This is a genomic window from Spirillospora sp. CA-142024 (assembly GCF_050942325.1).
Classification (GTDB): domain Bacteria; phylum Actinomycetota; class Actinomycetes; order Streptosporangiales; family Streptosporangiaceae; genus Spirillospora.
This window is the reverse complement of sequence record NZ_CP192077.1, coordinates 1,001,653-1,116,995: the sequence shown is the minus strand read 5'-3', so window position 1 is coordinate 1,116,995 and position 115,343 is coordinate 1,001,653. Positions and strand designations below refer to the sequence as shown.

The following is a 115,343-nucleotide window of genomic DNA, read 5'->3' as shown; positions in this document are numbered from 1 at the left end:
GCGGTGGGGAGGTGGCGGAGTTCTCTCCGGTGTGACGGCTGGTGAGTGCTGGTGGTGGTCGCTGTGCCTGCGGATCTGAGGCAGGCGGATGTGTTGGCCGGGTCGAAGCTCGTTGGGGTCGGTGAGGGGCGGGAGGGGATCGGGCTGGTCGAGGGCGCGGCTGGCCTGGAAGATCTTGGGGTAGAGCGTGCCGGAGCCGTAGGTACGGCGGGCAATGCTCCACAGCGTGTCGCCTGGTTCGATGACGTCGATCTGCACGCTTTGTTCGTAGGATGCCGGGTCGGTTGAGTGCGGCGGGGTGGCGGAGATGCCGTTGGGAGTGTGTGGGGACGGCGTAGCGGCGGTTGTACCGGCCGTGGTGTGCGTGGTCGCGGAGGCAGGATTGGCGATGGCGGCGGCCGCGCCGACTGCGAGCGTGACCGCGGCGACCAGGTCGCGTACGAGCACTTGGATGGGTTGGACGGGACGCGGCAGGGATGCGGTACGTCCGGCGAGGTAGGCGAGACCCTCGATGATCATGGTTGCGGCGAACAGGCACCATGCCGCCCAGCCAAGGAACCGGATGGTCGTGAGGAAGAACCAGCCGTCGGTGTCGGGGCGCATCAAGACCGCCGACATTGTCGACCAGTCGGGAATCTGGCGAGGGATGGGCGAACCGCCGACCTTGTACATGGTGATGGGGATCGCGATGAGGAGCGCGGCGAGGGTGGCGAGTGCGGCGAGTCCCCGGCAGACCACGATGCCAGGGTTGTGCAGGGTGCGGGTCATGGGCGGCTGGGTCCTTCCACTCCGGTGGTGAGGTTCGCGACTGCACTAGCGTCGGCGTGCAGGGTGGCGATCCCGATGACGGGGAGGAACAGGGCCGGGCGGGTGATGGAGACGTGGACGCCGATGGCGTGCGCGCCGCTGGGGGTGACGGTGCCGTTGTAGCCACCGTTGCGCAGGTATTCCTGCGCGGCGCGCAGCGCGGTGGCCCGGTCGACGGTGAAGCGGCCGGCGGTGTATGCGCGGTTGAGGTCGATGTGTCCGGCGCCGGCGCGGGCGGCTTCCTGAGCGATGGTGTTGGCGTCCTGTCGGGCTTCGAGGGCCTGCTCGAAGTCGACGACCGCGCCGAAGAATACGACGACGACCAGGGTGATGATGACGGCGAAGACGCTGATGCTGCCCTCGTCGGGCGGGTGCTGCTGTGCGCGGGCCCGCGTTAGGAACCAACCGTTGGCCATCGGGACGGGCATCTAGTGCGTTCCTCGATACGGGTCGATGACTGAGCTATGGGTCTTGGTGACCGTTCGTGATCCCGGCATCCAAGTCGTCGTGAGATCGCTGAGCCTGATCACGCAGGTCACCCGCGCCGAGACCGTGGCTGCTCGCCCCACTGGACGGCTGAAGCCGGACAGGTCGAGCCGAATGGACGGTGTGCAGTGCAGGCCCCGGTCATGCAGGGTGCGCATCGCGCTGGTGGCCGCAGCTGCGCGGGCTTGGTCGGCGGTGCGAGCGATGGAGGCTTGGCGGGCTGCGTCGGCGGCGGCTTGCGCCACGACCGCGCTGCCGTGCACGACCCGCATGGCCGCGAGCAGGCCGGCGAGGAACACGATGAAGACCGGCGCCAGAATCGCTGTCTCCACCACCGCGTTCCCAAAGTCTCCGGGTCCCCGAAGGGGACGCTGCAGGAGATGGCGGCGGGCCGGCTCGGTCATGACGGTCCCGGGGTGGAGAAGTGCTCTCGTACGCCGCGTGCCGTCCGTCCGATGCCGATGTGGATGCCCGGCACGATGGACGGGGCGTCTCCGGTCACCCGCACAGCGATGTCGGTCGTGCCAGACACCGAGACGGTCGGCGCGTGCAGGACCGGCTCGTGACGGGCGAAGGAGACCGCGGCGGCGCGTCCCTGGGCGGGAGTGCTGTGCTGGGCTCGAGCGACCCGCAGCCCTTCTTCGGCGGCTGCCAGGGCGACATCGCGGGCGACCGACACCATCACTGCCTGCACGAGCGTCAGGAACAGCAAGCCCACGGCGGGGAAGGTGATGGCCATCGCGACGCTCGCGGACCCGCGGTCGGCCTCCAGCGGTTTAGTTGTGTTCATGGGCCGGTGGAGCCAGGGATCTTACTGATCCAGCCGTGAACCTTGCTGGACACGGCCATGTAGACCACGAACGCCAGGCCGGCGAAGCCCGCGACGATGATGATCGTCTCGACCACTCCAGAGCCCCGATCGCTGCGGTCGCGCATGTCGCCGGCAAGCCACCGGCCCCGGTCTTGGATAGCGAGTGCGGCGCGCACCATCGCAGCGTTGAGTGCGTTCATGGTCCTCCAATGCGTCGTAGGTGAAGGCGTTGGGAGACCAGCTGGTCAGCCCGAGGCCAGGAGTTTGGAGAAGAACGGAAAACCGACCAGGATCACGAAGCCGAGCATGAGCAGGCTGGTCGGCACCCACATGGTGGTGGTGCGGGAGTTGGCTTCGGCGCGGGCGGCGGCGGACGCCTCGTGCCGCATCGAGGTGATCTTTGCGACCAGGACGTCGTGCATCTTGGCGCCTTCGTTCCCGGCGATCTCGGCGGTGTGAGCCAGGTCGATCAGGTCCCGGACCTCGATCTCCTCGCCGAGCCGGGCCAGGGCGCTCCAGGGTTGCTGCTGGCCGTGCCGGGCTCGGGTGAGCGCTTGGTGCACGCGCTGGAACGGCCACCCATCGGTGATCTTCGCCGGGTCCTCCAACGCCGCGTTCAAGGCGGCGCCGGCTTGGCGTTCCAGGACGACGAGTTGAAGGTAGGAGGTGAAGGCGTAGCGGAAGTCGCGGCGGTGCTGGCGAGCCTGCAAGCGCACCCTCCAGTCCGGGACGAAGCACAGCAGCAGCGCCAAGCTCAGCCCGGCGGCCGCTGACAGCGGCCAAGACGGAGTTCCTGCCGTCAGCGAGACAATGCTGGCCAGCAGAACAGGCGCGGCCAGCCCGGTGGCGAACAGGGCGAGCTTGTTGAGCATGAACCGCTCGACCGGCCGTCCCAGCAACGCCAGATCGGCGCGTGGAACGGCGAGGACTCCGGCCGGCCGCGTGATCGTGTCAGCGAGCCATCGGCCCAGCCGGTCACGCCGGCCCATCACCTCGTTCGACACCGGTGGCAGAGCAGCGCTGTGCACGCGAGCGAGCGCGGCCTCCAGCTGTGGCGGCGAGGGCTTGAGCTCCCGCACCATCAGCACAAAGCCGAGCGTGGCGAGACAACCCGCGAAGGCGGCGAGGAGGGTCATTCACCCGCCCCTGTTGCTGCAGTGGCAGGCGCTCGCAAGAAGCGCGCGCCGGTCGACAGGACGGCCAGCCGCCGCATCCACCAGAGCCCGGCCCCATAGAGCGTCACAACCACGGCCAGGACCATCTGACCTGCCGGTGTGCCATAGGGGGCGGCCAGCGATTGGGATGCGGCGAACAACCCGCTCAGCGCGGTGACCGAGGCCACGATCACGATCAGGGTGGTGCGCAGTCCCGCGCGTTCGGCCTCGACATTTCTGCGTACGAGAACCTCTTGCTCAACGGCGCCGGCGAGCAGCCCCAGCGCCTCCCGGGTGCCTTGGCCCCTACGGCGGGCGGCCAGGATCAGCGCGCAGACGATCAGGTCACCGATCGGGTCGTCGAGCTCGTCGGCGAACGCCCGCAACGCCTGCTCAGTGTTGGCGTGGTTGTTCAGCCGTTCGGCCAGCACCGTGACCGGCTCGCGAATCGCCTCGGGCGCGACGCGGGCGCTGTCGGCCAGAGCCTGTTCCAGTCCGCGGCTGGCGCCCATCATCTCCGCCAGCCGCCGGGACCACTGGGCCAGCGCCTCCAGCCGCGTGATCCGGCGCTGGGGTGCACGTCCCGACAGCATCGGCGGCACCGCGTACACACCAGCCGCTACCGCCACCGTGGCGACCGGCCATCCGGTTGCCAGAAACACCACCAGCGCGGCCCCGAACCCTGCCAGCAGCCGGTTACGGCGCCCCGGCCATGCCGGTGAGGCGACGATCTGCCCGAGCCGAGACGGCGGCCGGGCAGGCCGCCTCTCCGGTACGGTCCCCCGCACCGCGACCACCACGGCCAGGGCGGCGGCGACGGACAAGGCGCCTGCGGACGCGGCCAGCCATGTCATCACGACCAGCCCCCGACCGCTGTGGCTTCGCACGGTCCCAGCAGGGCCGGATCCAAGCCGTACTCGCTCAGTTCATCCAGCAACTCCGCGCTGATGTGCCCACCTGACGGTGTGGCGGCGCCGTCGGGCCCCGGGCTGAAGATGAGGTTGCGGGTGGGTTCGGTCGAGTCCGCAGGCGGGCCGACCTCCATCACCTGCGACACGTACCGCTGGTTGCCGGCCCGGTCGCGTTCGAGGTGGACGACGAGGGGCTGGGCAAGTCCGAACATAAGGTGCAGGTCGTCGGCGGCCAAGCCCAGGCCGGCGCGGCGGCCGAGCTGGACGACGCGGCTGAACACGTGCTCTGGGCGGTGGACGTGAAGGGTACACATCGAGCCGCGCGCCCCGGAATACATCACCTCCAGCATCGGCGCCAGCTCCCCATGCCGAGCCTCCCCGACGATCACCCGGTCGGGATTGAGCCGCAGGCACGCCGGCACCAGGTCTTGAAGCCGCACTTGGCCTGCGCCCTCGGCGTTGGCTTGGCGCGCCTCCAGTGCGACCACGTCATGGTGCCGGTGCGCCAGCCGCGGATCGTCCAAGAACAACTCGAAGTCGCTCTCCAACGTGATGACCCGCTCGCCAGGCGGGATTTCGTTGGCCAAGGCGCGGACCAAGGTGGTCTTGCCGGTGTTGACCTGCCCGCACACGATGATGTTGCGTCGCGCGCGGATCGCCGCGCGCAGGAACTGCTCCAACGGCCCAGTCAGGGTCCCTAGGCGAGTGAGCTGCGGAAGAGTGATGTCCACAAGGCGGTGTACGCGGATGGCCAAGTGCGGGTGCCGCGACACCCAGCCCACCACCGCGAGCCGGACGCCGTCGGCGAGCGCGACGTCCAGCAGCGGCGAGGCATGGGAGAACTCCCGGCCGGTGTTGCCGCGGCGCGCCAGCAGCTGGACCCACTCGATGAGGTCGTCGTCGGTCTCGGCGACCGGCGGGCCGGGCTTCTTGGTCCCATCGGTGTAGGTGACCCAGGTTTGCCGGCAGCCGTTGACGACGATGTTCTCCACATCGGAGCGTTCCAGGTACGGCTGCAACGGGCCGAGACCGAAACGCCGGTCGAACACCAGCCGCGCCAGTTGCTGCGGTAGATCAGCGGAGACGGCCCGCCCGGACGCGAGTTGCTGGTGAGCCCACGTCTTTGCCCGGGCGCCGATAAGCTCTCGTGCTCGTGTCCGGTCGACGGTGTCGGCGAGTTCGTCCACGAGCTGTGCCGAGACCTCACGTGCCGCGGCCCACAGGTTCGCTTCGTCGGCCTGGACGATCGGAGCCGCCAAGCCGCCGCCGGGCGCTGCGGTTTCCTGGCCTGTGGCTGCCCGGTACGAAGAGTTCACGAGCGGCCACCCAATGCCGGCACAGCGGTCACCTCGGAAGCGGCGGCGGTGGCGGCGGTTTCAGTGGTGTCGGCTTCGAGGCCGCCTGCGGCGTCCCGGCCACCGGCTACCGCGCGCAGCCGACGACCGAACCGGTCCAGCGACCGCATCAGCAGGGATGCGTGGAAGGTTCTGCGCGGCGGAACCCCGTCCGACAGAACGCCCGCGTCGGTCGGCGAGCACGGAAGTTCCGCCAGCACCGGCGTCCCCAGCGCCCGCTCAACCTCGCTGGCGCTGTAGGGCCCGTCGGCGATCACGCACACCCCGACCCGCGACTGCTCACTCACGAGTCCTTCCAGAGCATCCAGCCGAGGCCCGGCGGCATCGACGTGCACCAACGTCGGCCGAAGCACCATGACCACGGCATCGGCATGCCGGAGCAACTCGGTCGGTGTCTGCGGGCCTCCGACGCGTCCCAGGTCGGCGAGCACGTCGCCGTCGCGGGCCGGCAGCATCTTCGCCAGCGGGGCCCACAGCGCGTCCAGTTGCGGTGAATGCCGGGGATCACGCAGGCCGTGCAGCAGCTCAACATGACCGTCGTCGACCATGGGGAGCGTGTACTCCTGCAGCGCAGCCAGCCCGTGCCCGCCCGTCTGGGCGGTCAACGCCAGCCCGAGGATCCCGGGCCCTGCAGGCTTGGCGAGCCGGTCGGCCATGTACCCCGGGAGCACGCGGCGCCCCATCGGGTCGCACTCGGCCATCAGGACGCGATTCGGCCACGTCAGCGCCATCCCGAGCACGGTCGTGGTCACCCCCGGGGACCCACCCGGAGACATCACGCAAAACAGCGCCACGATCAGCCCAGCCTTTCCGTCACGACCAGCGCCACCAGCCCAGCGGCAGCCTGCTGCGCCAGCGCGCTCGCGTCGGAGTCGGCGACCCGCAGCAGCACCGGTACCGCACCCTCGCTGTCGGGAGCGCTGACCTGATCGACCACTGCCTGGACACTCCCCTCCCCATCAGCCGATGCTGCAGGCCGCTGGTTGCCCCGCGGCGCGGCACCGGCTGCACCGCTCCCCTGCTTGTCGGCTGTGAAGACGGCCTGAACCCGCCAGCCCGGAGCCAGCCCGGGCGGCACCAGGCCGCTCTTCACCGGGACGGTCACCAGCGCCTGCCCTCGCCCAGGGCCGGGCTGCGCCGTCAGCTGCGACGCGGCCAGCAGCGTGCCCTTGCGCAGCGGCACTGCGGCCCGCTTGCCCACCACCTGCCGCAACTGCCGCTCCGGGACGGTCGCTACCGCCCCGTCCACCGCGACTCGCGTCACACCCAGATCAGCCGTCCCCAACTGCTGTCCCACCGCGACGTCACGCGCCAATTGGACGACTGCGGCCCGCTGATCGGCCGAGCGGTACAGATAGGCGTTCAGCATCGCCCCGCACAACATCAGCGACGCCGTCATCACGATCCAGGCCGGGCGCCGCTGCCGGGGAAGCGGCTTGAACGGCGCCGCGGACGCCGCATTCCGCTTCGCCGAGCCGGTGGTGCGGGGGGTCCTGTTCCCGAGCGTCGTCATGTTCTTCCCCGTCCGTAGAGCGCCTGTGCTTCGGCGATGCGCAGGCGGAGCGTCGTTGACCGGGTCGTCGGCGGCAGAACCCCACTGGATCCGTCGGACCCGATCCAGGTCCCGCCCCACACCACCTGCACCCGCACCCGGTAGGCGTGGCCCGGCTGATACAGCGAGGACCGGGTGAAGGTGTAGGAGCATCGGGTGTGCTGCGATGCCGCCGGCAGTGAATTGTCGTAGGCCGTTCCGGGACCGGGGCAGTGGACGGCCCGTTCGCCGTAACCGGGATCGATCGTCATGCCCTGCGGGCGGGCGGTCATCCTCGCCCAGACACCTCTGGCAGCGGCACGTGCGGTCAACGGACGCCAGTTGGTCACCCAGAACCATTCGGGAAGCCCGACCAGCCCGCCGGCCCGCCGCGGCGGCGCGGTCCGCACCACCGGCGCGGGGATCGGCAGCCGAGTCCACCTGGTCAGCGCCAGCTCGGCCGGTGAAGGCTTCGCCGCCCCACCGTGGGCGTGCGAAGGTATGCACACCTGAACGTTGTCGCTCAGCGTCCGGCAATCATGCGGCCCCATCTGCGATGAGTGGTCGGCCGTTCGGCTGGTGCCTTGCGGATCGCGAACCGCCTTGCCGCCGTCACTTCCCGGGGAGCCGCCGTCCTGGGCGCCGAGTGTATAACCCCAAGAGTTGCGTGCCGGCGGGATCGGGTCTTGCGGGGGCGGGACGCTTATCCCGGAGGTCGAGGCGAGGATGCCGCCCACCAGCGCTGGTCCCAGAGCGTCCACCTGTCAGCACCCTTTCGAGAGAGTGAAGGATTCACTCACCCGCCACCTCTGGTCGGGGCCCTTGGTCAACAGCACCTTGGTGTTGTCTTCCTTGATCCCGCGGTTGATCTTCTTGTGCGTGATGGAATCGACGAGTCCAGCACCCCTGGAATCCCGGCAGTCGTAGATAGTGGCGTCGTTCTCCTTGATTTGGATGCTCTTCACGTGGACGGTCACTGTGCCGTAGGTGGCGAGATGGCGCCGCTTTAGGTCGTCGATGTGTTTCACCACATGCGAAAGCTGAGGCTCTGCCATGACGGTTGAGAGTTCACTTCTGCGGGACTGCTCCGGAAGAGTGTCGGCACGGCTCAACATCATGACGAAGTTGGCATACGCATCCCGGACGGCTTGCTCAGCGTCCGCTGTCGACGGTGCCCCCACGGGCTTTCCGGAGTCGCTTGCCGTTGGCAGGGCCACGGCCTTGTCGTTGCTGCTGCATCCTGCCGCCCACAAACAAGCGCCGACGGCAACAAGGCAGTACAACCGCGTGGCTATGCCCCGACCGCTTCCAGACAAGTCCCTACCTCCGCGTTCTTGATCACGCACGGCCGTCTCGTGCGTCCGCTGCGCCTGCGTTGTGATTGCGACGTCGAGCGATCGTAGAGCCGCCCCGATTGGTTTGGCCTCAAGTCACACCGACCTGAGGGTAAAACCGGAGCCAGTTGGTGTCCGATGGCTTCGATGATGACGCCGAAGGACACAGATGTCCTCTATGCGAAATATGCCGTCCTGCAAATTCGTCAGCCCCCGTTACTTTCGCACTCGAAGGTGCACGAAAGTCGACCTTCGCGTATCGCTGCGACGATCTTGGCCTCGGCGACCCTGCGCTGCTTGTACAGCTGGTTCGCCGATACGCGGCGCCGCTGGGCGATCTCCGATACCTCCTCGCCGTCCAGTCGTGTGGCGGCGATCAACTCCGCGGCTGCAGATGTGATGATCTGCGATCGCGCGGCCTTCACGAGCAGGTCTGCCGGGTCAGTGCCGGAGGCTGCTGGGCGCAGGGGGAACTGCTTGGGGTCTCGGGGTTCCTGTCGGACCTGGTGCCCACGCGCGCGCAGGGCACCCTTTCGTGCCCATGCCATCAGGCGAGCGGCGATGCGCCGACGGTCGATGTCGATCCTGGTGAGCTGGGTGATGAACTCGGCGACCAGTTCTGACACGAGGTCGTCGGCGTGACAGCTGGGTGTGGAGCGGACGACCCGGGCCGCCGTGTTCCTCAGCCCCGGCATGGCCACGCCGACACAGCCCACCACCCAGACCGGATCGCCAGCACGCGCCCGCTGGACCAACTCCCGCCACACGGCGTCCTTGACGCCATCGCACCCGGACGGGTCCAGCAGCAGCGTGCGGAGTTCCCGCAGGCCGATCGGGCGCGCCGGAAGCCCATGCCCGATGGCTCCTCCATCGATCGTCAGCGGAGTCGGACCCGAGGTCAGCTGCTTGAAGGCGTGTTCGGCCACGTCCAGGGCGTTGGCCGCGCCGTGGTGGGTTGGTTCGGGCATGACGGTGTCGATGCCGGTGCTGTCGAGGTCGATGGGCGGCTGGCTGGTCATGACGGCCTCCTACAGGTCGCTGTGAACTGTTGCCAGCAGGTATCGACCACGACGGGAACACTTCAGGGACACTTTCGGGACAGCCAACATGTCCCCGCAGCGTCCCCAGATCTGTTCGCAAACGTGCTGACCTGCTACAACACGCCTCGAGTCGTAGCGGAGGCGCCGGAGGTAAAGCCGAGGCCGGTGCGCGAAATCCGGCTGACCTGCCTCTTCGCAAAACCCAAAGTCGTCAGGTATAGCTTTGATGGGCGGCCGTTATGTGGGCATTTTTGCCCCACCTCGAGTTCGCATCGACGGGCGTCGTTCCCGGCGCGATCAGTTGTCACCGCGAGGTGTCACCGTGTCCCCTGCTACCGGCTGCGCCTCCCCACCGATCAGACGCCGTCTGCGTGAACTGTCGGCTCCCGCCGGAACAGGGCGCGGACCGCCGGTTGCGAGAGCCACATACTGCACCCGTTCCTCCGTCCCGCTGAATACACAAACCGCCACAAAGTTAAATGCGACTGGGCGGCGGAAATCACACCCACTGATACCGGCACGAGATGGCGCAATATCCCCTTTTGCTTGACGGTGGGCGGCGAGTCGAGCGTTGATCCTGCTGCGCCGTCGATGTCGCATGCCGGCCCGGATGATACGTGCCGGGCCGGCATGGCAAACATCGAAACCGTCCAAGCAGAAGGGAAGTAGCAAGTGGGAGTGGGGACAAGAAACTGGGGCATGTGTTCGGCGGGTGAATGGCTGTGGGGACCGGATCCGATGCGGTGGCGTCGCGTCTTCTCCGGCCGGGCGGACCAGGTGAGAGCAGCAAGGCTGTTCGCCGCCACGCTGTTCGCCGGTACCGAACGCGAGGAGGACGTGGCGGTCGTGGTCGCCGAACTGGCCAGCAATGCGGTCCGCCACTCGCGGTCGGGGACCGAGGGGGGCTGGTTCGGACTGGAGGTCACGCTGCAGGACCTGTCCTGCATCGCGGTCACCGACCTGGGTGGCGGCTGCGTCCCGGCGATCCGTTCGGAGCAGCCGGGCTGCGAACCCCGAACGAACGGGCGCGGGCTGCTGGTGGTGTCCCGCCTTGCACTGTCGGTGGGGATCCACGGCAGCCCGCAGGCCGGACACACCGTCTGGGCCGACATGGCCGTGAGCGGTGATCCGCGAGCGTCCCAGGCGGTCCCGCTGGCGTCGTAGGAGGGCCCAGCCTGCCGTTACCAGGCTGGCCCCTCGAGGACAGGGTAGGCGAGTGCACCTGGCGCCGAGGCCCCGTCCGCGCATCCGGTTCGCCGGATCACGGACGGGGCCTGATCCATTATGTAGCGGTTTCACCCCGCATGTCCCAGTGCAGAGCGCCGGGCACGGACAGCGCGTTTCCGCCGTTCTTTTCGGGGTTCTTTTCGCAGTTCTTTTCGACAGCGGGTCTATGACCAGAACCCCCGCGCCGACATGTCACTGCACGTCGTCGGACTTTGGTGGCTTCTGTTCGCGCCCCCGACTCGTCACCAGGACGACTCCTGGTAATAGCCCGCGTGTCTGTGGATGTTGGAATCCTGCGTACTCCCTTCGCTCGTGTGGTGCAGGCGTCCCCTGCTGCCTCCGCCTCAAATCCATCTCACCCGCCGACGCTGCCGGCGGCGACCCAGCGCCATCGGCGGCGGGTCGCGCTCCAGGTCACCTCGGTGCGCGAGTCGTGAAAGGTGCAGTGTCCGCCGAGGCGTGGGGCACGAGTCGCCGCGCCCTCCGGGCGCCTTTGCTGAGGCGCATTCAACGAAAGGCGGCGATGTGATTGCACGGTCGGCGGCACGCACGGTTTCGGTGGACGAAATCAGCTTTTGCGGTTGCTTGGGTTTAGGTGCGTGCAGGGGTGAATGGTGACATCGTTCAGCCGTTGAGGTGATTAAAAATGTGGCCGCAGGTGCTTGCCTATCGTAGCGACATCGAGAAATGGTCGAGCTCCCAATGAACGGGAACGGCACCGAATCGCGGTTGCCGGAACGAATGGAATGGGAGTCGAAATGGCCACGGAGAACATCGCCGCCAACACCACCGCCACCGGCACGGACGGGGACGGCGCCATTGGTTCGGAGGGCGCCGTTGACGGTGCCGCCGGTGTGGCAAGCGGGGCGCGTCCGGCGGGGGCGGCTGGGGACGTGTGGGACGCGCTGACGGGCAACCCGGATGCGACGGTGGCCGCAATCGCGGCGGCAGCGGGTGTCAGCCGCGCCACCGTCACGCGGACGCTGACCGCTATGGAGCGCGGCGGGCGCGCCGCCCGGACGCGCGGAGGGCGTGACGGTGGGAAGCGTCAGCCAGACACCTGGCACCTGGTCACGGCCACCGCCGAGGACACCCCGGGCGCGTCCGCATCCCCGGACGCGCCGACCGGTGACGCGGACGCCACCGCCGACACTCCGGTTACGGCTGATGCTCCAACCGAGGCACCCGCCACCGGCGAGGACGCACCGACCGGCACGGACACCGCCACCACCGGTGACGCGGACGCTACCGAGACCACGGACGCTGGGGACGCCGGGGCGGGGATGGACGCGGGGGCGGTGGCCGAGGCGCGGGACGTGCTGACGGCGTTGCAGGGCGCCATCGGGGCGGCGCTGACCGCGCTGGATGCCGGGGACGGGGCGGCGGCGCTGGCGGCGGCTGAGGGCGCCTACAGCGGTTCTGGGTTGGTGCGGCGGCTGGTGCGCGCCGCCGCCAACGGGCGCCCGCGTACCGCGTCGGGGGCGCCGCGTTCGGCGCCGGGTGAGATGCGCGCGAAGGTCGCCGGTCACCTGACTGCCCACCCCGGTGCGGCGTTCACCCCGCACGAGATCGCGAAGGTGATCGGGCATTCGGCGGGGGCGGTGTCCAACGCCCTGGACCGCCTGACCGAGGCCGGTGACGCCGAGCTGGTGTGCGACCGTCCCCGCCGGTTCACCGCCACCGCCGCCCGCCCCGCCAAGCGCGCCGCGCGCTGACCGCCCCGCCCGGACCGCCACCCGGGGCGGGCCACCGCGCTACCCGCCCCCGGCGTCCCGACCACCGCACACGCCAAGGAGCCATGCCATGACTACCGATCCCACCACCCCGACCACCACCGCTCCGACCACCACCGCGCCGACCGGCAGGACCCCGGCCACGAGCCCGGCCGTCCCGTCGCCGGGCGGTACGGGTCGCCTGGGGTCGGGTGAGTTGCGCCGTAGGGTAGCCGGGATCCTGATTGACAGCCCGCGTGCGGCGTTCACGCCGGGTGAGATCGCCCGGGGCCTGGGCCGGTCGGGCGGTGCGGTCGGTAACGCGCTGACCGTGTTGGCCGACCGTGGGCAGGCCGAGCTGGTGGCGACCGGGCCGCGCCGCTACCGGGCCACCGCGACCACCGGCGACGCCCTCAACGGCGCACCCGCCGTCCGGACCGCCCGCCCTACCCCCGCGCCGAAGGCCGCCCCTGCACCGATACCGGGCGCGTCCGGCGCGTCGGGGACGTCCGGGAAGGCCACCGGGAAGGGCGGGAAGGCGCCGGTGGGGCCGGTGGTGCGGCCGAACGGCCAGACGTACCACCCGCGCCGGTTGGCGGACCTGCCGGACGTGGCGGCGCTGCAGCGGCTGCGTGAGGCGTCCATTCCCGCCTTGTTGTACGGGCCGCCCGGGACGGGGAAGACGTCGCTGGTCGAGGCGGCGTTCCCGGACCTGATCACGGTTGCCGGGGACGGTGACACCGCCGTCGCCGATTTCGTCGGTGAGTACACCCAGGCGCCCGGCGGCGGTTATGAGTTCGTGTACGGGCCGCTGGTCACGGCGATGACCGAGGGCCGCGCCCTTCTGATCGATGACGCCACGCTCATCTCGCCGAAGGTGCTGGCGGTGGTCTATCCGGCGATGGACGGGCGGCGGCAGATCACCGTCAAGGCGCACAAGGGCGAGACGATCAGCGCCAAAGATGGTTTCTACGTGGTTGCCGGGCACAACCCCGGCGTTCACGGCGCCGTGCTCACCGAGGCCTTGGCGTCACGGTTCGCCGCACAGATCCGGGTGTCGACCGACTACGACCTCGCCCGCACGCTCGACATCGAACCGCGCGCCGTGCGCGTCGCGCGCAACCTGGCCCGCCGTCAGGAATCCGGCGAGATCGGCTGGGCGCCGCAACTTCGCGAACTGATCGCCTTCCAAAAGGTGTCCGGGGTTCTCGGCCCCGAGGCGGCGGTGGCCAACCTACTCGGCATCGCACCCGAAGAGGACCGCGACGTGGTCGCCGAGGTCGTGTCCGCCGTCTACGGACGCGCCGTCACCCCGCTGGCCCTCGGCCAGCAGATCTAACCCACACCCGCCCGTCCCGGCGCATTCACCGCACCCGCGCCCGCACGCACCCGCACGGAGGAACCATGGCAACCCACGTCATCCCCACACCCGCCGCCCCGCCCGCCGCCGCGCCGTCCGGCACCGGAACGGGCGCAACCGCCCCCGCCGCCACGGTTGCGGCGCCCGCGCCGGTGACCGGGCTGGGCTGGGCGTGGCTGCGGCTGTCGGCGGCGTTCACCGACGCCGTCACCGACCTCACCGACCGCGAAGACCTCACCGTGCAGTGCGCGCCCGGCCTCGGACGAGGCGCCCCGGGTTGTTTCGTCCCGTCGCTGGCCGCCATCGAACTCGATGGCACCCACCTGCGGCAGGACCCGGCCACATGCGACCCGTCCTGGCCCGCCGACCGCGACCGCTACCCGGCCCTATGGGGCGTCCTCACGCACGAGGCGGCGCACGCCGCCCACACCCGCTGGTCCGTCCCGGACGGCGCGCCCGCCGCCGCAGCTGATGCCGCGATGGCGCTGGAAGAGTCGCGGATCGAGGCGGTCCAGGTGCGCCGCCGCCCCGCCGACCGCCGCTGGCTGCGCGCCTCGGCCACCAGCCTCATCCTGGCCGACTTCACCACCTCGCCCACCGCCGCACCCGCCACCCCACCCGCTACGGCGCCCGCGCCGTCCGGTGGCGCGCCGTCCGGTGGCGCCCCGTCCGGCGCCTCGGCAGGTGCACCGGCCACCGCACCGACCGCCCCGCCGCCTGCTCCGCCGGTCACGACACCGCACGCGGCGATGACGCCGTGGAACGCCGGACGCGCCGCCGCGCTGATCCTGGCCCGCACAGACACCGGAATTCTCGAACCAGGCGAAACCAAGCCTCTGGCCGAGGTGGTCCTCGACGTCCTTGGGCCGACCCGGTTGAGCGCGCTGGCCGCGCTGTGGCACCGTGCGCACGCCACCGGCGACGACGACGCCGAGGCGATGATGGACCTGGGGCGGCGCTGGTGCCGGATCCTGGACGTCAACCCCGACCGGCACGCCCCGCCCCCGCCGCCCGGAACGCCGGGTGCTTCGGGCGACCCGTCCGCGCTGGCCGACGCGCTCGGCGCGACCATGGTCGCCGTTCACGCGGCCGCCGCCGAACCCGCTGCCGGGCCGGGCCGCCCGGACCCGGGCGAGATGCGGCGGCAGGAGAAGGACGCCCGAGACACCGCCGACCGGGCCGCGCGCCGCGTGTTCGGTGCCAGCACCGCCTCGACCACGGCGCGCGGACGGACCGCGATCACCGGTACCCGTCCGCCCACCCCCGGTGAGCAGGCCGCCGCCCGTCGCCTGGCCCGCCGGTTGCGCGCCGCCGCGCACCGCGACCGCGTCACCACCACTCACACCTCACCCACCCCGCCCGGACGCCTGTCGATGCGGGGCGCGCTGGCCGCTGACGCCCAGCGTGCCGCCGGAACCGTCCCGACCGCCGAACCGTTCACCCGCACCACCCGCCGCCACGTGCCCGCGCCGCCGCTGCGGGTCGGCATCGCCTGCGACGTGTCCGGCTCCATGCTTCCCCTGGCTGCACCGGTGGCGTCAGCCGCGTGGATCCTGGCCCGCGCTGCCGGACACATCCCCGACGCGGTCTCGGCCACCGTCATCTTCGGTGCCCGCGTCCGCCCGATCGTCCACCCCGGGCACACCCCGAACGCCGTGACCGAGTTCGCCGCACGCGACCCGCGCGAGGACTTCGTCAAGGCCGTCGACGCCCTCGACTCCGCCCTCGACCTCACCCGCCCCGGCGCCGCCCGCCTGCTGGTCATCGTCTCCGACGGCATCTTCAAAGACGACCAGCCCACCGACGGGCAAAAGCGCATCGACCGGCTCACCGCCGCCGGGTGCGGCGTGCTGTGGCTGTCGATGACCACCAAAACCCGCGCCATGAACGGCGCCCACCTGGTCACCCTGACCGACCCCGCCGCAGCAGCCGACGCCATCGGCGCCGCCGCCGCACGCGCCCTGCGCACCGTCTGACCGATCCGGTGCGGCCCGCTGCGCCCCTGGCAGGGGGCGCCGGGCCCGCACCGCCCACCCGATCACCACCCGCCCACCCGGCCACGGGCCGGACAACCGGCCACCGACCTGGCCACCGCACCCGGCACCCTGGCCACCGCACTACCGGCAACAGCGGCATCGGGAGCCGAGACGACCGCGAAGAGGAGAAGCCCACGGTGAACCGCATGGAGACCTTCATCCTTGACCGCCACGACGACGCCCACCGGGCGCGTTGTGAGGAGAGGCGAAGATGCTCGCCGGCCTGGACGAAGGCGACGACATTGCTGCCGGGTCGCCGCTGTCCGCGCCTATGCGTTCTGGTGGGGCGAACCGGTCACCGGCATCGACCAGGAGGGCCTGGACCCCGTCGAGGCGCTATGGCGGGTCCGCGACACCCCCGCCGCAGGCTGACCGACCACACCCCCGCGCCATGCCGACCCGTTCGCCCAAGGCTTCACGCTGGCCTTCCTCGAGGCCGCCCGCACCTTCTACCGCGACACCGCCCACCTGGACGCCCTCACCGCCCCCGGCAGGATCGCGGCCCGCTGAAGCAACCTCCCGCTGGTATCCCCGCGCCCGGGGCCGGTAGCCGGACGCCCTGTCAACCACATCGGTCTGCTCGACCCCGGCGCCGCGCACGTGGACCACCCCGCCCCGGCCCGGCCCGGTGCGCAGCGGCCTTCGGCGCACCCGACCCCGCACCACCTGGCGCACGTAGCCGTTGCGGTGCCCGCCAGGTTCACGGCGCCCCGCCCGATCAACTGTCCAATCACATGGTGAAGGAGTTTCCGATGTCCCACACGATCAAAATCGACGATGAGGTCGCTGCCCTTCTGGAGACAAGCAGGAAGCGTCCAGGTGAATCCGCCGACGACGTGTTGCGTCGCTGGCTCGGCTTGCCCCCGGGCCACACCGGCCAGGGCGGTACCGGCTCGACACTGACGGCCCCCGAGCGCGCCGTCCTGGACGTGCTGACGACCACCGGCACCGCGATGACCGCCGCCCAGATCACGGCGGCGGCAGCCATCAGCCCCGCCGCCACCGGCAAGGCGCTGCGGTACCTGGAATGGGCGGGCAAGGTCTGCCGTCACCACGTGTCCGGCAACGCCACCCGCCGCTGGCGCTACGAATGGCGGATCACCGACAACCGTGCCCCGAGTGAGACCTGACCGGGGACCCGCCGAGGACGGCCTCCGCTGAAGGGGATCGTCACTGTTCCCCGCCCCCGTCCGAGCATCCGCTCAGGACGGGGCGGGGCTCTCGGCACCGGTGATGATCTGCTTGACCTTGCGGCGGCCGATGCCGTACTTCTCGGCTAGATACCGCTGAGATACCGGCCGACCCGGCCCGTGCAGGCTCGCACGATACTCGGCCAGGACGGCCTGCTCGACAGGCTGCTCCAGTCCGGTGCCGTCCGGGGAAGTCTGCTCCAGACTGGTGCGTGGGGGTTCCAGCGCAGTCGCCGGACGGGTGCCCCTGCGGCGGGTGAGGGTCATCAGCAGCTCGAACGAGCCGACCAGGGCCAAGGCGGGCCAAGCGCTGACCAGCGCGCCGATAGGGCCGTGTGCGGCGCCGTGTGCCACGTTGGCGCCCACGGTGGCGCAGATGCCCGCCGCCAGGCTCCACCCGGCCAGCGCCGGAACCGGCCGGTCACGGCGGCTGGTGTCCAGGATCACCATCGACGCAGCCCAGATGAGGCCGTCCACGGTGAAGGGGACCAGCCGCGCCGTCGCACCGGTTTCGCCGTGGGAGCGGACGAGGTCGAGCATGTGCGCGTAAGAGATGAGCGCGGCGACGGTAGCGACCGCCGCCACCGCCAGCGCCGTGGTCGCCCTGATGAGGCGATCGGTCACCGGCCGGCTCCTCTCACCGTCGTCTCTGCTCGCCGGTTTGCGGTGGGGCGGGTGAAGCCGAGCAGGGTGGAGCGGCGGTAGGGCTGAACCTGGACGACGGTGCCGGTATGCGGCGCGGCGATCATCCTCCCGCCGCCGACGACCAGGCCGACATGCCCAGGGTTATCGGCAGAGGTGCCGGGACCGGAGTTGAAGAACACCAGGTCACCCGGCTGCTCCCGTCCGGTCGGGATCCGCGGGCCGTGCCGCCATTGCGCTCCGGACACGCGCGGGATGCTGATTCCGGCGGCTCGGTAAGCGGCATAGGTCAGTCCCGAGCAGTCGAAGGCGCGTGGGCCGGTGGCGCCCCACACGTACGGTTTGCCGAGTTGCGCGCGGGCGAACGCGATCGCCTCGGCCGCCGCCTTCCCGGGTGGTAATGCCGTGAAGTTACCGGCGTCGGCGCAGCCGCCGCTATCCGCCGCATCTCGATGCGCCGCGTAGGTGCGGGCTTGGCGGAGAACGAGGTCGACGTACTGGTCGGAGTGGTTGTACTGAAAGAGGGCGGCGCGGATCCTGCCGGGCGCGCCGTTGTGCTTGAGGTAGCGGGCGGCGGCCGGGATCGCATCGGCAGGGTCGTAGATGTCCTTTCGCCCGTCCTTGTTGCCGTCCACACCGAACGCCTTCCAGGTACCCGAGAGGAACTGCATCGGGCCTGCGGCGCCGGCGAAGTTGGTGCCGGTGCGGACGCCTGAGCCGTGGCCACGTCCGTGGTCGGACTCGACCTTGCCGACCGCGGCCAACATGTTCCACCCGATCCCGTACGCGGCTCCTGCCTTGCGGTAGAGCGCCAGGTAGGCGGGCGGGATGTCGGTGGCGCCTCGCCCAAGGGCGGGCTGGCATGCGGCGCCTGAGGAGCCGGCGCCGGGAATGACCGCACCGATCACGGCCACGAGGACGGCGATCAGCACGAGCAGGGCGATGGCTGCGGCGATGACGGCGGGCATCACCAGACCCCGGAATCGTCGGTTGCCGGGTCGTGGGCTGCCAGGTCATGGGCTGCGGGAAGGCGAGTGGCGGGGTCGTGCCGTGGGACGGTGTCCCAAATGTCGGCGAGATCCCTGAGGCGGCGCCGAGGGCCGGTGGCGCCGGCGGGCTGCCAGACGGCCCCGGCGGGACCGTCTGGTGAGTTGATGGGGGTGTGGACGGCGGTGGCGACCGGAATCTCCGGGGTGCCGAGCAGGCGACGCAGGTTGGTTTCGCGTTTTGTGGAGGGGAGCCAGAACAGGACGGGTGTGGTCGTGCCGGTGGCTTCAGCGAGGTCGGCGTAGCCGCCGAGTTTGCCGGCCACACGGGACAGGGTCTCGGTGCCGGTGTCGTGTTCGAGGAAGAAGTCCAGCGTGGCCGCAGTGCCGTCGGTGCAGGGCTCCGTCCAGCGGCCGAAGGCGTCTGGCCGCGCGAGGTCGCCCCACAGGGCCGCGCAGCGATGTTCGGACCACCACTGCTCCAGGCTGGTGCCGTCGTCGTGGTTCTGGGCGTGGGCGTGCAGGTTCACGAAGAAGTCGTTGACGCCGATCTGGTGGCCGAGGCGGGGTGAGACCGCGATCGCGGTGGCGATGTCCTGCCGGTAGCCGAAGGCGCTGGGGGTCTGCCCGTGTTCGATGGCCAGGACATGGGCGCCGGTGGGTCCCAGGACCCAGTGCCAGGGCTTGGATCCGATGGGTGTCCAGGGACGGAAGCGGAGAAGGGCATGGAGTTGGCGCAGGCGGTTGAGACGCTGCCGGGCCCTCTCTGGGGTGGGAAAGAACAGGGCAGTGATCTGGGTGGTACTCAGGACGCGGTGTTCCCACACCAAGGTGAGCAGGTCCCGGTCCCGGGCGGTTAGCCGGTAGGCCAGGTCGGCGATCATTTCGGGTGTCATCCGGGGCGGCCGGAGCGGCGCGGAGCGGAGCCGGTTGACGATCTTGTTGGGCTTGGTCACGTCAGGTCCTTCTTCCTGGGCTGGGAGTGCTCATCGCATTCGAGATGGGCGAAGCTGGCGTTGGACGAGGCGTCGCTGCTGGCCTGCTCGACGGCATCCCCGGCATCTCCGGCATCGACGGGTTCGCCGAGCGCGGTGCTCTGGCCGTCGAGATCGCGCAGGCCGACCTCGGGGATCGACCGTTGGAGGCGCTGAGGAGCGAACTGCTCGCGGGATGCACGACGGACCGCAGCTGCTCGTCCGACGACCGGTTCGGGGAGCGGGCGGGTGCGGAAGGTGAACGGCGGTGTTGCGGTGTTGCCGTCCATGAGCCGCGCGGCGGCTTGGTAGGCCCCCAGGTGGGACAGATCGTGCGGGGCTAGGAGCGGTGAGGTGTGGCGGGACAGGTCGTTGGCGTCCTCGGGTGAGGCAGCGAAGTAGATCTTGTTGCGGGCGTCGGCGGAGACGGCTTCGCGAAGGTCTTTGGGAAGCTGGGACAGGTGCTGGTGGGCGAGGGTGAGGCTGAAGCGGTAAGCACGGGCTTCGGCGAGGATGTCGCTGATCGAGCCGGGCAGGTTCAGGAAATTGTGCGCCTCGTCGATGTAGGCGGCGGCATCCGGGCGGTCATGCTCGCCCTGGGTGGCGCGCGGGGTGATGGCCTGCCAGGTGTGCGCCAGCAGCAACGACCCGAACAACCGCACCGCATCCTCGCCGAGCACTCCCTTGGGCAGCCGGGCCAGAATGAGGCCGCCGGAGGCGAGGGTGTCGGCCAGATCGACGGTGGACGTCCCGCCCGACAGCGTGTCGCGGACGAAGGGGCGCAGCAGCACGGCGCGGAGCTTGTTCATGACGGGGCTGATCGTGGAGGCGCGTGCGGCGGGGGTGAGTTCGTCGTAGGAGTCCCAGAACCCGGATAGGAGTTCGTCGGTGAGACGGGCGGTGAGACGGGTGCGGTAGGCGGTGTCGATGAGGAGTTTGGGGATGTCGCCGAGGGTGGCTCGAGTGCCGTTGACCCGGGTCAGTGTGAGGCAGGCGGAGCGGAGCAGGTCGTCCAGGCGGGGTCCCCAGGCAGCGGTGAAGCAGCGGCGGAAGGTGGTGACGACCGACTCGGCCGCGAACGCCGGATCGTGTCCGGCGAGTACGTTCAACGACGGCGGTCGGCCTGGTGCGGCGGGGTCGAACACCACCGTCTTGTCGATGGCGCGTTCGGGAAGGCGCTGCATGATGTCGGCGACCAGGTCGCCTTTAGGGTCGATGACCAGGGCTCCGCGGCCTGCGGCGGCGTCGGAGAGGATGAGGTTGGCCAGGAAGGTGGATTTGCCGACGCCGGTCTGGCCGAGAACGTGCAGGTGCTGGCGGGCACCGGCGACGGTGACACCGACCGGGCGGGGTGCGCCGGCATCCGAGTCACCCAGGATCCGGATGCCGGGCCCGGAGACGGGGATGGCGGGTGAGGGCGCGACGGGGCGGGCGCCGGCGCGGGTGACGCCGGGTGCGGCCAGGTCGTAGGGCAGGTGTGCGATCGCGGCGAGTTCGGCGACCGATAGCAGGTAGCCGCGGTGCAGCCGTCGCTCGGCCAGCCTGACGGCCGGGGAGCGGAGTCGGCGGCGGCGCAGGTACTGGTGGCCAGAGGTGAACAGCGCGAACGTCGAGGCGGTTTCGTGCGCGTGCGCCCGTAGCCACCCGTTGGCGATTTGGTCGAGGTGGCGGCTGGCGACGCCGTAGCGGATCTGGACCTCGAAACGTGGTTGGGCGGCTTTGGCGAGGATGCCGCGGACCTGTTCGGCATGCTCGGGGTGCTGGCGGATGAGTTCGGTCGGGTTGTGGTGGCCGGACATGCCGGGGGTGAGCAGGTCGAACAGGTGGTGCTGGGGTGCGGTGGACCGGCCGCCACGGAGCGCGGACGCGGCCCGGTGGGCTTTGCCGAGGCGGTGGCCGGTGGCTGGGCGGGCCAGGATCTGCACGGCCAGGTGTTCGCCTTCGGCCAGGCCGGAGGCGGTTCCGAGCAGCCCGCGCAACGGGTCGGCGTCGTGGTCGCCAGCGAGTGGGTAGTACTCAGGCCGGGCCAGGACCAATCTCCCGCCCGCCGCCTTGTATCTCTCATCGAGCGGCAGCGGTGGTGCGGCGGGGTGGGTGGTGAGGGTGGCCCCGGGCCAGGACGCCCGGACAGTCTTCTCGACTATTCCAGGCGGGATGGTGCCAGGAACCCAGACATGGAAGCGGACGCCGTTGTGGTCCGCGCGGTATTCGAAGGCCAAGTGCGGCTGCCCGAAGACAAGGCGCTTCCAGCGCGGGGGCGTGAGACCGATGAGCCGAGCCCACCAGGCGGCGGCTGAGGGCGCCTCGACCTTCGGCGGAACCGCCACCTCGATCAGCCGGGCCCCGGGCTCGAGGCGGCTATCGCGCCAGTCCCACAACCCCCAGCGGAACGCCGTCCATGCAGCCGCACCGCCCAGGGCGCCGATCGCGGTGATGGGAGCGTAAGCGGTGCCGAGATCGACGAGCCGGTGCGGTACGTCGGCCAGTTGTGCGAAGAGGCTGTCCAGGCCCGTGGTGTCTGTGGTGTTCGGCAGGGGCAGGACGGTGTTCATCGCGTGCTCCTCTCCGCATCGAGGTCATGGGTCGTGCCGGTGGCCGTATAGCTGTGCGCGGCGAGTTCGGCTGGGTCGGTTGTGACGAGCTGGTGTTCGTGCGCGCTGGCGATGGCGCTGAATGCGGCGCGGTCTGATCCGGCGCCGGTTCCGCATAGCAGTCCTTGTCCGCGGTCTGCGGCGAGCAGGAAGGTCCTTTCGCCGTCGGTGAGGTCGAAGGCGTCGGCGATCTGGCCGATGGCTTGGGGTGCTTGGCGGAGCAGGATCTGGGTGGCGGAGTTGGCGATCACCGAACGCCCCAGATCTGAGGAGAGCAGGTCGCCGGCGTCCTGGGTGACGACGGCGAGCCCGGCCCAGTGTTTGCGGGCGGACTTGGCCAGCCGGTACAGGAACCGGGCGCCCTCGTTCTCGCGCATGAGCGTCCAGGCCTCGTCGACAACGACCAGACGGCGGCGCCGACCTTGCGGGTTGGCGACAGTGCGCCAGATCGCATCCAGCGCCAGCAGCATTCCGACGGCGCGGACCTCGTCGGGCAGGTCGCGTAGGGAGAAGACGACCAGGTGCCCGGTAGGGCGGGTGGTGGTCGGTCCGGCGAACAGGCTCCGGTGGGAACCGGTCACGTACGGCGCCAGCCGCGCTGACAGATCGGCTGCTGTGCCCGCCTCTGGCGCCTCCGATTCAGCCACCGCGTCAAGTTGGGTAGTGAGGTCGGCCAGGACGGGTGCGGGGCGTGCCCAGGTGCGAGGGTCGGAGCCGATGCCGCGAGACCGATAGGCGGCCAGTACCGCGCGGTCCAGTACCGCTCGCGCCGCTGGTGTGAGCGGCTCGGTGAGCATCGCGGCGATGAGGGTTTGCAGGAACAGTGCGCGGCGGATGAGGGTGTCTTCGCCTTGCCCTTGCGGGAGGTCGAAGGGGTTGAAGCAGACGCCGGGTGCGCCGAGCGGGATGTGGGTTCCGGCGACGTGGTCGCACAGCCGCTGGTATTCGTCTTCGGGGTCGATGACGGCGACGTGGACGTCCTGGTAGAGCAGGCGGAGGGTTTCGAGTTTGGTCAGGTAGGACTTGCCGGCCCCCGAACGGGCGAGGGTGACGGAGTTGTAGTTGTCCTGGGCGAACCGGTCCCACACCACCACGCCCGCCGAGTAGGCGTTCAGCCCGTACAGCACTGGTGTGTCGCCCAGGACCGGATGCAGGTCGGGTGAGGTGAACGGGAAGGCGGCGGCGAGCGCGGTGGTGTCGAACACCCGCCGCGCACCGATCGAGTCGGCGGCCAGGGGCAGGGTGGAGGTCCAGCCCTGCAGGGCGCGGAATGTGGTGGGCTGGGCGTCCAAGAGGAGGGAGGCTGCCAGCGCCCGCACCCGCTGCACCTCGCCTTCCAGCACACCCGCATCTGGGGCATGGACGGTGAGATACAAGCCGACGCGGAACAGGCGGCCGTGGCCGCGGGCGAGGGATGCGGCGAGTTCGGCGGCGTCGTCTGCGGCGGCCTCGGCGGCGAAGTCGGCCAGCCGTCCCCGCTGCGCATCGGCGCGCGATGCCGACTCCAGGCGGGCGAGCTGGCGGCGGAGCCGCTGCGCGGCGACCAGCGGCGGGATGGGGTCGATGTGCAGGGAGACGTCGAGGCGGCCGGGGTAGGTGAGCAGCGGCTCCAGCCAGCCCGCGCCGACCTCCCGCGGGTACCCGGTCACCGCGAACGATGCGCAGATCCCGCCGGGCAACTCCAGTGAGCGAGCGTTGACGCGCAGCGCCGACGGCCCCAGCCCCGGAAGGTCTAGGCCATCTCCGTGACCGTCCTCTACGAGGCGATCAGCGAGGACGCCGGTTTGGGCGGTGACGCCGAGCGTGCGCGCGAGCGCGCCAAGTGAATGGCGCATCAGGCCTCCTTCCGGTGACTGATCACGTCACCTGGAGCGGAGTTGTCCACAGGATGGGGATCGCCTGGGGATAGCGATCCGGCCAGAACGGCGATGGCACCGTCGGAGTCCAGGACCTCAGCCGGGACGGCGAGCGCGGCCAAGCTCTGCACGGTTTCAGTGGCGCGCCGCAGGGCGACCGCAGCGGCTGAGTCGCGTGCCACCCGGCGCCGTTCGTGCGGCCGCCACGGCAGGACAGAAGCGGGGGCCGAGGCTGGGACGTGGCCGGTGATGACGATGAGGACCTGCCGGATGAGCAGGTCGTGCGCGCTGCCGAGGTCGGTGAGGAACGCGGCGTGCGCATACGCCGCCTGCTCCAATGCCGGGTCGGGTAGGGCGGGTGCGTGCTGGGTGATGTGGTCGGCCAGGCCGGTCAGGTCGACCGGGCGGGCCTGGACGAGGATCTGGACGCGTGCGTCCAGGGAGTTGAGCCAGCGGCCGAACATCGTCACCAGCCCTGCCTGCTCACCCGGGGTTCGCAACCCGAAGGTGAGGGTGCCGGCGCGGACGATGACGCCGACACCGCCCTCAGCCAGCTCCAGCGCCCCGTCCTGGCGGACGGCACGGACCGGCAGACGCAAAGGCTCGGGCAGCCGTCCGCGCATCCGGCACCAGGCCGGCGGTGGCTGCACCGACTCTGGGGCGGTGACGCGCTCTCTGGATGCGCGCAAGTGGCGTAGGGCGGCGAGGGTGTAGCGGTCCAGGTTCATACCGTCGTGGCGGGCGACCGCCAGCACGACCCCTGTTGCCACGACCGGCACCAGAACGGCGACCAGCACCGGGAACGGCACTAGCGGCCCGAAGGTGAGGAAGGCCCACAGGCAGGCGGCGGCGGTACCGGCCAGGATCGCGAGTTGCCGGGCGGTGAGGCCGTGGAGGATCTTGTCGGGCTGGTCGATGTCGGCGGGAATGCGCGCCGAATACTGCTCAAACGAGCGGTCGTCGGCAGGGTTCACTGGCCTCTCCTGGTCTTGGGCGGGTCGATCCACAAGGTCAGCTGCCGTCGTGGGACGGGCCGCTTGGGCATGCCGGGCAGCATCAGCTGCCGCGACCGCACCCGTGGCCGCCCACCCGGCACCGCAGCGCTGCGAGGTGAGGGCGACCGGGGTGCGCGGGTCACCGGGATCGGCAACGCCAGCTGCGTCGGCCGACGCGCGGCGTTCTTGCCGGCGGGGCCGAGTGCGGTCGGGATCGGCAGCTTCAGCTGCATCGGGTGGCGGCCTGTCTGCCTGTCGCGGTCGGGTTCGGGTGGCTGGCCTGGTGGCATCGGAATCGCTCCAGAAGGCATCGGGATCGCTCCGGCGGGCAGCGCTGCCAGCGGATCGGACGGACCGGGCAGCCCCGGCGGCGCGTCAGGTGGCGCCAGGGCCAGGCGGGACTTCCCGGGCAACGCCGGAGGAGGAGGTGGCGGTGGTGGTGGTGGAGGAGGCGGCGGCGCTGGCGTTGGTGGTGGAGGTGGTGGCGGCGGGTTCCAGAGTTTGCGGGTGGGGACGCGGCGGCGCATCACGGCACCCAGGCCGCGGTAGAGGATGAGGCTCTTGACCAGCCCGGTCAGCGCGGTGGGTTGGGCGGCGCGCCAGATGGTGCGGGCGACCCAGGACGGGACGCGGACCATGATCCACAGCAGGCACAGCGCCAGCAGCAGATCGATCCCGGTCCCCGACGCGATCCCGGGAAAATGGGCGCCCGAGTCGCTGCCGGAGTGCTTGATGTCGGAGAACAGCAGCCGGAACGCGGTCGCCAGGACCAGGGCCTGGCAGACCCCGATGGCCAGCACGCCGGTGATGCTGCGCCACCACAACCGAGCCAGCCCGTCGGTGATGGGCAGGGCGTGGAACATCAACGCCACCGGCGCGGCGGCGATCAGCACCATGGTGAGAGCGACCCGGATGATGTAGATGAACGCCACGCACAACGCCAGCACCACCACGCCCAGCCCGATGAAGATCGTGAACGGCTGACTGGGGACCAGGCTCGCAACGAGGTATGCGGCGATCGCCTTGGCGACCCGGCTCGGGTCGACCGCCTCGGCCCCGGCGCTGAGGAACGCGTCGGACAGGCCGTTGGCGAAGGTGATCGCGTATCCGATCAGGATGAGGCTGAGGTTGGAGGCTGCAAACGCACCCACCAGGCGCGCCACCAGCTGCCCGGGCGTCAGTTCGCTTCCGGGCAGCGAGTGCCCGGCCATCAGCAGCACCCCGCCCGCGGTGATGATCAGCACGTAGCAGGTGTTGGCGATCGTCTGCGACACGCCCCACAGATCCCTGGCACGGGCCATGTCCGCCGACTCCACCGGCGGGGTGCCCAGCACGGTCTGCGACAGCAGGTCGCAGACCGGCTTGGCGGCTCCGGTCACCAGGTCGGCGAACCAGCCGTTCACCGCCTGCTTGGCCATGCACCCCACGTCCGCGAACCCGCACCCCGCCTCCTCCCCACTGCCATCGCTCTGGTTTTCCTCGCCTGGCGTTGCCGGGGCTGGTGAGGAGCCGGGGACCGGTGAAGGCGTCGGTCCCGCAGGTTGAGACGGGAGCGGAGACTCAGGCGGAGCGGATGGCCGGGGCAAGGGCAAGGGCGAGGGCGGCGTAATGGCGGGCGCGGGAGTTGTCGGTGTCTGGATGGGCGCCCCGGGTGACGGATTCGCCGTTGGCTGGGGCGCGGGGTCGGCCGCACCCCAGACCGGCCCGGCCGCTACACAAAGCACCACGCTCGCCGTCAGCACGACCAGCAGTGCTACTGCGATGGTGGAGGCCACAGATCTGTGCGGCCAAGTAGGCGGGTTCGTCGTGCTGGTCACGAGGGGGCGCCGACGATGCCCTGGAGGATCTTGACCAGCAGCGGCGCCAGCACCGCGACCGAGTACCCGATCGCGGCGTATCGCAGCGTCTTCTTGGCCGCCTCGACCTCACCGGGATCGCCGCCGGCCAGCATGTAGCGGACCCCGCCGATCGTGGCGAACAACGTCGCCAACCCCACCAGCAGACCCACGATCACATTCCGCAGGTTGTTGATCACATCCTTCAACGAAGCGGGCGCGGCGAGGTGGGTGCTGGCATCGGCTACGCCGGGCACCAGCAGCGCGGTCACCACACATCCGGCCGTCCACACAACCGAAGCGGCCACCAGCCGCCGCCGAGGCGGTCGAGGGCGAGGTGTCCAGCCCGCGAAGGACGGCGGAACCGATGAGGTTGTGGTGGAAAGGCTGGTTCGGTTGCGGCGTCGAGCGTTCTCGTCGACGGGCTGGTGCGCGGCGGAGCGGCGGATGGTTCGGGGCGGGTTGTTGTGGGTGCTCATGGCAGCGTCTCCGGACTGCTTGGGAACGGATGTCGGCTGCCAGCCGGCGGTCACCGGGAGCGATGTGGCCCCGGGGCTGCGGGTGTCCTCCTTCAGAACACGAGTGACGGCTTGGGCGCGGCGGGGACCGGGTCGGACGTCTCGCCCACGGGATCTCGCCGCTCGCCGGTGATCGCGGCTGGCCCCCTTTAAGCACCGCGATCGGGCCCGAAATTGGCCTCGCCGCCGGCAGATATTGCCGAGACTTGACGTCGATCAACGATCATTTCCGTGCCTGCGAACGCGGCTCCGCCCCGCCCCCGTCCGCGTGTGAGGACCTTTGCACCGCTGTCTGCCGAGGGGGCCGGGTCAAGAGCGCGGCCGGTGATCTTGACCGGATCATGGGAGAGATGGCAGGCCAAAATCGGGCCTGCCGGCGGTGTTTAAAGGGTGCACGGGGATCGGGTGGCCGTCTCGGGTCACCCAGCACATGAACCACACACCGTCCAACCCGAACCGCCCACCGACCACCAACACCGGGCCCGCCAGTCGGCGGCGCATGGTTCCGCTGACCGTCTGGCTTTGCTCAGACGCCCGCATCGAGGAACCGGCGGCTCGAATCGAGGCCCGCACCAACCGGTCGATGCCGGGCGACGGCATCTGCGTCCACCACCGCCAGGCCGTGGGCCGCCAGCTGGCGCGGCACCTGATCAGCAACTGCACCAGCGAAGGCGACCTGATCATCGAAGGCTTCACGACCAGCGAAGCCACTCTGGTCGCCGCCGCCGAACTCGACCGCCGCGCGATCGCGCTGGTCCCGCATTTCCCGCTCGCCCAGCACATTGGCACCCGGCTCCGCGCCGCCCTGGACCAGCGGCAGCTGGCGCATGTGCAGATGCGCCCGGTCCGGCCCGACCAGATGACCAGAGGACTGGCCGATCGCCTCGGTGAGGTCTCGCTGGTCATCGCCGCCCCGCCGCCGTACGAGACCGGCGGCCACACCCCCAGGCGAACCTCCGGTGCGGGCTGCCCTGCGTGCCGGGCGGACCTGTGGATGCTCTCCAGCGAGCAACTCGGCCTGTTCCTGGCCGCGGCGTGGCGGGTGCTGGCCCCCGGCGGAATCCTGGCGGTCATCACGACGGCGCGCCACCAGGCCGGGCGCCTCATCGATCCGGCACCGCGCATCATCCGCCACGCCCAAAGCCTCGGATTCCGCTACGCCCAGCACGTCATCGCGCTGCGCGTCCCGATCGAGGGCGACGCACTGGTCGTGCAGGCCGGCCCCACCGACCTCGCGCAACTCCGCGACACCCGCTCCACCGCCCTACCGCCCACCGTCGCCGTCCACGCCACGGTCTCCCTGTTCAGCAAGCACACGCCGGCGACCTCACCCGATTCCGAAGGCCCGCATGGAGAGGGAACGCGTTGATTCACCCTGAGCACTCCCGCAACCAGATGCTGGCGTCGGTGCTGGCGACCGGGCAGCGTCCATCGAGGCTGCAGCGCCGCGGCCGCTATACCCCCGAGTCGATGCGCCACCCCGGCAAGATGCTGCCCGCCATCGCCGCGACCGTCATCGAGGCATTCACCCGCCCCGGAGACCTGGTCATCGACCCCATGTGCGGGATCGGCACCACCCTGGTCGAGGCGATCCACCTCGGCCGGGACGCGGCCGGGGTGGAGTACGAGCCCGACTTCGTCCACCTCACCCTGAACAACCTGCGCCACGCCCAAGCCCAAGGCGCCACCGGCGCACCCCAACTCGTGTGCGGCGACGCCCGCAACATCGCCGCCATCTACTCGGGCTTGCATGGCAAGGCGGCACTGGTGCTCACCTCGCCGCCCTACGGCTCCCACACTCACGGGCACATCCACTCCGGACGCGACAACGGCGGCGCCAAGATCTTCAAGAGCAACCACCGCTACTCCACCGACCGCGGCAACCTTGCCCACCAGCCCCTGTCCGGCCTGCTGGAGGGGTTCGGACGCATCCTGGCCGGCAGCGCCACTCTGCTCTGCCCTGGCGGTGTCATCGCCGTCACCGTCCGCCCGATCCGCGTCAAAGGCGAGTTGCTCGACCTGCCGGGCCTGGTCATCGACACCGCCCAGAAACACGGCCTGGCCCTCGTCGGCCGGCACGTCGCGCTACTGGCCGGGCTACGCAACGGCGCCCTGGTCAACCGCGCCTCCTTCTTCCAGATGCTCGAGACCCGCCGCGCCCGCGACCGTGGTGTCCCGGCCTGTGCGTGCGCCCATGAAGATCTCGTCCTTCTCCAGCGCGACGCGTCACAGAACGACGCTCAGGGAGGCCACCGATGACGACCTGCTACCGCACTGGCGGTGACCGTGGCGGTGACCGTGTCGCCGAGATGCTGGCGGGGCTGCAGCTCGGGTTGTGCGGCGCGTGCGGCCGGGCCCGTTACGGCTCCCGCCGCCAGGCCCGCCATGCCGCTCGCGTCGCCGCGCCCGGGGTCCGGCTGCGCGCCTACCGGTGCGGCCGCGCCTGGCACCTCACCTCACCCGGCGCGCCACAGTTCATCGCCCCGCCCGTCACCGTCCTCCAGCCCCCCGGACCGCACTGGAGGCGGGGGCTTGACCGGCGGGGCGGAGACGAGCGTGCATACCGACGCTCCGGACTGCAAGGCCACGGGCGTCCGCAGGATGTCGCGTGCCGCCTCAGCCACCTGGACGACACCGATCCGCTGGAGGACGCCCATGCCACCCACACCACCATCCGCCGCCGGGCCGGCTCGGGTGCTGGTGGTGGTGGTGTGCGGTGAAGGACCTGACTGCGGCGGAGATCCGTTCGCTGCCCGCCACCATCGATCTGGTCACCGCGGGACGGGTGTTCGGGGTCGGACGCACCAAGGCCTACCAGCTCGCCCGCACCGGCCGCTTCCCCTGCCGGGTACTGCAGGTCGGGCGCAGCTACCGGGTGTGCACCGCCGACCTGCTCACCGTCCTCGGACTCGCTTGCGACCAGCCGACCCCCGGCGGGCAGCCTGCACACCATCAGAAAGAGAACTGAATGATCGCCAAAGGAAGCACGTTCAAGACCTGCGGATGCCGCAGCGACGAGGGCAAACGCCTCGGTAAGAACTGCCCGAAGCTGCGCCGCAGCAACGGCCGCTGGAACAGCGCCCACGGGACCTGGAAATACCAGCTGGAACTCCCACCGACCGCCGCAGGCGCCCGCCGCAGCCCGCTGCGCAAAGAAGGATTCACCCGCCAGGAGGACGCCGAGGCCGAAATGAACCGGGCCAAAGAACTCCTGGCCATAGCCGGTGACGACGAGACCGCGCGAGTGCAGATCGCCGACCTCATCGCCGCCACGGTCAAGGCCACCAAGCAGCTGCCCGAACCAGAGGAGGTCCGGCGCAAGGTCCGCACCGGGCAGGACCTGTCCCGGTCGGTGACGGTGGGGGAATACCTGGACCAGTGGCTGGTCGGGCGCCGCCACCTGCGCGAGGGCACCCGCCGCAGCTATGCCCAACACATCCGCCTCTACCTCAACCCCCACCTTGGGCACATCCCACTGAACCGGCTACGGGTCGGCGACGTCGACCGTGTCTTCGACGCCATCGACGAACGCAACCAGCAGGTCGCCCGCGCCCGCGAAACCCTCGACCTCAAACTGCGCGCCAAAGTCAAGGGGCAGCGGGTGGTCGGCGCGGCCACCAAGCACCGCATCCGCGCCACCCTGCGCTCAGCGTTGGCCAAGGCGGTCCGCGAGCGCCTTATCGACATCAACGTCGCCGCCCTGGTCGAACTCCCTTCGGGCAAGGCACCCAAGGCGCTGGTGTGGACCGAGGAACGCATCACCCAATGGCAGCACGACTTCGCCGCGCACATCGAAACGATGAACTCCCGCCGCCGACGTCTGTCCCGGCTCGAGCCGCACAAGCGGATCGGACAGCACATCAACCGGCTGGACGCCTACATCGGCGCCCCACGCCCGTCGCGGGTCATGGTCTGGACGCCCGCCCTGACCCGGACGTTCCTGGAACGCGCCCGCGGCCACCGGCTGTACGCGCAGTTCCACCTGATCGCCTTTCGCGGGCTGCGGCGCGGAGAGTCGTGCGGGCTGCGCTGGGCCGACCTCGACCTGACAAGCGGCACCGCGACGATCCGGTGGCAGATCACCCAGATCGGTCCTGACACCTTCGAAGGCAAACCCAAGACCGACGCCGGAGAGGCCACCATCAACCTCGACAAAACCACCATCAAGGAGCTCCACGCCCACAAGGCAAGGCAGAACACCGAGCGGCTCGCCGCCGGCGCCGCCTGGACCGAGACCGGGTTCGTGTTCACCACGCCCACCGGCGGCCCGGTCGACCCCAACGAAGTCACCGAGCAGTTCGAACAACTGTCCATGGAGGCCGGGCTGCCACCGGTCCGGCTGCACGACCTGCGGCACGGCGCCGCCACCTTCCTGCTCGCCGCCGGATACGACCTCAAAGTCGTCCAGGAAACCCTGCGCCTGTCGTCACTGGCCATCGCCGCCGACATCTACACCAGCGTCTTGCCACAACTCGCGCGGCAGTCGGCCGAAGACGCCGCCGCCGTCGTCCTAGGCGCCCACAGCCCGCGCCGCAGACCGCCCCGCGCCAAGGTCACCGAGATACCAGCACCACCAGCCCCAGAGCGCGGAACGGCCGAGGACGAGGGCGAAGCCACCGGACCGGCCGCCGCAGCCAACGCATCCTAACCAGGCACCAACCGGGCCCTAGCTGGGCGCTCGGTCGCGGCAGCGCGGGTATTTCGGGTGACGCCAATCAGCCGAAATACCCGCGCAGAGCCGATACGCAGGCGGCCTGACGGATGCGGTCGTTCGGGAACCGGCGACGGCACTCCCGACCCAGCCACGCCGGCGCCCGGCGTCCTCGACGCGGCTTATGGGCGTGCTGCCGGGAGCGGGGGCGGAAATGATCAGCGTGCTCACGAGGCTTCTCCTCTGGTGCGCGGAACCGGGGCTTCCGCGGCTCGCTGCGGGACAGAAAGTCCGGCGTCGGCGGGGCGGCGGCCGTCCGTCTCGGACGATGCTCACCCTCGTGCCGAGACGGATGCCGGGGTTGCGGGGACGAGGGCGCGGTCACAGGACGCCTTGCCCCGACGTCCGGCACCAGCGGAGCAGCCACCTGGGTCCTCGCGCTCACCGGATGGGCTGCACGCGACGATGCTCGAACATCCGACCAGTTCACGAACTGAGACATCGCCGTCAGCCCCGCAACCGCGACCACACCGAGGATCGCAGGAGCCGCCCGGCGGCGGTCGCGTTGCCGACGGTGACTGACACGCGGCTTGATGCGCCACGGCTCATCAGGCTCCAGCGGACCGCGCCGATACGGCGTGGAAGGTCGACCATTCGTCATCCCCCCTGGCTACCAACAGCGATCATCACATCACAATCAGGCACGCCGACTGTGGCGATGAATGCGCCACCTAAGGATCGACGCCAGCGGAGTCGTGATGGCACTCATCTCCTGACTCCAGCAGGACCAGCAACCTCTCCGTCCCGGCGGGCGCGAGGGCACGCAGATCTGGGCCTGCGCTCACCTTGGCCGAATTTGACTGCGACGAGCCGACGGCGGCTGCGACGCGAACGGGCGAGCCTATGGGCGGGTTGAGAACGCCGTCACGGTTCCAGCCTGGTGACCCGCCGGGCATGGCCGCGCTGCCGGCGACGATGCCGAGGCAGGAGACGGGCCGCTAGTCGGTGCGGACGTGGCCCAAGGACGCGGTCACGCGGCCAGAATTGTGCGTCACTGCTCGTTGTCATGCTTCCTGCGCCGGTAGGAGGGGCGCGGCTGGTAACCGGACTGGCCGGAGTTGCCCGCCTTCATGGCACTGTCCTGGGAGGAGTACTTCGCAGCCCGGCTGATCTCACCGCGCTCGATCTCCTGCTGGAGGTAGTCGAGCACTTGGGCCTCCTAGGCCAGATCGTCGGCGAGCTCGGCCGGGGCTTGGGCACGGGCGGCGGTGTTGAGCGCCTGCGCGTCGCCGATCTCGCGGAGCGCGGCCTGAGTGTCGCCCTGCGACAAGTGGGCCGATGCCCGCCGCTTGGCCTGCTGCGTCCGCAGGTAGGCGACCTCGGTGCGCACCACCGGATCGGGGATCCGCCCCGCCGCCTCGTCCCCCGGCACCACGTTCACGTGCACCGGAACGGTCACGGTGTGCTCGGTGACCGCAGGAAGTTCCACCCAGGTGAACTCCAGCCTCGCCACCTCGGCCAAGCCCAGCGCGCCGATCGCCGGTATCTCCAAGACCACCAGCAGCTTGCGCCGCCCGCCGGCGTAGAAGCCGCCGAGCTCGGCCCGCACGCCGTTCGGCCCGGCCGAGGACGGCAGATCGTTCAGCAGCCGAACCGCCCTGGCTCGCGGCCAAGCCGATGTAGTCCACGATCACACCGCTGGTCTTTACGAACCCACATTGGGACACCCATGTGCGATTTGGGCCTGACTCCGGAGTACTGACCTGTTATGCCCGGCCCGGTCGCGTGAAACTCAGCCGGATCGGCGGGTGTCAGCCCCACACCGGGCTCCAGGAGCGACTCACGAATCTGCCAAATCTCGAGCGAGAAATGCTCGCCAAGCGCAGGTCTACGTGCGGTCGTCATTGAGCACGGAAAGTACGTGCAGTGACTTATTGAGTTCACCTTGATAGACGGCGGGCCGGGTCTTCGCAAGTTGCTTTCGGATGATGACGGCTTTGTCGATCGAGTCCAGTGCCTCCTCACGTCGGCCCAAGATCGCCAGCCAGATAGCGCGGTCGTTCAGGCTCCTGGCGAGGTCGGGCCGGTGGGCATCCGGACGCTCCTCAGCGAGTTGTCGTCGGATGGTGACAGCGTCGGTGATCGCGTCCAGCCCGTTCCTGTCCCCCCACCGGTTCAACGTGGCCAAGGCCATAGCGAGGTTATGCAGGTACCCGGCCAAGCCGGGGAGGAAGGCGGCCGGATGCGCCTTAGCGAGTTGCCGGTAGATCTGGACGACTTCAGTGGTCGCCTCCAGGGCCCTTTCCGGTCGGCCCAAGGCTGCCAACTGATTGGAGAGGCAGTTCAGGCTCTTGGCGAAGTCGGGGAGGAGGGCGTCCGGACGGGCCTCAGCCTGTCGTCTCAAGTTCTGGACGGCCTCAGTGCTCTCGGCTAGCACCTCCTCGCGCCGACCCGAATCCGTCAACTGGTTAAAGTGGTTGCCCAGACTCATGATGAAGTTGTGTAGCAATGCGTCTTGGCCCGCTTTGATCAGTCCTCGGTAGATCTGGACGGCCACGACGCTTGGAGCGAGCGCTTCCCTCCGTCGGCCTACGTTTGCCAACTGCACAGAATAGTTGTTCAGGCTCCCGGCAAGGTCGGGGAGGAGGGCGTCCTGGCCCGCTGCGGCCAGTCGTTTCAAGATCTGGACGGCCTCAGCGATCGCGGCCAGTGCCTCCTCCGGCCGACCCGCTTCCGCCAACCTGTTGGAGTGGTTGCCCAGGGTCTTGGCGAGTCCAGCCAGCTGTCCTGGATCCTGCATCAGCATTCCTCGTCTGTGTCTTGGCTCCGGGGAAGTGACTCTTGATTTCCAGAACCCTCAGCCAATTGTCTAAACGTCTGGACGGCCTCAGCACTCGCAGCCAGTGCCTCCTCCGGCCGACCCGCTTCCGCCAACCGGGTAGAGAGGTTGAACAGGTGCCAGGCGCGGTCGGATCGAGACCACTCGATACGCAAGCCTTGCGACTCGGCGACCTCGTTCGCGATCCCGGTGAGCTCGTTTGCGAATTGGATGCGGTCGGCTCCGAGTGCGTCCAGCTGCCGCCTGCCTTGCATAACGGTCTCGTCGGGTGCCTCAGGCTGGCTACGGGCTACTAGCAGGCGAAGGAGTTCCCCTGCGGTGTCCGCCCACAGCAGACTGGACTTCGGCAGAGCATCGGCCACGCTCGTCAGACTGGCGGTCGGCGTGGCCGGATTGCGCACGAGGCGTTCCAGTGCATGCACCAGCGGCTCGGGTGTTTCCAATGCGGGTGCCACATTCAGCGCGGCCACCGCTACGGTCGCGGGATGCTTCCCCAGCATCCGCGTCAGTAGCTCGCCCACGCGGTCACCGAGACCGGGGTGTGCGGCGGCTCGGGTGCAGATGCTCACCCATCGGGTCGCGTCCTCGCCGTCGACGTGGGTGGCCAGGGTTTCGGCGATCGAGGTTCGGGTCTGGTCGGCAATCAGGGTGCCGATCAGGTGTTCCCCCAGCCGATCGGGTGCCAACTGGCCGAACGCATACGGGCCGGCGGCCGGGTACAGGCCAGCCAACCACGCGCAGACCCGACCGCGTCGATCCGGCGGCTGATCGGACAGCCCTGGGATCCGCGCGAGCCAGTCGTTGGCCTGGTCCGGCGTCGGGGGCAGCAGCAGGACAGTTGCGGCGACGGCATCGGTCAACGTGCGCATGTTCAGGTCGGGAAAGACCTCGGCGGCGGTGGCGGTGTTCCGCCAGTAGCGGCGTTCATGGCGCAACACCCGCTCCTCCGGGCTCTTACCACGCTCTGCGCCACGTCCGCTCACGGTCGCTTCCGGCCGATTACCTTCGGACCCGCCGGGCTCGGTAGTGGCGTCGAGCAGGTCGGCCAGGGCAGTCATCTGGATCGCCAATACTGTCCATGCCGCCGTCGTAGACGGCAGCGCTCGATCGACCAGCGCCGCGGCTCGTGCCAGCCAGTCGGTCTCGGCAGGTCCGGGTTGACGGGACAGTTCTTCGGCGAACGCGCCCACAGCTGCCCGGTAACCGTCCTGGCGGGCGGTGTCGGTGGCGTCCAGTGGCGGCAGCGCGATCATGATCGCAGCATCCAGCAGCGTGTCCACCGCCTCGCTGGCGTCGGCGAGCTGGCTCCACCAGTCCCCGGCGGTGCGGGCTAACGCCAGTACCTTCACCGCGGGCGACCGACGGCGGGTGGCCAGCGCCGTCAACAGCGCCGTCAACTGACTGGGTCGAGAGTCGGCGTAGTCCACCACGACCAGCACCGGCACGACGCTGTCCGCGATCACTGCCAGGTTCTCGGCTGGGGCGGCGGGGTCCAGCGATAGCACGATCCCACCTGCGGTGTCTTGGGTAAATTGCTCGCCGTATCGGCGGGCCAGACGGGTCTTGCCCTGACCGCCAGGGCCGTGCACCAAGCACACCCCGACACCTGGCTGGTGGGCCCACGTCTGCAACTGCTCGAGCAGCTCGGCTCGGCCGCGGAAGCCAACTACGGCTCGCCGAGCGGTCAGCATCTCCGCTGGTGAGACCACTGCACCCTGCGGGTGCGAGGTGGGTTCGAGGCTGGCCAGCTTGGTCAGCTCCGCGGCCTCGATCACGGTCGCGGGAGCGTGGGTCGCCAGGACCGACCGGAACTCCAGATCATGGTGCAGCACGTATGCGGGCACGGCCTCCAGCACGGAGTGCCCGAACGGAGCAGGGTCGGTCGCGATCACCCCGACCAGCAGGTCATTGCAGAACACCGCGGCTCCGGACAACCCACCCCACGGGGAACGCCCATCCTCGCCGGTAGCGGGCGGGTGGCCGTCCAAACGGACCAAGTATCGGTCGCTGGCCATCCCGTCACCGGGGTTGAGTGTGCCGGTCAGTTGCGCGGTATCCACTGGGCGACCGACGCGCTGCATCACCTCGGGCACACCCCAGCACTCACAGCGCAGCCCAGGTCGGTGCGTGACCGTTTTTCCCCAGCGCACCGCGCCGTCCACCGGCGCCCAGCCCGGGTCGTCGATCGCGACCAGGGCGGCATCGTCGCGGCCACCCGGGGCGCCGCACCACACCACGCGACCCGCGAACCGACCCAGGCGACCGGGCCGAAACACCATGGCCATCGCGCCCTGCTGGCCGACCACATGGGCCGAGGTCAGCACCAGCCGCGGTGCCACCAGATACCCAGAGCCCGGCCCGCCCACACCGGTAACCGCCGTCAGACGTTCCCACTCCACCCCGAGCCCCACTCACCACCTGTTTGCGACAGTGCCATCACCTCGGCCGTGCTCAGCGTCCGATCGTGTCTGAGACGTTGCCGGGACCGTCCGGTCGGTCCGGGGCACCGGCCACGAGCCAGTCACCGCCGCCTGGACGGATCGGTGTCAAGGTCATCGACACCCGATGTGTCCGGCCCCGTGAAAGACCACCTTCGGCGTCGCCGGAAACTACCCACGCCTTGAACCCCGCCTTGGCCTTGGCGTCCTGACGCAACTCCACGGTGAACTCCAGTTCGATCGGACCAACCAGAAACTCCACTGGCTGCCCGATCCCGCGCGCCGCCGCGTGCAGCAATTCCTCACGCACCGCAGCGACCGCATCCCCCAGCTCAATCTCCACGCTCGCCCCATCATTACGCCGAACAGAGCAGCTACACCGCGCATAAGGTACACCCGGTCTGTGCCCGCTGTATTGAGAAACAGCGACGGAGCATTGACGTGCACCGCGCCGACCACAGCCATATGCGCTTTGAGGTTCCCCCCGCAAACGCGCTGGTTAACTCAATGATCCGCGTCAGGCCAGATCACAAATACCGTATCCACTTGCTGATCGAGTCGAACCCGACGCGGTCGAACGCGACACACGTCGTCTCCCGCAGGTGGCTCATCAGCGACGACTCGGGCGGCATCGTCGTTCCCCGGTCGCTGGCCGAACGGACAAACCGTGACTGCCGTGCCGCGGCATTCCCAGCGGTTGGGTTGACCGGGGACGGCTGGCGGGTGAAGGTCGGGTTGCCCGATCGAAAGGTGGAATCCTGTGGAACACCCCAGCCATGACGACCCGATCATGTTGTCCTACTACTGCGGGCCGGAATCGGAGACCGCAGAGACCTGCCCAGCCGTCCACCAGATCACCAACAGGGGCACATGGTTGTGGCAGGGCGAGCTGCGCGACGACCCGCACGTCCGGTCCCAGCTCCGCAAGCCCTCACCGACCGAGGTGGGGGTGGAGGTAGGCGACGACCTCGTGGACATGTTCGTCCGCGCCTACGCGAAGGAGAAGTATGGAGTCGATCTCGGCTGACCGGCGTAACGAGCTTGTCGCGGGCGCGACCGCGAGCAGGTGGAAGCTGGAGCTGCGCGATCGCTACGGCATCGACATCAGCCGACGTGCCGCTGACCCCGAGGCGGCGAAGGCGGTGAGAGCGCAGGCTGTGGAAGCGACCGCAGCGCGGGCTGCGGCAGGGGTCGTGATGCGCCGGATCAAGACGATCTCCGAACCGGCTTCGGAGTACATGCGCGGGGCCTATGAGTTCTCCTCCCAGCTGGTCGAGGCCGGGGAAGACATCCGCTGGTTGCCCCGTCGGCTGGCGTCCAGTCTGTTCCTGCCGGGCAACGACATGTTCGTCATCGACGGCGCGTTCGTCATGTTCAACCTGCACGATGGCGAGGACGGTCCGGCCGGGCAGCAGTGGGACGACGACCCGGCGCTGGTAGCACGATGCCGGGACGCATTCGAAGCGGCGTGGGCGGTCGCTGTGCCGCACAGGGACTACACACCGCTGGCCTGAACCGTTGTCAGATGACCGACCCTAAGGCTGCCGCCCGTGAAGCGCTCGGTATCCGGCTCCGTGACCTGCGCCTGGACGCCAGACTGAACGGGCGGCAGCTCGCCGCCGCCACCGGCTTCAGCCCGCAGAAGATCTCCCGGATCGAGAACGGCCTCCAGAACATCAGGGAACCCGACATCTGGACGTGGGCGCAGGCGTGCGGTGCACCGGAGCAGATCCCTGAGCTGATCGCCGCCCGGCGGGAGGTCAGCCGGATGTTCCGCGAGCACAAGCGGGAGATGAAGGCCGGGTTGGTGCATATCCAGTCGCAGCGCACCGATGAGCACGCGGCGACGGCGCTGATGCGCGTCTACGAGTCCACGGCGATCCCCGGCATCCTCCAGACCGAGGATTTCGCGGCGGCGGCGATGGAGACGTCCGCGCGGATGCACGGCCGCCCAGTCGAGGAAGCCCGCTCGGCGGCGCGGGCAAAGATGGCCCGGCAAGCGCTCCTGACGGCACCTACGGGGCGCAACACCTTCCACTTCGTGATCGAGGCCGGCGTACTGGACGTCGGACATGGCGGTCCCGAAGTGATGGCTGCACAGTTCGATTTCCTCATCGAGGTCACGCGGATGCCGCATGTGGCTTTCGGGATCATCCCTCCTCGCACGGACCGGACAGTGCTGTCCAAGGAGGGCTTCTACATGTTCGATGAGAGCGTCGTCCGGTCGGACTGCTGGACAGTGGCGATGGAGACACGGCGCAAGGATCAAATCGCGTACTACCTGAAGGTGTTCGACGGCCTGCGGCGCATGGCTGTCTATGGGGCCCCCGCACGAGAGCTGATCGAGATGGCGCGCGGACGGCTCCCCTGAGTTCGTGGAATCTGGTGGAACATCCTCGACCTGCTGGCCACGGCGGGTGAATTCTCGTTGTCAGAACGGATCTGAACGTCTCTGAACACCACGAGGAAGGGGTCCCGTGGCCTTCGCCTCCCGCCGCCTGCTCGCTTGTATTGCTGCAGGCCTCGGCGTCGCCGGTCCTGCCGCCTCCGCCACCTATCAAGTGCTGAGCGAACGCGCTGACCGGCGCCGGTTTCCTCCACCGGGCCGGATCGTCGACGTTAATGGCCGCCGCGTGCACGTGTGGGCCGAGGGCGAGGGCTCACCCACGGTCGTGATCGTCCCCGGCATGAGCAGTCCAGGAATCCACTGGGCCCACATGCAGCGCGCCTTGGTCAACGACCATCGCGTGGTCCTGTACGACCGAGCCGGGGTCGGCTGGAGCCAAGCGGCGCCGTGGTGGGAGTGGCGATCCCCGTCGCGGATCGCCGACGAGCTGCACAACACTCTTGCCACCGCTGGTGAGTGCGGCCCGTTCTTGTTCGTCGGGCACTCGCTGGGCGGCCAGGTGGTCCGCCTTTACGCCAACCGGCATCCGGATCAGGTCGCCGGAATGGTGCTGGTGGACGCCCCGAGCGAGAACAACGACTGGCTGCACGAAGAGTTCGGCTGGTGGCGGTACGGACCGATGCGCTGGTGGAAGGACGCGGCCACGAAGCTGCTGACACCGCGCGGGCTGGTGCGGCTGCGGATCAGGGCCGGCCTGGACACCTCCTATCACGACAAGGCCCGGCGGAAGGTCCCACCAGACCTGGTGGAAACCGAGGTGTTCACCGCGCTGACAAGCGGCATGCGGCGCGCCGATGTCATGGAACGCCTCCCCCAAAGTACGGAGACCTTGCGGCGTGAACGGCGCCACTTCGGCGGCATGCCGCTGGTGGTGATCTCCGCGAGCGCGTCACCCGCCCCCGACAGCTACGCCGCCTACAGCCCCTCCTGGCATGCGAATGTCAGCGAATTCGCCCGTCGTCGAGCGCAGGTGTGGGCGCGGATTCAGGCTGACCTGGCGAGCCTGTCGTACAACTCCAAGCTCATCGTCGCCGAGCGCGCAGGACACAACGTGCAGTGGGACGAACCAGAACTGATCATCGACGCGGTCGCTGACATGTGCGCCGCACTGGCCGCTGACCAGGAGTGACCGATGGGCATTGACACCCCGCGCCGCACGGACCAGACCGAGACCGCCGGGCGCACCCGCCTGCACGCCATCCACAACGCGTTACGAGCGCACGGCATCGCCGCCGAGCTGGCAGGCGATGTGCTCACCATCGAAGGAGACCGGGCGGTGACGCTCCGCTGCGGTCCCCGCGCTGACGACGGTGACCGGCTGTGGGTGTACGAACCGGTCGCGCCGGCCGACGCTGAGCATCTGCACGAGGCGATCACGTGGGTGAAGGAACGCACGGCAGCCAGCGGCCGGGGAGTGCTGCTAGAGGTTCCCCCACGTCTTACCCGCCACTCTTGAGATGCCTGTAGACCAGTCTCCGAGTTGGAGCTTCGCCTCTCGGACAAGCCTTGGTGGACGGGTCGAGGTCCGGCAGTGCTCCGATGTGCAGCCGTCGGGCATCGGCCATGCGCAACGAGATCTACTCAAACCGCACCCGAGCAGCAGATAGGAAACGTTCGTGACCGAGCCCAGCAACAGCATCGGAACCGGCGAGGCCAGCGGCGACCAGATCGCCTCCTGGCGCGACCGGGCCGTGGAACAACTCATCGCTAACGGGACGATCATCTCAGACGTCGTCGCCAACGCGATGCGCACGGTGCCCCGTCAGCTGTTCATCCCTGAAGTGTCGCCGCAGGAGGCTTACGAGCCGTTCCGGGCGGTCGTCACCAAGAGGGATGAGGAAGGCAACGCGCTCAGCTCGGTCTCCGACATGCATGTCCAAGCGTTCATGCTGGAGCAGGCCGCGATCGTGCCGGGCATGAACGTTCTGGAGATCGGGAGTGGCGGTTACAACGCGGCGCTTCTCACGGAACTCGTCGGCCCGTCCGGCACGGTCACCACGGTCGACATCGACCCGTACGTGACCGATCGGGCCAGCCGGATGCTCAATGAAGCCGGGTATTCACGGGTGAACGTCGTTCTCGGTGACGCCGAGGCGGGCGTGCCCGCCTATGCGCCCTACGACCGGATCCTGGTCACGATGGGGGCGTGGGACATCCCGCCCGCCTGGTCGGCGCAGCTGGCCAAGGGGGGCCGCATCAGCGCCGCCCTGCGCATCCGCGGACTCCATCGGGTCATCACCTTCGAGCAGGCCGACGGGTACCTGGTCAGCACGGCCTCCAAGATGTTCGGGTTCGTGGCCGTGCAGGGTGCAGGCGCTCACCAGGCCAAGCTGCTGGTGATGCGCGACGGCGAGGTCACCCTTCGGTTCGACGACGGGACCGACCTTGACCCCAGCCTCTTCGAGGGTGTGTTCGAGACTCCCCGAGTTGAGGTCTGGAGCGGCGCTTTCATCGGTCTCGGTGAGTTCCTGGACACCTTGCAGATGTGGCTGGCCACCGCCTTCCCCGGTTTCTGCATGGTCTTGGTGGATCAGGACCGCGACACCGGCGTGGTCGCCCCGCGCAACGCCTCCTCGGCGATGGCCGTGGTCGACGCCGCCGGGAACCTCGCCTACTTGACCACCCGGCCGGCGACCGAGGATGGCCACAAGGCGCTGGAGTACGGCGTGCACGCCTACGGTCCCGACGCCGCCCGGCTCGCTGAGTCGGTCGCCGAGCAGTTGCGGGTCTGGAGCCGGGAGCATCGCCGGGCTCTCGGCCCGCAGTACCGGATCTACCCGGCTGGCACGCCCGATGACCTGCTGCCCCACGGGCGCGTCGTCGAGAAGGCGCATAGCCGGGTCTCGATCTCCTGGCCGCAGGCGGCGACCGCCGCGGCCGGCCAGGGGCTTTCTGCAACCCCCGTTAAGTGAGGAGAGTGGTCAGCATGCTCAACGGCCAGACTTCGGGTAGCGCCACGGCGCTGGCCGAGCGGCCTGTCGGGGAGGACGAGTTCGACCTCGACGTGCAAGTGCTCGTCGCCTACGCCCCGGCGGCCCGCGGGGACTGCCCGACCGACGATGGCTGCGGCAACACCTGCTCGGGCAACGACAGCACGTGCAACTCCACCTTCGACGACCCGTCCTGACCGAGAGCTGCCGGCACGCCGCGCGGCGTGCCGGCAGCCCTGTCGCCGGTCGAGCCCGGGAGGTGGGAAGGTGGCGGCAAGATCAGCGGACTACCGATGGACAGGCGGAGCTCTACTGCGCGCGAGCACCGCCCCTGGCAGGCTGGACCTGCCCGCCGATCTCGACCCCGACGATCCAGAGTTTGCTGCCCACGCGGTCGCCTGGCTGTCACAAGTCGCTCACCGGCCCGAGATCCACTCTGCAGTGGCCACCGCGAGCCCGGCGCTGATCGAGGCCATCAATGCCCTCACCTCCAGCGAGCACCCCGATCCGCGGCAGGCGCGCCGCGCGGTGATCGCTATGGCGTCGTACCTGCTGAGGTGGCACCGCCGCCCCACCCCGTTCGGCCTGTTCGCGGGCGTGGCCGTGGCGCGGTTCGGCCGCGCACCTGTCGTGGCCTGGGGGCAGGACCACCAGGCGATGATCCGCGCCGACGCGAGCTGGCTCGGCGACGTTCTCGCGGTCCTGCACAAGAACCCGGAACTGCTGGAACGGTTGCCGGTGATCGCCAACAACGCCGGGTACGTGCGTGGCGAGCGGTTCGTCGTCCCAGGGCCAGCACCCGACGGCGCGGCACAGGATCTGGCCCCCGTCGAGGTGTCGGTGCGCCACAGCCGGCCCGTGCGCGCCACTCTGGATGCAGCCCGCCAACCCGTCTCGTTCGGCGACCTCACAGCCCGGCTCGCCGAGGAATTTCGCGCCGCCAGCGGTGAACAGATCAAGGTCATGCTGATTGGCCTGCTGGAGCAGAACGTGTTGACCAGCGGCCTTCGAGCCCCCATGACCTGTGTAGACGCCCTTGGCCACGCCTGTAGCGAGCTCCGAGCCGCAGGGGCCCGCGACGTCCCTGCGATCAGCGGCCTCGTGGACACCTTGTCCAGGGTGCATCGGGCAATCTCCGTCAACAGCCCGGTGATCGAGCCTCCGTGGAGGAGCGTTACGGAGGAGATGAAAACTGTGAGCCAGGTTGCCTCCATGCCGCTGGCTATCGACACGGTCTTGGACTGCGAGGTGCAGCTTCCCGAACAGGTGGCCCGGGAAGCTCGTGACGCCGTCGAAGTCCTCTACCGGCTGTCGCCGTACCCGTTCGGCTATCCGGCCTGGCGCGACTACCACACCCGGTTCTTGGCCCGGTACGGAACAGGCGCTGCGGTGCCGGTCCTGGACCTGGTCGCCGACAGCGGGCTTGGGCTGCCGGCGGAGTATCTCGGGTCACCGTGGGGACGCGCCGTCCGGGCCGTGACCGAGCGCGAGGAGCAGATTCTGGCGATGATCCAGAACGCCACGATGGGCGGCGATAACGAGCTCGTCTTGACCGACCGGGTGATCGAGCGCCTCTCAGCCGGCCAAGCCACGGGGGTGAGCCTGCCGTCGCGGGTCGAGATCGCGGTGGAAATCGGCGCTGCGTCGCTGGAGGCGTTGAATTGTGGGCGGTTCGTGCTGAGGGTGACCGGCACGCCTCGGCCAGGCAGCAGCATGATCGGTCGGCATGCGCACCTGCTGCCTCGCGGCAGCAGAGACCTCCTTGCGCAGAGCTTCGCGGCATCCGGGCCGGGCACGGTCGCTGCGCAGTTGACCTTCCCGCCGCGAAAACGCCGCAACGAGAACATCACCCGTACCCAGCAGCTCCTCCCCACCGTGATCGCGCTCGGAGAGCACCGCCCCAGCGGGGAAGACCAGATTCCCTTGACCGATCTGGCCGTAACGGCGGACAAGGATCGGTTCCACCTCCTGCGGATATCCACCGGCCAGTTCGTCGAGCCGCGCGTCGCGCACGCGCTGGAAGCCGGGGTCCATACCCCTGCGCTCGCACGGTTCCTCGCCGAGATCTCCACCTCGCGGTGCGCGGTGTACAAGGCATTCCACTTCGGCGTCGCCGCCCAGATGCCCTTCCTGCCCCGCGTCCGGTACCGGCGGACCATCCTCACCCCCGCACGGTGGCTGCTTTCCGCCGATGATCTCCCCGGACACGATGCGCCGGCAGCAGAGTGGAACAAATGCCTCGACGCGTGGCGGGAACGGTGGCGGGTGCCCGAACACGTCGCGATGGTCGATCATGATCGGCGGCAACCCGTCGACCTGAGCCACCGGCTTCACCGGCTGCTCCTGCGCACCCGTCTGCGGGGCGCCGGCCGTCTCGAACTCCGCGAGACCTCCGCGCCCAACGAGCTGGCATGGATCGGCCGCGCTCACGAAGTCGTCATTCCCTTCACCAAGGCCACAGAGCCCGTACGACCACCCCGCAGCTGGCAGCACTTCCCGCCCGAGAACCAAGCCTTGCCCGGGCGATCGGACGTTTTGTACGTGCAGATTCACGGCCACCCAGCGCGCTTCGATGAACTGCTGACCGAACACACCGCCAAGCTCATCAGCGCCTTCGGCCAGGACCCACCGAACTGGTGGTTCCGGCGACACCGCGAGATCCGTCGCCCCGAGGTCGATCCGTACCTCGCCCTCTACCTTCCCCTCTCACCGTCCACCGCATATGGCACCGCCGCCGAGAAGGTCAGTGACTGGGCAGCCGACCTGCGCCGCGAACGCCTCGTCTCCCACATCACCCTCGCCACCTACCAACCCCAGACCGGCCGTTACGGCCACGGCGCGGCAATGGACGCCGCCCTCCAGGTTTTCGCCGCCGATTCCAGCGCGGCCACCACCCAAATCATCACCGCCGCCAAGGCGGGCCTGCGGCCACAGGCGCTCGCCGCGGCCAGCATGCTCGACCTGACGATCAGCTTCACCGGCGCCCCGAGCGAGGCCCTGCGGTGGCTGATCCAGGAGCTACCTCAACAGCACGGTCTCCTCAACCCCCAGCTCCGCGACCAGGCCCTCGCCATGGCCGACCCCGAGCGCCAATGGGCGAACCTGCAAGCCCTGCCCGGTGGCTGCGAGGTGACCGCGGCTTGGGGCCGCCGCGCCGCCGCTCTCGCCTCCTACCGCAAGCAGCTCGACGATCAACGTGACGCCCCCCGTGACGTCCTCGGTGTCCTGCACTCCATGCTGCACCTGCACCACAACCGCGCAGTTGGTGTCGACACCGACCAGGAGCGAGTCACCAACAGGCTCATACGGACATGCGCCCTCCGCCACACGGCCTCCTACAAGGAGCGATGAGGTGAGCGTCCGCACCATGACCCGCTCCGACCTGGCTGACGCCGCCGATCAGTACGCCGCGCTTCTCGCCTCGCCCGAACTTCCGCCAGCCGACCAGCCCTGGCTCGCCCAGGCCCTCAACAAGGGAGCCGCTGGAACCGCCCTGTTTCACATCGAACGCGCCCGGTGCGGGCGGGGAAGCTGGCGGCAGGCGCACACCTGGATCTCTCACGCCGTCAGCGGGGAGGTCATTGCAGCCAACACCGCGAGCCTCTACCTCGGCGCGCCGGCCATCGCCTTCATGCTCGACACCGCTGCCGGGCCACAAAGCCGCTACCAGAACGGCCTCGCTGAGGTCGACCGGCACGTGGCGGCCCTCGCCCATCATCGCGTCGACTCGGCCACAACCCGAGCCCAACGTGGAGAACTTCCCGGATTCCACGAGTACGACGTCTTCTTCGGCCTGACGGGCATCGGCGCGCTACTACTGTGGCGCGATCCCGCTGGCAGCGCCATGGAACGAGTGCTGACCTACCTCGTCGCCCTCACCCGCCCCGTTCCCGGACCGGACGGCCGCACCGTTCCTGGTTGGTGGGTCGGACACGATCCGCACCGCCGCGAGTCCCCGCAGTTCCGCGCCGGTCACGGCAACTTCGGATTCGCCCACGGGATCACCGGTCCATTGGCTCTACTCAGCCACGCCGCACGGCGAGGCGTGACGGTCGACGGCCACGCCGACGCCATCCAACGCATCACCGCTTGGCTGGACCAATGGCGGCAGGACTCCGACAAGGGCCCATGGTGGCCAGAGTGGATCACACTCGCGGAGCTGCGAGCCCACCGCCCCAACCAGCTCGGACCCAACCGGCCGAGCTGGTGCTACGGCACCCCGGGAATCGCCCGCGCCGGGCAACTCGCCGCCCTGGCAACCGCAAACCCCCATCTCCAACGCACCTACGAACAAGCGCTCCTACGCTGCCTCCAGGACCCGGCCCAGCAAGCCAAGACCACCGGCGCCGGCATCTGTCACGGCCTCGCCGGGCTCTACCAGACCACCTGGCGAGCCGCCCAGGACGCCGCACAACCCGCACTCGCCGCCTGCCTCCCCGCTCTGGCCGACCGCCTTGGCCAGCACGCGCATCCCGACGCGGCCCGGGGAAGCGGATTCCTCGACGGCAACGCCGGAACCGCCCTTGCACTTACCACCGCCAGCACCGCCGCACCGACCTCGGGATGGGACAGATGCCTGCTGATCAGCTAGTCGGGTCACCCACCGAACAAGCCGTGATCGCCGTACTGGCCGGCGCATCCCTCGCCGAGACGGCCACCGCGGCCGGACTGGAGCGCACCGACCTCACCGAAGCCGTTGAAACTTACCGCCTGGGCGGGCGAAAGGCCCTGACCGAGCAGGAGGCGGCCAGCTGGCGGCAGATCTATGTCCGCTTCCCCGACTGGGACGCCAGCGAACACAACGCCGTGACGCACCTGGCCCCGCTCCTGCACCAGGCCGAAGCCGAAGGAGTGATCAGCACCTGGTGGTTCATGCGCAAGCACCCCTGCTGGAGGCTGCGCCTCATCCCCGGTCCCGCAGCCGATCCCCGCCAGGACCCGATCGGGACCGCGCTGGACCACCTCGCTGAGGGCAAGGCGATCCAAGGCTGGTGGCCCGGCGTGTACGAGGCTGAGGCCGCCGCCTTCGGGGGCGAGGACGGCATGGCCGCCGCGCACCAACTCTTCCACGACGACAGCCGAGCCATCCTGCGGCTCCTCGCCGGAAACAACACCGGACTCGGACGCCGCGAACTGTCCCTCCTACTGTGCAGCACGCTGATGAACTCGGCAGGGCTGGAATGGTACGAACAAGGCGACGTCTGGCACCGCGTCGCCCACGAGCGCCCCCTTCCCCCCGACGTCCCCACCCGCAAACTCGACGCGATGGCCGACAGCCTCCCGACCCTGATGTTCGCCGACACCACGGTGGCCGGAGCGCTCTACAACACCAACGGACCTCTGGTCCATGCCGCGGACTGGGCAGGGGCCTTCCGCCGCGCCGGGCAGATCCTCGGCTCCTGCGCCCGATCCGGAAGACTCCAGCGGGGACTCCGGGACGTCCTGAGCTACCACGTCATCTTCCACTGGAACCGGCTCGGACTCCCCGCCCGCCAGCAGAGCATCCTGGCCTGGGCCGCCCGGGCTGCGATCCTTGGGCCACCATCCGAAACCACGTCCGGTGCAAGCCACCGCCGTCCCGAACCCGCAGCAAGCGCTCCTGGCGATCTCACCCACATCGCAGGCCGATTCCCGCTGATCATCCAGTCCAGGCCGCGCGGCACAAGCCTCCAAGACCGCGTACGCCAGGTAAGCGACTGCGCCTCCACCTGCCACGAACCAGCCGAGGCAGAAGAACGGATCGACCTCGCCTGCACAGCCTGGAACCTAGCCGCGCTCCTCGCCTCCGACTGCGCGCTCACCGACCTGGCGATCGAACTGTGCGAACGACAGTTCCAGATCTTCCAGTCGGCGTGGCCACTGTCCGGCCGTACGGCCATCGCCGCACTCCAGCCCATCGTGAACCTCGCCCGCCTCGACCTTCGTGCCCACAACCCGGAACGGGCCTACCAGACCCTCCTCCAACTCCATCGCGCGGTCCAGCACGGCGGTGACGTCCAGGTCCGCGCCACGCCAATCTGCTTCGACGGCTTCACCACTATCTCCGCCGCCCGCGCGAACGTGAGCCCATGGCTCAGGACCGTCCTCCGCGAGGACGGCACCCGGGCCTTAGTCGCTGCCCGGCAGTGGCAGCGAGCGGCCCGCAGCGCCGCCGAACACGCGGTGCCCGGAGAAGGAATCGATGAAGCCACCCAGATGGCGATCATCAGTCAGGCGATGAACGGTGACTTCGACGCCGCACACGCCACCATCCCAACGGCCAAGCTCAGCACCCCTTGGGATCACGCGACCGCGCACTGCCTTCGTGCCTTTGTCGACATCGCCTGCGGGCGGCCGGACCCCAGCATCCTTCCCTCGCTGCTGATCACCGCCCGCCACACCGTCCACCGGCCGGACCGAAAGAGAGTGACGACCCAGATCCGACTTGGCCTGGCCGCGGTCGACCTCGCCGCTGAGCTCGACCCCGCCCAGGCGAACCTCCTGTACGCCGAGGTCGCCGAAGCCGCTTCCAGATCCAGCGACGCCTTCGCCGCCCAGGCAGTACTAAAACACCCCCACAAAGAAAGTCTCAGCTCTGCTCAAGGCGCCACTCTCACGGCGCTCGTCGAACGAGCCGCCCTCGGGCGGGGAAGGATCGAGCCCGACCTTCTAGCAAATCTGACAGATTCACTCGAAACAGCCGGCCAGGTCCTCCAAGACGCCCTCGCCGGATGACGTCACAGTCCAGGCGAACGCATGCGCCGCAAGGAGCACCGCGGCGGCGTAATTGGCGGCCTCCGCACGTTCGCGCTGCGACCATAGCGGTGCGCTGCCCCCGCCTCACTCGCGGAGCGGCATTGAGACGCCGGCCCCTCCGGCCGTGGACGTGCAGGCAGACGTGTGGATCTGTTTCCCGGCGTATTCTCCCGCGTCCTTACTGGCCATCTCCACGAACGAGCTTTACCAGCAACTCGGTGTCACGCAGGTCTGACAGGACCACCTCCGCACCGGAGTCCCGCAGAGCGGCCTCGTTGCTGCGCCCTGACGCCACCGCGATCACCCGTACGTCGTTCGCGTGGGCGCCCTTGACGTCGGCTGGCGTGTCGCCGATCAGTACGGCCTCCGCGGGTCGTGCATCAGCGCGTTGGAGGGAGAGCCGGACGAGTTCGGCGCGCATGTCGTTGTCCTCGCCGTATGCGCCAAGGTCCCACAGGATGTGTCGGTCGAGCCCGAAGACCTGGAGCTTGATCTCGGCGACTGGGCGGACGTTGCCCGACACCACGGTCTGCTGGACGTCCCCTGCGTCGAGCGCGTCGAGGACAGCAACCGCACCGGGTAGCGCGTGTCCGCGTTCGCGCAGTTCGGCAGTCCGCTTCAGATGCTCCTCCGACAAGGCAGCAGCGAACCGCTCGAAGTCGGCGCGGTCCGTGGTCAGGCCGTGGAGCTTGGCGGTCTCCCGGAAGATGACAGGCTCCGTGATGCCGTCGATCTTGGCTTGCTCGCGCATGGCCAATCCCGTGGTCCGCTGGAACGCCGCGGCCGACAACTCGCGACCCACACCGCGTGTGTCGATCAAGGTGTGGTCGATGTCCCACAGGACCAGCCGCGCCATGGCGTCTCCTCAACTGCCCATCTGTCACTGGGCCTTAACGTGTCACGCGAGCGTGTGCGGACCGTGTACGCGGTGGCGCACTCCGTCCTACGCTGACGGTACGAGATGCGAGCCGGGAAGGGTGCGGAACGGTGATCTCACCGAGGCTGCCCGTGGGCCAGAAGGTCAAGTACTACCGGCGGAAGAACGGTAATCGGACACAGGCGGCCATTGCCGGTCTGTGCGGTATCACCGAACGCTACCTTCAGCAGATCGAAGCCGGACAGAAGGTACCGTCTGCCGACGTTCTCGCTCGCCTCGCTGCTGAGCTCGGAGTACCGATGGCCGCCCTACTCACCGAAGACCCTGTCGAGGAGCCGCCCGTCCCTGTCACTGCGGCACCAGCGATCGCCCGCGCGTTGATGGGCTACGGCCCTCCACGGAGCTCCGCCCCCATGAAGCCTGCGCAACTGCGGGAACAGGTGGAAAAGGCATGGAGGACGTGGCAGTCGTCGAAGGATCGCTTCACGGAAGCGGCCAGCGTCCTCCCCGGCCTGATCGGTGACGTGGAACATGCGGTACACGTGCACCGCGGGGGGAGTGACGCCGCGGCACGGCGCGAAGTCCTGCGAGTGGCGTCAGATCTGTACGGCCTGTTGCGGTCGTACTGCCGCCGCGCTGGGCGCCTCGACCTCTCGCTCATGGTCGCCGACCGGGCCATCCGCGCTGCTGAAGACGCCGATGACCCCGTCCGGATCGCGGCGGCCCAGTGGAACCTTGGCCACGTGTTGCTCTCCCACAGTGAGCCTGGGGCAGTCGAGGAAGCCAAGGATGTCGCCCTGTACGCCGTCGATGAGCTGCGCAAGACCCCTGCGACGGCCGAGGCCAAGGCTGTCGAGGGAGCCCTCGAACTGGTCGCCGTGGTCTCCGACGCCCGTCGTCGGCGCTGGTGGGATGCGCGTCAGCGGCTTGAACAGCGGGCGGCTCCACTCGCTGGCAGGGTCGGTGAGGGAGGCAACGTTCAGTGGACCGTCTTCGGGCCCACGAACGTTCACATGCACGCCATGAGCATCGAGATGCTGGCGGGTGAAGCATCCGAAGGCCTGCGCCTTGCCGACAAGATCGACACAAGCCGACTGCCCAGCCGCGAGCGGCAGTTCACCTTCGGCCTGGAACTGGCAAGGTGCCACGACCTGCGCAGGGAGGATGCCGCCGTCCTCGTGCATCTGTTCGACCTTGAGGAAATCGCTCCTGAGGATCTCGCGCGCAGCCCCCTTGCTCGCGACATGATCCTGGACCTCCAGAAACGAGTACGGCCGACCTTCCGCCGCCAAGTCAACGAGCTCGCCGAACGGCTTCAACTCGTCTGACCCCGGGCTCGTAGTTCACCCGAACTCTCAGTTCGGGTAGCACCGTCGGCCGAGCCCTACCTTCGCTGCACATCGCAACGAAGGACGGACGACAGATGATCAGCGATACGGCTGGGATGACGATCGCGCCGGGCATGCGGCTAGTCCCCGCCGGCGTCCGGTGGGACGCGGTGAAAGTCGATCGGCACCTGGCCGTGCGCGCGATCGAACTGATCGCGATGCCAGGCGCCGTGGCCGTTGACCCGGCTCCGTCCGAGCCGGCGCTGTACTTCTTCGTGCCGCCGGGCAGCGCCGCCGCCTGGGACGTCCCGGAGACCACCGCCTTGGGGCACAACGCTCACGTGGTGCTCCCGCCGGAGCACAAGGAGGCGCCCCCCGGCCCGTACTGGCTCATCGCTCAGCGGAACGGACTCACTCCAGCTGCTGTGCTCCGCGAGGCGCTGGTGGTGGTCCGATGAATGCCACGAGCTCGAAGACCGACGTGCCGCCCATGCCCGACGAGCTGGAGACGCTCACCCCCCAGATGCGCGGGCAAATCATGCTGGTCATCCCCGAGGTCGAGACCGCGGCCGGACAACTGCCCGAGGCCGTACAGCGCCTCTGCGACAGCGCCCCGCACCTCGCAACAGGCCCTTCGCAGCCATCCCGTGCCAACCGTCATCCTCTATGTAGGGACCTCGTCATGCCCGCATCCACTAGCCGTCCCGTGGACGCCGCCAAAGCCGAGCTGAAGCGGGACTTCCCGGACTGGAACATCGTTCGCTCCAGCGAGGGGCGCTGGTGGGCCTTCTTCGCCCCAGACCGGCGTAAGTCGCGGCCCGACGTCAAAGACGTCGACTTGGACGCCGACACGGCGGCCGAGCTGCACACCAAACTGACTGCGGCGGAGTCATGACCAGTCCCGGACTCGACTACGACAAGGCAAGCCTCGCCCGCGTCTACAACTTCTACCTGGGCGGTAAGGACTGGTCGGACGTCGACAAGGAGACCGCGCAGGCGGTCATCCGGTCGGCTCCCGACGTGCCGGAGGCGGCGCGGGAGAACTTTCGGTTCGCCGGCCGCGCGGCGGCGTGGGCGGTCGCCGAATACCGGGTCCGGCAGGTTCTGGACATCGGGGTCGGCATCGTCAGCGACGTCCCGCTCCCGTCAGTGGAGACCTGCGTCCTGGCTGCCGATCCGGGCGCGACGGTGCTGGCGTTCGACAACGACGAGGTCGTGCTGGCGCACGCACGGGCGCTGCGCCCCGGCTACGGCGGGGTGCTGCGCGGCGACGTCACCGACCTCGACGGCATCTTCAAGCACCCCGATGCGGTTGGCCTCATCGACATGGCCAAGCCGCTAGTCGTGATCTTGGCGGCGGTATTGCATTTCGTGCCCGATGCGGCAGCAGTGATGGCGGGCCTTCGGGAGCGTTTGGCTCCTGGCAGCGTCGTGGTGCTCTCGCATGTGACCTCGACGCAGACCAGCGAACGGCGCGTCGCGGGAATGACCAAGGCGTACGACGACAAGGCCATCAGCCCGATCTTCTTCCGGTCGCAGGAGGAGATCCGGGCGCTGGCCGACGGCTGGGACATCGTCACCCCATCCGACCTGGTCGATGTCCAGCGCTGGTCACCGGACGGCACGTACGCGGGGCCGCTGTACGACACGGTCCGCGTCCTGGGGATGGCCGCCGTGCTCCCCGGCCACCAGCAGGAACGGGCCCACACGCCGGGGGGTGCCCGGTGACCAGCGGCGATATGGCGTTCGTCTGGCGCGCCGCCGAGCGCGACTTGACCACCTACGACCTCGACCGCCCCGCGATGGCGCGTTTGTGGGCGTTCTGGGGCGAGGGGAAGGACTACAACCCGGCGGACCGTGCCCTCGGCGAAGAGGTGATGGCGCGTTTCCCGCAGATGCCGTCGCTGGCCCGGCACCGGCTGGCGTTCCGGGCGCGCGTGGTGCGGGCGCTGGTCGGGGAGTACGGCATCGACCAGGTGCTGGTCGCCGGTGTCGACATGCCGCTGGTCGACGAGGTCCACACCATCGCCCAGTCGATCAATCCGCATGCCCGTGTGGTGTACGCCGACGCCGACGAATTGGCGATGCTCTACGCGGAGGCGTTCTTCTCCAGCGGGCTCACCGGCGCTTGCGGATACGTCCAGGCGGGGCTGGACGATCCCCGCGCAGTGCTGGACGGTGCCGCCGAAACCCTGGACCTGGATCGGCCCGTCGCGGTGCTGCTGATCAACAGCCTGGAGGTACTCGGCGATCCCCAGGCCGCCGCGGCTGTCTCTGCCTTCCGGACAACGTTGGCGGCCGGTAGCCACATCGCGATCTGTCACCTGACCGCCGAGCACGACCGCGGTCTGGCCGTACTCGGCAGCATGTGCGCCGAGGCCAGCCCCGGTTCGCCGTGTGTCCGCGCCCCCGCCGGTCTGGGGGCGCTCTTCACCGGGATGGCGATGATTCCGCCAGGGCTGGTGTCCGCGCCGGATTGGCGCCCGGACCCCGGCCCGTGGCCGGTTCCCATCGGGGTGGACCTGTGGTGTGGGGTCGGCCGGATCTACGGCCCGCGACCGGAGCGGGGGCCGCGGTGGATGTGACGCCGTTCATCGACGTGGCTGAGCACGGCACGTACATCGCCCGGGCTCCCCATGCGCTGGGTCACATCGGGTTATGGCTGTGGGCCTGTGGGGCGGAACTTCCGGATGCCCGTCCTAGCGGTGCCGGTGTTGCTGATCGGGCCGGGGAGGCGAGCGTGGTGAGGCGGACAGCCCTCCCTGGCCCCTGGTCATGGGTGCGGCCCAGATCTGGCGCGCGTCGATGCCGGGCCGTCTTCTTCCCATCTTCCTCGTTGTGATGAAGGCCGAGATATGACCTCTTCGAACTCGACGCCGTCCGGGCCGGCGCACGCAGTACCCCCGGCCCCGAACACCCCGGGCGGGTGGCCGTGGCTGATCGGGCCGTTGCTGCTCGCCTGCATGGTCATCTACCCCGTCATCGTCTACGCCCTCAATGATCGCTCCGATGCGCGGGGCCTGGTACTGACCGTCGTGGCGGTGTTGCTGGCCGGGGCGGCGCTGCTGGTGACGCCGATTCTGGTGCGCCACCACGAGGCCGACCGGTACCACCGGCACCGCCGGGAGGTGCAGGACCAGTTGCTGCAGCGCCAAGTCGCCGAGCATGCGGCTGCGCTCCAGCAGATGTCCTCGTGGCGTCAGCACGTCGACAGCGGGTTCGCCCGGTTGAACGGCTACCTGGAGGGCTCAGCAGTCCTGCCGGGGACGGGTGAGCTGGCCCGGTACCTGGGCCGGGCCGATGAGCATCTGGCGGCCGTCACCGGGCACCTGGAGCGGCTGACGCACCTGCACCCGGCCCCGCCGCCCGGCGCGGACACCAGTGAGCGGGGGAACAGTGATGAGCCCGACCGGGAGGTGCTGGTCTACGTCGGGTATCGGGTGCATTCGCTGGTGAGCCGGCAGCTGGCGGGGTTCAAGGCCGCCGAGCGGGAGGAGGAGGACCCCGATCGCCTCGACGTCTTGTATGGGCTCGACCATCTGGCCGTTCAGTTGCGCCGCGCGGCCGGACGGCTGGCGGTGCTGGGCGGCCACACCGCCCGCCGGGCGTACTCACCGGTGCCGATGTCCACGGTGCTGCGCCAGGCGGTCACCGAGGTCGAGGACTACGGCCGGATCCGGTTGACGCTTCCCGATGAGGATCCGACGGTCGCGGGGTACGCGGGCCCGGACGTCATCCACGTGGTGGCCGAGCTGCTGGAGAACGCGACCAAGTTCTCCCGCAACGACACGACCGTGCTGATGTCCACCCGCTCGATGCCAGAAGGCCTGGTTGTGGAGATCTGCGACAAGGGCTTGGCGCCGACCGCGCAGAAGCTGGAGGAGTTGCGGCGGATCCTGGCCGCCCCGCATCTGATCAGTGCGCGCGAACAAGTCCGGCAGGGGCAGATCGGCATTCTGGTGGCCGCGCGGCTGGCCGCCCGGCACAACCTGCGGATCGAACTGCATCCAGGCCCCTCCGGGACACGAGCCATGGTCGTGGTGCCGCACACGCTGCTCACAGCCCCAACCCCACCCCCAGGCCCGGGCCCGGGCCCGGGCCCGGGCACGCCCGCAGCACCAGCCCCCGAACTGCCGCGCCGCCGCGCGACGACCCCAGCAACATCCCCCGCCAGTCTCCCGGCCGGCCCCTCGGCCGCCGCACCGGCCGGTGCCGTGCCGCACGGGACCGTCTTCGACACCTCCAGCCTCAACGGTGCGACACCCGACCCTCCCCCAGCCGCCCCTTCTTCAGCGGCGCCGCCCACCGCGTTGTCTGCGCCCTCGTCTGCCTCCCCCAAGCCGACGATGCCCCCGCCCGGAGGAAAGCCGCCGCTGCCCCACCGCAGCCAGGCCGCAGGCTCACAGCCCCCGGGTCCCCGGCCAGCGGGCCCGGCGCCGGAGCTGGGGCAGCCGCCGACACCGGGGCTGATGTCGGCGTTCACCTCCGGTCTGCGCAACGCGCAGGACGACCAACTGCCCGACCACACCGGTCCACAACCAGGCCCGGATCTCACCGGCCAGAACCGCCCTGACGACCCCGCCGCGGGCTGACCTCGGCCCGGCCCCGGGATGTTCCCGCACGCACGGAGAGAGACAGACATGACCAACCCCATGGCCCCGTTCCCGGCCACAGCTGTCCCGGCCGATGAGACGCTGAGCTGGCTGCTGGACAAGTTCGTGCAGAAGGTGACCGGTGTAACCGGTGCTCTGCTGGTGTCGCGAGACGGTCTGAAGATGGCGGTCTCGGGTCTGGGCACCGACCAGGCTGACAAGGCGGCGGCATGGGTGTCCAGCCTGCATTCCCTGGCCCGGTCCGCCGGTTCCATCAGCGGGTCGCCGTCAGGTGGGTTCCGGCAGGCCATCATCGAGGACGCCGGCGTCCTGGTGTTCGTGACGAGCGCCGACCACGCGGCCGCACGACAGACGGAAACGCGAGCCGAGTCCCGTCTGGTCGGCAGTGTGCTGGGCGTCCTGGCCCAGCCGGGCGCAGACCCCGACACCATCGGGTTCGAGATGGGCCTGCTGGTCAAGAGCGTCGCCGACCACCTGCTCACCTCGACGCGTGGCAGCCAGTGACATGGCGGGCACGCAAACCCGGGGCCCGCGTTGGCCGTCCGAGGGTCCCGCTGACATTCCGGCAGACGTCCCGGAAGATCGTTCGGGGCGGGACCGGGCATGGGCGACCTACAACGCTGAAGAGATCCGCCCCTACGCGATCACCGGCGGGCGGACCCGGCCACAGCATTCGATGCGGCTGGTCACCCTGCTAGAAGGCGCCGGCACCACCCATGCCCAGGGGATGGCGCCCGAAGCCGCCCGAGCCGTCGAGGCGTGCCGCCTCCAGCCGTGCTCGGTCGCCGAGATCGCCGCACTGATCGGCCACCCCGTCCAGGTCACCAAGATCATCCTCAGCGATCTGATCGACTGCGGCGCGCTGGTCATGGCGCTGCCCGGCCCCGCCAGGCCTGACCACCTGCAACTGCTGGAAGCGCTGCGGTCCGGGCTGGAAACGAGGCTGTCCGATGTCGCCTGACCTCCCCCACGCCCCCGCCACCTTCGAACACGACCGGCGCAGTTCCGCCCTGGCCGCGGTGAAGATCATGATCAGTGGCGGGTTCGGCGTCGGCAAGACGACGCTGATCGGCGCGGCCAGCGAGATCGAGCCGCTGACCACCGAGGAATACCTGACCGAAGTCAGCAACAGCGTCGACTCCCTGGCCGGAGTGGAGCACAAGACCACCACCACCGTCGCGCTGGACTTCGGCCGCCTGACCTTCCCCCGGCAGCAGATGATGCTGTACCTGTTCGGCACGCCCGGCCAGGACAGGTTCTGGTTCACCTGGGACGACCTGGTCCTCGGCGCGGTCGGCGCCGTAGTGCTCCTGGACACCCGCCGCCTGACCGACGCCTTCACCGCGGTCGGCTACTTCGAACAGGCACAGATGCCGTTCATCGTGGCGATCAACGAGTTCGACGACGCCCCCTACCGCTACACCACCGCCGAAGTCCGCGCCGCCCTCGAAGTCCCCGACCAGGTCCCGGTCGTGCGCTGCGACGCCCGCGACCGCCGCTCGGCCATCACCGTGCTGCTCACCCTGGTCGACCACGCGCTCACCCACCAACGCCGCCAGCCCCGCGCACCCATCCCCCCTGAAACACGCGTCCACGGAGCACCCGCATGAGGTATGACGCCGACTCCGGCCTGCACGTCGACAACTGGCACGACACCGCCGAACAGCGCCGCAAGCTGCTGGCCGAACACGGGCTCGACGGCTCCCCGGTCGCGAAACTCGACCAGTTCGCCACCGAGGTGTCCTTCGGCTTCGCCGCCGAGCTCGGCGACCCCGGCAAGAGGCTGTGGGCCATGGTGAACCTGTTCCTGCCCAAGGCGCAGACGTTCGCCGGCCTGCACAACCCACCCGGCGCCCGGCCAGTGGACCGGACCATGGCACCCGACCACGGCTTCTGCCCCGAGATGCTCGACCGCACCAAGGCACTCGTCCTGGCCGACGTATGGGACAAGCCCCAGTTCGCCTCCAACCCGGTCGTCGACCGGCTCGGAGTCCGCACCTACGCCGGCGCCCCGCTCATCCTCGGCGACACCGTGGTCGGCAGCGTGTGCGTGGTCGGCACCAGACCCATGCCCAAGGAAACCCGCCAGACCTCGCTCACGCTCATCAAACAGCGCCGCGACGCGCTGTTGAAACTACTCGACCAACACAACCCGGCCACCAGCTAGCGACCGCAATGGGGGTGACGACGTCTGCCGGACCGACCACCGGCAGCAGCGCCAAGCAGCACAGGAGGAAGAGGGGATGTCCGTGTTCGAGACCGACGACCACCGCAGCTTCCGCCAGGACGTCCGCGACTTCGCCGCCAGCGAGGTCGCCCCCCACGTGAGCCAGATGGAAACCTCCCGCAAAGTCGACTCCCAAGTATCCGGCTGGATCGTCGCCCAGGGATGGCTCGGCCTGACCATCCCCCGCAAATACGGCGGGATCGGCGCCGGTCACCTCGCCAAGACCATCGCGATCGAAGAAATCGCCCGCGTGAGCGCAGCAATGGGCGCCATGCTCCAAGCCTCCCAACTCGGCGCCGCAATGATCATCCACTACGGAACCGAAGAGCAGAAACAGACCTGGCTGCCGCAGATCGCCACCGGCGAATGCCTACCCACCATCGCGGTCACCGAGCACGAGTCGGGCGGTCACGTCCTCGGCATGCAGACCACCGCCCGCCGCGTAGGCGACCACTACGTCTTGGACGGCTCCAAGGTGTATGTCGGCAACTCCCACATCGGGCACGTGCACGGCGTCGTGGCCCGCACCTGCGACGCCGACACCCGGCCGTCCAAGAGCCTGTCGGCGTTCCTGGTCAGAGCGGACCTGCCCGGCGTCCGGCTCGTCCCCTACCAGCGTGCCTTGGGCCTGCATGGGTTCAGTTTCGGCGACATCGTCTTCGACAACGTCGCCGTCCCGGCAAGCGACCGGCTCGGCGACGAGGGTGACGGCCTGGACGTCGCCTACAGCTCATCGGTTCTGTACGGCCGCCCCAACCTCACCGCGGTCGCCCTCGGAATCCTCCAGGCCACCGCCGATGCGACCGTCTCCTTCACCAAGAAACGGCACCGCTACGGCGAGCCGCTAGCGCACCACCCGGTGATCGGCCAGCGGATCGGCCGCCTCGAACACCAGCTCAGAACCGCCCGCACGCTCGCCTACCAGGCCGCCCACATGCTCGACCACGGGCAGGCCTGCGACAACGAACTCATCAACGCCAAGTACTACACCGTCGAGACGGCCCTGGACGCCACCCGCGACGCGGTACGGATCCACGGCGGAGCCGGACTGCGCACCGACCGCCCACTCCAACGCTTCTACCGGGACGCCATCCACATCGACGCGCCCGCCGGCACCGCCGAAATCCAACTCCACCGCCTCGCCGAAACCGCCCTCGGCGTCGACCGCGGCCAATGGTCTGAACGTTTCGCGCACCTGACGGCCCTGCCCCCACCTGCAACCGCCAAGGAGAACGCCGCATAGCACCAGTCCCCCTCAGTGAGTTGCCGTGCGGCCGCGGTGACCGCCGCGGAACCTGGCCAATGACACTGACCAGATGCCGCCGCTCCACGTGGTCAGCGCGTTGCACGTGATCACGGAGCCCCGCCCCCAACTCCGGGACGCACCCACGCCCCGGCCGTTCCACCCGTCCTTCAACCGAGAATCCGACCGAGAAAGAGAAAAGTGTTCCCTCATTCGACTCCCCGTCGACTGGTGGCGGGTCTTGCCGCCGCCCTGCTGGCGGCCGGTGCCGCTGTGGCGATCGGCACGGCCGCTCCAACCAACGGCGCAGCGGCCCACGGCACCCTGGTCGACCAAACCCTGCCCGGCGGCGCCTCCCGGACCGTGCTGAGCCACGAGCTGGTGTCCACGCTGGACGTCGCCCCCGAACCAGTCTCACCGCGCAACGGTACCGGCGCCCGCACTACGGAGACGACCGCTCCGCCGGACGGCCCGGTGGTGCCGGTGCCGCCCTCGCAATGCCCACAGCTCTACGGCACGACCGGCTGCTACGCCCCGCCACAGATCAACCACGCATACAAGATCGACGCGCTCCACCGGCGGGGCCTGACCGGCGCGGGACGCACCGTCATCGTCCCGATCTGCTTCCACAACCCGAGCCTGGCCTCCGATCTGGCGATCTACTCCCGGCACTGGGGACTGCCCCCCGCCGACCTGGAGGTACTGCAGTACGGCAAAGTGCCGACCGCCGACCCCCAGGACCCGGGGCAGGCGGCCTGCGCCGCCGAGGCCAGCGTTGACGTGCAGTCCGTCCACGCCATCGCACCCGGCGCGAAGATCATCGTTGTCGAGACCGGAGTCGACCAGACCGGCGGAACCGTCGGGCTGGACGAGCTGATCAGCGCGATCGGCTGGGTCACCCGGCACCGCAAGGTTGACGTCGTCACCGCGAGCTGGGGCGCGTCGGAGGAGAACTTCCCCGAGCAGGCCCAGCGGCCCGGTGACTACCGGCTCCTCACCGGTCTGCGCGGCCCCCTCAAGGCCGCCCACCGGCGTGGGGTCACGCTGATCGCCTCGTCGGGTAACTGGGGCCCAGCCCAACCGACCCTGGCCGGGGACGCGTTCTACGACCACCCGACGGTGGCCTGGCCCGCCTCCGACCCGCTGGTCACCGCCGTGGGCGGCACCCGCATCCACCTCGACGACACCGGCCGCCGGACCGCACCCGACCAGGTGTGGGACGACGAGGGCGGGGTCGCCACCGGCGCCGGGCTGTCGGCCGCCTTCGCGCGCCCGGGCTACCAGGCGCGCGTCACCGGGGTCGTCGGTGACGCGCGGGGCAGCGTCGACATCGCGCTGAACGCCTCCGGCAAGGCCCGCGAATGGTTCTACAGCGGCACGTACAACCCCCTGGCCGGGCAGCGGCCAGGGTGGATCCGGGTGGCCGGGACCTCTATCGCCGCACCGAAGATGGCCGGGATCGTCGCGCTGGCCGCGCAGAAGGCCGGGCGGCCGGTCGGTGACATCCACCGTGTGCTGTACGCCGCGCCCGGCTCGGCCCGGCTCGGGCTGTACGACCTGACCACCGGCAGTAACACCGCCAACGGGGTCGAGGGGTTCACCGCCCGCCGCGGCTACGACCTGCCGTCCGGTGCCGGAACCGTCATCGACGCTGGACGCCTGGTCACCGCCCTCGCCCACGCTGCCTGATGACCTCGTGATCGCGCGCGGTCGGCCACGGTGTGGCCGGCCGCGCGACCCCCTGACCGGACTGGATACTTCCTGATGAATCGCATCAAACACACCGCGAACCCACTCACCGGGTCCGGGCACCCACCGGCAGCACGCTCCGTTGGGCTTGCGGCGCCGCCCCGGTCTGGTGCCGCATCTGGCCCGGCCACCGACCTGCGGTCGGCGGCCGGGGAAAGGCCGAGCCTGCGCGCAGACCTCGCCGCCCGCGCATGGGTCCCCATATGGGCCCGTGTCCGGGAACGCCTGTGGGCAGGAGTGCGGGGCGGGATCGGCGCGGTACGCAGGGTGCGGTGCCCGCTGAGCGCGTGGATGTCGCGTCAGCTGGGCGGGTGGGTGCGGCGGCGGGGGTGCGTGAGGTGAACGCCGTCCCGGGCCTGTCCGCCGCGTCGCTGGCCCGCGACTTTCCAACGCGGCACGGCGACGCCTTCACCGAATCAGAGGGACTCACGCCGGAGGGGGTCCGGCAGTTGCTGGCCGGGGCGATGGCCGACCCTTCCTTGGTGTTCGCCTACGCGTGCGCGGTAGGCGAACCCGGCGCGCCGCCGGTCGATGAGATCGTCTACGGCGAGACCGGCGGTGGCACCCTCGGCGTGGTGTGGGTTCGGCACCCGGGGTCGTTCACCGGCACCACCGGGCATCTGCTCGGCGGCACTGAGGACCACGGCCCGGACCTGCTGCTGCGCTGGGCGGGCATGGTGTTCGAGCTGGCCTACCAGGTCGAACACCGCGTGCCCTGCCCCTTCCGGGCCGCCCCCGCTCCTGCCCGTTCTGATCAGGCCTCGTCCGGCCGCGCGCAGGCGGCGGACTTGCGGTGGAGGGCCGCCTACGCCCTCAACCTGTATTTCCGGCGGGACGTCGGCGACGTCATCCGAGACGAGTACGGCGCCGTCGAACCCCAGCAGGATCTGGGTGAACTGACCGCGGACGAGATCGCCCGCATCGCCCGCCGCCACGGCGTCATCGGTCCCGCCGCACTCATCCCGCCCGGCTGGGACCTGATCGGCTGGGACTACGGACAAGAGCGTGCCCACCCCATCCTGGCCGGGCTGCAGCCCCGGGACGGCCGAGCCGACGAAACCGATTCCAGCAGATGATCCATGCAGCGGCGTACCGGAAGCATCGGGCGTCGATGGGAACCCGTGCCGCTTTTGGAAGGGTCATCGACCGCGCATGAGACCTCGCCCGGCGGGGCGCCGGTGTCGTGATCAGCGTGTTCACACGGCCCCACTGCACGGCCCCGATCCCCGTCCTGGCCGCCGGACATCCCACCCGCATCGGTGCGCCCCCGCCTGACCATGACCGAGCAATCCCGCCGACGCCGAAAACGGCTGCAACGCCCGTCTACTGTTCCCTCCGCCGCCACGACCGAGAGCGCACGCATGAGCCGAACCAATCTGGAAGCGATCCGACGTGCGGAATGAGTACTACACGCCGGCGCAAGTCGCCGCCCTGTTCCGGGTCGACCCCAAGACCGTCACACGATGGGCGCAAAGGGGGTGGCTGACCAGCATCCGCACCCTCGGCGGCCACCGGCGGTACTCCCGTGAAGAGGTGCACCAGCTCCTGCGCGACGGGCCGCCCGCTGAAGCGTTCGAAGACCAGGACGGGCAAGACGAGCACCCACCACCGCCGGCGGCCCCACCCGCCGAACCGGACGACGCGGCCCCCGGTCCAGTGCCGGGCCCGGTCTGCGGCACCGCTGGTGTCTCGGCCGCGGCCCGCCACCCGATCCACGCGCTGATCGAGGACCATTTTGGCGGTGATGCGGTGGTGGCGCTGCTTGAGCTCGCGGGCCGATATGACCTCGCCGTCGCCTACCTCGACCGCCCATGGTTCACCCGCTATCTGGGGCGCGCTCCAAGCGACGACGAGTGGACACGCATCGCTGCCGAACTCAACGACTTCTGCGCGGTGCTCGACGATGTGTGCGCCGAGGACCTGGCGGTCTACGCCGCGCTGGTAGTGCACGCCGCCCGCATTGATCAAATCGAACCGCCTGGAGACCTCATGGGCGATCAGGGGGACCCCACCGCCGCCGGATTCGTCTGGCCCGGCAACACCGCACCCGCCGCCCGCCCCGGCCAACGGGCCGACACCGCCACCAGCGCCCTCAACGCATCCGGCGTCGCCGCCGAGCCGGCGTCCGAATCTGAGTCGGCGTCCGGATCGGAGTCGGCGTCCGGATCGGAGTCGGCGACACCGGATGCGGGAAGCCCATCACCGATTCCGCCGCCCAGACCGGGCCAGGACGAACCGGTTGGGCCCCAGCACCCGGCCGCCGGTCGGGCCGACGTCACCACCGACCCGCCCCAGCTCGCCCTCCCACCACCGGCCAGCCGTGGGGCACAGGCTCCCAGCGCAGGTACGACGACCAAAGAATCGCAACCTGAGCCGCGACCCGAGTCGTATTTGCCGAAGTCGCGGCAGCGCCCGGCAGAGCTGGAACTGTCGGTCGAGGTGCTGCGCGAACGGTACGCGGCAGGTGAGTCGGTGCCCTCGATCGCGCAGCGGATGGGACTGACCACCAGTCAGGTCTACCGCTGGATGCGGCACGAAAGGATCAACCGGCGGCCGCCCGGCGGACCGGCCTGGGACACCTTCCCCATCGAGCTGCAGGAGCTGCGGGAATGGTATGAGGCGGGCGAGCCGATCGCCGGGCTGGCCAGAGCGCTGGAGGTCTCAACCAACGCGGTGAAGATGCGGCTCGCCCAGGCCGAGGTCACGCTGCGATCCCGCGAAAGCCCGAACAGCATGCGGCTGGAACTGCCGGTGCCGTCACCGGTGCTGCGCAAGCGCTATGAGGCAGGCGAGTCGCTCTACGACCTGGCCGAAGAACTGGAAGTGGCGACCGGGACAGTCAAGCTCCGGCTGCTGGAAGCGGGAACCAAGATGCGGCCGGTCGGTTCGCCGACCAGGTCGCATCCGGTGGAGTTGCCGGTCCCGGTGGAGCAGGTGCTGCAGCGTGTTGAGTCGGGTGAGTCGCTGCACGGCCTGGCCCGGGAACTGGGCGTGCCCCGCAACATCCTGCGCGGGCAACTGGAGGCGGCTGCCAAGTACGGCCCGCCCCCACAACCGAGCCAGCCGAACCAAACCGAGCAGCGGCTGGTCGAGCAGACCCCGGACACCACGCACGAGATTGAGCGCGGAGCCCGCCGGCTCGTCGAGGAGAGCGGATTTCCCCTCCACGAACTGGACCCGTCCCGCAAATGACCGGCAACCACAGCGGAACGCCGGCCATGAGCGGGCTGAGCCTGCGCGCGGATCCCGGCCGCCGCGTTCGGCGAGGAGATCGTGTTCGTCGCCGCGTCGCGGGGGTCCTGGATGCTCATCTTCGGGCATCCCATCGGGACGGTGTGGTGCGGCACTCCGATTTCGCTGCCCGATCCCTTGCGTGGGGCGAACCCGCGCCCAGGTCCGGCTTCTTGGTACCCCGCATGAGGAAGGCAGAGCGATTGTCTGGTCCCCCCGCTGGAGTTGGGAACGAGATCAGCGGCAACGACTTCACCACCGTGGTGCAGGCCGGAAGGGTTCAGGGCGGCCTGCACCTGCACCCCCCGCCGAACCAGCAGGACCTCGCCCAGGTCCGGCCGCCGATGATGCTGCCCGCGCCACCGGCACGACTGCACGACCGGCACACCGAACGTGCCCGGCTGTCCATCGCCGCCGGCCATCACCTCACCCCCCAGCCCAGCAACCCAGCCACTGCTGACCCGGGTGCTGCCGGTCCCGCCGGGCCGGGCCGCGGCGCCGGGCGGCCGGACCTGCTGGTGATTACCGGGCCGGCGGGGGCGGGCTCCACCGCGCTGGCCCTGGACCTGGCGCACCACGCACTGCACGCCGGTGCGGCCCCCGGCGGCGCGCTGTGGGCCGACCTCACGCTGTGGGCCAACCTCCGCGACCGCAGCAACTTCAGCGACCGCCACCGACCGGCACCAACCGGTGATCTCGTCGCGGACGTGGTGGCGGCATGGCTGCGGGCGCTGGGCGCCGACCGGATCCCCGAACACCCGGGCGAGGCCGCCGCGCTCCTGCGGTCGCTGACCACCGACCGCCCGGTCGTGGCCGTCATCGAGCAGGCCACCACCCCCGGGCAGGTCCGGGCACTGCTACCCGCCGCCGGGCTGGTCGTGGTCACCAGCCGCCACCAACTGCTGGACCTTGCCGCCGTCGACGGCGCGATCCGCATACCCGTAGGGCCGCTGCCCGCACCCGACGCCGCGGCGCTGGCCGCCGGCATCATCGGCGACCGCGCCACCGCCGACCCCGACGGCGTCCGCGCGCTGGTACACGCCTGCGGCGCCCTGCCCGCGGCCCTCGTGCACGCCGCGGCCTATGTCGCCGCCCGGCCGCACCGCCCCATCGGCGAGCTGGCCGCCCGGCTGACCCGCCCCACCGGCCCCACCACGCGACCGCCCCAGCCCACCCGCCAAACGGTCAGCACCCACCCTCACACCGGCACCGGCACCGGCACCGGCACCGGCACCGGCCCGACCGACGAGGAGATCATCATCGACAGCACGCTGGACGCCATCTACACCGGTCTGGACCCGGACCTGCAGACCGCCTACCGGTACCTGGCCATCCTGCCCGGCCCGGTGTTCTCGGCCGCCGCGGCCGCCACCACGCTCCGCGCCGGCGACCAGGACACCGACACCATCCTGGCCCGGCTACGCGACGCGCACCTGCTGGAGCACGGCCCGGCCCCCGACCACTGGCGGATGCCCGCCCCCGTCCGCGTCCACGCCGAGCATCAGGCCGCCGACCTGCCCGAGGACGACCGAACGGCCGCGCTGGCCCGCGCGGTCCGCCACTACCTGATGTGGAGCGCCTCGCTCGAACTCCTCATCGGGCACGGCCGCCGACGCGACGCCCCGGTGTTCGCATGGACACAGACACCAGAACGGGCCCCGGCCGTCGCCGACAAGAGCAACGCGATCGCCCTGATGCAGGAATGGCTGCCGACCCTGCTCGCCGCCCAGGCCGCGGCCGCAGAGCACGACCTGCACCACCTGGCCTGGCAATTCGTCGACACCCTCTGGGGCTATGTCAGCCAACGGCAGGACTACCCCGCCTGGCGGCAGATCTGCCAGATCGGCTTGGACTGCGCCCAGCCTGTGGACCCCGGCGCCCAAGCCCGCGCCCATATGCTGGCCGGCCTCCTGGACCGGCGGCTGGGCAGGCTCGCAGACGCAGTCGAGCACCACCGCGCCACCGCCCGGCTGGCCCGGCAGACCGGCGACCAGCTGGCCGAGGCGTCGGTGGCCGAGCACCACGGCGCCACCCTCCTCGCCCTCGACAAGCCCGAACAGGCGCTCACAGTTTTGGAAGAGGGCCTGGCCTTGTACCAGGCGATGCCGACGCACCCGCGCGGCCAGGCCCTGCTGCAGCGCCAGCTCGGCCTCGCCCACAGCAAGCTGGGACACCACGACGACGCCGAAGCCACCCTCGCCGACGCCGAAGCATTGTTCACCGAGCTGGGCGAGCCCTACCTGCGGTCACGGCTGGCCACCAACCGCGCCGAAACCGCCCTCGCCGCCGGGCGCTTCACCGACGCCCTCACCCACCTGGACCGCGCCGAAACCGCCCTACCCGACCCGGCGGTCCCCAACGACGCCTACCTGCGCTACCTGCGCGCCGCCGTCCACCACCGCGCCGGCGACCACCAGGCCGCGGACCAGGCCCTGATCACCGCCGTCCGCCTCAGCGACCAACTCCCTGACGGCCACCCCACCCGCCAGCTCATCCAGACACTCGCTAAACACCTAATGGGAGCTACCGGGTCGGCCGCCGCTGACAGACTCGGTGCCTCGTAGCCGCTGGTGAGTGAGCACTTCCAACACCTGGACCTGTGAGTCCTATGGGCAGATCGTGCCCTCACCGAGGGTCAGGGGTCTTGATCGCTGATGGGATGTCGTGCCCGCTCCGGTGGTGGCGTGAGCACTGGTCCATTGGCCGGCCACTGGTCACGCTGGCGACGCCGCCATCAAGCCCGCGCCAACGACAACGGCGCCTTCAACCTTCCGCGGTAGCGCTATCAGTAGGCGCAAGGAAGTTGTGCAGGAGTCTGAGTCGTTCAAGGGTTTCGTCATAGGTCACGATAGTGACACTGCGAGAATTGGCGCGGTATAGCTCGAATGACTTCTGCTTCGATGGCTCATCCGGAGGCGGGGTGCGTCCTGCCACAACAAAGCAGGAGACCGCATATGACTCCAAGTCCCATCGGCGCGAGTTGTGCTTCAGCGTGGCGAGGTTCGACGTCAGATGGTATGCCTGATCGAGAACCTGCGTGACCGCGCCGTTCAGCTCCTTTGAAGGGCCGTATACCCCCGTTCGGTACTCTCGCGTGTCGAGCAGTCGGGTTGTCGGCTTCTTGATCTCCACCAATGCGGCGTTGTTTGTAAGCGAGTTCTTGAACAGGTAGTCGGCAATCTTATCACCGCTTCCCGCGAGGCCGCCGCCGCCCACCGTTGCTTGCGACTGAACGCTGACCATTGGCGCGCCGAACACTTGCTGGAGAGCAAAGGCGTTGTCATCAAAGAACGTCTGCCAGTACTGCTCATTCTCACCCTTCTCCAATGATTTTTCGTAGGAGGTGATGAGGTGATCGAGACTCACCAACTCAATCTCGCGGTGCAACTTCTGGAACTTCTCGGGCCTAGCCTTGGCGAGCCCTGCTGACTCTGACGTGAGCGTTGCGATCAGCGCGTCCCGCTCTTGGTCGTTCAATTCTTCGACCCCATCCGCTGCCTTCGCGATCACCCGCGAGACTGGATGGCGCCCCAGACTGAAGTCCATAGACTCCAATCCGAGCACCGTGGCCAGATCATTGTGAACGAAGGCGTCCTTGACCCGACCCGCTGCGCGATTACCGCGATCGTTGATGCGCCTGATTTCTGACCACATTTCCGCAAAGCGGTGCATTCCGAGCCGGAAGACTCGGCCCTCTACGGTCAACTCATCTGCACTGGTGAACGCAATCTCGTCGCAGGCTGTGTGCTTCTCAATCAGCCGGATGATCCGGTTGCAGTCTTTCAAGAGGCCAAGTCCATAGGCATAGTCCTTGACGAAGCCAGCCGGGAGCACTTCAAGGACCGTTTCTAGTTCGGGCTCCTCGAAGTACGGGTCAATGGCCGAAATCTCCACAACTAGGGTGCGTATCTGATCGTACTTGGGGCCGAGATATCCACTCGTTCCGTACAGCGTGTTGATCGGATAAATACGAAGTTCTCCGGAACCTGGAACGAGGCCTAACAATTTCACACCCGCATCGGCGCGGGCTGCCGCCGGAGCACCCTCGGCAGGCGAGACGGAGGGGATGAAGTACGCCTCGATCTCCTGGCCTATGGAGGCCATACGAATGTCGAGGCGTCCGTTTTCCGATTGGTCAATTCTAAACCGTGCCACAGTAAGCCTCAACTCTTCTCAAATAGCTATTCGTCTTGTGGTCAGGCTCTCGTAGGTGTGCGGGCAAGCGGAGCCACAGCCCAGGGGGTGAAGAGCCTGTGCTCGGGTTCAAAGAGTCGTCGCCCACTGCCTATTGGAGAGCATAGATGCTTGCTGAGGGCTTCTGCGGGAGTTTTCCAGGCCAGAGTCTTCGGGCCGGCTGTTGAGTGCGGCTGCGACGGCGTCGTGACGGCGGCCATGAAAAAAGCCGTTCTGATCCACTTGTTGTGAGCGGGTCACGTGACGTAACGGCTCTCAGTCGGCGTGTAGGATCTGGAGCCTGACGCCGTTCCGCGGACAGTTTGCCATCTCGCGTTCGAAGGCAGTCACGGACCATCATGCCATGTGCGTTGCTGCTGCTGTCGAAATTTGAAGACTGGCCGAGGTGGGAAAGGTAACGGGAGGGCGCTTGGCACCGGAAGTGTGCACGAGGACCAGCGGCTTATGATACGAGCTCCGAACTCAGCTCGGAGAACCATTTTGGCTTCGCGCCCGCTGCAGTCATATATTGGCGAAGCGTGACATTGTTCGCCCTCAGGCACTGCCTAATCCCAGCACCGGCTTCGGGTCCACCACTTAGCCAATCATAGTAGTGAATCTCTGCGTTCTCCTTGGTCAAGAAGAACTGCTGTTCGTGTACAGTGATCGTGATTGGCAGCGCCACCACCGCATCGCCGAGATTTACGGCTTTGCTATTTGTGTCACGAATTAGAGTTACACCAACTTGGTAGACGAAGAGCTTTCCCTGATCGGGGTTTTCGATCCAGGCGGAGGATTGCGGCAGATTCAACTCTATCTTGAAACGATCAGCTTCATCGGGCCCTAGCTGCTGACTAAGCGGAACCTCGACCTTCTGTCCTGGCTTCGGGCGGACCGGCATATTGAGGCCGTATGTTGCCGACACGCCAAGACCGCCGCCTTGGCCAGCACATTCTTTGAACATGGTGAACTTGTGAATGCTTAGGACGGCTCGTTTTATAATGCTTCGCCGTGTGCCAGTATTGTGAAGCTTAATGTCAAGGGAAACTGGCCGGCTGTCGGCATCCTTCGGAGTATCGACGAGCATATCGATCACTTCGATCTTGGCTGCCTTGCTTGGGGTCGTTACTTTGTCTGTGCCTCTCTGTACGACACCGACAACCGCGGCTGTGGCTGCGGCGGTGGCGAGGACGCCGAACCATGTTAGCCAGCTCCCGAGAAGGCGCCGCCATGTCGGAACCTTGTTGAACTGATGCGTCCGCGAGACGCGTCCATAGTCGCTTCGCGAGGGGTGGCGGTTGACCATAGTTGATGTTTCCCGGAGCGAGTGCTTATCAAAAAAGATCAGCTAAACGTGACCTTTGGAAGATTACCGATGTTCTTATGATCTCCTGCGGAGATTGCCGAAATCGGTCATGCGTCGTTGCCTGGCCGGGCTGGAAGCTACACGCCATGATCCAGGCCGAAGAGATGCGGCCTCCAGACTGACCGCCAGGCGCGCCTGCTGCTCCGTGCGAGGAGGGAAGTAGAGCAGCGGCTTCCGCCCTTCCTTGCCTGAATCTCCACTCCGCGCTCCACAAGACGACTTCGCACCGTCCCATCGTTGAACCCAAAGCGCTCACCGACTCGATCGAGCGACCAGTCCTGTGACGGCGGCCACGAAAGGCGGTTCTGAACGTTGCAAAACGACCACACAGCGTCGCTTGATCGGGAAAGATCTTGGTTTGTGTGACTGTGATGCGCTATCTCCCCTCTCGGGCCACCTTGAGTGCGTGGCCGTCGAGCAGGTCGCGGCGGACGGGCCGACCGTGACGATGACGCGTAGCTTTTACACATAACCCCCAGAACGGGTCCACATGGTTGCGCCCGCCGGACACGAGGAGGCCTGCGGCCTACTCAAAACAGCGAGCCCTGATCTCCGGGGGGAGGTATATCTCGAGTTACAAGCTCGCAGAGCCCCGCAGTCACAAGCTTCTTGGATGAGCCGTTAAGTTGAAACACCCATACTGGTGATGACGTGAGCCTCAAGGCGCTCTAGGACGGTGTGGTGGGCTTCCCAACCGTCGGGGAATTTGACCGGGACATTGAGATGGACGGGGTCGGTGGTCGGGTGAGCGTCGAGGAGGTCAGTGATCCCGGCGCGGGTGACGATAATGCAGGCTTGCCGGTGGCGGGACATCAGGACGCAAAGTCGTCCGGCTTCCAGATGGAAGGCGGTAGCGTCACGGCGGCCCGACAGCGGGTGGGCCACGATAACGATCTCGAACTCGCGGCCTTGGAGCCGGTTGGCCGTGTCGACCGCGACGTCGCGGTATCCAGGCACGTTCGTGGCGGCGAGAGATCGTCGGATCTGGTCTGCTTGATCGCGGTGGACGACGCCGATGGCCAGGTCGGCGGGAGTGAGGATACGTCCACCTGGATGGTTTTCGCAGTAGCCGATCACGCCTCTAGTGAGCAGGCGTGCGGCGAGGGCCGCAGTTGCGTCAGCGGTTTCGGCGTCGGTGCGCTGGGTGTGGCGGGCAGGGAGTTGGTGGATGGCCCAGCCGGTGCGGCGTGCCATGTCGAGGGTCTCGTCGAGGGGAGATCGGAAACCGGTTGTCCTGAATTCCAGCGTCCGCATCTCTTGCGTGGTCCCCGCGACGAATCCGTTGTAGGGGTAGAACGCCGCTGACACCAGTGGGGCGGCCGTTGCGGGGAGCCGCCACGTTACCGGGAGGCGGCGTTCGATCACGGTTTTGCGGTTGTGGTTGAGCAGCACGTCGACGGCGTTCTGGCGGGGGTCGTAGGACAAGCCGGTCCACCGGTAGGTGTCGACGATCGTGAAGGGGTCGAGTTGCCCGGGGTCCCCGACGAAGAGCCCCTGGTCGAACTGCGAGGCGACTAGAAGGAGTGCGTCCGACCGCATCTGGTATGCCTCGTCGACGATCGCCCAGGGCCGGTGGTGACCGGTGACCCGCGCCCATTTTGCGGCGGTTCCAATCACGAGCGCGCAGTCTGCCAGCTCGCTGATGTCGTTGCTGAGCCGCACGTTCGCCAGCCCGCCGACCGGTGAGGTATTGGCGAGATAGTCGGTGCTGCTGATACGGCCGATGGTGAGCGAGGGCTGTGCGGCGGAGAGTCCGCGGATAAGGTCATCGATCTGGTTGTTGGTCTGCGCAATGATGCTCACCAGCTCCCCCGCCTGGGTGAGGGCGACGGCGGCACGCCGAACCAGGGTGGATTTGCCGGCGCCTGGAGGCGAGTCCACCACGACCCCCCTGCGCGTCCGGTCGCCGGTCAGGGCGTCCAGGTCGCGGAGAATGCCGTTGACGGCGGCGGCAGCAGCCGCTGATGGACCGTCGTCTCGTGGAGTGGCCGATGGGAGGAAGGAAGTCATGGATTTGCACCGTCGGTGAGATCGTCGGCCGGTGGGCCGGGCTGGTCCGGTTCCGGGGGCCCGCCGTGGGTCCACGGCGTCTGGTCACGGGAAGGAAAGTCGGGCGTCTTCCACTGCTCGGGGACGGCGGTGTAGGCCCGAACCTCGCCCAGTTCGGGGACAGCTCCCCGTTGGGGGTTGCCGACACGGCCCATGCCGACGACGAGTTCGAGTACGACCAGGTGCTGCTCGGGCCCGTCCGGGATGACCTCACGGATCTCGACAAGTCGTTTGGGATCGGAGGGGCAGGCCATCTTGCCTTGGGCGAGCGGCGGTGGGTCGGCGGTCTGGACGGTGAAGCGAGGCCTGAGCTGCGGCCGACCCTTGCTCGATAGCTGGGTCCGGTCGGGCTCGCGTTCGACGATGACGCCCGCGAATGCCGTACCGGAGGAGCGGCGCTCGGCCAGCACGAACGGATCATCGAGGGCCTGCTCGTCCTCGAACCTCAGCTGAGCACGTTCCATACGGGCGAGTCGGGCGGCCGCGTCGATGGGCTTGTCGAAGACCGGCTGAGGGAACCCGCCTGCGGCGATGTGCTGAACGTGACCGGTGAAGGCGTCGCGGTCAGCGTCCCAACGCCCGGGGCACCGGGCGGCTTCGGGGATACTGGTCAGCAGGGTCACGGCAGTACCCATCTGTTCCCAGGTCGGCTTCAGTTGCTCGGCGACGTCCCTCTCGAGTGCGGCGGTGACACGGGCCTCGGCTCTGACGTCGTTGCTGTTGACGGCGTCCAAGTATGCGCTGATCTTTGGGTCAAGCACGACGCGGTCGAATGTCGGGTCGGTCGCCGGACCGGCCGGCGGGTAGTCAATCGGGTGCGCTGCGGCCGCAGCGCCTTGTGCTCCGGTCATTCCGGCGGGCGGGTCGATCCAGCCGAGGAGGAGCGCCAGGCTCGCGTCCTCCAAGCTGCTCTGCCCAGTAGCCCAGTGCGCCGCCAGCAGATCGGTCATGGGCAGCAGCATTGACGACCCCGGGTAGCCGGCACGGTCAGTGAAGAAGGTCAGCCAGCGGCCGAGCAACCCGACCTGCGGGTCTCCGTGTGGGAACTCCGGTGTTGGTGCCTGCTGGAAGCGGATCGATCGTGCGACGCGCCGGAGGTAGTCGATAGTGGAGGTGTTCGGCACCAAGATCTGCGGAGCGCGCGCGCAGCGCTGCCGGTCGGGCTTGTCACCGCGGGTGGGCACGTTCTGCAGCGTGCGGGCGTGCTGGTCGATGAAGGGAAGGATCACGTCGGCGAGGCGAAGGTAGAACTCCTGGCGCAGGTCGCGGTTGCGTGGTGACGGCACGACCAGAGTCACCGGGTCGGCGTGCGGTGCGCCGATCATGCATCCAAGGGGTGCGGCCGCTTCACCGGACATGTTGTAGATCGCCAGGATCAGGGGTTCGGTGATCAGTGTGTGGTGGCGGACGCGCCGCAGCGGCTGGGCGAACCCCTCGGCGGCCGCATGCAGGCGGGCCAGCGCGGCCAGCGCGCTCACGCCACTCCGCCCAGTTCGTCCAGCAGCCGTTGGGCGCGCCGGAGGGTGCGGGCGACGTCCTGCTGGTCAGGTGAGGGCAACCTGGTGCCTGCGGCTAGAGCGCGCGCGGTGCTGGCCGAATCGACGCCGTTGAAGACGTCCGAGACTCCGGTTCCGTACAGGTCAAGGGAGTCGGCGCGGACGGCTTCGTCGCGGCACAGGGCGGCCATCTCGCAATGCTGGGTGCAGGCCGGCCGGTAGCGGGCCTCAATGCGAAGCAGGTGGTTGACCAGGTCGGTCGCGGCTCGGGTGGCGACGCCGAGGTCGTTGTGGCGGAGGTCGAACGTGGTGTCGTCGGGCACTTCGTTCAGGAGGTCGGAGACGTTGTCGGCGCGGCGCAACTGGCGGACGAGCATGGCGATCTGCTTGCGGGCATCGGTCAATGTGGCGACGGGGGTGTTGGAGAAGCCCTTCGGCGTCACCAAGATCACCGAGGAGGCGACCATGGCGGGGTCCAGGCCGTGGGCCGACAGCATCTCCCGCAGCGCAATCACGTAAACCGATGCCTGGCGGATCGCGGCGGCGACCTGGTCGGGGTCGGCCTGCCGGTCGATGACGGGGAACGACTTGATCTCGACAACGTAGAACAGGTCTTTGACCTTGAAGGCGATGACGTCAGGCTCCAAGTACACATGGACACCGCCGACCGTGAGCCGCAGCATCGGATGGTCGAACAAGGTGCCCGGCCAGTCACCGCCCCGTGCGGCTTCGAGCAGCAGTTTGCAGGTGTGCTGGTGGCGCAGTTCCCGCTGGGTGTTACCGCCGACTTCGTCCACGGGCTTGTAGGCGACTTCTGGGAGCGGGAGGTCGAGCAGATCACGGAGCAGGGTTAGCAGCTTCGCGCCACCGTGTTCGGTGATGCTGGCTTCGAAGCTCTTCCCGCGGCCGATCGCGAACGGAGACTGGCCGAATGGCCAGGCGAAACCGGCTTGGGTGGCGATCGCGTCCTTGTCGGCGCCGCAGGCGTCCAGGAGGGTCCGGCGGCCGCAGCCGGGGTTGGCGGTCATGCCCACGAGGGTGCGGGCGTTGTGGTTCACGGGCTTGTTGTGCCCACGAAGCGCGTTGAGACGAGCGGTTGTTGAGTCCACTGTGGTTGACCTTGATGGGGTGCGCAGGGGTTGGGGAAGTTGAAGCCGCGCGTGTGAGGTGGCTCAGCGTTCCATGGTCGCTGTTCGTCCCGCCATCGCGAGGCGAGTTCCGAAAAGGCGTTCTGCCTCGGGCAACCGGCGGGCACGTTCGACTGCCGCCGCCCGTTCCTGATCGTCGAGGTCAGCGTGTAGGGCGAGTTCGGCCGCGGCCGCGGCGGCGACCTGGTCCGGATCGATCTGGCCCGCATGGTGGCCCGGTGAGGGCGAGGGCAGCGCGCCGGGGATGTTTGCGGCGAAGTTGCGCAGCAGTTGCTCGGCTTGAACCATCGCCTCGGGACTCCAGGCTTGGCCGAGCTGACGGCGCGTGACGACGGCCTCGGCGATCTTGCGGGCTGCGGTGAGGAAATCGACGCGCGGGCTGTGGCCGCCGATGATCCGCTGCTCCATCGGCCAGGTACTGATCGTCAGCAGCGCGCGGACCGGAGCCAACCTGTCGGCGGTGAGCGCCGGACATAGGTAGTACGGGCGGGCGTTGGGAGCCGTCCGGTAGGACCGCTCCTCATCACGCCGCAGGCTCGCCAGCCGTGATGGCTGCAGTTCGTCGGCGAAGAACGCCCCCTGCACCGCGCTGATCAGTTTCGGAGCCGCAGCCACTCCGAGCAGCGTCAGCACCTGATGGGCCTGCTCGCGAACTGGCAACAACCCGGCCGGCGCTGGCTTGTCGACGCCCGACGGACGCGCGGCGGCCATCGGCGGGACGGCAGCGGCCTCACCTTCTTCCGCCGCTGCGGCTTCCTCCCAAACGGACTCGACGCGCTTCAGTTCCGCGCGGATCTCAGCGATTTTCGCGGTCTCGCGCTGAAGCATCGCCGAGCGCAGGGCTCGACGCAGTTGCGTGAGCCGGCGTTCGAGCTCGTCCAGGGTCTCCTCGCTACCGTCCATGGCCCCACGCTACCAGTCTTCCGAACTCTTCCAATGTTTCCCAAACTTTGGTGTAGCTTCGTTCTGGACAGCCCGCACACGGCCGACATCGGAGGGTGATCATGAAGTTGTTGCACATGTCCGACTCGCACATCGGTGGCACGGTAACCGCAGGCACAGGCCGGGGTCGCGGCCACAACCGGTACCAGGATTTCGCCGCAGTCCTCGCCGAGGTAGTCGGTATCGCCGAGGAGGCTCAGCCCGACCTGATCCTCCATACCGGCGATCTGTTCGACCGCCAGGTCCCCTCACCCGAAGACTTCGCACTCGGGATGAGCGCCATGGTCGAACTCTCCGCGATCGCCCCCACTGTAGTGATACGCGGCAACCACGACTCTCCCCTGCTGTTCCAGGCTCTCGACGGCATGGCGGCGTTCAACTCCAGGAATGGCGTCCCCGCTCTGCGGTTCGTCGCCCAAGCCCGACCTTCGGCCAACGGTGGCATCCTCGACTACCCGGCACGCGACGGTCAGCGGATCCGGCTGGCGGCTTTACCGTTCGTCCACCGCAACCGCGCGGTCGAAGGGTTTGACCGACCGGACTCGGCCACCCTCGCCTTCGCCGACTACCTACGAGGTATCCAGGCTGATCTGGCCGCAGGACTCCGCGACGGCTACGCCCCCACCAGGGACGTCTTGATCTTCGCCGCGCACATGTACGTCGAAAGCGCACTCCCCGATTACAGCGAACGCCGCCTGGACATCAGCTCCGACTACGCCAGCGCCACAACCGCGCTACCCGCTGTCTCCTACGCCGCTCTCGGCCACATCCACAAACCTCAGGCGATCAGCAGGCCCGGCCTGCCAGCCCGCTACGCCGGCAGCCTCCTGCAGATGGACTTCGGAGAGATCACCGATGGTCAACCCGAGCAGAAGAGCGTCGTCATCATCGACGCCAACCCCGGCCGCCCCCCAAAGATCGACATCCGGCTGCTCCGCAAGGGCCGGAAACTCATCACCTTCACCGGCGGCCTCGACGCCCTCGCCCGCCAAGCGCCCTTGATCGGTGACGCGTTCGTCAAGGCATACATTGACGTCCCCGAGTCCAGCCCGGGGCTGGCCGCGGCCGTCACCGAACTCCTCCCCGGCGCAACGCTCGTCGAGGTACAGCCCCGCCTTCCCGGCTGGGACGAGCAGCGCGAACTCCCCGAACTCGATCATGCGGCAGCACCGGAACCCGACCTCCCCGACCTGTTCGCCGAGTATCTGGTGACCACCGAGACCATCCCTGAGCACGCCGAACTACTCAGGGCAACCTTCACCGAGCTCCTTACTCAGAGCCGCCCCGACTTCAATCTCGTCACCGACCCAGTCGAGACGCTCCTGCGGACCGCTGTCGCCTCCTCCAAACCTTCGACCATCGCGCCGTAAGGGAACCTGCCATGCGCCCCATCTCACTCACCCTCTCCGGCCTGCGCAGTTACCCCGGCACGATGCCCACGCTCGACTTCACCGGGAAGTCTCGCGTCGGCATCGTCGGTGACACCGGCGCAGGCAAGAGCACCCTGCTCGAAGCGATCACGTTGGCCCTTTACGGGACGGCCACCTGGGACCAGAGCGAAATCAAAGGCCTCATCGCCGACGGCGTCGATGTTATGACCGTGGACCTGACGTTCCGCTGCCACGACCAGACATGGCGTGTTCGACGCCGGTACCACCGTGGCCGGACGGGAAGCACCCATCTGCTGGAGAACCTCGACACCGGTGAGAAGGTCGACGACCGCAGGCCCGTCGACAAGCGGATCGTGGACCTGCTCCGACTCACCTTCAAGGAGTTCCAGGCCACGGTCCTGCTTCCGCAGGGCAGGTTCGACCAGCTTCTACACGCAACCGGCACCCAACGCACCGAACTCCTCGAAGGCATCTTCGGCACCCGAGAACTCGACACCGTTCGTGCCCGCGCCGACCACCATCGCCAGACGATTACGGAACTTCTCACGCAGGCCGAGGTTCAGCGCGCTGGACTCCTGTCCGACCCCGCCGCAGCCAGTCGTGAACAATACGAGCTCGCGCAGGCAGCCACGTCCCGCGCCGCCCAGGTTCACGCCATCCACGAGCAGATGGCCGAGGTCCAGCGGCAGGCACAGATTCTCCATGCCGCAGACACCCGGTTGGGCGAAGCACTCGACTCTCTCGTCGCGGCTCAAGCGGATATCGACCTCAGCGGACTGCCGGCCATCACGCAAGCCGAGACGGAAGTGGCCGATGCCGAGGCCCAGTGCGGACGCGACGAAGCTGCCGCTCAGTCCAGCATCAGCGGCGCTGCGGAGCGCCTCGCCGCCGCAGCAGAGCGAGGCGTCACGACCGAGTCCCTTTCCGTAGCCGACACCTACCTCACCGATCTCTCCCAGCGCCTTCAGACGCTGAAAGACGACCAGGACCACATCGCCACCGAACGGGAGCGCCTCGACACCGAGGCTTCCGATCTCGAAGCCGCCATAATTCAGCATGGTGTGCAGACCGAACACATCGCGCGGCTAGCCGAGCATTCACTCTCGACCAAGGACCTCGCCGAAACGACGGCCACCGCCGCGGATGGGGTCAAAGGTGATGTCCGTGAAGCGATCTCCATGGCACGCCGAGTCTCCGTCGCCAACGCGGCCTGCATGAAGGCCAAAGAAAAAGCAGACCGGCTCCGCAGTAGCCTTCCCGACTTGAAGGACCAGACTGCTGATCTACAGCTGTCATCCAGACGAGCAGCCGAGACGCTCGGCGCACTTCAGCGAGCCGATGCTGCACATACCGCCGCTGACGGCCTGTCGGCGGGAGATCTCTGCACGGTCTGTGCCCAGACCCTCCCGAACGACTACAAGCGCCTTCGATCCACCGCACCCGAAGAAATCGCTTCTGCCCAGAACACCGCACGACGCACACTCGGGGAGTTCACCGCCGCCAACGCGGCCCTGGCCACCGCCCGGGCTAACCTCGCCAGCGCTGACCAGGAAGCCGCCACCACTCGACACGAAGCGGCTACCGAGAAGCAGTTGCTGGTCGACATGCTCGCCATGGTCCTGTCGAATCATCCCATCGCACTTGTATCCGCCGGCGAGCCCTCCCCGGTTGACCTTGATGCATTCCGCACAGCGCTGACCCAGGCGACCACTGAAATCTGCCTGCAGAAGCCGCCATCCCGCCGGTCCGCCACCGAACGCCGTCGCGATGCAGCGCTCACCGACGAACTTTGCCGCCCGTTCAGTGTGCTTGCCGAGCAGCGCGCCGCCCATGCCGACAGGGCTCGCGAGGAACAGCACCAGGCGGAAACCGACGCCAAGGCAACCGCCGCGCGCATCCAGGACCGTGCCGATTCCCTAGAACGCGACGAACGTGCCCTCGCGGGAAAGGTCCGCGCCTGCGACGCTACCGAAAGACTACTCACTCGGCTCCTAGCCGAACTTCCTCCCGACGTCCGCATCCAGATGCCCAGCAACGTTGATCAGATCACCGACGGTGACATCCGCGTGGCCGCTGAGGTCGTTAAGGAGCTGTCCAGCGAGCATCAGAAGGACACCGCCGCGTCCGCCGAGGCGACCGCTGCGCTCACGGCAGCGGTGGGGCGGCGGACCAGGCTCACGCAACGACGTGACACCGACGTCATCGGCCCCCTGCGGCGCATACTCGAAACGCTGGTCGGCTGCACCTCGACGCAACGAACGTGCCAGGCAATCCTCGGCGGTCCCGACCTACCAGAACCCGTCTCACCGGACCACCTGTCCAGTACCACGGTGTCGGCCTACGCCGAAGCCGTCACCACGTCCGGCCAGCGCATCGCCACTGCGCTTCGTCAGCGACGTGCTCTGGCCGAGGATGACCTCACCCGATACGGGACCACGCTCGACGGACTCCTTGTCCGGGCTCGCGACGCGCTCGGCGGCCACGAGCACGAGCTTCCGGAGACGCTCTCTCCTCTCAATCCTGCCGACCTCACCTCCGTCGCAGCCTGCACGGGGATGCTCCGCCAGCAGGCCCGCGACCACGAGCAGAGGGCGCAGGCCGCCGCAGTTCAGATCGACACCGCCCGGCAACTCGATGGCGCCATCACCGCCGGAACCCGACGGCAGGCCACCCTGAACGACGTGCACCGTCTGCTCAGCGACGGCAAGTTCGTCCGTTACCTCATCGATCGCCGAACCCACGCCCTCCTACGCGTCGGTAATCACCTGTTCCACCAGCTCACCCGCGGCGAGCTCGGGTTCACCGACGACTTCCGCATCATGAACCGCCTCACCGGCGCCACCCGGGCGACCAAGACCCTTTCCGGCGGGGAGAGCTTCCTGGCTTCCCTCGGACTCGCGCTGGCTCTGATCGAGCTCCACAGCCGCAATGGTGCCCGCCTCGACTCCCTCTTCCTCGACGAGGGTTTCGGTGCTCTGGACACCACCACCCTCGACGTCGCCCTCAACGTCCTGCGCGACCAGAGCGGCGGCGACAAACTCGTCACCGTCATCAGCCACCTCCACACCGTCGCCGAGGCCGTCGACGACGTCCTGCTTGTCGAACGCTCCCCCGCTGGCTCAAAAGCCACCTGGCTCACCGCGGAACAACGCGACGCCTTCATCTTCGGACAGGCCTCCTCAGGTCTGCTGGCAACCGCCGGGCACGGTCCCCATGAGGAGCCCCACTGATCATTTACTTAAGTCGCTGGGAGGGCATCAACAAGAACGTCGAGCACGAGGCAGTCATCTTCACTGCTATGGACTCAACCGGACAACCCTGGTCGTCCACGAGCCGCACGGCGCAGACCTGGCCGTCGAGGCATGTCGACTGCAACCTAAGGGACATAATGACCTAGATTCGAACAGATATGCGAAATAGGCCGATCGTCGAAATCCACAATTTTGGCCAACCAAATCAAATCACATCAGCAGTCCAATTCGAACTCGGGTTCGAGTATCTGGACTGTTGGGAAAATGTCGGATGCTCCGGATAGTTTCAACAGGTGACCGGCAAGTTAGGTTCGCGCTTCACACAGGAGCGTCCCAGAGGGGATCCGGTGGGGATGAAGGAGCGAGAGGAGCAGTGGTCTCAACACTTCAATGAACACTCGGCAGCATCGGCAGGAAGATCCGGATGGTGGTCATGGAGAACACAGGCGCCCTGATCCTGACGGCACTGGATTCGAATCCGACCTTGGCTCTCTTCAAGGCGTATTCGAGGGACTGGGTGCTGCCCTTGTTCGCCGAGCATCTGGAACAGGTCGAGGGATCGGTTTCTGCTGAGTGGTTCCACGAACGAGTTGCAGAGGCACGCGATCAGGTCCCGGACTGGCAGGGTAACGTGACGCCCGCAGAACATTGCCGCGAATGGGTCGCGAAGCGATGGCTGGAGACCGAGACGCTCAACGGCCGACTGAGGTATCGCCTCTCGCCGTACTCGCTTCGTGCACTTCGGTTCGTCCACGAGCTGGTCGAAGGCGAGACGACCGTCAGCAGCGCCCGGCTCGGCTCCATCTCGCACGCGGTGCGACTCCTCGCCGACATGACCGATCCGGATCGTGACGTCCAGGTGCGGCGCATCGACCAGCAGATCGCCGAGCTGCGCAAGAGACGCGAGGACATCTCCTCCGGGCGGGTTCGGCTAGCCACTCTGGAGGAGATGAAGCAGCAACTGCGCGAGATCCTCGGCATGACCCGGTCCATGCCTGCAGGCTTTCGGCAGCTGCGCTCCATGGTGGAGAGCCGCCACCAGGAAGTCGCGCGGCGAGCCATGATCTACGGACCGACCAAGGCGGACCTGGTCGAAGAGTACCTGCGCGAGAACGATCTGCTGTCGAAGACGAGCCAGGGCGCGGCCTATCTCGGGTTCTCGCAACTGCTGTCGTCCGCGCAGACTGAGCAGATCCGCGCCGACATCGATCAGATCCTGGGCCAAGAGTTCGCGCATGAGCATATGACTGCCGAGCAGAGACAGGAACTCGACAGCATGCTCTCGACTCTCCTGGCGGCAGAACTCGAGGTGCAGAACAGCTATCTGCGCTGGTCCGCGTCGCTGCGCCGCTTCTTGACGCGGGCCGCTCACGGCCGCCACCAACGACTGCTCAGCCTCGCTGACCGGGCCTTGTATGCCGGCGCTACATGGATGCAGGCCGAGCCTGGTCAGCGACGTGTTCCGCAGGACGTGCTCGGTGTTGGCCCCCTGGCCGTGATCGATATCTCCCAGACCCAGCTGTGGCGAGACCACGGTCCGCAGGAGGTCGTCGTCGAGGTCACCGAGCAGCGCAAGGCCCTTCCCGACGAGGACCGGGCCGCACTTCGCCTGGCCGCCGGTACCAGCCCGTTTGCCGTCGGACGAACCGTCAACAGGCTTCTCGAGGACCGTCCGATAGTGACCGGCGCAGAGGTGTTCGACGCCATCCCCGCCGAGTTCCGGCGCTTGGGCGCACTGGTGAGCCTGCTCGACCTGGCGGTCATGCATGGTCAGGTCGACGCCGACCACGAGGAGATCGTGCAGTGGTCCGGACAAGGGACCACCGTTCTCATGGCCAAGCTCCCCCATCTCCTCTTCCACGGCCCGGTGCCGACCAAGGAGGCGCCGTGAATCAGCGCATCGACGGCTACCGCGCGATCGACGATCCAGACGAGTCAATGACCGAGGGCCCCGAAGCCGACGAACCGGGCGGCTCTCGGTTGCCGATGGCCGCACGTCGGGCGTTGGCCACACTGCTGACTCATCGGTTCATCACGAAATCCAACAATCGACCCGTGTGGGAAGCTCTGCGTGCTTACCAGGCCGAGATCGAAGAACGCCTCGCGGATCTTTTCCAGGTCCTGGTCATCGACCTCGACTACGAGGTGGCATTCAAACGCCAAACCCCGGCCGAGGACGCGCCGCGCCTGCTGCGCCGCGACAAGCCTCTGTCCCGCGATGCCTCCTTGCTCCTGATACATCTGCGCAAGGAGCACACCTACACCGATGCGACCGACGACCCGGTCGTGATCACCCGGGCCCAGGTCGCCGAGTTCCTGCGGCCGTTCCGAGAGGACGGCGATGGCGACGAGGCCAAGTTCGACAGTCGAGTGAGCGCCGCCATCCGCGCGGTAGGCGAGTTGAAGTTGCTGACCCGGGACCCGGATGCCGACTACCTATTCACCGTTTCACCTGCCATCGTCCCCCTGCTCGGCGCCGACGAGATGATGCGTTTCGAGCGCTATTTCATCCAGGCCGCTGAAGCGGCAGGCGAGGTTGAGAGCCCCACCGGCTACGGCACATGGAAGGATCTCGAGTGAGCGTGACCCGGGCGACCGCAGAACCGGTCGAGCGAAACGTCCTGCCTCTCATAGTGGCCGACGGGCAAAGCCCGGCGCAGTTCCGCATCAGCCAGGTCCAGATCCTCAACTGGGGCCCCTACTCGGGACTGCAGACCATGAATGCGGCACGGTCAGGCGCCGCGATCCTCGGCCCTTCCGGGCGTGGCAAGTCCACCCTGCTGGACGCCATGGCCTCGGTGATCCTTCCCAACCCGCAAGAGTTCAACCAGGCCGCCCGCGACGACCGCGGCAAGAAGCGCGAGCGGACCGTCTATTCGTACGCGCGCGGTCACACGGACCAGCGGCAGGACAAAAACCGACGGTCAGCGACAACGAACTACCTACGTCCACCCGGCGGGCCTGGCTTCCCCAGCGGGGCGGCGATCACATGGGAGACCCGTGACGGACGCCGCGCCACCTCATTCCGCCTGGCATGGGTCGGTCCGGACGCCGATGGGCCTGAGGCCATCAGCAAGGCCACCGTGTACGGGTTCGTCAACGACCACTTCGACTTGGCGCAACTCAATGGGATCACAGCCATCCGCCAAGGCGCCTCGCCGCTGTCGACGACGTCCCTGGAACGTCTGGTCGATCTCGACCGGGGCGATGTGGTGGACGCCGCGCAGGCGAAAGTGCATGCGAAGATGCGCACCGTCATGGGCATGGGCTCCACCGACGAGTCACAGCGACTGGCTCTGCAATTGCTGCGGCGTGCCCAGGCATCCAAGGGCATCTACTCCATCAATGCGCTGTTCAAGGACTTCGTGCTTACCGAGCCGCTCGCGCTCACCCGATGGGACGTCGCCCTGGAGGCGTATCGGGAGGCCTCCCGCCTGTACGAGGAGTTCGAGACGGCACGCCGCCGGACGGCCGCTCTGGCGCCCCTGCCCGCAATCGCCGAGAGGTTCCGCGCGGCCGGCGCCGACTATGTTGCCAAGAACAGGCTGTTGATTGGCGATGGCCCGGCCCGGATCCGGCTCTGGCATGCCGAGAAGGTCGTAACTTGGGCCGAGACCGCCATCGACGACAACCGCCTGGTCAAAGCCGAGTTCGACGAGCAGCACGCGGCCGCAGTGAAAGCCGCCCAAGGCGCCGACCGGCGCGAGCAGGACACGATCGCACTGCTAACCGCTGCTGGCGGCGACAGATCCGAGGTCATCAAGGTCCGGCTCTCGCATGCGAAGGAAATGCTGGAGCGGGTCGAGGCGCAACAGCAGCGGTTTGTCGGCGGCCTGTCAGTTTTCGGGTTGCCCTTGCCCACCTCGCCAGGCGATGTCACGCTCACCCACGCCAGCCTTGATGAGCTCGTCCGCAAGGAAAACAAGGCGCTGGAGGAAGACACCGACGCAGCGCGCGCAGCCCACACCCGGCTCTTTGGGCTCCGCCGCGACGCTGCGGCGAAAGGAAAGGAGATTGAGGGGCTGCGCGCGCGGCGCAGCCTCATCCCTGAAGACGCCGATGAGCGCCGCAGCAGAATCGCGGCCGAGCTCGGTATCGGCATCGATCGACTCCGCTACGTCGGGGAGCTTCTCCAGGTCAAACCCGAACACCGGCGGTGGGAGAAGGCGGTCGTCGGTCTGTTACTGCCGTTGTCGAGCACCCTCGTCGCCGACAGAGGCGACTTTCCGCTGGTGCGCCGGTACGTACACGATCACGACATGCGGGGGTCGGTCACCATCGCCCCAGCCACCTCCAACGCACAGGCACCCGCCCAGATGAACGGCGCGATCGCAGCGCTGTTAGATATCGCCGATCACCCGTTTCGAGGGTGGATCGCCGGCGAGCTGAACGAGACGGCGAACTACTTCTGTGTGGAGACCGAGGCCGAGCTGGACAGGCCGCGTCCCGTGTGGGCGCGGGGCGCAATCACTCCGACCGGTATGCGCACCGGCGGTCGCGAACGGTTCATCAAAGACGACCGCCGCCTGCGCTATCCATGGATCGGATGGGACACGCGCCGACTGCTGCTTGAGCTGGAGGAAGAGCTCGAGTCGATCCACCGTGAGGAGCAGGTGGCGGTCGCATCAGCAGATGCGGCCGATCTGCGGCGCGAGTCAACAAACGCCCGTCTGAAGGAGCTGAGAGCGCTCCGCCACGACCTCACCTGGGACCAGATCGACGATTCGGCCGCGAAGGAACGGACGAGCGAGCTTGAGGCTCAGCTCGTACAGGCCAACTCGCCCCAGGCCGCTCACCTGACCGAGCTGCTTGGGAAGCAACGCCAGGAAGCCGTTGCCGCCAGCAGCCTGGTGAACCGGCTCCGCGAGAAGCAGGAAGCTCTCGATGCCGAATGGGGCGACCTCACCTCGGTCATCGACAATGCGAAGGACCGTCTGGAGGCGGACTCATCGCTCACCGCCGACGAGCGGGCAACGCTGGCCGCCACTCCGTTCACTGCGCCGGACGGGCCGGCCGGGGTAGCGGCGAGCCTGTCTGCTGCGATCTCCAACCTGCAACAGCGGGTCGACCGGCATCTGGAAGACCGGGAGAGATTCCAAACCGCAGTCGTGGCTCACATCGCCGCCTACCGAAACCTGGACGAGCGGACCGCCCGAGAGATCGACGGCACGATCGACTCCCTACCCGCGCTGGAGGCGATCCATCAGCAACTCATCACCGACGACCTGCCCCGAGCAAAGGGCGCGTGGCTGGCGAAGGTCGATGAGGACATGAACCGCCAACTGCGCAGTGTGCTCGTTCAGATCGACGACGACGCGCGCGGTATCAAGCGGGGCCTAGACCCGATTAACGACGTACTGCGGCATGTCCGGTTCCGCCAGGACGCCACGTTGAGCATCGAATCAGTCGGGCGACCAAGCAACGACCTAAAGGACTTCCGCCAGATCATCACCCGGTACACCAGCAACACCGTCGGTATGGACATCCGACGGGACGCCGACCAGGTGGAGAAGTCCTTTATCCGTCTACGCAAGCACCTGGCCAAACTCGATAACCAATCGCGCACCGGGGACGCATGGCGCAAGCGGGTGTTCGACGCCCGTGAGCACGTCGAGTTCCAAGCGATCGAGACCCGACCCGACGGCGTCAAAGTCGTCCATGACGGGGTATCCGGCATGAGCGGAGGCGAAGGCCAGGAACTGATCGCCTTCATCCTCGGCGCCGCTCTCAGGTTCCGCCTCGGAGACGGCCGCGAAGGACCACCCAGCTACTCCTCGATCATCCTCGACGAGGGATTCGTCAAGGCCGACAGCGACTACACGGGCCGCGCGCTGTCCGCCCTGCGGGCCCTCGGCTTCCAACTGATCGTGGGCGCTCCCCGCGAAAAGGCGACCGCATTCGAGGGTTATGTCGAGTCCGTCGCCTACATCAACATCGACGCCGACGACCCCGCTCGGGTGCGCATCTACCCGATGACGATTGCAGAGGCCCTGCACCTGGAAGACGGACAGATTTGATGCATGAACCCGACCAAGTCATGAACCAGATACGCGTGCGGTACCGCAAGAACTGGCGCGCCTGGCTGCTGGACGGAGCCGACACCCGGTTCTCGTTCCCGCTTGGCCCACCCTCGGCGCAGGACATCGCCCGCCAAGGCGACACCGTCGGCCAGTGGCTGCGGACTTGGCGAGACTGGGCACATCGGCACCCGACAGCCCGGCTGCGCAGCATCACACGCCGCACTGTTGCGGGCCCCCAGGATGTCTTCACCCACCTGGACCTCCCAACGATCGACGACCTCGTCCTTCTCGATCAAGGTCTCGCCCGCCATTGGCAGCAGGCAATCAACCGATGGAGACGCATCCGAGCCCTGCCCGGAGGCGTGGTCAAGGACCGGTTGCGGCCCTGGCTGCCACAAATCAGCGACATGGACGGACCCGACTTCGAGCTTCTACTCGAGGCGGCCAGATGGTTTACCGACAACCCGCACTCCGGACTGACGATCCGCCAGGTACCCATCCTGGGCATGCACACTAAGTGGCTCGCCCGCAACCGCCGCCTCGTCCTGGCCTGCCTCAATATCACCGAACAACTACGTTCCGACGAAACGGGCGAGAAACTGGAGCAAGACGATCTGGACCCGCTTGGACTGAAGGCCCTACCCGTACACATCGATGTGATCCTGACAGACCCCGCCGACCGCGCACGGGTGGGCGGCATCAGGCACCTGAACGCACCTTTGCCGGAAATCGACGCTCTGCCCATCCACCCAGACACGATCCTGATCATTGAGAACAAGGAATCCGCCTACCTGGTCCCCGATCGGCCTCGGACCGTGGTCGTCCACTCCCTCGGCAACCACCTCAACGTACTAGGCGGTATCAGCTGGCTGAACAGCGCACACTACGTGTACTGGGGAGACCTTGACCGCGCCGGTTTTACTCTGCTGTCCCGCGCACGAACGCACCTACCGAGTCTTATCTCCACACTCATGGACCCGGGCACACTCGACGCCCACCGAACTCTCGCCGTCCAAGACGAGACACGAGCCGACAAACCCGAACCAAATCTTTCCGACACCGAAGTCGACGCACTCAGCGCGCTCACCCCGACGCCTGGTACCTACCTGCGGCTGGAGCAGGAACGCTTGCCTGCACCATTCGTCTTGGAGCAGCTACAGCGCTCCATGAACGAAGCCACTCCTTGACTGAAGAGATAGCACGCAGAAGCAGGTAGCTGCCAGCGCGAGAACCGGACACCGCCCGGCCGCAGGAGCTCTCTCGGACCAGCTATCGCGACCATATGCGGGGCTGCTTCGGTGAGGGCGAGGACAGCATTCCACGGCTCCTTCGACCGATCCCGGCTTTGGCGGGCGCTCGACTTCTTCCCGGCAATGAAGGTCGTCTGGCGCGTCGCCGGGATACTGCGCTGACGCCTGCGCCGTCCCGCAGCATCAGGCTCCGGCGGGCGATCCACGGCTCGACGTCCTGCTTGTCCTGACATGGACAGCATCCCGTGCCGCACACTCCAAGCCCACGAAACACCTCTACTCTCCCACTATGAGCTGGGACCAGGTCCGCCCCATCGTTCTGGCGCTAGCCGGTTTTGCGGCTGTCGTCGTCATTGGCTACACCGTCAACACTCATCCCTCGGGCGAGTCCGGACGGAAGCCCTCCCCCACAGCGTCACAGGTCTGGACTTCTCCTTCGCCGGTTCCGGAGCAAGGACCGCCCATGGAGATCAACTGCGGGCCGGGCGACGACCCCGCAATCTTGATGATGCGCAACGAAGTCTGTATGTACCCCGACCCCGAGGACGAGGCCATCAATCGGCTGCTAGATCAACTCGGCAGGCAGATGCAGTCCAGCCCACCTGTCGTACCGGTCGTGCCGTCTATCAGCCCCATCGTTCCGCCTGGCGGAGGAACGATGTGCGCAGATGGCACGTGGTCGTCCTCAACAGGGCGCGGCACCTGCTCCTGGCACGGCGGCCAGGCCCACTGACCAGCGAAACGCAAGCAAGCTGTCCCGCCGCTACCAGCCCCCCCGTATGGGGCGCAGCACCGCGAACGCCGCCTCGTCCGGCGCCGGCCATGACCCGGACGCGGTGACCGCTACCGGGCCGCCGGTGCGCCCTCTCGGGCGCAGCACCTCGGCTCCGCCCTCGCGCCAGGTCCGCCGTCATTTCCCCACCTGTCGAAGCCCGACCCGCAACTCGGCGGCGATTAACGCGTTGGGCCGACCCTCGCCGAACCATTGTGCGGCCTGCACCCGGGCCCGTTCTCGTCGTTGTTGGACGACGGTGCTCATTCTCACGCCCTGGGGTACTGGCCATGCCACCGGATACGCCCACACCACCGGACCGTAGACTCACCCGACCACCGTCACTCATTAACCCTGGTTAGATGGTTAGCTCACTTTGGCTTCTTGGGCCTGTAGGGTTGTCCGTCCTTGCCCCTGCCGAAAACCTCGTCCGCGCAGGTCAAGCCGCATGTTCGTACTCGTTGAGGATCCCGCCCAGACGTTGGCGTCTTCGGACGTTCAGGTAGGCGATCTGGTCTGATTCGTTGATCGGCGGCGGCAGCGGCTTCAACGGGCGAGCATTGGCGATGCCCTGATGCGGGCGATGCTCGTTGTAGAAGGTCTCGAACTCGCCGAGTGCGTGGAGCAGGTGCCGCTGGTTCCAGATCAGAGTCCGGTCAAGGAGCTCACGGCGGCAGGTCTGCACCCACCGCTCCATCACCGCGTTCATCCTCAGCATCCGCACCCCGGTCAGCACCGCCTGGATACCGGCATCGGCCAGGACAGCGTCGAACAGCTCAGGGAACTTACCGTCCCGGTCGCGGATCAGGAACCGTGCCCGGCAACCCGCGTCCTCCAAGTCCATGACCAGGTTCCGGGCCGCCTGGGTCACCCACGCAGCGGTCGGGCGGGCGGTGGCGCCCAGAACCCGGACACGGCGGGTGTGATGTTCGATGACCGCCAGCACGTACATGCGGGTACCGGCGAGGGTCACGGTCTCCAGGAAGTCACACGCCAGCAGCGCCTCGGCCTGGGAGCGCAGGAAACCGGCCCAGGTCGTGGCGGAACGCTCAGGTGCCGGATCAACGCCGGCGTCCTTGAGGATCTCCCAGACGGTAGAGGCAGCCACCTTGACGCCGAGCACCAGCAACTCGCCGTGCACCCGCCGGTAGCCCCAGTTCGGGTTCTCCCGCACCAGGCGCAGTACCAGCAGCCGGATGGAGCGGACGGTCGGTGGCCGGCCTGGCCGCTTGGGTTTGGATCGAGCGGCGTGCCGACCGGCGATCAGGTCCCGGTGCCAGCGCAGCACCGTGTCCGGCCGGACCAGGAGCCGCGTCCGCCGCAACGCCTCGGGAGGCAGCCGGTGCAGCAGCGCCCCCAGCAGTGCCCGGTCCGGAGCGGTGAACCGCACCCGCGTCCCGTCCAGCTGGCGCTCCAGCACGGTGATCTGATGCCGCAGCACCAAAATTTCGGTGTCCTTCTCCCAATCGGTCATCGGGAGCAGGCGGAGGGCCGCGAAGGTGTTCGCCACGGTCAAGTAGGCAAGCCGCAACAGCACAGCCACCCATCATCCCGCGGCACAGCGGTGTCGTGGCCCGTCCCGGAGCTGTCCAAGCCCGGCGCCACTGCCTGCCAGGCACTACGTCTCTCACCTGCACGGACGTACTTTTCGGCAAGCACAGGGTCCCATCGAGTCGCCCGCAACCCCTGCCAGATCAGGTCGAAATCCTCAGCCACGCGCCGACCCAAGCCACCCAGACCTCACCCTGGGCGCCGCGACATCCCGCGTAGCGCCCCTGGCCGCGTCAGTGACTCCTGTTGTTCTCATGAACGCGCGGGGCCGGGATCGCCGGTCGTGACGATTGGGTGCTCTTGATCAGCCACCGGCCGGTGAATACGGCTGTGGCCAAGGTGACGACGCCCGCCCCGGCGAGCGCGGCTACGGCGAATTCACGGTCGGTGACGTCGCGGCCCACGCGGGCGTGGCCGATACCGGCGTCTACCGCCGATGGGGCCCTCTTCCCTGTCATCAAGGACCTGTTTTCGCATCTGGCGCAGCGGCGGGGGTTCCGGGAGTACCTGGCCGGTCTGCTGGCGCCGCGGGAGCGGAACAAGACGCTGACCTGCCTGGCCGGTGCTGAGCCGGTGGCAGGGGCGCAGCATCGGGCGGTGCAGCGGCTGCGGTTCTTCCGGACCGAGTCGTGCTGGGACGCCGACCGGGTCAATGACCGGCGGTTGGAGTTGCTGCTGGACACTCCGGCGACGGCCCGCACGCAGGCGGGGTGCTGGACATCGACGATTCCGGTGACCGCAAGGACGGTGCCGCCACCGCGCACGTCGGCCACCAAGGGCTGGGCCGCTACGGCAAGACCGACAACGGGATCGTCACCGTCACCGCGCTGTGGGCCGACGGAGACCGTGACACCGGCTGATCCGTTGTCGCGGTCTCGTCCCGACGTCGGCGCAGCCCCCGCCATCCCGCAGGGCGACCGCAAGGGCAGCGCCGGTCGTGGACGACACCGGGTTTGGGAATGGGCGGTGCTCAGCCGGGTACACCAGCACAACCCCCAGAAGTCACCGCCTTGAAGCGGCGTACCCGGCGACGGGCGAACAGGGGGCGGCCATGACCAGGGCAACCGAACGAGACGGACAGCCCGTTCACAGCCGGAGGGTCATGAGCTGGCTGTCGAAGATGTTCGAAATCAACCCCGCGGGCGTCAACTGGCCGCGAGCCGTGGTGTTCTTGGACGTCGCGCTCGTGCCGCTGTTCGTCATCTGGGCGATCGGGTATGAGCAGTATCTTCTCAGCGGGTTGTTCGGCCTGTTGTTCACGGCGCTGTGTGACCCGGGAGGCGGCTACGGGGATCGCGTGACGCGCATCTCCGGCTTTGCGCTGATCGGGGCAGGGGTGACCGCGCTGGGGTTTGGAATCGGGGCGGACGCCTGGGGCTGGCTGATGCTGGCGACCTTCGGGGTCACGCTGGCCGCCGGGCTGGCCCTCGCATTCGGGGTGCACAGATTCGTCAACGCCCTGCTTCTCAACATCTGGTTCATCGTCGCCATCGGACTCGAGTTCAGCCTCCATCAACAAGACCACATCACCAGCTACCTCTGGGCTCAGGTGCTCGCCTGGGCCGGCGGGGCGGCATTGTGGATCGCGGTGACGTTCGTTTGGTGGCTGATCAGCGGGCGCGCGGACTCGCCCCAGCCACTCGCGGAGATCCCGGGTGACACCTCGCGGAAGGAACTGACCCCACCACTGATCATGTTCGCGGTGATCCGCGCCCTGGTCATTGCCGGCACCATCGCGCTTGCGTTCGGACCGAACCTGTCACACGGCTACTGGATCCCGATCGCGGCCATGATCGCGATGAAGCCGAACCTGGAGCAGGCGACACTCGTATCCGCGCAGCGCCTCGCCGGCGCGTTGATCGGCGCCGTCGCGGCCGGGCTGCTGCTGCTGGTGCCCGCGAGCGAACACGGACTCAGGCTGTTCGCGGTGGATCGCGGACTCGAAGTGGTGGCGCTCGTCCTGTTCATGCACGGGGCGGGGATCCGCTTCTGGAACTACACGCTCTACAACGCGGCCATCGCCGCGGGAGTGCTCATCCTGGTGGACATTCCGCAGCCCTCTGACTATGCGGCCGAGGGCTACCGGGTGCTGTGGACGTTGTGCGGTGTAGGAATCGGTGTGCTCGTCATGTTGCTGGCGGGCCTGTTCACCGAACGGACCGCCAAAGCGCCCCCACAACCGACCTGACCATGTCCCGATCCGGCTCGGCCGCCACCGGCCCGCGGCATCTCATGACGAGATCGACGTGAGCCCCCGCCTCTGCGGTGTCTTTGGCAAGGAGGCGTGCGGGAGCCGGCCCGGCGCGGGCATGGACAGACTGTGGACACTCACTCGCGCCGAGCCCGCCGCAGGCTCATCCTCTGGACGGCCATTCGCTCGACCCTGACCACGGCGTGCCTGCTGTCCGCCTACTTCGCGGCCCCCCTGACCGAGCCCTTCACAGCGGCGACGGCGGTGGGGCTGGGCGTCGCGCTGGCGATTCTCGGAGTGCTCGTCGCCTGGCAGGCCCACGCGATCGTGTGCTCGCTCTCCCCGACGCTCCGGGCCATCGAGTCGCTCGCGACGTCCATCCCGCTCTTCCTGATCGTGTTCGCCGTGGGCTACTGCCTGATGGCCGACAACGGGCCGAACAGCTTCTCCGAGCCCATGACGCACCTCGACGCCCTGTACTTCACCGTGACGGTCTTCTCAACGGTCGGCTTCGGCGACATCGTGCCCCGCTCGCAGACCGCGCGAACACTGACCACGGTGCAGATGATCGCCGACCTCCTGGTCATCGGTGCCGTCGCGAAGGTGTTCCTGGAGGCCACACGGCGCGGCATCGAACGCCGGGACCAAGCCACCGACAAGGACTCATAGCGCCCGCGACCTGTCGTCCGGTTCCAGACCGCCCGCCCGGCGGGCGCCTGAAGACGATCCGGCTGCCGGCCGTACGGCGACGCGGGAGCGGACGACCTTCAACAAACGCCATGGAGGACGCCTGGGAGCGGTGCATCCTCCCCCCGTCAACCCGCTGACGCTGATCAAGTGGACCGGCCCCGGGCCTCGCAGACGCCTGACCTCCGGGTCGCCGCCGACTCGAATCAAGGAGCCTATTTCATCCTCGGGCGGAGCGGGCGACGCGGTGGTTTTGTAGGACGGCGATGGCTTTTGACGATGTGGCCGGCTTTGCCCGGGCTGCACCGCAGCTTGTGCAGGATCCGCCATGACTTGGGCCGGGCGTTCGCGCGTTCGCCCGGACCGTGGAGCTTGGCGTGCGACCGGTTCGCCTGCTTCTGCGACTCCGGCTTGTCCTTGCCCTTGTAGGGCGTGGTGACCACCGAGGCCTCGGCCCCCTGGTAAGCCTTGTCAGCCAAGGTGAGGATGCCCGCCTTCTCCAGTTCCCGCAGGATGCCCCACACGCGGGCGGCGGTCAGGTCGTGGACCTTGCCGGGCAGTGCCCCCGAGGTCCACAGGATCGTCCCGTCCGGACCGGCGATCACCTGCACGTATCCCGTGCACCCGGTGTTTGCCGGAGAAGTACTGGCGGTCGGCCCGGACCCGGTTGGTGTGGATGAGCGTCCCGTCCAGCACCAGATGGGTCAGCCCGTCCCTGGCGGCCTTCCGTAGCGCCTGCGTAAGTTTGGGTGAGCGCGCCGACCGCAGCATGACGGCCTCCTCCACATACCGCCATGCGGTGGTCGCAGAGACTCCGAACCCCGCACTGATCTCGGTCAACGTCTCGTCCTTGCGCAGGTAGGCCAGGACGAGCAGGGCCTGCTGCCCGGGGTTGAGCAGCCGCCATCTGGACCCGATCCCCTTGCGCCGGCGGCGGATCAGCCCGGCGACGTATTTCAGCGTTGGACGCGAAGAACAGGGCGGTGATCTGGGGGTACTCAGGACGCGGTGTTCCCACACCAAGGCGAGCAAGTCCCGGTCCCGGGCGGTTAGCCGGTAGGCCAGGTCGGCGATCATTTCGCCGCCGGAGTCGCCGGGGTGCATGATGTCGGAGAACAGCAGACGGAACGCGGTCGCCAACACCAGCGCCTGGCAGACGCCGATGGCCAGCACGCCGGTGATGCTGCGCCACCACAGCCGGGCCAACCCGTCGGTGGTCGGTCTGCCGGACACGCCGACCGCGCGGCTGGCTGAGCGGAGCGCCGCGGCATGGTATGGGCGTATCCCAGATTTCGTGCGGGCCACGTTCACCGTGCGCAAGCTGGACGAGTTCGCTGAGCAGCAGGTCAAGCTCGGCAGGTTCCCTCGCCCGTCCGGCGGGCTGTGCCCGCGTCGTGGATCGACACCGAGCTGTCCGTTCGGATCGCTGGACGGATCCGCCCCGCGATCGGCGACCGCGGCCAGGTGCACGTCCTGGGAGGGCCTCCGGAGGTCCCGGCCGAGTACTCGGTCTCCAGCACCAAGCTCATTGAATTGCGCAACCCCCGAGGGGCGCCGGCAGCGTCCGCCCCTGCTGGTCTTCGGCCCTCCGGGCACACGCGCCAGCGCTGAGGACTCCTTCGACGTGGCCACCTTCGAAGAGATCGATCTCGGCGACGTCTACGGGGACCTCACCCGACGGCTCCTCACCGAGTTGCCCGAGGGACTGCGCCAGCTGGTCTCCGAAGTGTTCGCCGTACTCGACGAGAAGAGATGGCCCTATGCCGACTTCCTTGCGCGTTCGCGATATCTCTTGACCATTCGGCACAACGAGTTCGATGCGGCCACCGCCGGGGCCGCCCTCTTCGGATTGGGCCTCGTGCCCGACTTCACGCTTTTCGACGATCGCACTCAGATCCGCCGTCGTGTCGAGCGCAATCTTAATGCGATGACGGTACTCAGCCGACGACCCGGCCAAGGCGAAGGAGCACCGGCAGCAACTGGAGCACGAGTTCGACGTCCTGCTCAAACGGGCACTACGACAGCACAACGCCGGATGTGGCGGTTGGATCAGCCGGGCCTCACCACCTGCCACGCCCTCTACGACAAGGTGCCCGAAGACCCCGCATCCGCCCCAGGCGGGCAGCAGGTGCGCAAATAGGTCTGCAGCTCGCCCAGCGACGCGTGGACCGCGGCCACGTTGACGCGGTAGCGGACGTGCTTGCCGTACCGGCGGGAGGTCAGCAGGCCACCGCGGCGCACCAGCGCCGGCTGCTGGGAGGCGTTGGGCTGCCCGATCTCGAGCTGCTCGGCGACGGCGCCGACGGCCAACTCGGCCCCGCTGGCGAACAGTTGCAGGTTCTGCTGGACCAAGTGCCGCAACGGTGGCACCGAGTGCTTCAGCACCAAGACCAAGCTGATCAAGAGGCAGATGTACGACCGGGCAGGCTCCCATCTCCTGCGCCACCGCATCCTCCTCGAATAGCTTCACCCTCTGTCACCACCGAAAGAGCGGCAGACTCCCTTTTTGCGGCCCGGTCCGGTCATCGCTGGGTCTGTCACTGAGGCTGCTGTGGTCGGCCTGTGGTGCGGACCCGTCGTGCGAGGATGGTGCCGATGCCGATCGCGGCGGCGACCGGCCAGTCGATGATCCCGAATATCGCCGTGGCTCCGAGCCCTCCGTAGAACGCCAGCCGTTCGGGTGGTGGCAGGTGCCCGCCCATCGTCGGCATGTGGAGTTTGTAGACCCTCAGCTGAGGCGTGACGACGGGAACCGGGACGTCGACCCCACCTCCTGGTTCTGTCTTGGTTGTGGTGGTCTGCTCGCCGCGCTGGCGCGTGGCCTTGTCCTTCCTGGGGCTCCCCCGGCGGGTCTTGCGCTCGGCTTGTGCGGTGGTCATCGTTGAACGTCCTGTCTTCCTTCGGCTGCGGGTGGCCTGTTTCACCGGCCCTATCCTTTGAGCCCTACCTCACCCGGCTCGTCTCAACCCTTGGGCGGGCAGATCCGTAGGGCCCCTTTGCCCAGTTCGGCGTGCTCGTCCTGGCGTGCGTGGCCACCGACAGCAGCGCTGAAGGGAGAACCTGTAACCGCCCTAAGTTCAGGCGACCGGGGAGTTGATCAGGTGCGTCGACAGCAGGCGGGGGGCGATGGCGGCGGCGGTTCCGGCGGCCGAGGATATGGCGACGGTTCCCCAGGCGATCGGGCCGAGGGGGGTGCATCCGAAGAAGTGGCTGATGCCGGGTGTCTCCACGATGCCGACCAGTACGGCGGCGGAGGCGGTGCAGGCGACCAGGACGAGGGGGTTGGTTCCTCCGATGAGGAGGGTCTGGCCGAGCTGGGTGGTCACCAGTGCCGCCAGGCCCATGGTGTCGGCTCTGCGGGCGCGGCCGGTGAGCCGGCCGGCGTACCAGGCCAGGCCCGCCCCCAGGGCGGTGGCGGCTCCGCGGGTGGCGAGGGTGCGGGCGAGGTCGGCTCCGGACAGGGTGACGGGGCCGTTGGTGAGGATGTCGTCGTGGCCGTTGCGATGTGGGTCGTTGTCGGATCGCAGTGCCACGGCCAGGGCCGGGACCATGTCGGTGAGCATGTTCACCAGGAGCAGTTGCCGGGTGTTGAGGGGGGCGCGGCCGCTGATCGCGGTGCCGAAGAGTGTGAAGGCGACTTCGCCGGCGTTACCGCCGACCAGGATCGATACCGCGTCACCGACTCTGTTCCACAGTGCGCGTCCCTCGGTGAGGGCGTCGATGAGGCGGAGCGGGTCAGGGGTGGTGAGCACCAGGTCGGCGGCGCCTCGCGCGGCCGTGGACGATTTGCTGGCCATGCCGATTCCGACGTCGGCGAGCCGGATCGCCGCCGCGTCGTTGGCGCCGTCACCGGTCATCGCCACGACGTGCCCGGCCTGCTGCAGTGCTTGGACGATGCGGACCTTGTGTTCTGGGGAGACCCGGGCGAACACCGTGGTGCGTGGCACCCGGTCGAGTCGCCGCTGCTCTGACAGCCGGTCGAACTCGGCCCCGGTGAGCACCGCATCGCTGCCGGGAATGCCCAGCTGGCGCGCGATGGCCATGGCGGTGGCCGGGTGATCGCCGGTGATCAATGTGATCCGGACACCGGCGGCGGTGAGCCGTTGGACTGTGGCGGGTGCGGTGGGTCTGGGCAGGTCGGCGATCGCGACGAACCCGAGCAGGTCCAGCTCCTGGGCGAGTGCGTCAAGGTCACACGGCAAGGGTTGGCCGTTTGAGTGGGTCTGGGCGACGGCGATGACCCGCAGCCCCTGGTGAGCGAGGCTTTCGATCCGGTCGGCGGCCGCTTGGCGCCGGTCGGGCGTCAGTGGCCGGCCGTGCTCGTCTCGGGTGCAGCGGCCCAGGATCAGCTCTGGTGCGCCCTTGACGGCCAGGACTGGGCCAGAGCCGGTGGTGCCGAACGATGCGGCGTATCCGCGGGTCGTCTCGAACGGGATCTCCCAGACCAGCTGCCAGTCCTGGTCCGGGCCGAGCCGGTCACCGGCCTGTTCCACGATGGCCCGGTCGGTGGCGTGGATGATCACGTCCTCGGCTTTGGGGCAGGCGCGGGCGGCGGTGCGCAGCAGACAACGCGCATGCGGGTCGTCGGCCGGCAGTTCTTGGTCGATGCCGGCGAGCCGGGCGAGGGTGAGTTTGCCTTCGGTGAGGGTGCCGGTCTTGTCGAAACAGAAGGTGTCGACGCGGCCGAGCGCCTCCAGCGTCCGTGGTGACCGCACCAGGATCCCGCCCTTGGACAGCCGCCGTGCCGCCGCCAGTTGGGACACGGTCGCCACCAGCGGGAGGCCTTCGGGAACGGCGGCGACCGCGACCGCGACACCGGAAGCGATCGCTTCCCGCAACGGCACGTGATGCGCCAGCGACAAACCGGTCACGGCGGCGCCGGCGATTCCGGCGGCGGGCACGGTGATGCGGGTCAGCTCTCCCAGCCGCGCCTGGATACCGGCCGGCTGGGTGCCATCGCCCGCAGCGGATGCGGCTCTGCCTGCCTCGGTGGCCGCGCCGACGGCGACGACCGCGCCGCGTGCCCTGCCGGTCAGGATCGTCGTGCCCTCGTACAGCATGCAGGACCGGTCGGCGAGGTCGGCGCCGGGAGTGGGGGCGGGGTCTTTGGGCACGGGAAGTGACTCACCGGTGAGGGTGGCCTCGTCGACCTCCAAGCATTCGCATTCCAGCAGGCGCACGTCCGCTGGGACGACATCGGATCCGTGGAGTTGGATGACGTCCCCGGGGCGGAGCCGATCGGCGGGCACGGACCGGACCGATCCGTCACCAGTGTCGAGCCGTGCCGACAGCTGTTCACCGAGCAGCAGGGAGGCCAGAGCGCGTTCGGCGCGGACCCGTTGCAGACCGCCGATCACCGCGTTTCCCGCCATCACCCCGCCGACCAGCGCGGCGTCCACGCCCGAGCCGACGATCGCCGAGGCCGCCGCCCCCAGCACCAGCACCGGCGTCAGCGGGTCCCGCAGCTCCCCACCCACCGCATGGGCGAACTGCGTCATCACCCCGCCAGGCTGAGCGTTCTTACGATCGGGTTCTCCATCTTCGACGACGGCGCCGGCGGTGTCACCGAGCCGGTGACGTACCTGCTCGGCGGTCATCTCGTGCCAGCGGCCGCGCGGTGCCGGTACAGGCAGAGGCGACCGGGCCAGCCGCCGCGCGCTGATCGCGCCGCTGACGACGGCGACACCCGCGGCGCTATAGGCGGGAGAGAGCCCGGCGTGGGTATGCCGCCGGCCCGATGCCGCAAGGAGCGCCCCCAACGCGCCTGCACCGATCGCCAGCCGGGCCGACCGTTCGCTGACCTGCCGCGCCACCGCCAGGGCCTGCAGAACCCGCCATGCCTCCCCCAAGCCCGGCCCGCAGATCAGATCGGCGGACCAGCACACCCACGGTCCGCGCAGAACGGCGACACCGACATCGGCGGCCGCCAGCGCGGCATCGTCGCGGCCGCTGATGACCAGCACGCAGTGGCCCTGAGCCTGCAGCTGGTTGACCTGGTCGGCGAGTTCCGCTCCGGCTGGCAGGATCTCATCAGCCGCTGACGCAAACTCCGTGGCGACCGGATGCTCGCTCAGCAGTACCCGGCGGCCGCCCGATCGCGCCGCCGCGATCACCGCGTCGGCCAGCGGATCCGGTTCACCCTCGCCTGCCAGCACCGCCGAGTCGATGACCACCATCGAGACACGGTCCAGGCGACGTAACGCAGAAGCATCCATCACCAAGATCCCGGCCCGGCCCAGTTCGCAGCCGAGCATCGCGGCGAACCCCTCACGACCCGACCGGGCCGCCTTCGGCGCCGTCGCCAGCAGCAGATCCACGGCCTTGCCGGCGTCCCGCATCCAGGCCAGCAACCCGCCCGCAACGGCCAGCGCCGCCAATGAGGACCGCTCGCCGGCCTTCTCGACCGGACCGGGCGGCAACGGCACCGGACGAGCCGGCCGTGCGGTAACGGGCGAGGGCTGATAGGCGCGCAGTTCCGGCGCCCGTCGCTCCCAAACCAGTCGCCGTGACCGTGCCTCCATCAGGCACAACCCACGCGCGGCCACCTCCACCGCCAGCGGGAGCGGATCGGCGGTGACCACGTAGACAGCGGAACCGGCCAGTTGAAACAGCAGGTCCGAGGACGACTTACCGAGCCGGTCCTCAACCGCTGCGCGCAACCGCGGCTGGGATTCGGCCAGCACGATCGGCAGCCGTATCGCCTGGGGCGCAAGCGGACGCAGGCTCAACCTGCCCGCGGCGGCCAGCACCACCCCGGCCAAACCGGAAGCAACCCCCGCGGCCGCCACATGCTCCACGGCCCGGTCGCCGGGAATCTCCGGTTTCTCGCGGGAAAACAGCTGCGTCTGCACGCCGTGTCCGGCTTCGACCTCCTCGATGGCGCCCAGCACCGCAGCAAGATCCACATGGTCCTCATCGAACGAGACCAGAACCTGCTGGGTGGCGGCGTTGATCTCGGCCCAATGCACGCCCTTCAGCCGGGACAGCGCCTCGGTGACTTCACCGCTCAGCACATCGCCATCAGCGCCCGCCAACCCCCGGACCTCCAGATGCGCCTCCCCGCCACGGCACCACACCCGCCGCCGGAACCGGTGCCGCCCCACATCGCACAGCTCCGCGGCCACCGCGACGAACACTTCCCCGACCCGCAGCCTCACCCCATGAGCCGCCGCGGGCACCTGCCACGCCCTGCCTTCACCCGGCAGCGCCTCCGACAATCCCGGACCACTCCACGCTGACACCGCACGGCACCCCGCCCCTGCCCGGCGGCCAGCCCAGCGGGCAGCACCACCAGCCGCAGACCCGGTGACTCCCACACCGCCGCCGGCGACGCTCAATGACCAGCCCGCAGCCGCCTTCGCCAAGCACCCAACAGAACCGATCACACCCACCCACCCGCATCGAATCGACCAGCCGATACTTCCCCAGGTCAAGCGGGATATCCCCATGCCGCATCCAAGATCATGAACGCAAACCTTCAGACGTTCAGCAGCGCAATCACGTTCCGATCGCCCGGGCCGCGGCCCCAACTCCGCACTGTCCGTTAGAGCGCCCCTCACCGAACACCGAACGGCCGGGACGAGCACCCGGGCCGGGGTGTTCCGTAACACTGTTCCGGTGCCGGGGTCCTATCCGGAACGCTGACGGCGTGAACGCCACCCGCATCGAGTAGCCGCCCCGGACCCGCGAGAATCCCGCCAACGGCGGTTTCTGTTCCAATCCGCTCCAAGGCCCCGCATCCTGGTGCGCACGCCGCCGACCAGACCATCCGGCCGCGCCGCCGTGCGCCGCGCCGGGGCGACCCCGCCGTGCGCGGACCGGAACCCGGCCGGTCGCCGGACACCACGCAAACTCCGTGACCTGCACGGACAGGACGGACCTACGGTCGACCTGGCCGCCTTGGCTCGCGAGGAGGTCACCAAGGGGACCGGCGAGCCGCCTGTGCAGATCCACGCCACCCGGGAGGTCAACGTCACCGGCAACCCCGTCCAGTTCGCCGGTGTGCTGGCGGGCCTCTTGACTTACGGCCAGCACCGCACCCGCACCAACGTGCAGGTCAGCGCGACGCGTGCCGATGATCAGGCGACCTTCTGCGTCACCGACGATGACGACGGGATCGCCGCCGACGACAAAGAACGCGTCTCCACCCCTTCGTCCGCCTGTGCGAGGACCGTCGCCACGATCCCCGGCGGCAGCGGGCTCGGCCCAGCGATCTCCCGAGCCCTCGCGAAAGGCCACAACGGCACCCTTCGCATCGAAGACCCCACACCGGGCGGCGTGCTCCGTGCTGCGGCTCCCCTCGCACAGCGCGCACCCGATTGATCAGCCGATCGGCCCGCCGTCCTCCGGTCGTCACCAGGAGGTCCAGCCACCGCTTGTGAACACGTTCCAGCGCGGCGGCGAGAACCGCCTGCCACCCGCACAGGTCCTGCGCTCGATAGTTTCGAGCGGCGCGAACAGCGGAGCCTTGTAAGGCCGGCGCTCCACGGCGTGGAGAGCCGGCCAGGACGTCCACACCGGAGGCGGGGTCGCACAGCGCGCTGAAGCGCCCCGGGACCCCAGAGCCCCTACAAACCCACGACGCCTCACCTGAGTGATGGTGATCTTTGGTGGAACCGTCGGTTGCCGCACCCTTACAGGCTCCTGAACAACTCGATTCGGCGGTGGACGCCGGTGGTCAGAGCGAGCGCGGCGTGGACGGTTCCTGGCGAACGACGTCCGGCCAGGTCACCAACCGGACGTGACCAATCGACAGAACTGGAGTCGACCATGAAACCGATCACACGGTCACCGCTCTTCAAGACCGTGAGGGCGTGCCTCGCCCAGGTCGCGTACGCGCTCGCACTGGCGGCGCTGCTGCTCTGGGATGTGCAGTCCTGGCAGTACAACAGCCGCATGGAGACCGGCCTGCACCTGTTCCTGTGGCTGTTCACGTGCGTCATGAACCTCGAACACTGGACTCACAGGTCAGACCGCCTCTACCACCTGTGGGACGAGCGCGCCAAGAACCGGAGCGACATCTGGGACAAGGTCAACAGGGGTATTTTCACCGCCACGCTCATCTCGGTGGTGATCTTCGCTCTCCTGCTCCTCCTGATCCTCGGCGTCCTCGTACAACACCCGGCGGCCTGACGCCGCCTGGTCCCGACACCGCGGCCGCGGCCACCGGGTTCGGTCCGCAGCGACCACACCCGGCGGCCACGGCCGTCCCTGACAGAGACGCAAGCCCACGTCCGTGCCCTCACGCCCGGGCCACGATCGGACCAAGATCGCCACCCGGGCGGTGTCGCTGTTCCCGCAGTGAACTTCGGCCGGCTGGCTGGACGTTTGCCGACCAACCTTGGAGGGCCAAGTCGCGGGGCCAGCAGGGCGGGTTGTAGAAGACCTGGACGATGCGGTGCTCGCTGCCGTCTTCTGCCCTTTACTCCCCGATCCGCCTGGCGTATCCGCGCTCCCCAGCGGTAGCTGCTGGTCGTCCCGGAAGACGCGCGGCGGCAGTGGCGTATCTGACCGCTTCAACAAGCGTCCACTTTGACCTCGAAGGACCGGACCTCCGTCGACGGGCATGCCCCTCCAGGTTTCACTTGGGCGTGTCGTCGGTCTGGCCTGTCCGCGCGTATGGGCGCCGCCTTCGTCACCCCCAGCGGGCCGAGCAGGTTCGTGTCGATCTGCTGCGCGCTTGCTCCTCGGTCACATCCCCGGCCATGTCGAAGAGTCCATGGTCGGTGTTGACGACCACGTCGTGCGAGCCGGACGGGCCGTGCGCCTCGACGGCCGTTCCATACCCTCTTCGCAAGCCGGTTGGGCTCATATACCAGCACTTCTGGGAGGCTCCCGCGGGCGGCGGCCCGGGGACTCGCCGCGGACGGGACCCTCGACAGACCCCTATCCTCCCAGCTCGGAGGCACTTCCCTCGCCCAAACAGTCACGCACGACTCATCGCCCGGTGAAGGCTCGAGGCCAGCCTTGAGACGATGGTGCGGCGCTGTCGTGGGGCTGGGCTGTCGGTCTGAGGGGCGCGTAGTTGTTCGCGGGCCATCCGTTCGACCAGGATGGGGACGAAGTCACGGATGGGTTTGCCGTCGAAGCGGTGATGGGCATCGCTCACCGCCCGGGTGACCTGCTCATCTGTGTGGGTGGCGGCGAACGACTTACGGAGGCGGGTGGTCACCTCCCGCAGCGCCTGGTGCTCACGCACGGCCGAGTCGTTCTTGGTGTCGTGTGCAGGTGGGTGCTGTGCGGTCACCGCTCTCCCCCTCCGCGGCAAGTCGTTGATTGCTCGCGCGCGGCCGTCTGAGCGTGCGGGCAGGGCGGGATCCTGCGATGCGGCACGACCGGGGTGCTGGTCTTGATCGCCACACTCACCAGCGAGCCCAGCAGCGTGAGATCACCAGGGTGGTCCAGGCGCACCCGCACCCAGTCCGCACCCGGCTCGATCGTCACGCCGCCGCTGTCGGTGAGCGCATCGGCCATGCGTTGCACCACCGGCCGAGTCAGGTAGACCTCGGCCTCGTCCGGGGCGTGCAGGTGCACGATCTGGCGGGTGCCCACCTTAAGGCCCCTGCCCGCGCCGTCGACCGCCCGGCACACCGTGAGCGCAGGCCACGCACCCAACTGCCGAAGCGCCTGGTCAGCGAACCCCTGATGAGGGTGGGACGCAGCACCCATGCCGCCATGCTGGAGCAGTCGGCAACCTCGGAGATACCCCCGAGAACTTAAATCGTCATCAAAGGGACTTTTCCCTCGCTAGTGGACACCTTGAGACTTGGATCATCCCTGGTTCAGGGAGAGGAGTTCGTACCGGCCGCACCGCCGACGCCCCGTGTCATGAACCGCAAGAGCCCGGAGCGCGACCGACCGCGACTGCGGCGCATAGCACGGCGGGCCATGGCTATTGGAAAGGCGCCGGGGCAAGCGCGGATGAAGTGTCCAGGAGCAGGGAACCTCGTCCAACCATCGTGTAAGAGCGATGCCCCGGGGCCGCCGTTCACGTTCACACAACACGCCGGACGTGATCACGATGATCCAGACGAGCTTCGGCGATCCGGGAACCTGGAGATGATCGCTCGTACGAGCGAGCAACTTCTTTCATTATTCCGCGCAGCTGGCCCCCGCATTCTGCTGGAACGGCCCTTCCCCATAGTCCTGGAAAGCATGTCGCTTCAAGCGATCCAGAGACCGGACAGAAGGTTCGTCCAGGTCGACGGCTTCTGCTCCTGGCGGAGCGCCACCGTCACGATCGCCTACGACTAATTAGAGGTTACGGGCAGCTCAAAACAACAAACAAAAGGACGGCCGGGGCCGCCGGGCGGTCTACTGGACCGACCCGGCGGCCGCGGCCGCGGAGGTGACGGTGGCCTGTGGGCCGCCGGTCAGTATTGCGGGAGGTAGCTCGTGAGGACCAGGAGCGCCCACGCGAGCCCGCCGAGGAGGGTGCCCAACCAGAGCAGGAGCCAGGCGTGGCCCCAGCGGTCGAGCAGCTTCTCGGTTAGTTCCTGATTCGCAGAGACGTTCGACCACCGCTCACGCAGGCGGTCGATCATCTTCTCCCAGTGGAGCATGGACATGACGCACGCGACCGTCCACCCCGGGGGAATCAGAAGCGACTGCCAGAGGGCGTTGTCGGGGGAGGCCGCCGTCAGGAGCAGCACCCCCAGCGCAAGCATGAGCATGATCTGGGCGAAGAACGCGCGAACCGTCCGCACATGCTCCGTCCTGGTCCGCCTCTTGCGCCGGATCCCAGATGTCATGATTGACACTCCGTTCTCGGTTGGCTGTGTCCGGCCGATGACCGGCAGGACTTTCTTGCACTCAGGACCGTCCAGACGGCGCTGGCACGTCACGGAAACATCACATGGCCCGGAGCCAAAGCACGCGTGAACTGATACCTCTCCAGTCGACAAGCTCCAGATCGGGTTCGGCGGCGTCGTGCTGTTGTGGTGCGTCCATCACCCCGCGGAACCAGGTGAGCAATTCGTTCTGCCAGGAGAACGCGGCGTCAGATCCGGGGCGGGGGGACACCCGCAGTTGCCCAGGCTTGTGGGGATCGGACGGTTCCAGAAAAGGATCACTACGAACAAGAGAACCGGAGGTTCACATGTTGGAGACCGAGCGGCGTCAGTCCGTCCTAAGCGAAGGCGAGCGCAGGGTCTACAACGACGCGGTGGCGAGCGGGATTTCTGCCCAGGAGCTGGACGACTTCCTCGCCAACCGTATCGAGCCCCTTATGCTCTACGACTACGTCGTGGCCCGCGAGAGCGCAACCCGCCAAGAGGTGCGCGAGATCCTCAGGATCGTCGCCGGCTTTCGTCACCGAGACCGAGTCGGTGTGTTGCATCGCTACTGCGGTGTGCGTGAACTCGAGGACGGGACGCGTCAGGAGGCGATCGAGATCGCCCACCGTCGCGATCTCTGCGACTGGGGCTACCTCACGGTACGAGCACACGGCGAGTCCCCCGAGGGCGCGAAGGAACTCTTCGTGCACTTGTTCGACGCCCGCGAGTACCAGCAGGTCCAGTTCTGGGCAGGAGCCTTCACCGGAACGGCTCCCAGCCGTCAGATGATCATCGAGGTTCTGGGAGCCGCGGGCGACTACACCAAGGTCGAGGGGAACACGACCAAGCACAGCCAGCCCGGCCTGCGCTACGGCCGGCTGCTGGGGACCGGCGCCTCCCATAGGCAGGCGCTGGAGATCCTCGGCGCCGCCCGTTTCGACGGCGTGGAGTTCGAGGACTACTACAAGTACCGCGGGTTTTCCGGCGATTCAGTCGCGGGAGACCCCTGGCGCATGCTGCCTGGGGGGCCTTACGAGCGGACGCCCCTCGGGCACGACGCCGCGCTCCGCAACTGCGGCAAGCGCTGACCCACCGGCCCCCACCTCCGACAACCCGGGGGTGAGGGCCGGCACCTTCACTGCCGGCCTGTCCGGTGTGCGCGAACCTGCGGGACGGCCGTAAGCCAGTGGCCCGGTAGGGACCGGTTCTGATCGACGCGGGCGCCGGAAGGGCTCCCGGGTAGGGGACTTCCCCCTTGATCGGCCAAGGCTGTCGAGCTGGCCCGCAGGGGCGGCTGCGGCCAGGGCCGCGCGCGGAGCGCCGGCGATACGCGTCTGGCCGAGCAGATCCGCATAGTGCACACCGCTTGAACCTTATGGGTCGCCGCGGGTGCATGCCGAGCTGCGCGAGGTCGGCATGGTGGTCCAGCCTGGCCGGCCGCGGCGGCGCCGAACCTGCCGCGTCGCGATCCGTTCGATAGGCATTCCGGCGGGTCATGGCGGCGTCCCAGGGGCGTGGCACCCCCCGTCGACCCGATACCAGCGGATACGCCTCAGGACTTCCAAGCCAATTTGCCAGTTTATCGCCCTTTCTAGACATGTATGGAACATGTCCGGGATCCGTCCACGGCGGGGCGGCAGAGGACCCAAGCAGCGGCTCTCCTGGGATTCCAGGAGAGCCGCCGGATCAAAATGTCGATGCCCCAGCATGGGGGCGTCGGCACTCAACTAGGAGACAGGATTACTCACCACCCCCGCTGTGGCAGCGCTTGCCGCGAGTTGGAGGCAACGCCCGTTTCCCGCCTCCGGGGCGGTGCTGCCCTCGGGCGGGAGACAACTTCCATCCCCGGGGTGCCCGTCACAGAGCGAGCAGTAGGACGTCTGGCAGAACATACACGTCTGCTGCGCGTGTCCTTCTACGGCACACATATGACTCTCCCTTCTTGATTGGGTCATGTCCGGGCCGATCCTCGGACACAGTTGTTCATCCTAGAGCGGCGTCAGCCTGTCCTCAGCAAGGGGGAGCGCAAGGGTGTCTACGACACGGTGACGGCCGGCCTGTCGTCCCCAAGACCTGAACACACTTCCCTTGCCAACCGCGTTGAACCGCTTTCGCTTTACGACTATGTCGTAAAGCGAAAGCACAGCTCACCGAGAGGTGCGCGAGATCCTCAGGATCGTTTCCGGCTTTCGCTTCCATGACCACCGCGGCGAAGGGAACCGCTACTGCCCTGCGCGCATGGTCGGCGATGTGACACACCAGGAGGCGATCGAGGTCGCCCACCGTTGAAATCTGGACGACTGGGCCTACCTCACGGTATGAGCACTCGGCGAGTCCTTCGACGGCGCGAAGGCGTTGTTCGTGCACTTGTTCGACGCCTGCGGACAACTCTTGGCAAGTGACCCGGCAGGGACCGGTTCTGATCGACGCGGGCATTGGGAGGTTCTGGCGCTGGGGGAACCACTGGGCGCCGTCAGGCATTTTCCTCGCTCGCTTGCGGCGACCGGGACCGGGATCGGCTGGGGCTTGGCCGGTCTGGGTGCGGTCCCGGCGGGTCAGGGGGCTGGTCGTTGAGGGTGTGGGCTGTGAGGTGCGGCAGTTGGGGGTGATGGGTGGGCTGCGTTTGATGATCAGGAGGGCGGTGTCGTCGGCGGGCTGGTCGCCGATGTGGGTGAGCAGGTCGCTGTGGATGTGGTGCAGCAGGGAGTCGGGGCTGGTCGCGGGGAAGGAGGCGACTCGTTCGGCGAGCGGGTAGAAGTGTCCGGCCGGTGAGCGGGCTTCGATGGCGCCGTCGGTGTAGAGCACGAGCATGTCACCGGTCTCGAAGGTGAACGGGTCGGTGCGGCGGGCCGGGACGGGAGTTCGCACATGCCGAGCGGGGGTGTGGGGCGGCGCGGGTGCAGGGTCGTGACCTGGTGATCGTGCACCAGCAGCGGCGGCGGGTGTCCGCAGTTGATCATGGCGGCGTGCGGGCCGGAGTCGGGGATGTCCAGGACGAGGGCGGTGATGAAGTGCTCGCCGAGGTCGTGCTCGGTGGCGAGCTCCTCCAGGTTCCGGCAGACGCTGTCTTCGAGGACGGCTGTGAGGTCGGGCAGGGTGGCGTACCGGTGAGCGCCCTCGCGGAAGGCTCCCAGCACCATTGAGGCCTCGCCGATGGAGGCCAGGCCCTTGCCGCGGACGTCGCCGATGACCACCCGGGTGGCGGGGCGGGCGGCGCGGGTGACCGCGAACAGGTCGCCCCCGATCTGGGTCTCGTCCTCGGCTGCCAGGTACAGCCAGGCCACGCGCAAGGGCCCGATCCGGCGGGGCGGCGGCCGTAGCAGAACCCGCTGTGCCGCCTCGGCCACCGACCGCACCCGGCTCAGCGCCCGGCTACGCCGTTCAAGCATGAACTGCAAGAAGACCACCAACGCGGAGAGCATGGTCAGCGCGATGATCTGTGCCACGTGGTTGGCTGTGGTCAGCCCGCCGTGGAACACGGCGATGAGCATCTGGGCCGCCACTGTCACGGCCGCTATTGCGGCGGTGGTCCGGGTCCCGGCGATGGAGGCGGTGAGGGCCGGCGCGATGACCAGGAACGGGCCCAGATGGACGGTCGTCGGGAGTTGCAGGTCCACGACGGTGATCACCACGATCAGTGCGAGCGGGATCGCCACCAGCCTGCGGCTCAGTGGCTGCTCAAGCAGGCGGTCCACCCACAAGCGCCGGGCGCCCATACATCCCTGCTGCCCCCCGCTTGGAGATGTATGTTCGCCTGGTCATCGCGCGGACCTGGGGCGCTCCACACCGGCGCAGCTCAGTGAGGGCCTCTCTGTGAGCTCGTTCTGCACGCTACCGAGGTTGAAAGGGCGTCTTTACGGCGGCTGGGCGAGTCAAGGCCGGTCTCGGCGAACTCGCCCTCCAACCGCCCCGGCCAGAGCACGGTGGCCAACTCGTCCGCAGGGGAGAAGCCTCCTTGGGACTCCCCAGCAAGACCGCGCGGCTTCCCGGGGTTTCGGTGGTGGTGGCTCTAGCGCGTTCGGCCAGGGCGCGCTGGGCGGACGGTGAGAGCACGCCGGTCGCCGGTGGAGATCAGGTACCAGGCAGGTTTGGCCCACCAGGCCGGTTCGAAGACCGTCCCGCCCTGGGACGCCGACGTCCCAGGGCACCTGGGAGTCGGCCGTCCCCGCGGACGCGACGACCGGTAGTCCTGTCCGCGGTGGCGATCTTTCATCATTTGTCCACGAATGGCCCCCGAGTGAACATCTCGCCGCTACCGGGCGAGGAAGGATGCCCATCATGCGCAGCCTTCAACTGTCCCACCGCCATCTGCCCGGCCAGGTCACAGTGATCGCTGTAGTGGGAGAGGTCGATCAGCGTAGCCACGCGCGTCTTCGGAGCTATCTCGACGACGCGCGGCGCTGCCCCGGTGAGCAACTGGTGTTCGATCTGACCGACATGTTGGGCATCGACAGCGGCGGCATCCACGTGCTGGGCGACGCTCATCGAAATGCCCTGGACCACGGGACCACTACCCGGATGGCCGGGCCGAGCCTCCAGGTGATCCAGGCGCTGAAGGTGAGTCGGCTGGCCGCCTGCATTCCCGTATACCTCACACTGGCGGAGGCTCTGCGCGCCGTCCTGGCCGACCGGCCGGTCACCTCGGGCTCTGCTCACCACTCCGCCAGGCGGTCCGGTCTGGACAGCCCGTCCTAATCGCCCGGACAGCCCGTCCTAATCGCCCCGCCAGACGATCCGATCAGCCCGCTGGCCGATGCCGCGGGGCCGGCAGCTGATCTGATACGCGCAGCCGTTCGCCGGCGATCCGGTCCGACGAGGATGGGGACGGAGTCGCGGATGGGCTTGCCATCGAACCGTTGACGGGCCGTGGTCACCGCCTCGATCACCTTGTCGTCGGAACGGGTGCCAGCGAACGCCCGCCGCAGACGATGGGTCACCTTTCGCAGAGCCTGCCTTCAGAGCGTCGAGACCGCCTGAACACCCTCCACGCCGACCTCCGTCAGCTTCAGGTCTGGCATGCGGGCGTGGCCGTCGGGCCGCTCGCCTTCCTGCACCAGTGCCAGCCAGACGCCGGTCCGTTGACCCGCGCTGGGCGCGCAGGTGAACTGTTGGTCCCCTCTGGATGGTGAGGTTGATAACGATTTAGGTCTCCGGGGTATCGGCACGATCGGCGGCTGTTCCAGCATGGGCGCTATGAGCGCTGTCCACCCACGTCAAGGCTTCGCTGACCTCGCGCTTGAGCAGTTGCGTGCCTGGCCTGCGCTCACGGTGTGCCGGGCCGGCGACGGCACCGGCAGGGGCCTGGCGTTCCAGACCCGTCAGATCGTGCACCTGCACACCCCGGACGCAGCCGAGGTCTACCTCACCTGGCCCGTGGTACGGCGCATGGGCAGCGCACTCACCGACAACAGCGGCGTGACGGTAGCGCCGGGCAGGGACTGGGTCGGGGTCCGACTGGACAGCCACGGTGACGTCACCCTCCTGATCTCCCTGGTCAGCGTGGCGATCACCGCCAACACCCCCGCTCCGGGCGTCCCCCATCGCAAGACCGCGCCTTGCCCCCACGCCGAAACGGTCGCACGCTAGGAGTCGACGCAAGAACGACTCCCGTCAGCAAGGGGACACAGCGGTGACCGCAGAGCATCCACCGGCACAACACCCCCAAGGGAACTCGGCGAAACGTGAACAGCAGGCGTTGCAAAAGGTGACCAGCCGCCTCCAAGAGTCGTTCGCCGACGCCTACACCCACGACCAGGTCACACAGACAGTGAGCGACGTCCACCACCGCTTCGACGGCAACCCCATCCGCGATTTCGTCCCCATCCTGGTCGAGCGGATGGTCCGCGAGCGACTGCGCATCTCAGACCAATAGGCCGGCCACCGAAGCGCAGCGCTATCGCATCGAAATGCCCTGCTGACCGCGCCGGTCAGTCTCCACCAGCCCCACCCGTAGCAGCGATCTGCCCAGGCCAGGTCCCGGATGAACTGCAGATAGTCCGTTTCGGAGTTGTCGTTCATGACGAGAGCGCCGAGGCAGGGTTGGGGCGCCACCGCTTCGATCACTTAGCGTGCGAGCGACGGGTACAGGCGATCAACGATCAGCTTCCTGGCGATGCTGCTGGCCGCCGTTCATCGCGCTCGGACCGTCGGGCAGATCGTCCTGCAGGAGACCTCATCGAGGTGTAACCGGGTGGTGGCGCCCGGCGTCCGGGCGCCACCACCCGGTAGAGAGGGTGAACGGTGCGCCTACAACCGCTTGACCAGCTTGCGGTCAGCCACCTTCCGCCAGGTCCGGGGCAGGTCGGTCAGCGGGTCGTCGTATCGCTGGAGCGTGGTCAGCGACCCCAGCGTGTAGGCGTCGGAGGTGCTGCCAGGCTCGGGGGTCATCTGTTCCAGATGCCTGGCGGCGACGATCCTGTCCTGGTTGTCACCGAGGACGTCCTGCAGTTTCTCGGCGCGCCGGGCGATCTTGGCGGCCTGCTTGCCGAGGACGGGCTCCGCCGCCTCGGCGGTGTGGCGAAGCCGTTTGGCCGCCTTGCGGGTCTTGTGCAGGGCGGCGTTCTGGTCACCGTCCTGCGGCGCCTTCTCCGCCTCCTGGTAGGCGTCGGTCATCTTGCGCCAAGTCCTGGCCACGATCTTCTGCTGCTGCTTGCGCGCCGCCTTGTGCGCCTTCCGGCGGACGGGCGGATCGGTGACCATCGCGTCGATGCGATCCAGCAGGGCCAGATAGCGCTGGCTGCGCAGGACGTCGCGCAGCCGCTCTCGGGTCTGGAGTTCCTGGTGCTCCATCTCCAGCAGCCAGCCCGGCTCGGAGAGACGTCCCGGCAGGTCGGCGAGCTGGGTGTGGAACCGCGCCCGGAGCACCTCCAGGTCGCGGACTTCGCCGAGCACGTCGGACAGCCACTTGAGTTCGGCATCCAGTGGATTGACGCGAGACCGGTCCAGGACTTTGCGGTGGGTGCGCAGGATGCTCCGGAACCGGCGGATCGAGGTGCGCATCTTGTGCACCGAGTCGTCGTCATGGTCGGCGAGGCGTACCCGGGGGTCATAGGCCAGCATGCGCGCGGCCTGTGCGCTCAGATAGGCGGACATCACCTGGGCGGTGCTGCGCATCTCGACGGAATGGCCGCCGGGTGCGGCGTCGGCGCCCAGCACGATCGACAACTTGTTCGGCGCCTCACTGGCGCGCGCGCCCGAGCCGGTCAGGTGTTCGCCGACGGCGTCGAGCACATCCTCTTCCCCGTCGACGAGCTCCACCTCCAGTTCGCGCCAGGCGGTCACGCCCTCGTCACGCGGCTCCAGCCGGATGCCGGTGACGTTGTCGTCGACCAGCTGGGCCAGCACGGTGCCGCTCCGGCCGAGCAGTGCGCGCTCGGTACGGTCGGTGCGGATCTCGGCCACCGCCACCAGCGGACGGCCGCGGGTGTGGGCGAGGAGCAGGTCGGCCAGTTCGGGGGGCGGCGGCATGCCAGCCGCTCCGGCCGGCCGCTGGATCTCGTCCCGCCCACCCTTGTTCCTGGGCAGCTTGAGGTGCCAGCCGTCATCGGTGCCGCCCGTACGGCGCCGCAGCGTGATGCCTCGGCGCGCCAAGCTCAGGTCGGCGGTGTCGTAGTAGTGGGCGATGAGAGTAAGTGTTCGGGGCTCGGCGGCGGCGCTCAGACCGGGTACCTCCCGCAGGTCCGGAAGGCTGTAGCCGCTACCGGCCTCGTACTTGCGTTCGACCTCCACATGGGCCGCCACTTCATCCTCCTTTACGAGAACTTGTCGTATTCACCTACCCGTCCTCTTCGTTCTACGCGTCCTCGCAGCGGACAGAGCCGACACCACGCAGGTCATCCACTGCGGACACCGAGGCGAGGCGCCGACCCGGGACAGCGCCGCTTCGTCCCGGCGGTGCCGCCGAAGGCGACCCGAGAACGAGCCACCGCCATTCACAGCCAGTTCACCTGTGCGGCCCACGGTCAGCGGCAACCGTCCGAAGGTACGGGCTCGTCGTGGTTTCGTCCGCGTCTAGCGGCAACATTTGTCGATGAGTTTGGGCAACAGCCCTGATCGTCGGGTTGCTGTGTTGATGCGTTTTCAGCAACGCCCTCAGGGCTTGCAGTGGAGGTATCCGCTGTGTCACCCACCGTGAGGGGGCCTGGATGGCGCGGCAGCCCTAGTACGCGGCCATCCGCCGTGATGTACGAGATGGGCTGTCTATCCGCGCAGTGATGCGCAAGCACGGAGTCTCGCACCCGACCGTGCGGCAGGCAATGGACTCGCGTGGCCGAAGCCGCGCAAGAAGATGACCCGCGGGACACGCGGCTTGATCCCTGCGAACCGGTGATCGATGCGATGCTGCGGGCCGATCTGAATGCGCCGCGCCGGCAGCGCCACACCTCCAAGCGGATCTTCGACCGGCTCGTCGACGAGCATGACGCGCAGTTGTCCGGCCGTGCGGCCTTTGTGCCGGTGGGCTCGGTGATGAGCGGGCTCGGTGTCGGTGTGGTCGGCATGGCAGCGGGGCTTCTACAGCGCGTAGGGGCCGAAGCGGCCCCAGGTGATGACCGCCGCTGCGATCAGCAATACCGTGTTGAGCGCGATCGCTGTGAGCTCTTTCCGTCGCAGGTGGGTAAGTGCGGCCAGCGCCATCAGCAGAGCCAGGCCGGTGGCCGCCAGTGGGGTGAGGATCGGGGTGAGGCCGGTGGCGGCGGGCAGGATGAGTCCGAGCGCGCCCGCCAGTTCGGCGAGGCCGATGAAGCGGATGGTGCCGGCGGCGAAGTCGGTCGTCCAGGGGAGTTTGGGTTCGAGCTTGTCCTTGGGCTGGGCGATTGTCATCGCCCCCGCCGCGGCGAACAGCGCCGCGAGCGCGGCCTGCAGGATCCACAACAACAAGTTCATGATCTGGGGTTCCTCATGATGGTAAGGGGCTCAGGGGTTGGCGCTGGTGCTAGATGTCGGCGGTCCGATGACGGAAATGTCGGCTCTGCCTGGGCGCGGCCTGACGATCGCAGGAGGGTGAAGCATCGAAGTCGTCCGCAGACGGCACGGCCTGGCATGGCGGCTCGTGGATCGGCGGCCCAGGGGTGATGTGGGCGCCTGTCGGACGCTCAGGGACGGATGGCGCTCACCAGCCATACGGAGCCGCGGATGCGGACTCCGCCCGGAGTTTCGTAGGCCGCGAGTCCGGCCCGGAGCTCCTCGCGGGCCTGAGCGGCGGTGGCCTGGTCCACGTCTTGGAGGTTGAAGCGGACCGGGGCCTGGCCGAGGATGAAGTCTGAGGCGTCCGCGGCGTCGCGGCCATGGTCCATCGGCGCCTCGACCGGCCGCAGGTTCACTTCCGCCAGACCGGCCTCGCCGAGTACGCGGTGGATGCGGTCGGGGTCGGACAGCGATCCCATGCCCTGGGCCGCGGGCGAGGGGCGGCGCATCAGTGGCGCGAGCGCGGCGGTGGCCCGGGCGTACTCGCTGTCGGGGCCGCCCGCCTGCGGGACGGTGAACGCCATCCGGCCGCCGGGACGCAGCGCGCGGGCGATGTTGGTGAACGCGGCCGCGGAATCGGAGAAGAACATGGCGCCGCCGCGGCTGATGACGACATCGAATCCACCCTCTTCGAAGGGGTGGACCTCGGCATCGGCCTGCTCGAACCGCACGTTGACGATACCCTGTTCGGACGCGTCGACGCGGGCGCGGGTCAGCATGGGTTCGGAGATGTCGACGCCGACCGCCCGCGCTCGCGTCGCCCGGCGTGCGGCCAGCAGGGTGATCTGCCCTGTGCCGCATCCGACGTCCAGGATGGTGTCGTTCTCGCCGATCGCGGCGACCTCCAGAAGCGGCTGGTTGAAGCCGCCCATCATCGCGTCGTAGCGGGAGGCGTTGTCGGCCCAGACCGCCCCCTCCCACCCGTTCCACGCTTCCGCCTGCTGGACGTTGACAACGGTGTGCATCAGATCTCCTTCGCTGGATGGTGTGGCTGAGTCACGATCGGGCGGGAACGAGCGCCGGGCGGGAGTCGCCGCGCCGGTCTGAGCCCAAGGTCGGCCGGCCCATGTCGGCCTCGTGGTGCCGTCGCGCGGCTCATGCTTGTCCGGCGATGCTGCGCAGCGTGAACCAGAAGGTGGGCACCGGGTTCGTGCCAGGTGTGGTGTCGACGAGCTCCCAGCCGGCGAACCTGGCGCGCAGCTCGTCGGCGGTGACGCCGGAGATCGGGTCGTCGAACGCCTCGGGCCCGTACCCGAACATCAGCAGCCGGGCGCCAGGAGCGGCGCGGCGGGTGAGTCCGGCGGCGTAGGCGTCGCGTCGGTGCGGCGGGATGCCGCAGTAGCAGCTCAGGTCGAAGAACACGTCGTAGGGGCCGGGCACATCCAGCTCATCGAGCCGGGTGGCATCCCCGCGCAGCAGCCGCACCGCCGTCCCCGCCGCGGCGGCCTTGGCCCGGGCCTGCTCGACCGCACGGTCGACCAGATCGACGGCCACGACGTCCCAGCCGTGCCGGGCCAGATATATGGCGTTGGTTCCGGTGCCGCAGCCGAGCTCCAGAGCGCGGCCGGGCGGCAGCCCACCGGCCCCCTCCACCAGGGCGACCAGCTCAGGCGGTGTCACGTCGGTGTCCCACGGCGGCTTGCCGGCGCGGTAGTACCCCTCCAGTTCGCCTCGGACGGCCTCCTCTTGGCCGCGTTCG

98 protein-coding genes and 4 pseudogenes (2 of these 102 only partly in view) are annotated in these 115,343 nt (G+C 68.5%); 53 read left to right on the top strand and 49 right to left on the bottom strand.

What is annotated here, in order from left to right; all coding sequences use genetic code 11:
* The 13 genes from ACQPZP_RS05590 to ACQPZP_RS05530 form a co-directional block, all read right to left on the bottom strand.
* A protein-coding gene (locus ACQPZP_RS05590; RefSeq protein WP_433476558.1) for a BTAD domain-containing putative transcriptional regulator crosses the window boundary here: on the bottom strand, positions 1 to 768 show its start. 1,977 nt of this gene lie to the left of the window's left edge; the window shows 768 of its 2,745 coding nt (coding positions 1-768); its start codon is at positions 766 to 768; its stop codon lies beyond the left edge, outside the window.
* Positions 765 to 1,235 carry a pilus assembly protein TadG-related protein gene (locus tag ACQPZP_RS05585; RefSeq protein WP_433476557.1) on the bottom strand — a complete coding sequence of 157 codons (471 nt, stop codon included), beginning with the start codon at positions 1,233 to 1,235 and terminating at the stop codon, positions 765 to 767. The genes ACQPZP_RS05590 and ACQPZP_RS05585 overlap by 4 nt, the downstream gene beginning before the upstream one ends.
* Positions 1,236 to 1,628: a TadE/TadG family type IV pilus assembly protein gene (locus ACQPZP_RS05580; protein ID WP_433476556.1), complete on the bottom strand. Its 393-nt coding sequence runs from the start codon at positions 1,626 to 1,628 to the stop codon at positions 1,236 to 1,238.
* Positions 1,629 to 1,693: 65 nt separating this feature from the next.
* On the bottom strand, positions 1,694 to 2,083 hold the full coding sequence (locus ACQPZP_RS05575) for a hypothetical protein (protein ID WP_433476555.1): 390 nt from the start codon (positions 2,081 to 2,083) through the stop codon (positions 1,694 to 1,696).
* Positions 2,080 to 2,304 (bottom strand): hypothetical protein, encoded by a 225-nt coding sequence (locus ACQPZP_RS05570; RefSeq protein WP_433476554.1) that lies wholly within the window; start codon positions 2,302 to 2,304, stop codon positions 2,080 to 2,082. The genes ACQPZP_RS05575 and ACQPZP_RS05570 overlap by 4 nt, the downstream gene beginning before the upstream one ends.
* 45 nt (positions 2,305 to 2,349) lie before the next feature.
* Complete coding sequence (locus ACQPZP_RS05565; RefSeq protein WP_433476553.1) at positions 2,350 to 3,240, bottom strand: type II secretion system F family protein; 891 nt, start codon at positions 3,238 to 3,240, stop codon at positions 2,350 to 2,352.
* The gene (locus ACQPZP_RS05560) at positions 3,237 to 4,112 is read right to left on the bottom strand and encodes a type II secretion system F family protein (protein ID WP_433479558.1); all 876 of its coding nucleotides are present in this window, start codon (positions 4,110 to 4,112) and stop codon (positions 3,237 to 3,239) included. Before ACQPZP_RS05560 ends, ACQPZP_RS05565 begins: the two co-directional genes overlap by 4 nt.
* Entirely contained in the window at positions 4,112 to 5,356 is a 1,245-nt protein-coding gene (locus ACQPZP_RS05555) for a CpaF family protein (RefSeq protein ID WP_433476552.1), read from the bottom strand. The genes ACQPZP_RS05560 and ACQPZP_RS05555 overlap by 1 nt, the downstream gene beginning before the upstream one ends.
* A 125-nt stretch (positions 5,357 to 5,481) precedes the next feature.
* Positions 5,482 to 6,276: a hypothetical protein gene (locus ACQPZP_RS05550; RefSeq protein WP_433476551.1), complete on the bottom strand. Its 795-nt coding sequence runs from the start codon at positions 6,274 to 6,276 to the stop codon at positions 5,482 to 5,484.
* Between the two features lie 44 nt (positions 6,277 to 6,320).
* Positions 6,321 to 7,037 (bottom strand): SAF domain-containing protein, encoded by a 717-nt coding sequence (locus ACQPZP_RS05545; RefSeq protein WP_433476550.1) that lies wholly within the window; start codon positions 7,035 to 7,037, stop codon positions 6,321 to 6,323.
* A complete protein-coding gene (locus tag ACQPZP_RS05540) occupies positions 7,034 to 7,816 on the bottom strand; it encodes a hypothetical protein (RefSeq protein WP_433476549.1) in 783 nt (260 codons plus the stop codon). The genes ACQPZP_RS05545 and ACQPZP_RS05540 overlap by 4 nt, the downstream gene beginning before the upstream one ends.
* A gap of 3 nt (positions 7,817 to 7,819) precedes the next feature.
* Positions 7,820 to 8,272, bottom strand: coding sequence for a hypothetical protein (locus tag ACQPZP_RS05535; RefSeq protein ID WP_433476548.1), 453 nt, complete (start codon positions 8,270 to 8,272; stop codon positions 7,820 to 7,822).
* Positions 8,273 to 8,595: 323 nt separating this feature from the next.
* The gene (locus ACQPZP_RS05530; protein ID WP_433476547.1) at positions 8,596 to 9,408 is read right to left on the bottom strand and encodes a hypothetical protein; all 813 of its coding nucleotides are present in this window, start codon (positions 9,406 to 9,408) and stop codon (positions 8,596 to 8,598) included.
* A gap of 759 nt (positions 9,409 to 10,167) precedes the next feature.
* On the opposite strand from ACQPZP_RS05530, the gene ACQPZP_RS05525 reads away from it, so the two are divergent.
* The 5 genes from ACQPZP_RS05525 (at position 10,168) to ACQPZP_RS05505 (ending at position 16,894) form a co-directional block, all read left to right on the top strand.
* Complete coding sequence (locus ACQPZP_RS05525) at positions 10,168 to 10,593, top strand: ATP-binding protein (protein WP_433476546.1); 426 nt, start codon at positions 10,168 to 10,170, stop codon at positions 10,591 to 10,593.
* Positions 10,594 to 11,414: 821 nt separating this feature from the next.
* Entirely contained in the window at positions 11,415 to 12,371 is a 957-nt protein-coding gene (locus ACQPZP_RS05520; RefSeq protein WP_433476545.1) for a MarR family transcriptional regulator, read from the top strand.
* Between the two features lie 88 nt (positions 12,372 to 12,459).
* On the top strand, positions 12,460 to 13,707 hold the full coding sequence (locus ACQPZP_RS05515) for an AAA family ATPase (RefSeq protein ID WP_433476544.1): 1,248 nt from the start codon (positions 12,460 to 12,462) through the stop codon (positions 13,705 to 13,707).
* Positions 13,708 to 13,772: 65 nt separating this feature from the next.
* Positions 13,773 to 15,704: a hypothetical protein gene (locus ACQPZP_RS05510; RefSeq protein ID WP_433476543.1), complete on the top strand. Its 1,932-nt coding sequence runs from the start codon at positions 13,773 to 13,775 to the stop codon at positions 15,702 to 15,704.
* An 812-nt stretch (positions 15,705 to 16,516) separates the two neighbouring features.
* On the top strand, positions 16,517 to 16,894 hold the full coding sequence (locus ACQPZP_RS05505; protein WP_433476542.1) for a hypothetical protein: 378 nt from the start codon (positions 16,517 to 16,519) through the stop codon (positions 16,892 to 16,894).
* Positions 16,895 to 16,966: 72 nt separating this feature from the next.
* Here ACQPZP_RS05505 and ACQPZP_RS05500 read toward each other — a convergent pair whose 3' ends face one another.
* From ACQPZP_RS05500 to ACQPZP_RS05465, 8 genes are all read right to left on the bottom strand, one after another.
* On the bottom strand, positions 16,967 to 17,578 hold the full coding sequence (locus ACQPZP_RS05500; RefSeq protein ID WP_433476541.1) for a DUF2637 domain-containing protein: 612 nt from the start codon (positions 17,576 to 17,578) through the stop codon (positions 16,967 to 16,969).
* Entirely contained in the window at positions 17,575 to 18,564 is a 990-nt protein-coding gene (locus ACQPZP_RS05495) for an NlpC/P60 family protein (protein WP_433476540.1), read from the bottom strand. The genes ACQPZP_RS05500 and ACQPZP_RS05495 overlap by 4 nt, the downstream gene beginning before the upstream one ends.
* Positions 18,564 to 19,538, bottom strand: coding sequence for a replication-relaxation family protein (locus ACQPZP_RS05490; protein ID WP_433476539.1), 975 nt, complete (start codon positions 19,536 to 19,538; stop codon positions 18,564 to 18,566). The genes ACQPZP_RS05495 and ACQPZP_RS05490 overlap by 1 nt, the downstream gene beginning before the upstream one ends.
* Positions 19,535 to 22,108, bottom strand: a complete 2,574-nt coding sequence (locus ACQPZP_RS05485) for a helicase HerA domain-containing protein (RefSeq protein WP_433476538.1) — start codon at positions 22,106 to 22,108, stop codon at positions 19,535 to 19,537. The genes ACQPZP_RS05490 and ACQPZP_RS05485 overlap by 4 nt, the downstream gene beginning before the upstream one ends.
* Positions 22,105 to 23,982, bottom strand: coding sequence for a VirB4 family type IV secretion system protein (locus tag ACQPZP_RS05480; protein ID WP_433476537.1), 1,878 nt, complete (start codon positions 23,980 to 23,982; stop codon positions 22,105 to 22,107). Before ACQPZP_RS05480 ends, ACQPZP_RS05485 begins: the two co-directional genes overlap by 4 nt.
* Positions 23,982 to 24,977 carry a PrgI family protein gene (locus tag ACQPZP_RS05475; RefSeq protein ID WP_433476536.1) on the bottom strand — a complete coding sequence of 332 codons (996 nt, stop codon included), beginning with the start codon at positions 24,975 to 24,977 and terminating at the stop codon, positions 23,982 to 23,984. The genes ACQPZP_RS05480 and ACQPZP_RS05475 overlap by 1 nt, the downstream gene beginning before the upstream one ends.
* A complete protein-coding gene (locus ACQPZP_RS05470; RefSeq protein WP_433476535.1) occupies positions 24,974 to 26,416 on the bottom strand; it encodes a hypothetical protein in 1,443 nt (480 codons plus the stop codon). Before ACQPZP_RS05470 ends, ACQPZP_RS05475 begins: the two co-directional genes overlap by 4 nt.
* A 395-nt stretch (positions 26,417 to 26,811) precedes the next feature.
* A complete protein-coding gene (locus ACQPZP_RS05465; protein ID WP_433476534.1) occupies positions 26,812 to 27,105 on the bottom strand; it encodes a pilin in 294 nt (97 codons plus the stop codon).
* Between the two features lie 745 nt (positions 27,106 to 27,850).
* Between ACQPZP_RS05465 and ACQPZP_RS05460 the strand changes: the two genes are divergently transcribed.
* From ACQPZP_RS05460 to ACQPZP_RS05440, 5 genes are read left to right on the top strand one after another with little or no spacing between them, the layout of a single operon-like run.
* Positions 27,851 to 28,720: a hypothetical protein gene (locus ACQPZP_RS05460; protein ID WP_433476533.1), complete on the top strand. Its 870-nt coding sequence runs from the start codon at positions 27,851 to 27,853 to the stop codon at positions 28,718 to 28,720.
* On the top strand, positions 28,717 to 29,610 hold the full coding sequence (locus ACQPZP_RS05455; RefSeq protein WP_433476532.1) for a TRM11 family SAM-dependent methyltransferase: 894 nt from the start codon (positions 28,717 to 28,719) through the stop codon (positions 29,608 to 29,610). Before ACQPZP_RS05460 ends, ACQPZP_RS05455 begins: the two co-directional genes overlap by 4 nt.
* Positions 29,607 to 30,071 (top strand): hypothetical protein, encoded by a 465-nt coding sequence (locus tag ACQPZP_RS05450; RefSeq protein ID WP_433476531.1) that lies wholly within the window; start codon positions 29,607 to 29,609, stop codon positions 30,069 to 30,071. The genes ACQPZP_RS05455 and ACQPZP_RS05450 overlap by 4 nt, the downstream gene beginning before the upstream one ends.
* Positions 30,068 to 30,319: a DNA-binding protein gene (locus ACQPZP_RS05445; protein ID WP_433476530.1), complete on the top strand. Its 252-nt coding sequence runs from the start codon at positions 30,068 to 30,070 to the stop codon at positions 30,317 to 30,319. Before ACQPZP_RS05450 ends, ACQPZP_RS05445 begins: the two co-directional genes overlap by 4 nt.
* Positions 30,320 to 31,999 (top strand): tyrosine-type recombinase/integrase, encoded by a 1,680-nt coding sequence (locus ACQPZP_RS05440; RefSeq protein ID WP_433476529.1) that lies wholly within the window; start codon positions 30,320 to 30,322, stop codon positions 31,997 to 31,999. It abuts the gene before it with no gap.
* Positions 32,000 to 33,053: 1,054 nt separating this feature from the next.
* Here ACQPZP_RS05440 and ACQPZP_RS05435 read toward each other — a convergent pair.
* The 5 genes from ACQPZP_RS05435 to ACQPZP_RS05415 all read right to left on the bottom strand — a co-directional run bounded on the left by ACQPZP_RS05435 (position 33,054) and on the right by ACQPZP_RS05415 (position 37,622).
* Positions 33,054 to 33,212: a hypothetical protein gene (locus ACQPZP_RS05435; RefSeq protein ID WP_433476528.1), complete on the bottom strand. Its 159-nt coding sequence runs from the start codon at positions 33,210 to 33,212 to the stop codon at positions 33,054 to 33,056.
* Positions 33,213 to 33,221: 9 nt separating this feature from the next.
* Entirely contained in the window at positions 33,222 to 33,611 is a 390-nt protein-coding gene (locus ACQPZP_RS05430; RefSeq protein ID WP_433476527.1) for a hypothetical protein, read from the bottom strand.
* Positions 33,612 to 33,890: 279 nt separating this feature from the next.
* Positions 33,891 to 34,808: a tetratricopeptide repeat protein gene (locus ACQPZP_RS05425; protein ID WP_433476526.1), complete on the bottom strand. Its 918-nt coding sequence runs from the start codon at positions 34,806 to 34,808 to the stop codon at positions 33,891 to 33,893.
* Positions 34,802 to 37,252: a hypothetical protein gene (locus ACQPZP_RS05420; protein WP_433476525.1), complete on the bottom strand. Its 2,451-nt coding sequence runs from the start codon at positions 37,250 to 37,252 to the stop codon at positions 34,802 to 34,804. The genes ACQPZP_RS05425 and ACQPZP_RS05420 overlap by 7 nt, the downstream gene beginning before the upstream one ends.
* Positions 37,253 to 37,292: 40 nt before the next feature.
* Entirely contained in the window at positions 37,293 to 37,622 is a 330-nt protein-coding gene (locus tag ACQPZP_RS05415) for a trypco2 family protein (RefSeq protein WP_433476524.1), read from the bottom strand.
* Between the two features lie 417 nt (positions 37,623 to 38,039).
* On the opposite strand from ACQPZP_RS05415, the gene ACQPZP_RS05410 reads away from it, so the two are divergent.
* The 10 genes from ACQPZP_RS05410 to ACQPZP_RS05365 all read left to right on the top strand — a co-directional run bounded on the left by ACQPZP_RS05410 (position 38,040) and on the right by ACQPZP_RS05365 (position 49,330).
* Positions 38,040 to 38,306, top strand: a complete 267-nt coding sequence (locus ACQPZP_RS05410; RefSeq protein ID WP_433476523.1) for a hypothetical protein — start codon at positions 38,040 to 38,042, stop codon at positions 38,304 to 38,306.
* Positions 38,287 to 38,793, top strand: coding sequence for a DUF6879 family protein (locus ACQPZP_RS05405; RefSeq protein WP_433476522.1), 507 nt, complete (start codon positions 38,287 to 38,289; stop codon positions 38,791 to 38,793). Before ACQPZP_RS05410 ends, ACQPZP_RS05405 begins: the two co-directional genes overlap by 20 nt.
* Positions 38,724 to 39,650: a helix-turn-helix domain-containing protein gene (locus tag ACQPZP_RS05400; protein WP_433476521.1), complete on the top strand. Its 927-nt coding sequence runs from the start codon at positions 38,724 to 38,726 to the stop codon at positions 39,648 to 39,650. The genes ACQPZP_RS05405 and ACQPZP_RS05400 overlap by 70 nt, the downstream gene beginning before the upstream one ends.
* A 106-nt stretch (positions 39,651 to 39,756) precedes the next feature.
* Positions 39,757 to 40,815, top strand: a complete 1,059-nt coding sequence (locus ACQPZP_RS05395) for an alpha/beta fold hydrolase (RefSeq protein WP_433476520.1) — start codon at positions 39,757 to 39,759, stop codon at positions 40,813 to 40,815.
* Positions 40,816 to 40,818: 3 nt separating this feature from the next.
* A complete protein-coding gene (locus tag ACQPZP_RS05390; protein WP_433476519.1) occupies positions 40,819 to 41,142 on the top strand; it encodes a hypothetical protein in 324 nt (107 codons plus the stop codon).
* 160 nt (positions 41,143 to 41,302) lie between these two features.
* A complete protein-coding gene (gene fxlM / locus ACQPZP_RS05385; protein WP_433476518.1) occupies positions 41,303 to 42,598 on the top strand; it encodes a methyltransferase, FxLD system in 1,296 nt (431 codons plus the stop codon).
* The gene (locus ACQPZP_RS05380; protein ID WP_433476517.1) at positions 42,595 to 42,813 is read left to right on the top strand and encodes an FxLD family lanthipeptide; all 219 of its coding nucleotides are present in this window, start codon (positions 42,595 to 42,597) and stop codon (positions 42,811 to 42,813) included. The genes fxlM and ACQPZP_RS05380 overlap by 4 nt, the downstream gene beginning before the upstream one ends.
* Positions 42,814 to 42,883: 70 nt before the next feature.
* Positions 42,884 to 45,967 carry a lantibiotic dehydratase gene (locus ACQPZP_RS05375; RefSeq protein ID WP_433476516.1) on the top strand — a complete coding sequence of 1,028 codons (3,084 nt, stop codon included), beginning with the start codon at positions 42,884 to 42,886 and terminating at the stop codon, positions 45,965 to 45,967.
* A gap of 1 nt (position 45,968) precedes the next feature.
* Complete coding sequence (locus ACQPZP_RS05370) at positions 45,969 to 47,207, top strand: lanthionine synthetase C family protein (RefSeq protein WP_433476515.1); 1,239 nt, start codon at positions 45,969 to 45,971, stop codon at positions 47,205 to 47,207.
* Between the two features lie 23 nt (positions 47,208 to 47,230).
* Positions 47,231 to 49,330, top strand: coding sequence for a thiopeptide-type bacteriocin biosynthesis protein (locus ACQPZP_RS05365; protein WP_433476514.1), 2,100 nt, complete (start codon positions 47,231 to 47,233; stop codon positions 49,328 to 49,330).
* Between the two features lie 199 nt (positions 49,331 to 49,529).
* Here ACQPZP_RS05365 and ACQPZP_RS05360 read toward each other — a convergent pair whose 3' ends face one another.
* Positions 49,530 to 50,207 carry an HAD family hydrolase gene (locus tag ACQPZP_RS05360; RefSeq protein ID WP_433476513.1) on the bottom strand — a complete coding sequence of 226 codons (678 nt, stop codon included), beginning with the start codon at positions 50,205 to 50,207 and terminating at the stop codon, positions 49,530 to 49,532.
* Between the two features lie 152 nt (positions 50,208 to 50,359).
* Between ACQPZP_RS05360 and ACQPZP_RS05355 the strand changes: the two genes are divergently transcribed.
* The 15 genes and pseudogenes from ACQPZP_RS05355 to ACQPZP_RS05285 all read left to right on the top strand — a co-directional run bounded on the left by ACQPZP_RS05355 (position 50,360) and on the right by ACQPZP_RS05285 (position 67,183).
* Positions 50,360 to 51,556, top strand: a complete 1,197-nt coding sequence (locus tag ACQPZP_RS05355; RefSeq protein WP_433476512.1) for a helix-turn-helix domain-containing protein — start codon at positions 50,360 to 50,362, stop codon at positions 51,554 to 51,556.
* A gap of 95 nt (positions 51,557 to 51,651) precedes the next feature.
* A complete protein-coding gene (locus tag ACQPZP_RS05350) occupies positions 51,652 to 52,014 on the top strand; it encodes a hypothetical protein (RefSeq protein ID WP_433476511.1) in 363 nt (120 codons plus the stop codon).
* On the top strand, positions 52,011 to 52,451 hold the full coding sequence (locus ACQPZP_RS05345) for a DUF6415 family natural product biosynthesis protein (protein ID WP_433476510.1): 441 nt from the start codon (positions 52,011 to 52,013) through the stop codon (positions 52,449 to 52,451). Before ACQPZP_RS05350 ends, ACQPZP_RS05345 begins: the two co-directional genes overlap by 4 nt.
* Complete coding sequence (locus ACQPZP_RS05340) at positions 52,448 to 53,284, top strand: SAM-dependent methyltransferase (RefSeq protein ID WP_433476509.1); 837 nt, start codon at positions 52,448 to 52,450, stop codon at positions 53,282 to 53,284. The genes ACQPZP_RS05345 and ACQPZP_RS05340 overlap by 4 nt, the downstream gene beginning before the upstream one ends.
* Positions 53,281 to 54,141 (top strand): SAM-dependent methyltransferase, encoded by an 861-nt coding sequence (locus tag ACQPZP_RS05335; protein WP_433476508.1) that lies wholly within the window; start codon positions 53,281 to 53,283, stop codon positions 54,139 to 54,141. Before ACQPZP_RS05340 ends, ACQPZP_RS05335 begins: the two co-directional genes overlap by 4 nt.
* 270 nt (positions 54,142 to 54,411) lie before the next feature.
* Positions 54,412 to 56,148 carry an ATP-binding protein gene (locus ACQPZP_RS05330; protein ID WP_433476507.1) on the top strand — a complete coding sequence of 579 codons (1,737 nt, stop codon included), beginning with the start codon at positions 54,412 to 54,414 and terminating at the stop codon, positions 56,146 to 56,148.
* A gap of 48 nt (positions 56,149 to 56,196) precedes the next feature.
* A complete protein-coding gene (locus ACQPZP_RS05325; RefSeq protein WP_433476506.1) occupies positions 56,197 to 56,673 on the top strand; it encodes a roadblock/LC7 domain-containing protein in 477 nt (158 codons plus the stop codon).
* A gap of 1 nt (position 56,674) precedes the next feature.
* Entirely contained in the window at positions 56,675 to 57,130 is a 456-nt protein-coding gene (locus tag ACQPZP_RS05320) for a DUF742 domain-containing protein (protein WP_433479557.1), read from the top strand.
* Entirely contained in the window at positions 57,120 to 57,779 is a 660-nt protein-coding gene (locus ACQPZP_RS05315; RefSeq protein ID WP_433476505.1) for a GTP-binding protein, read from the top strand. The genes ACQPZP_RS05320 and ACQPZP_RS05315 overlap by 11 nt, the downstream gene beginning before the upstream one ends.
* Positions 57,776 to 58,336, top strand: a complete 561-nt coding sequence (locus tag ACQPZP_RS05310; RefSeq protein ID WP_433476504.1) for a GAF domain-containing protein — start codon at positions 57,776 to 57,778, stop codon at positions 58,334 to 58,336. The genes ACQPZP_RS05315 and ACQPZP_RS05310 overlap by 4 nt, the downstream gene beginning before the upstream one ends.
* A 76-nt stretch (positions 58,337 to 58,412) precedes the next feature.
* Positions 58,413 to 59,639: an acyl-CoA dehydrogenase family protein gene (locus ACQPZP_RS05305; RefSeq protein ID WP_433476503.1), complete on the top strand. Its 1,227-nt coding sequence runs from the start codon at positions 58,413 to 58,415 to the stop codon at positions 59,637 to 59,639.
* A gap of 231 nt (positions 59,640 to 59,870) precedes the next feature.
* Entirely contained in the window at positions 59,871 to 61,328 is a 1,458-nt protein-coding gene (locus ACQPZP_RS05300) for a S53 family peptidase (RefSeq protein ID WP_433476502.1), read from the top strand.
* Between the two features lie 398 nt (positions 61,329 to 61,726).
* Positions 61,727 to 62,464: a hypothetical protein gene (locus ACQPZP_RS05295; protein WP_433476501.1), complete on the top strand. Its 738-nt coding sequence runs from the start codon at positions 61,727 to 61,729 to the stop codon at positions 62,462 to 62,464.
* 298 nt (positions 62,465 to 62,762) lie between these two features.
* A pseudogene (locus ACQPZP_RS05290) lies at positions 62,763 to 62,948 on the top strand (BldC family transcriptional regulator); the annotation flags it as partial.
* Positions 62,949 to 64,822: 1,874 nt separating this feature from the next.
* Positions 64,823 to 67,183, top strand: a complete 2,361-nt coding sequence (locus tag ACQPZP_RS05285; protein WP_433476500.1) for a hypothetical protein — start codon at positions 64,823 to 64,825, stop codon at positions 67,181 to 67,183.
* Positions 67,184 to 67,382: 199 nt separating this feature from the next.
* On the opposite strand, the gene ACQPZP_RS05280 is transcribed toward ACQPZP_RS05285, so the two are convergent.
* From ACQPZP_RS05280 to ACQPZP_RS05255, 6 genes are all read right to left on the bottom strand, one after another.
* On the bottom strand, positions 67,383 to 68,774 hold the full coding sequence (locus tag ACQPZP_RS05280; protein WP_433476499.1) for a Shedu immune nuclease family protein: 1,392 nt from the start codon (positions 68,772 to 68,774) through the stop codon (positions 67,383 to 67,385).
* A 481-nt stretch (positions 68,775 to 69,255) separates the two neighbouring features.
* On the bottom strand, positions 69,256 to 70,098 hold the full coding sequence (locus ACQPZP_RS05275) for a hypothetical protein (protein ID WP_433476498.1): 843 nt from the start codon (positions 70,096 to 70,098) through the stop codon (positions 69,256 to 69,258).
* A 681-nt stretch (positions 70,099 to 70,779) separates the two neighbouring features.
* Positions 70,780 to 72,168: an AAA domain-containing protein gene (locus ACQPZP_RS05270; protein ID WP_433476497.1), complete on the bottom strand. Its 1,389-nt coding sequence runs from the start codon at positions 72,166 to 72,168 to the stop codon at positions 70,780 to 70,782.
* Positions 72,165 to 73,685, bottom strand: a complete 1,521-nt coding sequence (locus ACQPZP_RS05265) for a hypothetical protein (RefSeq protein WP_433476496.1) — start codon at positions 73,683 to 73,685, stop codon at positions 72,165 to 72,167. The genes ACQPZP_RS05270 and ACQPZP_RS05265 overlap by 4 nt, the downstream gene beginning before the upstream one ends.
* A complete protein-coding gene (locus tag ACQPZP_RS05260) occupies positions 73,682 to 74,731 on the bottom strand; it encodes a hypothetical protein (protein WP_433476495.1) in 1,050 nt (349 codons plus the stop codon). Before ACQPZP_RS05260 ends, ACQPZP_RS05265 begins: the two co-directional genes overlap by 4 nt.
* Before the next feature lie 144 nt (positions 74,732 to 74,875).
* Complete coding sequence (locus tag ACQPZP_RS05255) at positions 74,876 to 75,754, bottom strand: hypothetical protein (protein ID WP_433476494.1); 879 nt, start codon at positions 75,752 to 75,754, stop codon at positions 74,876 to 74,878.
* Between the two features lie 101 nt (positions 75,755 to 75,855).
* Between ACQPZP_RS05255 and ACQPZP_RS05250 the strand changes: the two genes are divergently transcribed.
* The 7 genes from ACQPZP_RS05250 to ACQPZP_RS05220 all read left to right on the top strand — a co-directional run bounded on the left by ACQPZP_RS05250 (position 75,856) and on the right by ACQPZP_RS05220 (position 88,438).
* Positions 75,856 to 77,163: a metallophosphoesterase family protein gene (locus ACQPZP_RS05250; RefSeq protein ID WP_433476493.1), complete on the top strand. Its 1,308-nt coding sequence runs from the start codon at positions 75,856 to 75,858 to the stop codon at positions 77,161 to 77,163.
* A gap of 11 nt (positions 77,164 to 77,174) precedes the next feature.
* Positions 77,175 to 80,414, top strand: a complete 3,240-nt coding sequence (locus ACQPZP_RS05245) for an AAA family ATPase (RefSeq protein ID WP_433476492.1) — start codon at positions 77,175 to 77,177, stop codon at positions 80,412 to 80,414.
* Between the two features lie 445 nt (positions 80,415 to 80,859).
* Positions 80,860 to 82,326: a DUF3375 family protein gene (locus ACQPZP_RS05240; protein ID WP_433476491.1), complete on the top strand. Its 1,467-nt coding sequence runs from the start codon at positions 80,860 to 80,862 to the stop codon at positions 82,324 to 82,326.
* Positions 82,323 to 83,015 (top strand): DUF4194 domain-containing protein, encoded by a 693-nt coding sequence (locus ACQPZP_RS05235; protein WP_433476490.1) that lies wholly within the window; start codon positions 82,323 to 82,325, stop codon positions 83,013 to 83,015. The genes ACQPZP_RS05240 and ACQPZP_RS05235 overlap by 4 nt, the downstream gene beginning before the upstream one ends.
* Positions 83,012 to 86,452, top strand: a complete 3,441-nt coding sequence (locus tag ACQPZP_RS05230) for an ATP-binding protein (protein WP_433476489.1) — start codon at positions 83,012 to 83,014, stop codon at positions 86,450 to 86,452. The genes ACQPZP_RS05235 and ACQPZP_RS05230 overlap by 4 nt, the downstream gene beginning before the upstream one ends.
* Positions 86,452 to 87,642, top strand: coding sequence for a Wadjet anti-phage system protein JetD domain-containing protein (locus tag ACQPZP_RS05225; RefSeq protein ID WP_433476488.1), 1,191 nt, complete (start codon positions 86,452 to 86,454; stop codon positions 87,640 to 87,642). Before ACQPZP_RS05230 ends, ACQPZP_RS05225 begins: the two co-directional genes overlap by 1 nt.
* 526 nt (positions 87,643 to 88,168) lie before the next feature.
* The gene (locus ACQPZP_RS05220) at positions 88,169 to 88,438 is read left to right on the top strand and encodes a hypothetical protein (protein WP_433476487.1); all 270 of its coding nucleotides are present in this window, start codon (positions 88,169 to 88,171) and stop codon (positions 88,436 to 88,438) included.
* Positions 88,439 to 88,916: 478 nt separating this feature from the next.
* Here ACQPZP_RS05220 and ACQPZP_RS05215 read toward each other — a convergent pair whose 3' ends face one another.
* A complete protein-coding gene (locus tag ACQPZP_RS05215) occupies positions 88,917 to 90,020 on the bottom strand; it encodes an integrase core domain-containing protein (protein ID WP_433476486.1) in 1,104 nt (367 codons plus the stop codon).
* A gap of 298 nt (positions 90,021 to 90,318) precedes the next feature.
* Here ACQPZP_RS05215 and ACQPZP_RS05210 point away from each other — a divergent pair, with 298 nt between their 5' ends.
* The 4 genes and pseudogenes from ACQPZP_RS05210 to ACQPZP_RS05195 all read left to right on the top strand — a co-directional run bounded on the left by ACQPZP_RS05210 (position 90,319) and on the right by ACQPZP_RS05195 (position 92,888).
* A complete protein-coding gene (locus tag ACQPZP_RS05210; protein WP_433476485.1) occupies positions 90,319 to 90,597 on the top strand; it encodes a TetR family transcriptional regulator in 279 nt (92 codons plus the stop codon).
* Positions 90,485 to 90,867, top strand: a pseudogene (locus ACQPZP_RS05205) (transposase); the annotation flags it as partial. The gene ACQPZP_RS05210 and the pseudogene ACQPZP_RS05205, both read left to right, overlap by 113 nt.
* Positions 90,868 to 91,130: 263 nt before the next feature.
* Complete coding sequence (locus ACQPZP_RS05200) at positions 91,131 to 92,216, top strand: FUSC family protein (protein WP_433476484.1); 1,086 nt, start codon at positions 91,131 to 91,133, stop codon at positions 92,214 to 92,216.
* A gap of 132 nt (positions 92,217 to 92,348) precedes the next feature.
* A complete protein-coding gene (locus ACQPZP_RS05195) occupies positions 92,349 to 92,888 on the top strand; it encodes a potassium channel family protein (protein ID WP_433476483.1) in 540 nt (179 codons plus the stop codon).
* A gap of 238 nt (positions 92,889 to 93,126) precedes the next feature.
* Here ACQPZP_RS05195 and ACQPZP_RS05190 read toward each other — a convergent pair.
* Positions 93,127 to 93,908 (bottom strand): annotated as a pseudogene (locus ACQPZP_RS05190) (transposase family protein).
* 622 nt (positions 93,909 to 94,530) lie between these two features.
* Between ACQPZP_RS05190 and ACQPZP_RS05185 the strand changes: the two are divergent.
* Complete coding sequence (locus ACQPZP_RS05185; protein WP_433476482.1) at positions 94,531 to 95,046, top strand: hypothetical protein; 516 nt, start codon at positions 94,531 to 94,533, stop codon at positions 95,044 to 95,046.
* On the opposite strand, the gene ACQPZP_RS05180 is transcribed toward ACQPZP_RS05185, so the two are convergent.
* The 3 genes from ACQPZP_RS05180 to ACQPZP_RS05170 form a co-directional block, all read right to left on the bottom strand.
* Positions 94,986 to 95,267, bottom strand: coding sequence for an ArsR/SmtB family transcription factor (locus ACQPZP_RS05180; protein WP_433476481.1), 282 nt, complete (start codon positions 95,265 to 95,267; stop codon positions 94,986 to 94,988). The two genes, ACQPZP_RS05185 and ACQPZP_RS05180, sit on opposite strands and share 61 nt — an antisense overlap.
* A gap of 176 nt (positions 95,268 to 95,443) precedes the next feature.
* Positions 95,444 to 95,785, bottom strand: a complete 342-nt coding sequence (locus ACQPZP_RS05175; RefSeq protein ID WP_433476480.1) for a hypothetical protein — start codon at positions 95,783 to 95,785, stop codon at positions 95,444 to 95,446.
* Positions 95,786 to 95,983: 198 nt separating this feature from the next.
* Positions 95,984 to 100,123 (bottom strand): HAD-IC family P-type ATPase, encoded by a 4,140-nt coding sequence (locus tag ACQPZP_RS05170; protein WP_433476479.1) that lies wholly within the window; start codon positions 100,121 to 100,123, stop codon positions 95,984 to 95,986.
* Between the two features lie 682 nt (positions 100,124 to 100,805).
* Here ACQPZP_RS05170 and ACQPZP_RS05165 point away from each other — a divergent pair.
* Complete coding sequence (locus ACQPZP_RS05165; protein WP_433476478.1) at positions 100,806 to 101,228, top strand: ATP-binding protein; 423 nt, start codon at positions 100,806 to 100,808, stop codon at positions 101,226 to 101,228.
* Positions 101,229 to 101,675: 447 nt separating this feature from the next.
* On the top strand, positions 101,676 to 102,038 hold the full coding sequence (locus ACQPZP_RS05160; protein ID WP_433476477.1) for a hypothetical protein: 363 nt from the start codon (positions 101,676 to 101,678) through the stop codon (positions 102,036 to 102,038).
* Positions 102,039 to 102,831: 793 nt separating this feature from the next.
* Here the strand turns inward: ACQPZP_RS05160 and ACQPZP_RS05155 are convergent.
* The 3 genes from ACQPZP_RS05155 to ACQPZP_RS05145 all read right to left on the bottom strand — a co-directional run bounded on the left by ACQPZP_RS05155 (position 102,832) and on the right by ACQPZP_RS05145 (position 104,656).
* Positions 102,832 to 103,152 (bottom strand): three-helix bundle dimerization domain-containing protein, encoded by a 321-nt coding sequence (locus ACQPZP_RS05155; protein WP_433476476.1) that lies wholly within the window; start codon positions 103,150 to 103,152, stop codon positions 102,832 to 102,834.
* On the bottom strand, positions 103,149 to 103,574 hold the full coding sequence (locus ACQPZP_RS05150) for a luciferase family protein (protein ID WP_433476475.1): 426 nt from the start codon (positions 103,572 to 103,574) through the stop codon (positions 103,149 to 103,151). The genes ACQPZP_RS05155 and ACQPZP_RS05150 overlap by 4 nt, the downstream gene beginning before the upstream one ends.
* A gap of 704 nt (positions 103,575 to 104,278) precedes the next feature.
* Complete coding sequence (locus ACQPZP_RS05145) at positions 104,279 to 104,656, bottom strand: hypothetical protein (RefSeq protein ID WP_433476474.1); 378 nt, start codon at positions 104,654 to 104,656, stop codon at positions 104,279 to 104,281.
* Positions 104,657 to 105,003: 347 nt separating this feature from the next.
* Here ACQPZP_RS05145 and ACQPZP_RS05140 point away from each other — a divergent pair, with 347 nt between their 5' ends.
* Positions 105,004 to 105,768, top strand: a complete 765-nt coding sequence (locus ACQPZP_RS05140) for a hypothetical protein (protein ID WP_433476473.1) — start codon at positions 105,004 to 105,006, stop codon at positions 105,766 to 105,768.
* 922 nt (positions 105,769 to 106,690) lie between these two features.
* Here ACQPZP_RS05140 and ACQPZP_RS05135 read toward each other — a convergent pair.
* Both ACQPZP_RS05135 and ACQPZP_RS05130 read right to left on the bottom strand, forming a co-directional pair.
* Complete coding sequence (locus ACQPZP_RS05135; protein ID WP_433476472.1) at positions 106,691 to 107,491, bottom strand: SpoIIE family protein phosphatase; 801 nt, start codon at positions 107,489 to 107,491, stop codon at positions 106,691 to 106,693.
* Between the two features lie 59 nt (positions 107,492 to 107,550).
* A pseudogene (locus ACQPZP_RS05130) lies at positions 107,551 to 108,069 on the bottom strand (PP2C family protein-serine/threonine phosphatase); the annotation flags it as partial.
* Between the two features lie 889 nt (positions 108,070 to 108,958).
* Here ACQPZP_RS05130 and ACQPZP_RS05125 point away from each other — a divergent pair.
* Complete coding sequence (locus ACQPZP_RS05125; protein ID WP_433476471.1) at positions 108,959 to 109,375, top strand: STAS domain-containing protein; 417 nt, start codon at positions 108,959 to 108,961, stop codon at positions 109,373 to 109,375.
* Here the strand turns inward: ACQPZP_RS05125 and ACQPZP_RS05120 are convergent.
* Entirely contained in the window at positions 109,372 to 109,626 is a 255-nt protein-coding gene (locus tag ACQPZP_RS05120; protein ID WP_433479556.1) for a three-helix bundle dimerization domain-containing protein, read from the bottom strand. The two genes, ACQPZP_RS05125 and ACQPZP_RS05120, sit on opposite strands and share 4 nt — an antisense overlap.
* Positions 109,627 to 109,635: 9 nt before the next feature.
* A complete protein-coding gene (locus tag ACQPZP_RS05115; protein WP_433476470.1) occupies positions 109,636 to 109,866 on the bottom strand; it encodes a hypothetical protein in 231 nt (76 codons plus the stop codon).
* Between the two features lie 7 nt (positions 109,867 to 109,873).
* On the opposite strand from ACQPZP_RS05115, the gene ACQPZP_RS05110 reads away from it, so the two are divergent.
* Both ACQPZP_RS05110 and ACQPZP_RS05105 read left to right on the top strand, forming a co-directional pair.
* Positions 109,874 to 110,266: a luciferase family protein gene (locus tag ACQPZP_RS05110; RefSeq protein WP_433476469.1), complete on the top strand. Its 393-nt coding sequence runs from the start codon at positions 109,874 to 109,876 to the stop codon at positions 110,264 to 110,266.
* Positions 110,267 to 110,309: 43 nt separating this feature from the next.
* Positions 110,310 to 110,552 (top strand): three-helix bundle dimerization domain-containing protein, encoded by a 243-nt coding sequence (locus tag ACQPZP_RS05105; RefSeq protein WP_433476468.1) that lies wholly within the window; start codon positions 110,310 to 110,312, stop codon positions 110,550 to 110,552.
* A gap of 374 nt (positions 110,553 to 110,926) precedes the next feature.
* Here ACQPZP_RS05105 and ACQPZP_RS05100 read toward each other — a convergent pair whose 3' ends face one another.
* From ACQPZP_RS05100 to ACQPZP_RS05085, 4 genes are all read right to left on the bottom strand, one after another.
* The gene (locus ACQPZP_RS05100) at positions 110,927 to 112,420 is read right to left on the bottom strand and encodes a CHAD domain-containing protein (RefSeq protein ID WP_433476467.1); all 1,494 of its coding nucleotides are present in this window, start codon (positions 112,418 to 112,420) and stop codon (positions 110,927 to 110,929) included.
* Between the two features lie 771 nt (positions 112,421 to 113,191).
* The gene (locus ACQPZP_RS05095) at positions 113,192 to 113,563 is read right to left on the bottom strand and encodes a DoxX family protein (RefSeq protein ID WP_433476466.1); all 372 of its coding nucleotides are present in this window, start codon (positions 113,561 to 113,563) and stop codon (positions 113,192 to 113,194) included.
* Positions 113,564 to 113,772: 209 nt separating this feature from the next.
* The gene (locus tag ACQPZP_RS05090) at positions 113,773 to 114,609 is read right to left on the bottom strand and encodes a class I SAM-dependent methyltransferase (RefSeq protein WP_433476465.1); all 837 of its coding nucleotides are present in this window, start codon (positions 114,607 to 114,609) and stop codon (positions 113,773 to 113,775) included.
* A gap of 130 nt (positions 114,610 to 114,739) precedes the next feature.
* On the bottom strand, positions 114,740 to 115,343 hold the 3' portion of the coding sequence (locus ACQPZP_RS05085; protein ID WP_433476464.1) for a class I SAM-dependent methyltransferase. It continues 50 nt past the right edge of the window; only the last 604 of its 654 coding nucleotides appear in the window; its start codon lies beyond the right edge, outside the window — the gene reads right to left on this strand; the stop codon is at positions 114,740 to 114,742.

What these genes read in the sequence shown, in the direction of transcription:
- ACQPZP_RS05525 (WP_433476546.1), top strand. Translation starts at nt 10,168, where the DNA reads ATGCGGTGGCGTCGCGTCTTCTCCGGCCGGGCGGACCAGGTGAGAGCA.
- ACQPZP_RS05440 (WP_433476529.1), top strand. Translation starts at nt 30,320, where the DNA reads ATGATCGCCAAAGGAAGCACGTTCAAGACCTGCGGATGCCGCAGCGAC.
- ACQPZP_RS05450 (WP_433476531.1), top strand. Translation starts at nt 29,607, where the DNA reads ATGACGACCTGCTACCGCACTGGCGGTGACCGTGGCGGTGACCGTGTC.
- ACQPZP_RS05570 (WP_433476554.1), bottom strand. Translation starts at nt 2,304, where the DNA reads ATGAACGCACTCAACGCTGCGATGGTGCGCGCCGCACTCGCTATCCAA.
- ACQPZP_RS05530 (WP_433476547.1), bottom strand. Translation starts at nt 9,408, where the DNA reads ATGACCAGCCAGCCGCCCATCGACCTCGACAGCACCGGCATCGACACC.
- ACQPZP_RS05275 (WP_433476498.1), bottom strand. Translation starts at nt 70,098, where the DNA reads ATGGTCAACCGCCACCCCTCGCGAAGCGACTATGGACGCGTCTCGCGG.
- ACQPZP_RS05325 (WP_433476506.1), top strand. Translation starts at nt 56,197, where the DNA reads ATGACCAACCCCATGGCCCCGTTCCCGGCCACAGCTGTCCCGGCCGAT.
- ACQPZP_RS05220 (WP_433476487.1), top strand. Translation starts at nt 88,169, where the DNA reads ATGGAGATCAACTGCGGGCCGGGCGACGACCCCGCAATCTTGATGATG.
- ACQPZP_RS05425 (WP_433476526.1), bottom strand. Translation starts at nt 34,808, where the DNA reads ATGCTGATGCAGGATCCAGGACAGCTGGCTGGACTCGCCAAGACCCTG.
- ACQPZP_RS05565 (WP_433476553.1), bottom strand. Translation starts at nt 3,240, where the DNA reads ATGACCCTCCTCGCCGCCTTCGCGGGTTGTCTCGCCACGCTCGGCTTT.
- ACQPZP_RS05575 (WP_433476555.1), bottom strand. Translation starts at nt 2,083, where the DNA reads ATGAACACAACTAAACCGCTGGAGGCCGACCGCGGGTCCGCGAGCGTC.
- ACQPZP_RS05150 (WP_433476475.1), bottom strand. Translation starts at nt 103,574, where the DNA reads ATGGGTGCTGCGTCCCACCCTCATCAGGGGTTCGCTGACCAGGCGCTT.
- ACQPZP_RS05585 (WP_433476557.1), bottom strand. Translation starts at nt 1,235, where the DNA reads ATGCCCGTCCCGATGGCCAACGGTTGGTTCCTAACGCGGGCCCGCGCA.
- ACQPZP_RS05090 (WP_433476465.1), bottom strand. Translation starts at nt 114,609, where the DNA reads ATGCACACCGTTGTCAACGTCCAGCAGGCGGAAGCGTGGAACGGGTGG.
- ACQPZP_RS05160 (WP_433476477.1), top strand. Translation starts at nt 101,676, where the DNA reads ATGAAACCGATCACACGGTCACCGCTCTTCAAGACCGTGAGGGCGTGC.
- ACQPZP_RS05545 (WP_433476550.1), bottom strand. Translation starts at nt 7,037, where the DNA reads ATGACGACGCTCGGGAACAGGACCCCCCGCACCACCGGCTCGGCGAAG.
- ACQPZP_RS05460 (WP_433476533.1), top strand. Translation starts at nt 27,851, where the DNA reads ATGGTTCCGCTGACCGTCTGGCTTTGCTCAGACGCCCGCATCGAGGAA.
- ACQPZP_RS05250 (WP_433476493.1), top strand. Translation starts at nt 75,856, where the DNA reads ATGAAGTTGTTGCACATGTCCGACTCGCACATCGGTGGCACGGTAACC.
- ACQPZP_RS05240 (WP_433476491.1), top strand. Translation starts at nt 80,860, where the DNA reads ATGGTGGTCATGGAGAACACAGGCGCCCTGATCCTGACGGCACTGGAT.
- ACQPZP_RS05495 (WP_433476540.1), bottom strand. Translation starts at nt 18,564, where the DNA reads ATGCCCGCCGTCATCGCCGCAGCCATCGCCCTGCTCGTGCTGATCGCC.
- ACQPZP_RS05175 (WP_433476480.1), bottom strand. Translation starts at nt 95,785, where the DNA reads ATGACCACCGCACAAGCCGAGCGCAAGACCCGCCGGGGGAGCCCCAGG.
- ACQPZP_RS05400 (WP_433476521.1), top strand. Translation starts at nt 38,724, where the DNA reads ATGCCGGGACGCATTCGAAGCGGCGTGGGCGGTCGCTGTGCCGCACAG.
- ACQPZP_RS05340 (WP_433476509.1), top strand. Translation starts at nt 52,448, where the DNA reads ATGACCAGTCCCGGACTCGACTACGACAAGGCAAGCCTCGCCCGCGTC.
- ACQPZP_RS05520 (WP_433476545.1), top strand. Translation starts at nt 11,415, where the DNA reads ATGGCCACGGAGAACATCGCCGCCAACACCACCGCCACCGGCACGGAC.
- ACQPZP_RS05350 (WP_433476511.1), top strand. Translation starts at nt 51,652, where the DNA reads ATGATCAGCGATACGGCTGGGATGACGATCGCGCCGGGCATGCGGCTA.
- ACQPZP_RS05135 (WP_433476472.1), bottom strand. Translation starts at nt 107,491, where the DNA reads ATGCTCGTGCTCTACACCGACGGCGCCATCGAAGCCCGCTCACCGGCC.
- ACQPZP_RS05200 (WP_433476484.1), top strand. Translation starts at nt 91,131, where the DNA reads ATGAGCTGGCTGTCGAAGATGTTCGAAATCAACCCCGCGGGCGTCAAC.
- ACQPZP_RS05485 (WP_433476538.1), bottom strand. Translation starts at nt 22,108, where the DNA reads ATGAACACCGTCCTGCCCCTGCCGAACACCACAGACACCACGGGCCTG.
- ACQPZP_RS05125 (WP_433476471.1), top strand. Translation starts at nt 108,959, where the DNA reads ATGCGCAGCCTTCAACTGTCCCACCGCCATCTGCCCGGCCAGGTCACA.
- ACQPZP_RS05305 (WP_433476503.1), top strand. Translation starts at nt 58,413, where the DNA reads ATGTCCGTGTTCGAGACCGACGACCACCGCAGCTTCCGCCAGGACGTC.
- ACQPZP_RS05470 (WP_433476535.1), bottom strand. Translation starts at nt 26,416, where the DNA reads ATGGCCAAGCAGGCGGTGAACGGCTGGTTCGCCGACCTGGTGACCGGA.
- ACQPZP_RS05095 (WP_433476466.1), bottom strand. Translation starts at nt 113,563, where the DNA reads ATGAACTTGTTGTTGTGGATCCTGCAGGCCGCGCTCGCGGCGCTGTTC.
- ACQPZP_RS05310 (WP_433476504.1), top strand. Translation starts at nt 57,776, where the DNA reads ATGAGGTATGACGCCGACTCCGGCCTGCACGTCGACAACTGGCACGAC.
- ACQPZP_RS05320 (WP_433479557.1), top strand. Translation starts at nt 56,675, where the DNA reads ATGGCGGGCACGCAAACCCGGGGCCCGCGTTGGCCGTCCGAGGGTCCC.
- ACQPZP_RS05110 (WP_433476469.1), top strand. Translation starts at nt 109,874, where the DNA reads ATGAGCGCTGTCCACCCACGTCAAGGCTTCGCTGACCTCGCGCTTGAG.
- ACQPZP_RS05560 (WP_433479558.1), bottom strand. Translation starts at nt 4,112, where the DNA reads ATGACATGGCTGGCCGCGTCCGCAGGCGCCTTGTCCGTCGCCGCCGCC.
- ACQPZP_RS05145 (WP_433476474.1), bottom strand. Translation starts at nt 104,656, where the DNA reads ATGACATCTGGGATCCGGCGCAAGAGGCGGACCAGGACGGAGCATGTG.
- ACQPZP_RS05405 (WP_433476522.1), top strand. Translation starts at nt 38,287, where the DNA reads ATGGAGTCGATCTCGGCTGACCGGCGTAACGAGCTTGTCGCGGGCGCG.
- ACQPZP_RS05480 (WP_433476537.1), bottom strand. Translation starts at nt 23,982, where the DNA reads ATGCGCCATTCACTTGGCGCGCTCGCGCGCACGCTCGGCGTCACCGCC.
- ACQPZP_RS05330 (WP_433476507.1), top strand. Translation starts at nt 54,412, where the DNA reads ATGACCTCTTCGAACTCGACGCCGTCCGGGCCGGCGCACGCAGTACCC.
- ACQPZP_RS05140 (WP_433476473.1), top strand. Translation starts at nt 105,004, where the DNA reads ATGTTGGAGACCGAGCGGCGTCAGTCCGTCCTAAGCGAAGGCGAGCGC.
- ACQPZP_RS05255 (WP_433476494.1), bottom strand. Translation starts at nt 75,754, where the DNA reads ATGGACGGTAGCGAGGAGACCCTGGACGAGCTCGAACGCCGGCTCACG.
- ACQPZP_RS05315 (WP_433476505.1), top strand. Translation starts at nt 57,120, where the DNA reads ATGTCGCCTGACCTCCCCCACGCCCCCGCCACCTTCGAACACGACCGG.
- ACQPZP_RS05225 (WP_433476488.1), top strand. Translation starts at nt 86,452, where the DNA reads ATGCATGAACCCGACCAAGTCATGAACCAGATACGCGTGCGGTACCGC.
- ACQPZP_RS05360 (WP_433476513.1), bottom strand. Translation starts at nt 50,207, where the DNA reads ATGGCGCGGCTGGTCCTGTGGGACATCGACCACACCTTGATCGACACA.
- ACQPZP_RS05115 (WP_433476470.1), bottom strand. Translation starts at nt 109,866, where the DNA reads ATGCTGGAACAGCCGCCGATCGTGCCGATACCCCGGAGACCTAAATCG.
- ACQPZP_RS05245 (WP_433476492.1), top strand. Translation starts at nt 77,175, where the DNA reads ATGCGCCCCATCTCACTCACCCTCTCCGGCCTGCGCAGTTACCCCGGC.
- ACQPZP_RS05390 (WP_433476519.1), top strand. Translation starts at nt 40,819, where the DNA reads ATGGGCATTGACACCCCGCGCCGCACGGACCAGACCGAGACCGCCGGG.
- ACQPZP_RS05270 (WP_433476497.1), bottom strand. Translation starts at nt 72,168, where the DNA reads ATGACTTCCTTCCTCCCATCGGCCACTCCACGAGACGACGGTCCATCA.
- ACQPZP_RS05505 (WP_433476542.1), top strand. Translation starts at nt 16,517, where the DNA reads ATGTCCCACACGATCAAAATCGACGATGAGGTCGCTGCCCTTCTGGAG.
- ACQPZP_RS05345 (WP_433476510.1), top strand. Translation starts at nt 52,011, where the DNA reads ATGAATGCCACGAGCTCGAAGACCGACGTGCCGCCCATGCCCGACGAG.
- ACQPZP_RS05515 (WP_433476544.1), top strand. Translation starts at nt 12,460, where the DNA reads ATGACTACCGATCCCACCACCCCGACCACCACCGCTCCGACCACCACC.
- ACQPZP_RS05260 (WP_433476495.1), bottom strand. Translation starts at nt 74,731, where the DNA reads ATGACCGCCAACCCCGGCTGCGGCCGCCGGACCCTCCTGGACGCCTGC.
- ACQPZP_RS05510 (WP_433476543.1), top strand. Translation starts at nt 13,773, where the DNA reads ATGGCAACCCACGTCATCCCCACACCCGCCGCCCCGCCCGCCGCCGCG.